This window comes from Pseudomonas knackmussii B13, from assembly GCF_000689415.1.
GTDB lineage: Bacteria > Pseudomonadota > Gammaproteobacteria > Pseudomonadales > Pseudomonadaceae > Pseudomonas > Pseudomonas knackmussii.
On the sequence record NZ_HG322950.1, the window covers coordinates 2,490,957 to 2,599,375 of the forward strand.

General features: G+C 65.7%; 112 protein-coding genes and 3 pseudogenes (2 of these 115 cut by a window edge). 47 read left to right on the top strand and 68 right to left on the bottom strand.

Annotated features, from left to right (window positions below; all coding sequences use genetic code 11):
- Both cax and PKB_RS11760 read right to left on the bottom strand, forming a co-directional pair.
- Window positions 1-294 carry the start of a calcium/proton exchanger gene (gene cax, locus PKB_RS11755; protein WP_043251931.1) on the bottom strand. The gene continues 777 nt to the left of window position 1, outside the view, so 294 of the gene's 1,071 nt are visible here — the first part of the coding sequence; its start codon is at window positions 292-294; the stop codon falls past the left edge of the window.
- 170 nt (window positions 295-464) lie between these two features.
- The gene (locus PKB_RS11760; RefSeq protein WP_043251932.1) at window positions 465-866 is read right to left on the bottom strand and encodes a DUF2501 domain-containing protein; all 402 of its coding nucleotides are present in this window, start codon (window positions 864-866) and stop codon (window positions 465-467) included.
- Window positions 867-1,049: 183 nt separating this feature from the next.
- On the opposite strand from PKB_RS11760, the gene PKB_RS11765 reads away from it, so the two are divergent.
- Window positions 1,050-2,306, top strand: a complete 1,257-nt coding sequence (locus tag PKB_RS11765; RefSeq protein ID WP_197539253.1) for an MgtC/SapB family protein — start codon at window positions 1,050-1,052, stop codon at window positions 2,304-2,306.
- Window positions 2,307-2,549: 243 nt separating this feature from the next.
- Here the strand turns inward: PKB_RS11765 and PKB_RS11770 are convergent, their stop codons facing one another.
- Together PKB_RS11770 and PKB_RS11775 are read right to left on the bottom strand one after the other, a co-directional pair.
- Complete coding sequence (locus PKB_RS11770) at window positions 2,550-5,267, bottom strand: cation-transporting P-type ATPase (protein WP_043251933.1); 2,718 nt, start codon at window positions 5,265-5,267, stop codon at window positions 2,550-2,552.
- Between the two features lie 209 nt (window positions 5,268-5,476).
- Window positions 5,477-5,785, bottom strand: a pseudogene (locus PKB_RS11775) (M24 family metallopeptidase); the annotation flags it as partial.
- A 165-nt stretch (window positions 5,786-5,950) separates the two neighbouring features.
- Here PKB_RS11775 and PKB_RS11780 point away from each other — a divergent pair.
- On the top strand, window positions 5,951-7,693 hold the full coding sequence (locus PKB_RS11780; protein WP_043251934.1) for a diguanylate cyclase domain-containing protein: 1,743 nt from the start codon (window positions 5,951-5,953) through the stop codon (window positions 7,691-7,693).
- 99 nt (window positions 7,694-7,792) lie between these two features.
- Here PKB_RS11780 and PKB_RS11785 read toward each other — a convergent pair whose 3' ends face one another.
- The 8 genes and pseudogenes from PKB_RS11785 to PKB_RS11815 all read right to left on the bottom strand — a co-directional run bounded on the left by PKB_RS11785 (window position 7,793) and on the right by PKB_RS11815 (window position 16,888).
- A complete protein-coding gene (locus PKB_RS11785; protein ID WP_043251935.1) occupies window positions 7,793-8,014 on the bottom strand; it encodes a formate dehydrogenase subunit delta in 222 nt (73 codons plus the stop codon).
- A complete protein-coding gene (gene fdhF, locus PKB_RS11790; protein ID WP_043251937.1) occupies window positions 8,011-10,899 on the bottom strand; it encodes a formate dehydrogenase subunit alpha in 2,889 nt (962 codons plus the stop codon). The genes PKB_RS11785 and fdhF overlap by 4 nt, the downstream gene beginning before the upstream one ends.
- The gene (locus PKB_RS11795) at window positions 10,896-12,455 is read right to left on the bottom strand and encodes a formate dehydrogenase beta subunit (RefSeq protein ID WP_043251939.1); all 1,560 of its coding nucleotides are present in this window, start codon (window positions 12,453-12,455) and stop codon (window positions 10,896-10,898) included. The genes fdhF and PKB_RS11795 overlap by 4 nt, the downstream gene beginning before the upstream one ends.
- Window positions 12,449-12,931, bottom strand: coding sequence for a formate dehydrogenase subunit gamma (locus PKB_RS11800; RefSeq protein WP_043251941.1), 483 nt, complete (start codon window positions 12,929-12,931; stop codon window positions 12,449-12,451). The genes PKB_RS11795 and PKB_RS11800 overlap by 7 nt, the downstream gene beginning before the upstream one ends.
- A gap of 323 nt (window positions 12,932-13,254) precedes the next feature.
- Window positions 13,255-13,426 (bottom strand): annotated as a pseudogene (locus tag PKB_RS30555) (methyl-accepting chemotaxis protein); the annotation flags it as partial.
- A gap of 411 nt (window positions 13,427-13,837) precedes the next feature.
- A pseudogene (locus tag PKB_RS30560) lies at window positions 13,838-14,941 on the bottom strand (PAS domain S-box protein); the annotation flags it as partial.
- 208 nt (window positions 14,942-15,149) lie between these two features.
- Complete coding sequence (locus tag PKB_RS11810; protein WP_043251945.1) at window positions 15,150-16,091, bottom strand: sensor domain-containing diguanylate cyclase; 942 nt, start codon at window positions 16,089-16,091, stop codon at window positions 15,150-15,152.
- Window positions 16,088-16,888: an EAL domain-containing protein gene (locus PKB_RS11815; RefSeq protein ID WP_052355244.1), complete on the bottom strand. Its 801-nt coding sequence runs from the start codon at window positions 16,886-16,888 to the stop codon at window positions 16,088-16,090. The genes PKB_RS11810 and PKB_RS11815 overlap by 4 nt, the downstream gene beginning before the upstream one ends.
- Before the next feature lie 516 nt (window positions 16,889-17,404).
- Between PKB_RS11815 and PKB_RS11820 the strand changes: the two genes are divergently transcribed.
- Window positions 17,405-18,469: a catalase family peroxidase gene (locus PKB_RS11820; protein ID WP_052355245.1), complete on the top strand. Its 1,065-nt coding sequence runs from the start codon at window positions 17,405-17,407 to the stop codon at window positions 18,467-18,469.
- On the top strand, window positions 18,466-18,999 hold the full coding sequence (locus PKB_RS11825; protein ID WP_043251947.1) for a cytochrome b: 534 nt from the start codon (window positions 18,466-18,468) through the stop codon (window positions 18,997-18,999). The genes PKB_RS11820 and PKB_RS11825 overlap by 4 nt, the downstream gene beginning before the upstream one ends.
- A gap of 64 nt (window positions 19,000-19,063) precedes the next feature.
- On the opposite strand, the gene PKB_RS11830 is transcribed toward PKB_RS11825, so the two are convergent.
- The gene (locus tag PKB_RS11830) at window positions 19,064-19,810 is read right to left on the bottom strand and encodes an SDR family NAD(P)-dependent oxidoreductase (RefSeq protein ID WP_043251949.1); all 747 of its coding nucleotides are present in this window, start codon (window positions 19,808-19,810) and stop codon (window positions 19,064-19,066) included.
- A 419-nt stretch (window positions 19,811-20,229) separates the two neighbouring features.
- Between PKB_RS11830 and PKB_RS11835 the strand changes: the two genes are divergently transcribed.
- From PKB_RS11835 to PKB_RS11855, 5 genes are all read left to right on the top strand, one after another.
- A complete protein-coding gene (locus tag PKB_RS11835; protein WP_043251952.1) occupies window positions 20,230-21,054 on the top strand; it encodes an AraC family transcriptional regulator in 825 nt (274 codons plus the stop codon).
- Window positions 21,055-21,454: 400 nt separating this feature from the next.
- Complete coding sequence (locus PKB_RS11840) at window positions 21,455-22,507, top strand: polyamine ABC transporter substrate-binding protein (RefSeq protein WP_084166791.1); 1,053 nt, start codon at window positions 21,455-21,457, stop codon at window positions 22,505-22,507.
- A 309-nt stretch (window positions 22,508-22,816) separates the two neighbouring features.
- Window positions 22,817-23,767, top strand: a complete 951-nt coding sequence (locus tag PKB_RS11845) for an extracellular solute-binding protein (RefSeq protein ID WP_052355246.1) — start codon at window positions 22,817-22,819, stop codon at window positions 23,765-23,767.
- 19 nt (window positions 23,768-23,786) lie between these two features.
- Window positions 23,787-25,298, top strand: a complete 1,512-nt coding sequence (locus tag PKB_RS11850; RefSeq protein ID WP_197539254.1) for a flavin monoamine oxidase family protein — start codon at window positions 23,787-23,789, stop codon at window positions 25,296-25,298.
- A 363-nt stretch (window positions 25,299-25,661) separates the two neighbouring features.
- A complete protein-coding gene (locus PKB_RS11855; protein ID WP_052355247.1) occupies window positions 25,662-26,144 on the top strand; it encodes a BRO-N domain-containing protein in 483 nt (160 codons plus the stop codon).
- Window positions 26,145-26,204: 60 nt separating this feature from the next.
- On the opposite strand, the gene PKB_RS11860 is transcribed toward PKB_RS11855, so the two are convergent.
- From PKB_RS11860 to PKB_RS11870, 3 genes are all read right to left on the bottom strand, one after another.
- Window positions 26,205-27,137 carry a MurR/RpiR family transcriptional regulator gene (locus PKB_RS11860; protein WP_043251957.1) on the bottom strand — a complete coding sequence of 311 codons (933 nt, stop codon included), beginning with the start codon at window positions 27,135-27,137 and terminating at the stop codon, window positions 26,205-26,207.
- Window positions 27,138-27,202: 65 nt separating this feature from the next.
- Window positions 27,203-28,315 (bottom strand): succinylglutamate desuccinylase/aspartoacylase family protein, encoded by a 1,113-nt coding sequence (locus PKB_RS11865; RefSeq protein WP_043251959.1) that lies wholly within the window; start codon window positions 28,313-28,315, stop codon window positions 27,203-27,205.
- A 67-nt stretch (window positions 28,316-28,382) separates the two neighbouring features.
- Entirely contained in the window at window positions 28,383-29,156 is a 774-nt protein-coding gene (locus PKB_RS11870) for an ABC transporter substrate-binding protein (protein ID WP_043251962.1), read from the bottom strand.
- A 382-nt stretch (window positions 29,157-29,538) separates the two neighbouring features.
- Between PKB_RS11870 and PKB_RS29575 the strand changes: the two genes are divergently transcribed.
- Window positions 29,539-29,901 carry a hypothetical protein gene (locus PKB_RS29575; protein WP_052355248.1) on the top strand — a complete coding sequence of 121 codons (363 nt, stop codon included), beginning with the start codon at window positions 29,539-29,541 and terminating at the stop codon, window positions 29,899-29,901.
- A 135-nt stretch (window positions 29,902-30,036) separates the two neighbouring features.
- On the opposite strand, the gene PKB_RS11880 is transcribed toward PKB_RS29575, so the two are convergent.
- Window positions 30,037-30,372, bottom strand: a complete 336-nt coding sequence (locus PKB_RS11880; protein ID WP_043251964.1) for a hypothetical protein — start codon at window positions 30,370-30,372, stop codon at window positions 30,037-30,039.
- A 119-nt stretch (window positions 30,373-30,491) separates the two neighbouring features.
- Between PKB_RS11880 and PKB_RS11885 the strand changes: the two genes are divergently transcribed.
- Together PKB_RS11885 and PKB_RS11890 are read left to right on the top strand one after the other, a co-directional pair.
- The gene (locus PKB_RS11885) at window positions 30,492-31,130 is read left to right on the top strand and encodes a TetR/AcrR family transcriptional regulator (protein WP_043251966.1); all 639 of its coding nucleotides are present in this window, start codon (window positions 30,492-30,494) and stop codon (window positions 31,128-31,130) included.
- A gap of 129 nt (window positions 31,131-31,259) precedes the next feature.
- Entirely contained in the window at window positions 31,260-31,712 is a 453-nt protein-coding gene (locus PKB_RS11890; RefSeq protein ID WP_043251968.1) for a hypothetical protein, read from the top strand.
- Window positions 31,713-31,749: 37 nt separating this feature from the next.
- Here PKB_RS11890 and PKB_RS30340 read toward each other — a convergent pair whose 3' ends face one another.
- The 6 genes from PKB_RS30340 to PKB_RS11915 form a co-directional block, all read right to left on the bottom strand.
- On the bottom strand, window positions 31,750-31,875 hold the full coding sequence (locus PKB_RS30340) for a hypothetical protein (protein ID WP_277914519.1): 126 nt from the start codon (window positions 31,873-31,875) through the stop codon (window positions 31,750-31,752).
- A 128-nt stretch (window positions 31,876-32,003) separates the two neighbouring features.
- The gene (locus tag PKB_RS11895; RefSeq protein WP_043251970.1) at window positions 32,004-33,368 is read right to left on the bottom strand and encodes an aspartate aminotransferase family protein; all 1,365 of its coding nucleotides are present in this window, start codon (window positions 33,366-33,368) and stop codon (window positions 32,004-32,006) included.
- 36 nt (window positions 33,369-33,404) lie between these two features.
- Entirely contained in the window at window positions 33,405-34,181 is a 777-nt protein-coding gene (locus tag PKB_RS11900) for a gamma-glutamyl-gamma-aminobutyrate hydrolase family protein (RefSeq protein WP_043251971.1), read from the bottom strand.
- A 168-nt stretch (window positions 34,182-34,349) separates the two neighbouring features.
- On the bottom strand, window positions 34,350-34,904 hold the full coding sequence (locus PKB_RS11905) for a helix-turn-helix domain-containing protein (RefSeq protein ID WP_043251972.1): 555 nt from the start codon (window positions 34,902-34,904) through the stop codon (window positions 34,350-34,352).
- A gap of 559 nt (window positions 34,905-35,463) precedes the next feature.
- The gene (locus tag PKB_RS11910) at window positions 35,464-35,790 is read right to left on the bottom strand and encodes a DMT family transporter (RefSeq protein ID WP_043251973.1); all 327 of its coding nucleotides are present in this window, start codon (window positions 35,788-35,790) and stop codon (window positions 35,464-35,466) included.
- A gap of 64 nt (window positions 35,791-35,854) precedes the next feature.
- Complete coding sequence (locus tag PKB_RS11915) at window positions 35,855-36,856, bottom strand: SLAC1 anion channel family protein (protein WP_043251975.1); 1,002 nt, start codon at window positions 36,854-36,856, stop codon at window positions 35,855-35,857.
- Between the two features lie 115 nt (window positions 36,857-36,971).
- Here PKB_RS11915 and PKB_RS11920 point away from each other — a divergent pair, with 115 nt between their 5' ends.
- Both PKB_RS11920 and PKB_RS11925 read left to right on the top strand, forming a co-directional pair.
- Window positions 36,972-37,928 (top strand): GlxA family transcriptional regulator, encoded by a 957-nt coding sequence (locus PKB_RS11920; protein ID WP_043251977.1) that lies wholly within the window; start codon window positions 36,972-36,974, stop codon window positions 37,926-37,928.
- 311 nt (window positions 37,929-38,239) lie between these two features.
- Entirely contained in the window at window positions 38,240-38,731 is a 492-nt protein-coding gene (locus PKB_RS11925) for a GNAT family N-acetyltransferase (RefSeq protein ID WP_043251979.1), read from the top strand.
- Between the two features lie 3 nt (window positions 38,732-38,734).
- On the opposite strand, the gene PKB_RS11930 is transcribed toward PKB_RS11925, so the two are convergent.
- Together PKB_RS11930 and PKB_RS11935 are read right to left on the bottom strand one after the other, a co-directional pair.
- Entirely contained in the window at window positions 38,735-39,082 is a 348-nt protein-coding gene (locus tag PKB_RS11930) for a VOC family protein (protein ID WP_043251981.1), read from the bottom strand.
- A 61-nt stretch (window positions 39,083-39,143) separates the two neighbouring features.
- A complete protein-coding gene (locus PKB_RS11935) occupies window positions 39,144-40,067 on the bottom strand; it encodes a LysR family transcriptional regulator (RefSeq protein ID WP_043251983.1) in 924 nt (307 codons plus the stop codon).
- A gap of 180 nt (window positions 40,068-40,247) precedes the next feature.
- Between PKB_RS11935 and PKB_RS11940 the strand changes: the two genes are divergently transcribed.
- The 3 genes from PKB_RS11940 (at window position 40,248) to PKB_RS11950 (ending at window position 42,639) form a co-directional block, all read left to right on the top strand.
- On the top strand, window positions 40,248-40,997 hold the full coding sequence (locus PKB_RS11940) for an SDR family oxidoreductase (RefSeq protein ID WP_043251984.1): 750 nt from the start codon (window positions 40,248-40,250) through the stop codon (window positions 40,995-40,997).
- A gap of 412 nt (window positions 40,998-41,409) precedes the next feature.
- The gene (locus tag PKB_RS11945; protein WP_043257222.1) at window positions 41,410-42,177 is read left to right on the top strand and encodes a COG4705 family protein; all 768 of its coding nucleotides are present in this window, start codon (window positions 41,410-41,412) and stop codon (window positions 42,175-42,177) included.
- A 27-nt stretch (window positions 42,178-42,204) separates the two neighbouring features.
- Entirely contained in the window at window positions 42,205-42,639 is a 435-nt protein-coding gene (locus tag PKB_RS11950) for a hypothetical protein (protein ID WP_043251986.1), read from the top strand.
- A gap of 98 nt (window positions 42,640-42,737) precedes the next feature.
- Here the strand turns inward: PKB_RS11950 and PKB_RS11955 are convergent, their stop codons facing one another.
- The 3 genes from PKB_RS11955 to PKB_RS11965 all read right to left on the bottom strand — a co-directional run bounded on the left by PKB_RS11955 (window position 42,738) and on the right by PKB_RS11965 (window position 44,638).
- The gene (locus PKB_RS11955; RefSeq protein ID WP_043251987.1) at window positions 42,738-43,223 is read right to left on the bottom strand and encodes a hypothetical protein; all 486 of its coding nucleotides are present in this window, start codon (window positions 43,221-43,223) and stop codon (window positions 42,738-42,740) included.
- A gap of 187 nt (window positions 43,224-43,410) precedes the next feature.
- The gene (locus PKB_RS11960) at window positions 43,411-43,749 is read right to left on the bottom strand and encodes a hypothetical protein (RefSeq protein ID WP_043251989.1); all 339 of its coding nucleotides are present in this window, start codon (window positions 43,747-43,749) and stop codon (window positions 43,411-43,413) included.
- A gap of 151 nt (window positions 43,750-43,900) precedes the next feature.
- A complete protein-coding gene (locus PKB_RS11965; RefSeq protein ID WP_242411223.1) occupies window positions 43,901-44,638 on the bottom strand; it encodes a hypothetical protein in 738 nt (245 codons plus the stop codon).
- 587 nt (window positions 44,639-45,225) lie between these two features.
- On the opposite strand from PKB_RS11965, the gene PKB_RS11970 reads away from it, so the two are divergent.
- Window positions 45,226-46,512: a putative porin gene (locus PKB_RS11970; protein WP_043251993.1), complete on the top strand. Its 1,287-nt coding sequence runs from the start codon at window positions 45,226-45,228 to the stop codon at window positions 46,510-46,512.
- 258 nt (window positions 46,513-46,770) lie between these two features.
- Here the strand turns inward: PKB_RS11970 and PKB_RS11975 are convergent, their stop codons facing one another.
- Window positions 46,771-47,007 (bottom strand): hypothetical protein, encoded by a 237-nt coding sequence (locus PKB_RS11975; protein ID WP_156958027.1) that lies wholly within the window; start codon window positions 47,005-47,007, stop codon window positions 46,771-46,773.
- 9 nt (window positions 47,008-47,016) lie between these two features.
- Complete coding sequence (locus PKB_RS11980) at window positions 47,017-47,226, bottom strand: hypothetical protein (protein ID WP_043251996.1); 210 nt, start codon at window positions 47,224-47,226, stop codon at window positions 47,017-47,019.
- A gap of 223 nt (window positions 47,227-47,449) precedes the next feature.
- Here PKB_RS11980 and PKB_RS28745 point away from each other — a divergent pair, with 223 nt between their 5' ends.
- Window positions 47,450-47,893, top strand: coding sequence for a LytTR family DNA-binding domain-containing protein (locus PKB_RS28745; protein WP_052355250.1), 444 nt, complete (start codon window positions 47,450-47,452; stop codon window positions 47,891-47,893).
- Between the two features lie 6 nt (window positions 47,894-47,899).
- On the opposite strand, the gene PKB_RS11990 is transcribed toward PKB_RS28745, so the two are convergent.
- A complete protein-coding gene (locus PKB_RS11990) occupies window positions 47,900-48,466 on the bottom strand; it encodes a hypothetical protein (protein WP_043251997.1) in 567 nt (188 codons plus the stop codon).
- A 158-nt stretch (window positions 48,467-48,624) separates the two neighbouring features.
- Window positions 48,625-50,124: an aldehyde dehydrogenase family protein gene (locus PKB_RS11995; RefSeq protein ID WP_043252000.1), complete on the bottom strand. Its 1,500-nt coding sequence runs from the start codon at window positions 50,122-50,124 to the stop codon at window positions 48,625-48,627.
- A gap of 318 nt (window positions 50,125-50,442) precedes the next feature.
- Here PKB_RS11995 and PKB_RS12000 point away from each other — a divergent pair, with 318 nt between their 5' ends.
- From PKB_RS12000 to feaR, 3 genes are all read left to right on the top strand, one after another.
- Window positions 50,443-51,942 carry an APC family permease gene (locus tag PKB_RS12000; RefSeq protein ID WP_043252001.1) on the top strand — a complete coding sequence of 500 codons (1,500 nt, stop codon included), beginning with the start codon at window positions 50,443-50,445 and terminating at the stop codon, window positions 51,940-51,942.
- Window positions 51,923-52,501, top strand: a complete 579-nt coding sequence (locus PKB_RS12005) for a DUF3156 family protein (RefSeq protein ID WP_052355251.1) — start codon at window positions 51,923-51,925, stop codon at window positions 52,499-52,501. Before PKB_RS12000 ends, PKB_RS12005 begins: the two co-directional genes overlap by 20 nt.
- Before the next feature lie 153 nt (window positions 52,502-52,654).
- The gene (gene feaR, locus PKB_RS12010) at window positions 52,655-53,602 is read left to right on the top strand and encodes a transcriptional regulator FeaR (protein WP_043252004.1); all 948 of its coding nucleotides are present in this window, start codon (window positions 52,655-52,657) and stop codon (window positions 53,600-53,602) included.
- 7 nt (window positions 53,603-53,609) lie between these two features.
- On the opposite strand, the gene PKB_RS12015 is transcribed toward feaR, so the two are convergent.
- The 12 genes from PKB_RS12015 to PKB_RS12070 all read right to left on the bottom strand — a co-directional run bounded on the left by PKB_RS12015 (window position 53,610) and on the right by PKB_RS12070 (window position 64,019).
- On the bottom strand, window positions 53,610-53,948 hold the full coding sequence (locus PKB_RS12015; RefSeq protein WP_043252006.1) for a hypothetical protein: 339 nt from the start codon (window positions 53,946-53,948) through the stop codon (window positions 53,610-53,612).
- 166 nt (window positions 53,949-54,114) lie between these two features.
- Window positions 54,115-55,227 carry a class II histone deacetylase gene (locus PKB_RS12020; protein ID WP_043252008.1) on the bottom strand — a complete coding sequence of 371 codons (1,113 nt, stop codon included), beginning with the start codon at window positions 55,225-55,227 and terminating at the stop codon, window positions 54,115-54,117.
- 12 nt (window positions 55,228-55,239) lie between these two features.
- Complete coding sequence (locus PKB_RS12025; RefSeq protein WP_043252010.1) at window positions 55,240-56,397, bottom strand: MFS transporter; 1,158 nt, start codon at window positions 56,395-56,397, stop codon at window positions 55,240-55,242.
- 10 nt (window positions 56,398-56,407) lie between these two features.
- Window positions 56,408-57,277: a transporter gene (locus PKB_RS12030; RefSeq protein WP_043252012.1), complete on the bottom strand. Its 870-nt coding sequence runs from the start codon at window positions 57,275-57,277 to the stop codon at window positions 56,408-56,410.
- Window positions 57,278-57,380: 103 nt separating this feature from the next.
- Window positions 57,381-58,367: a helix-turn-helix transcriptional regulator gene (locus tag PKB_RS12035; protein WP_052355252.1), complete on the bottom strand. Its 987-nt coding sequence runs from the start codon at window positions 58,365-58,367 to the stop codon at window positions 57,381-57,383.
- A 147-nt stretch (window positions 58,368-58,514) separates the two neighbouring features.
- Window positions 58,515-59,282, bottom strand: a complete 768-nt coding sequence (locus PKB_RS12040) for an SDR family oxidoreductase (RefSeq protein ID WP_043252014.1) — start codon at window positions 59,280-59,282, stop codon at window positions 58,515-58,517.
- On the bottom strand, window positions 59,282-60,076 hold the full coding sequence (locus tag PKB_RS12045; protein ID WP_043252016.1) for an SDR family NAD(P)-dependent oxidoreductase: 795 nt from the start codon (window positions 60,074-60,076) through the stop codon (window positions 59,282-59,284). Before PKB_RS12045 ends, PKB_RS12040 begins: the two co-directional genes overlap by 1 nt.
- Window positions 60,069-60,890: a molybdenum cofactor biosynthesis F family protein gene (locus PKB_RS12050; protein ID WP_043252018.1), complete on the bottom strand. Its 822-nt coding sequence runs from the start codon at window positions 60,888-60,890 to the stop codon at window positions 60,069-60,071. Before PKB_RS12050 ends, PKB_RS12045 begins: the two co-directional genes overlap by 8 nt.
- Before the next feature lie 59 nt (window positions 60,891-60,949).
- Entirely contained in the window at window positions 60,950-61,624 is a 675-nt protein-coding gene (locus PKB_RS12055) for a response regulator transcription factor (protein ID WP_043252020.1), read from the bottom strand.
- Window positions 61,625-61,754: 130 nt separating this feature from the next.
- On the bottom strand, window positions 61,755-62,120 hold the full coding sequence (locus tag PKB_RS12060; protein ID WP_043252022.1) for a cupin domain-containing protein: 366 nt from the start codon (window positions 62,118-62,120) through the stop codon (window positions 61,755-61,757).
- Window positions 62,121-62,155: 35 nt separating this feature from the next.
- Window positions 62,156-63,454, bottom strand: coding sequence for an NAD(P)/FAD-dependent oxidoreductase (locus PKB_RS12065; RefSeq protein WP_043252023.1), 1,299 nt, complete (start codon window positions 63,452-63,454; stop codon window positions 62,156-62,158).
- A gap of 124 nt (window positions 63,455-63,578) precedes the next feature.
- A complete protein-coding gene (locus PKB_RS12070) occupies window positions 63,579-64,019 on the bottom strand; it encodes a GlcG/HbpS family heme-binding protein (protein WP_043252025.1) in 441 nt (146 codons plus the stop codon).
- A gap of 114 nt (window positions 64,020-64,133) precedes the next feature.
- Here PKB_RS12070 and hpaR (PKB_RS12075) point away from each other — a divergent pair, with 114 nt between their 5' ends.
- Window positions 64,134-64,556, top strand: a complete 423-nt coding sequence (hpaR, locus tag PKB_RS12075; RefSeq protein WP_043257227.1) for a homoprotocatechuate degradation operon regulator HpaR — start codon at window positions 64,134-64,136, stop codon at window positions 64,554-64,556.
- A 33-nt stretch (window positions 64,557-64,589) separates the two neighbouring features.
- Here the strand turns inward: hpaR (PKB_RS12075) and hpaI are convergent, their stop codons facing one another.
- The 7 genes from hpaI to PKB_RS12110 all read right to left on the bottom strand — a co-directional run bounded on the left by hpaI (window position 64,590) and on the right by PKB_RS12110 (window position 70,671).
- The gene (gene hpaI, locus PKB_RS12080; protein WP_043252027.1) at window positions 64,590-65,396 is read right to left on the bottom strand and encodes a 4-hydroxy-2-oxoheptanedioate aldolase; all 807 of its coding nucleotides are present in this window, start codon (window positions 65,394-65,396) and stop codon (window positions 64,590-64,592) included.
- A gap of 91 nt (window positions 65,397-65,487) precedes the next feature.
- Window positions 65,488-66,291: a 2-oxo-hept-4-ene-1,7-dioate hydratase gene (gene hpaH / locus PKB_RS12085; protein ID WP_043252029.1), complete on the bottom strand. Its 804-nt coding sequence runs from the start codon at window positions 66,289-66,291 to the stop codon at window positions 65,488-65,490.
- A gap of 8 nt (window positions 66,292-66,299) precedes the next feature.
- Window positions 66,300-66,710, bottom strand: a complete 411-nt coding sequence (locus PKB_RS12090) for a 5-carboxymethyl-2-hydroxymuconate Delta-isomerase (protein WP_043252031.1) — start codon at window positions 66,708-66,710, stop codon at window positions 66,300-66,302.
- A gap of 10 nt (window positions 66,711-66,720) precedes the next feature.
- Window positions 66,721-67,644, bottom strand: a complete 924-nt coding sequence (hpaD, locus tag PKB_RS12095; RefSeq protein WP_043252033.1) for a 3,4-dihydroxyphenylacetate 2,3-dioxygenase — start codon at window positions 67,642-67,644, stop codon at window positions 66,721-66,723.
- Window positions 67,645-67,758: 114 nt separating this feature from the next.
- Window positions 67,759-69,219 carry a 5-carboxymethyl-2-hydroxymuconate semialdehyde dehydrogenase gene (gene hpaE / locus PKB_RS12100; RefSeq protein WP_043252035.1) on the bottom strand — a complete coding sequence of 487 codons (1,461 nt, stop codon included), beginning with the start codon at window positions 69,217-69,219 and terminating at the stop codon, window positions 67,759-67,761.
- Window positions 69,220-69,233: 14 nt separating this feature from the next.
- A complete protein-coding gene (locus PKB_RS12105; protein WP_043252038.1) occupies window positions 69,234-70,004 on the bottom strand; it encodes a fumarylacetoacetate hydrolase family protein in 771 nt (256 codons plus the stop codon).
- Between the two features lies 1 nt (window position 70,005).
- The gene (locus PKB_RS12110) at window positions 70,006-70,671 is read right to left on the bottom strand and encodes a fumarylacetoacetate hydrolase family protein (RefSeq protein ID WP_043252040.1); all 666 of its coding nucleotides are present in this window, start codon (window positions 70,669-70,671) and stop codon (window positions 70,006-70,008) included.
- A gap of 268 nt (window positions 70,672-70,939) precedes the next feature.
- Between PKB_RS12110 and hpaR (PKB_RS12115) the strand changes: the two genes are divergently transcribed.
- Together hpaR (PKB_RS12115) and hpaA are read left to right on the top strand one after the other, a co-directional pair.
- The gene (hpaR, locus tag PKB_RS12115; RefSeq protein ID WP_043252042.1) at window positions 70,940-71,362 is read left to right on the top strand and encodes a homoprotocatechuate degradation operon regulator HpaR; all 423 of its coding nucleotides are present in this window, start codon (window positions 70,940-70,942) and stop codon (window positions 71,360-71,362) included.
- A 27-nt stretch (window positions 71,363-71,389) separates the two neighbouring features.
- Window positions 71,390-72,304 (top strand): 4-hydroxyphenylacetate catabolism regulatory protein HpaA, encoded by a 915-nt coding sequence (gene hpaA / locus PKB_RS12120; protein WP_043252044.1) that lies wholly within the window; start codon window positions 71,390-71,392, stop codon window positions 72,302-72,304.
- A gap of 56 nt (window positions 72,305-72,360) precedes the next feature.
- On the opposite strand, the gene PKB_RS12125 is transcribed toward hpaA, so the two are convergent.
- Window positions 72,361-73,566, bottom strand: a complete 1,206-nt coding sequence (locus PKB_RS12125) for an MFS transporter (RefSeq protein ID WP_043252046.1) — start codon at window positions 73,564-73,566, stop codon at window positions 72,361-72,363.
- A 334-nt stretch (window positions 73,567-73,900) separates the two neighbouring features.
- Between PKB_RS12125 and PKB_RS12130 the strand changes: the two genes are divergently transcribed.
- Window positions 73,901-75,070, top strand: coding sequence for a p-hydroxyphenylacetate 3-hydroxylase oxygenase component (locus tag PKB_RS12130; RefSeq protein WP_043252048.1), 1,170 nt, complete (start codon window positions 73,901-73,903; stop codon window positions 75,068-75,070).
- A gap of 144 nt (window positions 75,071-75,214) precedes the next feature.
- Entirely contained in the window at window positions 75,215-76,153 is a 939-nt protein-coding gene (locus PKB_RS12135; protein ID WP_043252050.1) for a p-hydroxyphenylacetate 3-hydroxylase reductase component, read from the top strand.
- Between the two features lie 44 nt (window positions 76,154-76,197).
- On the opposite strand, the gene PKB_RS12140 is transcribed toward PKB_RS12135, so the two are convergent.
- Complete coding sequence (locus tag PKB_RS12140; RefSeq protein ID WP_052355253.1) at window positions 76,198-76,920, bottom strand: transglutaminase-like cysteine peptidase; 723 nt, start codon at window positions 76,918-76,920, stop codon at window positions 76,198-76,200.
- Between the two features lie 182 nt (window positions 76,921-77,102).
- Here PKB_RS12140 and PKB_RS12145 point away from each other — a divergent pair, with 182 nt between their 5' ends.
- Window positions 77,103-77,429, top strand: coding sequence for a hypothetical protein (locus PKB_RS12145; protein WP_043252052.1), 327 nt, complete (start codon window positions 77,103-77,105; stop codon window positions 77,427-77,429).
- A gap of 96 nt (window positions 77,430-77,525) precedes the next feature.
- Here the strand turns inward: PKB_RS12145 and PKB_RS12150 are convergent, their stop codons facing one another.
- From PKB_RS12150 to PKB_RS12160, 3 genes are all read right to left on the bottom strand, one after another.
- Window positions 77,526-77,753, bottom strand: a complete 228-nt coding sequence (locus tag PKB_RS12150; RefSeq protein ID WP_043252054.1) for an anti-sigma factor family protein — start codon at window positions 77,751-77,753, stop codon at window positions 77,526-77,528.
- Complete coding sequence (locus PKB_RS12155; RefSeq protein ID WP_052355254.1) at window positions 77,747-78,358, bottom strand: RNA polymerase sigma factor; 612 nt, start codon at window positions 78,356-78,358, stop codon at window positions 77,747-77,749. The genes PKB_RS12150 and PKB_RS12155 overlap by 7 nt, the downstream gene beginning before the upstream one ends.
- A 164-nt stretch (window positions 78,359-78,522) precedes the next feature.
- Window positions 78,523-79,482: a GlxA family transcriptional regulator gene (locus PKB_RS12160; protein ID WP_043252056.1), complete on the bottom strand. Its 960-nt coding sequence runs from the start codon at window positions 79,480-79,482 to the stop codon at window positions 78,523-78,525.
- A 107-nt stretch (window positions 79,483-79,589) separates the two neighbouring features.
- Here PKB_RS12160 and PKB_RS12165 point away from each other — a divergent pair, with 107 nt between their 5' ends.
- The 3 genes from PKB_RS12165 (at window position 79,590) to PKB_RS12175 (ending at window position 80,803) form a co-directional block, all read left to right on the top strand.
- The gene (locus tag PKB_RS12165) at window positions 79,590-79,898 is read left to right on the top strand and encodes a putative quinol monooxygenase (RefSeq protein ID WP_043252057.1); all 309 of its coding nucleotides are present in this window, start codon (window positions 79,590-79,592) and stop codon (window positions 79,896-79,898) included.
- 69 nt (window positions 79,899-79,967) lie between these two features.
- On the top strand, window positions 79,968-80,420 hold the full coding sequence (locus PKB_RS12170; protein WP_043252058.1) for a thioesterase family protein: 453 nt from the start codon (window positions 79,968-79,970) through the stop codon (window positions 80,418-80,420).
- Window positions 80,417-80,803: a DUF488 domain-containing protein gene (locus PKB_RS12175; protein ID WP_043252059.1), complete on the top strand. Its 387-nt coding sequence runs from the start codon at window positions 80,417-80,419 to the stop codon at window positions 80,801-80,803. Before PKB_RS12170 ends, PKB_RS12175 begins: the two co-directional genes overlap by 4 nt.
- Before the next feature lie 19 nt (window positions 80,804-80,822).
- Here PKB_RS12175 and PKB_RS12180 read toward each other — a convergent pair whose 3' ends face one another.
- The 5 genes from PKB_RS12180 to oscA form a co-directional block, all read right to left on the bottom strand.
- Complete coding sequence (locus PKB_RS12180) at window positions 80,823-81,806, bottom strand: sulfate/molybdate ABC transporter ATP-binding protein (RefSeq protein WP_043252060.1); 984 nt, start codon at window positions 81,804-81,806, stop codon at window positions 80,823-80,825.
- A gap of 10 nt (window positions 81,807-81,816) precedes the next feature.
- The gene (gene cysW / locus PKB_RS12185; RefSeq protein WP_043252061.1) at window positions 81,817-82,689 is read right to left on the bottom strand and encodes a sulfate ABC transporter permease subunit CysW; all 873 of its coding nucleotides are present in this window, start codon (window positions 82,687-82,689) and stop codon (window positions 81,817-81,819) included.
- A 10-nt stretch (window positions 82,690-82,699) separates the two neighbouring features.
- Entirely contained in the window at window positions 82,700-83,518 is an 819-nt protein-coding gene (cysT, locus tag PKB_RS12190) for a sulfate ABC transporter permease subunit CysT (protein ID WP_043252062.1), read from the bottom strand.
- Window positions 83,519-83,635: 117 nt separating this feature from the next.
- Window positions 83,636-84,634 (bottom strand): sulfate ABC transporter substrate-binding protein, encoded by a 999-nt coding sequence (locus PKB_RS12195; protein ID WP_043252064.1) that lies wholly within the window; start codon window positions 84,632-84,634, stop codon window positions 83,636-83,638.
- Between the two features lie 123 nt (window positions 84,635-84,757).
- A complete protein-coding gene (gene oscA / locus PKB_RS12200) occupies window positions 84,758-84,940 on the bottom strand; it encodes a sulfur starvation response protein OscA (RefSeq protein WP_043252066.1) in 183 nt (60 codons plus the stop codon).
- Window positions 84,941-85,184: 244 nt separating this feature from the next.
- Here oscA and PKB_RS12205 point away from each other — a divergent pair, with 244 nt between their 5' ends.
- Window positions 85,185-85,766 (top strand): RBBP9/YdeN family alpha/beta hydrolase, encoded by a 582-nt coding sequence (locus PKB_RS12205; protein WP_043252069.1) that lies wholly within the window; start codon window positions 85,185-85,187, stop codon window positions 85,764-85,766.
- 103 nt (window positions 85,767-85,869) lie between these two features.
- Here PKB_RS12205 and PKB_RS12210 read toward each other — a convergent pair whose 3' ends face one another.
- Together PKB_RS12210 and PKB_RS29095 are read right to left on the bottom strand one after the other, a co-directional pair.
- Window positions 85,870-86,301 (bottom strand): hypothetical protein, encoded by a 432-nt coding sequence (locus tag PKB_RS12210; RefSeq protein WP_043252071.1) that lies wholly within the window; start codon window positions 86,299-86,301, stop codon window positions 85,870-85,872.
- Window positions 86,279-86,671: a polymorphic toxin type 44 domain-containing protein gene (locus PKB_RS29095; RefSeq protein WP_084166619.1), complete on the bottom strand. Its 393-nt coding sequence runs from the start codon at window positions 86,669-86,671 to the stop codon at window positions 86,279-86,281. The genes PKB_RS12210 and PKB_RS29095 overlap by 23 nt, the downstream gene beginning before the upstream one ends.
- A gap of 483 nt (window positions 86,672-87,154) precedes the next feature.
- Here PKB_RS29095 and PKB_RS12215 point away from each other — a divergent pair, with 483 nt between their 5' ends.
- Entirely contained in the window at window positions 87,155-87,763 is a 609-nt protein-coding gene (locus PKB_RS12215) for a TetR/AcrR family transcriptional regulator (protein ID WP_043252072.1), read from the top strand.
- A 13-nt stretch (window positions 87,764-87,776) separates the two neighbouring features.
- A complete protein-coding gene (locus tag PKB_RS12220) occupies window positions 87,777-88,256 on the top strand; it encodes a hypothetical protein (protein ID WP_043252073.1) in 480 nt (159 codons plus the stop codon).
- Between the two features lie 51 nt (window positions 88,257-88,307).
- Here PKB_RS12220 and PKB_RS12225 read toward each other — a convergent pair whose 3' ends face one another.
- The gene (locus PKB_RS12225; RefSeq protein ID WP_043252075.1) at window positions 88,308-89,300 is read right to left on the bottom strand and encodes a sulfate ABC transporter substrate-binding protein; all 993 of its coding nucleotides are present in this window, start codon (window positions 89,298-89,300) and stop codon (window positions 88,308-88,310) included.
- A 287-nt stretch (window positions 89,301-89,587) separates the two neighbouring features.
- Between PKB_RS12225 and ssuE the strand changes: the two genes are divergently transcribed.
- From ssuE to PKB_RS12255, 6 genes are all read left to right on the top strand, one after another.
- Window positions 89,588-90,181: an NADPH-dependent FMN reductase gene (ssuE, locus tag PKB_RS12230; protein ID WP_043252076.1), complete on the top strand. Its 594-nt coding sequence runs from the start codon at window positions 89,588-89,590 to the stop codon at window positions 90,179-90,181.
- A gap of 76 nt (window positions 90,182-90,257) precedes the next feature.
- Window positions 90,258-91,229: a sulfonate ABC transporter substrate-binding protein gene (locus PKB_RS12235; RefSeq protein ID WP_043252079.1), complete on the top strand. Its 972-nt coding sequence runs from the start codon at window positions 90,258-90,260 to the stop codon at window positions 91,227-91,229.
- Window positions 91,230-91,381: 152 nt separating this feature from the next.
- A complete protein-coding gene (gene ssuD, locus PKB_RS12240; RefSeq protein ID WP_043252081.1) occupies window positions 91,382-92,530 on the top strand; it encodes an FMNH2-dependent alkanesulfonate monooxygenase in 1,149 nt (382 codons plus the stop codon).
- Window positions 92,531-92,606: 76 nt separating this feature from the next.
- Entirely contained in the window at window positions 92,607-93,395 is a 789-nt protein-coding gene (gene ssuC, locus PKB_RS12245; protein WP_043252083.1) for an aliphatic sulfonate ABC transporter permease SsuC, read from the top strand.
- A complete protein-coding gene (gene ssuB / locus PKB_RS12250; protein WP_043252085.1) occupies window positions 93,392-94,216 on the top strand; it encodes an aliphatic sulfonates ABC transporter ATP-binding protein in 825 nt (274 codons plus the stop codon). The genes ssuC and ssuB overlap by 4 nt, the downstream gene beginning before the upstream one ends.
- Window positions 94,217-94,259: 43 nt before the next feature.
- Window positions 94,260-94,475 carry a TOBE domain-containing protein gene (locus tag PKB_RS12255; RefSeq protein ID WP_043252087.1) on the top strand — a complete coding sequence of 72 codons (216 nt, stop codon included), beginning with the start codon at window positions 94,260-94,262 and terminating at the stop codon, window positions 94,473-94,475.
- Window positions 94,476-94,544: 69 nt separating this feature from the next.
- On the opposite strand, the gene PKB_RS12260 is transcribed toward PKB_RS12255, so the two are convergent.
- The gene (locus PKB_RS12260; RefSeq protein ID WP_043252089.1) at window positions 94,545-95,006 is read right to left on the bottom strand and encodes a hemerythrin domain-containing protein; all 462 of its coding nucleotides are present in this window, start codon (window positions 95,004-95,006) and stop codon (window positions 94,545-94,547) included.
- Between the two features lie 225 nt (window positions 95,007-95,231).
- Between PKB_RS12260 and PKB_RS12265 the strand changes: the two genes are divergently transcribed.
- A complete protein-coding gene (locus PKB_RS12265; RefSeq protein ID WP_043252091.1) occupies window positions 95,232-96,020 on the top strand; it encodes an alpha/beta fold hydrolase in 789 nt (262 codons plus the stop codon).
- 12 nt (window positions 96,021-96,032) lie between these two features.
- On the opposite strand, the gene PKB_RS12270 is transcribed toward PKB_RS12265, so the two are convergent.
- The 3 genes from PKB_RS12270 to PKB_RS12280 all read right to left on the bottom strand — a co-directional run bounded on the left by PKB_RS12270 (window position 96,033) and on the right by PKB_RS12280 (window position 103,522).
- The gene (locus PKB_RS12270) at window positions 96,033-97,208 is read right to left on the bottom strand and encodes a GGDEF domain-containing protein (protein WP_043252092.1); all 1,176 of its coding nucleotides are present in this window, start codon (window positions 97,206-97,208) and stop codon (window positions 96,033-96,035) included.
- 92 nt (window positions 97,209-97,300) lie between these two features.
- Window positions 97,301-101,719, bottom strand: a complete 4,419-nt coding sequence (locus PKB_RS12275; protein ID WP_084166793.1) for a PAS domain-containing hybrid sensor histidine kinase/response regulator — start codon at window positions 101,717-101,719, stop codon at window positions 97,301-97,303.
- A 111-nt stretch (window positions 101,720-101,830) separates the two neighbouring features.
- A complete protein-coding gene (locus PKB_RS12280; RefSeq protein WP_043252094.1) occupies window positions 101,831-103,522 on the bottom strand; it encodes a two-component system response regulator in 1,692 nt (563 codons plus the stop codon).
- A 239-nt stretch (window positions 103,523-103,761) separates the two neighbouring features.
- Here PKB_RS12280 and PKB_RS12285 point away from each other — a divergent pair, with 239 nt between their 5' ends.
- The 6 genes from PKB_RS12285 to PKB_RS12310 form a co-directional block, all read left to right on the top strand.
- Window positions 103,762-105,495 (top strand): sensor domain-containing diguanylate cyclase, encoded by a 1,734-nt coding sequence (locus PKB_RS12285; protein WP_043252096.1) that lies wholly within the window; start codon window positions 103,762-103,764, stop codon window positions 105,493-105,495.
- A 72-nt stretch (window positions 105,496-105,567) separates the two neighbouring features.
- The gene (locus tag PKB_RS12290) at window positions 105,568-106,038 is read left to right on the top strand and encodes a GNAT family N-acetyltransferase (protein ID WP_197539255.1); all 471 of its coding nucleotides are present in this window, start codon (window positions 105,568-105,570) and stop codon (window positions 106,036-106,038) included.
- Between the two features lie 69 nt (window positions 106,039-106,107).
- Complete coding sequence (locus PKB_RS12295; protein WP_043252098.1) at window positions 106,108-106,395, top strand: hypothetical protein; 288 nt, start codon at window positions 106,108-106,110, stop codon at window positions 106,393-106,395.
- Between the two features lie 113 nt (window positions 106,396-106,508).
- Window positions 106,509-107,066, top strand: coding sequence for a tetratricopeptide repeat protein (locus PKB_RS12300; RefSeq protein WP_043252100.1), 558 nt, complete (start codon window positions 106,509-106,511; stop codon window positions 107,064-107,066).
- Between the two features lie 152 nt (window positions 107,067-107,218).
- Window positions 107,219-107,710 carry an RNA polymerase sigma factor gene (locus tag PKB_RS12305; protein WP_277914526.1) on the top strand — a complete coding sequence of 164 codons (492 nt, stop codon included), beginning with the start codon at window positions 107,219-107,221 and terminating at the stop codon, window positions 107,708-107,710.
- A protein-coding gene (locus tag PKB_RS12310) for an anti-sigma factor (RefSeq protein ID WP_043252102.1) crosses the window boundary here: on the top strand, window positions 107,707-108,419 show its 5' portion. Its footprint extends 88 nt past the window's final position; only the first 713 of its 801 coding nucleotides appear in the window; it begins with the start codon at window positions 107,707-107,709; the stop codon falls past the right edge of the window. Before PKB_RS12305 ends, PKB_RS12310 begins: the two co-directional genes overlap by 4 nt.

A 108,419-nucleotide genomic window follows, 5' to 3' on the forward strand; every position in this document is an offset into this window, starting at 1 on the left:
CAGGATGTTGCCGATGATGGAGCCGGCGATCGACGCCTTGACCACGTCATAGAGCCCGGCCTGCAGCGCGGCGATGCCGATGATCAGCTCGGTGGCGTTGCCGAAGGTGGCGTTGAGCAGGCCACCGACGCTTTCGCCCAGGTGCGCGGCCAGCTGTTCGGTGGCTCGCCCCAGCCAGCCGGCCAGGGGCAGGATGGCCAGGGCCGCGCTGATGAAGACCAGCAGGTAGTGGGCTGGCGCCAGGTACTCCAGGGCGATGGACAGGGGAACGAAGACCAGCAGCCAGTTGAGCATGATGGAGCTCCTTGGAGGGTTCGCCGGTGCCACCTTGAAGCGACAGGCAGCTTGTTTCCATTGGAGGGGAGCCCTGGCGCGCCGAATTGATGCAGAACAAGAAATCCATCGAAGTCAGGTGCAGCGGCTGGTCCGCTAGGGAAAGCGCTGTTCGCGGCGCCGTCTGCGAATCAGATCAGCGACTTGCCCTGGCTGAGGATCTTCTCGCAGACCTGCTTGGTGGCCTTGTCCTTCAGGCTGCTGCCGCTGAGGTCGAGCGTCTTTCCGCCGGGGCTGTGCAGGATGCCCTTGGCACCGTCGCTGTAGCCGCTGTCGGCACCGGAGGACGCGCCGGGCACCTTCTTCATCAACGCGCTCTTCACCGACGAGGCGGCGTCGGCGTTCAGGTAGTTGTTCTTCACGCAGAACTCCAGGACACCGGCGGCATTGCCGGCGCTGCTGGAAGTCAGCGATCCGATCGGCAGGTTGCCGGTAATTCCGCTCAGGGCGTTGGCCGCGTGGGCCGGGAGCGAAGCCAGGGGCGCCAGGGACAGGCCCAGCAGTGCGCAACGGAGGAGGGTGGGGGTCTTCATGACGGGACGGACTCCTGGATGGGAACCCGTGTCAGCCTAGCAGCCCCTCCCGCTGGCGGGCGGCGGCGGGATTGACGCAGAGCAAGGCGCAATACCTCCGCCTGGGGCCGAATGCTGATCACCGGACGGAGCACCTCGGCCGCCGACCTATAGTTGATTCGACAGACCTCTTCGGGATGCCGCATGGACCTGTTCACCTGGCTGCCACCGGATGCCACCCGCGTCCTCTTCGTGCTGTTCCTGTCCTTCCTCATCGGCCTTGAGCGTGAGGAGCGCAAGATCAGCGATGAGCAGTACGCCTTCGGCGGCGTGCGCACCTTTCCGCTGATCGGGCTGATCGGCTACTGCATCGCGGTGCTGTCCCGCGGCGAACTGCTGCCGCAGGCGGCGGGGTTCGCGGTGGTGGCGGCCTTCCTGCTGATGGCCTACTGGCACCGCCTGGCGGTGTCCGGCAACGCGGGCGTGGCCGGCGAGATGTCGGGGCTGGCCACCTACCTGGTGGGCGCGCTGATCTTCCACGAGATGTACTGGCTGGCCACGGCGCTGACGGTGTCGAGCGTGATCCTGCTGGAGCTCAAGGCACAGCTGGAGAACCTGGCCAAGCGCATCGAGACCACCGATATCCTCACCTTCGCCAAGTTCCTCCTGCTCTCGGCGGTGATCCTGCCACTGCTGCCGAACCAGGCGCTGACCGAGTTCCAGATCAATCCGTTCAAGGCCTGGCTGGTGGTGGTGGCGGTCAGCGCCGTTTCCTACGGCAGCTACGTGCTGCAGCGGCTGACCAAGGCGCAGGGCAGCGTGCTGTTCTCGGCGCTGGTCGGCGGCGCCTATTCATCGACCGTGACCACGGTGGTGCTTGCCCGGCGCTCGCGCGAATCCGGCCAGGCCCATCTCTATGCCGGGGGCATCCTGGTCGCCAGCGGGATGATGTACCTGCGCCTGGCCGCGTTGCTGGCGCTGTTCAACCGTGCGCTGATGATGCGGTTGTCGCTGCCCTTCGTGGTGCTGGGTTGCATCGCGGTGCTGGCGGGTTGGCTGTGGTCGCGCCGCGGCGAGGTCGAAGCCGCATCGGGCATGGCCCCGATGGAGCCGAAGAACCCGCTGGAAATCAGCGCCGCGCTGCTCTTCGCCGCGCTCTTCGTCGGCATGCTGGTGGCGACCCGGCTGGTGGTCGAACACCTCGGGCACGCCGGCGTGTACAGCCTGGCGACGCTGATGGGCGTCACCGACGTCGACCCCTTCATCATGGGCATGACCCAGTCGGCCGACAGCCTCACGCCGCTGCCAGTGGCCAAAACCCCCCCCCCCATAGCGGCGGCGAGCAACAACCTGGCCAAGGGCGTCTATGCCTTCGTCCTGGCCGAACGCCGGGCCGGCGTGCAGAGCCTGGTGTTCCTGCTCACCCTGGCTGCCGGCGGGTTGGCTTTGCTACTGGTGTGACTATCCCGGATCGCAAGGGCGTATAACCGCTCGCGGTTATGCGCCGCTTCGCCTGACCCATCGCCCAACCGCGATGCCACGCTTGGGCGTTTTGTTCGGTCCGAACTCGACACACGCCGATGACCACGGCCAAACGGCGCATAACGCGGAGCGTTATGCGCCCTACAGGAGCGCATTTTTCCCTCGGCGCAATTGAAGACGCCCGGACATCTGTCCGGGCGTTCGGTCTTGCGGGGTTATCGATCAGCGACGCTCTTTCCAGCGGCGGATCACCAGTTTCTCCAGTTCGACGGCGAAGAACACCAGCACGCCGATGCCCAGTGCGATCAGCCAGCTGCTGAAGGGCAGGGCGACCGTGTGGAAGGCCGTCTGCATGAAGGGTACGTAGATCACCAGGCATTGCAGCAGGATCAGGCCGAGGGTCACCGTCAGCAGCGCTACGTTGCGCAGCAGGCCGGCGTTCAGCGAGAACTGGTCCTGCAGGCGGCAGTTAAACAGGTAGGCCCACTGTGCCGTGACCAGGGTGTGCAGGATCATGGTGCGGATGTGGTCGGTGTCCTGGCCGCCTGCGACCATCCAGGATTCCAGCTGGAAGGCTGCCGTCGTCAGCAGCCCGCCGACGAAGAGCACGCGCCATACGGCGAAACCGTTGAGGATCGACTCACGGGCGTCCCGTGGCGGGCGCTTCATCATCCCCGGCTCGCCGGGCTCGAAGGCCAGGGCGAAGGACAGGGTGGTGGAGGTCGCCATGTTCATCCAGAGAATCTGCAGCGGCGACAGCGGCACCACCGCGCCGGCGAGGATCGCCATGACGATCAGCAGGCCCTGGGCCATGTTGGTCGGCAGGACGAAGAGCACGGTCTTCTTCAGGTTGTCGTAGACGCGGCGGCCTTCACGCACCGCGTTGGCGATGGTCGAGAAGTTGTCGTCGGTGAGCACCATGTCGGCGGCTTCCTTGGTCACCTCGGTGCCCTTGATGCCCATGGCGATGCCGACGTCGGCCTGCTTCAGCGCCGGGGCGTCGTTCACCCCGTCGCCGGTCATGCCCACGACTTGCTCGCTGGCCTGCAGGGCGCGGACCAGGCGCAACTTGTGCTCGGGGCTGGTGCGGGCGAACACCGAGTACTGCATGGCCACCGCCTTGAGGTCGGCGTCGCTGGTTTGCTCCAGCTCCTGGCCGGTCATGGCGCGCAGGTCGTTGCCCATGCCGAGCATGCCGGCGATGGCGACGGCGGTGTCGGGGTGGTCGCCGGTGATCATCTTCACCTGGATGCCGGCCTGCCGGCACATGGCGATGGCTTCGATGGCCTCGGGGCGCGGCGGGTCCATCAGCCCGGCGACGCCGAGGAAGACCATGCCTTGCTGCAGGTCATCGTGGTCGATCTCATGGCCGGCGCCGGGTGTCGGCTTGTAGGCTGCGGCCAGCATGCGCAGGCCTTGGCTGGCGATGTGGCCCATCTCGCGCTCCCAGTAGGCGCGGTCGAGCGGTTGGATGCCGTCGGCGCCCAGTTGCCGGTCGCACATGCGCAGCAGCACGTCGGGGGCGCCCTTGAGGTAGATCAGGCTCTCACCGTCCACGTCGCAGCGACGCGCCATGTACTTGTAGGCGGAGTCGAAGGGGATCTTGGCGAAGCGCTCGACTTCCGCCTGCGGCAGCTCGGCCTTGCGCGCCAGCACCTTGAGTGCGCCTTCGGTGGGGCCGCCGACCACGCTCCAGCGACCGTCGTCGCCACGTTGCAGGCTGGCGTCGTTGCAGATGTCGACGGCACGGACGAAGGCCGCCAGGTTGCCGTGCTCGGCCCATACCACCGGCTCGGTGGCGCCGGCCAGGGTGACGCGGCCACGCGGCTCGTAGCTCTGGCCCTCGACGGCGAAGATGTTGCTGGCGGTGAGCACGTTCTTCACCGTCATCTCGTTCATGGTCAGGGTGCCGGTCTTGTCCGAGCAGATCACGCTCATGGCGCCCAGGTTTTCCACGGTCGGCAGCTTGCGGATGATCGCCTTGTTGCGCGCCATGCGCTGCACGCCGAGGGACAGGATGATCGAGACGATCGCCGGCAGGCCCTCGGGCACCGAGGCCACGGCCAGGCTGATGAGCGACAGCAGCAGCTCGCCGAACGGGTAGTCGTGCCAGAAGAAGCCGATGACGAAGAGCGCCACCATCATGCCGAGGATGAGCTGGAAGATGCGCTTGCCGAGCAGGGCGATCTGCCGCAGCAGAGGGGTTTCGCTCTCGTCGACGGTGGCGATCATGCGGTTGATCTTGCCCAGCTCGGTGTGCGCGCCGGTGGCGATCACCACGCCCTTGGCGTTGCCGGCGCTGATGTTGGTGCCGGAGAAACCGAGGTTGGTGCGGTCGGCCAGTTGCGCTTCGGCGTCCAGCGCCTCGACCTGCTTGGACACGGTGAGCGATTCACCGGTGAGCATCGATTCCTCGACCTGCAGGTGGTGTACTTCGATCAGGCGCACGTCGGCGGGAATCTTGTCGCCCGGGCGCAGGGCGATGAGGTCGCCGGGCACCAGCTCGCTGGCGTCGATTTCCATCTTCTGCCCGTTGCGCACCACGTGGGCGGTGCTGCTGAGCATGCCGCGCAAGGCGGCGAGGGATTTCTCGGCCTTGTTCTCCTGGAAGAAGCCGATGGCGGCGTTGATCACGGCCACGGCGAGGATCACCAGCGTGTCGGTCCAGTGGCCCATCAGCGCGGTGGCGACGGCGGCGGCCAGCAGGATGTAGATGAGCACGTCGTTGAAGTGCCGCGCGAAGCGTAGCCAGGCTGGGTCGGCGGCCTTGCCGGGGAGGGCGTTGGGGCCTTCGTGCAGCAGGCGCGCTTGTGCTTCTTCGGGGGAAAGGCCGGTGGTACCGGTTTGCAGGTTGGCGAGGGTTTGCTCGACGCTACAGCGGTACCACTGTTCGGTGCGGGGTGCGGCGGTGCCGCGGTCGGTGGGTTCGATAGCGCCCATGCTGGTCTCCTGGCTCCTGCGTCATGTGGGAGGGAGTGGGTTGCAGGGTGAAACTGCTAGCAGGGTAGACCCCTGTACCTGAACGATGCCTGCACTAGCTCAATGTTCTCTCGAACAGGTTCGAGAAGTGCCGAGCGGCATGCGTCGCCGCCGGCCTTCTGCTAACGCCCCACGCAACCCACGGCGATCCTTCGCACTGGCGCTCCGGCTCAGACCAGCAGGTCTTCGTAGAAGGCGCCGTAGGGCTTGTGCGGGTGGGCGATCTGGATTTCCAGGATCCACAGGCCGCCGTTGGGCCGCTCGAGGTAGTCGCCGAGGTCGCCGGCGCGGTAGATCGCGTGGGGGAAGTCGCTGACCCGGTGACCCTTGATGTCGAGGTTGAGCTGCCAGCCGAGCGCCTTGGCCTCTGCATGGGCGAAGTCGTAGAGCGCCACGCCGCTGCAGCGGGTGTCGCGCCAGTGCGCCTCGACGCGGTCGAACAGGGTCTTGGCCGCTGCAGCGCAGGCGGCCATGTCCGGGCCGCGCCGCCCTTTCATTCTTTCGCAGGATTCATTTCACCGACGGGCTCGTGCATGCTCGCGCCGCTTCACAAGTCAGGATGTGGGCGGCACTTCGGCCTTCGGGTTTGCGGTCGCGGAATCATGGACGGCCCTTGACATGTGTTGTCCTGACGGAATTGCCGAATGCATCTGCTGCGCCTGTCTCCCTCGTTGCAACGGGTCCTGTTGCTGCCCTACATCGCCTTGGTGCTGGGGCTTTCACTGGTGATCGGGGTGTTTTCCTACCGCTCGGGCAGCCAGAGCGTGGAGGAGGTCGCCCGGCACCTGCTCACGGAAACGGTGCAGCGCATCGGCATCAGCGTGCAGCAGCAGTTGGGCACTGCGGCTCTGGTGCTGGGTGCGGCAATGCCCGAGGGCGTGCCGCTGCCGGCCGACCTTCGCGGCGAGCAGCGGTCGCTGATCGAGCGCTTCTGGACGGCCGCTTCGCTGAACCGGGATCTCAACAACTACGTGTACTACGGCAGCCGCGACGGCCTGGCCTTCGGCCTGCTGCGCCGTGCCGCCGGCGAGGCCGAGTTGCGCATCAAGTGGGATTCCGCGGACCACCGAAGGCTCTATCGGCTGGCTGACCCGCGCGCTGCGCCGGTGGCGAACGGCGTCGAGCCGACGCTGTTCGACCCTCGCCTCAGGCCCTGGTACGTGCAGGCCGCGCAGGCCCGTGGCGATACCTGGACGCCGGTGTACATCGATTTCGGCACCCACGACCTGGTGCTCACCCGCGCGCGGGGCCTGCGTTCGGCCGATGGCAGTCTGCAAGGGGTGGTGGCCACCGACGTTTCCCTGCACCAGCTCAACAACCTGGTCCACAGCCTGGACATCAGCCCGCATGGCCTGGCCTTCATCGTCGAGCCGGACGGCAAGCTGGTCGCATCGTCGAAGGGCGCCAACCTGATCGTCGACCGCCATATCGGCCCGCAGCGGTTCAACGCCAAGGACGACCCCGACCCGCTGGTGCGCGAGACCTACAAGCAACTGGTCCGCCGGCTCAACGCCGGCGACAGCGCCTTGCCGGGCGGCACTTTCCATTTCGACAGCGCCATGGGCCAGGCCATGCACGTCGCCTACAGCTGGGTTCGCGACGACGCCGGCCTCGCCTGGCTGACGGTGGTGGCGGTGCCGAGCAGCGACTTCATGGGCGACCTGGGTCGGAACGTGCTGCACACGGTGCTGGTGGCGCTGTTGGCGGTGGTGGTGGCAATTCTGCTTGGCGTGTACATCGGCACCTGGATTCTTGCGGACATCGCCCGCCTGTCCAGCGCCGCCAAGCGCATCGGCCGGGGCCAGTTCGACGTCCCGCTGCACATCGGCCGGCGCGACGAGATCGGCCAGTTGGCCGCGGCGCTGGAGAACATGCAGGCCGAGCTGGGCACCGACCGGCTCACCGGGCTGAGCAACCGCACGGCGCTGGAGGGGCATTTGCAGCGAGTCATTCTCAGCCCGCCGGCGGCGGTCGAGTTCGCCCTGCTGTTCATCGATCTCAACGGCTTCAAGGCGATCAACGACACATACGGCCACGAGGTCGGCGACCTGGTGCTGGTCGAAGTGGCCGGGCGCCTGCGCGACACGGTGCGCAGCAGCGACCTGGTGGCGCGGCTGGGCGGCGACGAGTTCGTCATCGTGCTCTGGCGCACCGGCAATGCGGCGCAGGTGGCGCAGGTCCGCGACAAGCTGGAGCGGCACCTGGGCGCACCGCTGGCGACCCTGCGCGAGCATGTCGGCGAGCGGCAGGTCAGGGTGGGCGCCGCCGTGGGCGTGGCGATTTACCCGCAGGATGGCGACAGCATCGAGGGTCTGCTCAAGCATGCCGACAAGGGCATGTACCGCGACAAGCAACGGCACAAGGCGTACGCGCAAGAGTCTTCCTGAGAACGGGAGACTGCTCCTACAAAACCAGCCCGATGCGCTTTGGTAGGGCGCATAACCCCGAGCGGGTTATGCGCCGGCATTGCGGATGAGATCGGCGCGCTAGGCCTTCTCCGTAGCCTCCGTCAGCGCTGCCTGCACCAGCGGATGCAGATCGGTGCCGGGGTGTTCATCGAGCCAGGCCTTCAGCTCGCGGCGCATGGCCGGTGTCCAGAAGCTCTGCAGGTGCTGGCGCACGCCCTGTACCGCCACCTTCCGGTCCGGCTCGGTGGCGAAGTACAGGCCGATCTGGTTGGCCATCTTGATCAGGTTGTCGACGCTCATCGGCGCACCTCGGCTTTCTCGGCGTGGCGGCGTTCCTTGAGCAGGCGCCGTTGTTCGTCGCTGAACGCCTGGTAGCGCTTCTGCCACTCGGAGGGGTGGTAGACGCGGGTGACTTCCACCGCCGTGACCTTGTATTCCGGGCAGTTGGTGGCCCAGTCGGAGTTGTCGGTGGTGATCACGTTGGCGCCGGATTCGGGGAAGTGGAAGGTCGTGTAGACCACCCCCGGCGCCACCCGCTCGCTGACTTTCGCGCGCAGCACCGTCTGCCCGGCGCGGCTGCCCACGCCGACCCAGTCGCCGTCGTGGATGCCCCGACTTTCCGCGTCCTCGGGGTGGATCTCCAGGCGGTCTTCCTCGTGCCAGGCGACGTTGTCGGTGCGCCGGGTCTGGGCGCCGACGTTGTACTGGCTGAGGATGCGCCCGGTGGTCAGCAGCAGCGGGTAGCGGCTGTTGATCTTCTCTTCGGTGGGCACGTAGCCGGTGAGCATGAAACGCCCCTTGCCGCGTACGAACTGCTCGATGTGCATGGTCGGGGTGCCGTCCGGCGTGGCGTCGTTGCACGGCCATTGCAGGCTGCCGTGGCGCTCCAGCTCGGCGTAGCTGACGCGGGTGAAGGTCGGCGTCAGGCGCGCGATCTCGTCCATGATTTCCGACGGATGCTTGTAGTCCATGCGGTAGCCCAGGGCGTTGGCCAGGGCCACGGTGGCTTCCCAGTCGGCCTTGCCGCCCAGCGGCTCCATCACCTTGCGCACGCGGGAGATGCGCCGCTCGGCGTTGGTGAAGGTGCCGTCCTTCTCGAGGAAGGAGCTGCCCGGCAGGAAGACGTGGGCGAACTTCGCCGTCTCGTTGAGGAAGATGTCCTGCACCACCACGCATTCCATCGCCGAGAGGGCGGCGGTGACGTGCTGGGTGTTGGGGTCGCTTTGGGCGATGTCCTCGCCCTGGCAGTACAGCGCCTTGAAGGAGCCGTCGAGTGCTGCCTCGAACATATTGGGGATGCGCAGGCCCGGATCGGGCTGCAGGGTCACGCCCCAGGCCTGCTCGAACTGGTGGCGCACCGTCTCGTTGGAGATGTGCCGGTAGCCGGGCAACTCGTGGGGGAAGGAGCCCATGTCGCACGAGCCCTGGACGTTGTTCTGGCCGCGCAGCGGGTTCACGCCCACGCCTTCGCGGCCGATGTTGCCGGTGGCCATGGCGAGGTTGGCGATGCCCATCACCGCGGTGCTGCCCTGGCTGTGCTCGGTAACGCCCAGGCCGTAGTAGATGGCCGCGTTGCCGCCGGTGGCATAGAGCCGGGCGGCGGCGCGGATTTCCTCGGGCGGCACGCCGCACACCGGGCCCAGGGCTTCGGGCGAGTTCTCCGGCAGGCTGACGAAGTCGCGCCAGCGGGCGAAGTCCGCCGCCTCGCAGCGCGCATCGACGAAGGGCTGGTTGACCAGGCCTTCGGTGACGATTACGTGGGCAAGGGCGTTGAGCATCGCCACGTTGGTGCCCGGACGCAGTTGCAGGTGCAGCTCGGCGCGGGCGTGGGGCGAATCCACCAGGTCGATCCGGCGCGGGTCGATGACGATCAGCTGCGCACCTTCGCGCAGGCGGCGCTTGAGCTGCGAGCCGAATACCGGGTGGGCGTCGGTCGGGTTGGCGCCTATCACCAGCACCACGTCGGCCTTCATCACCGAGTCGAAGCTCTGGGTGCCGGCGGACTCGCCGAGGGTCTGCTTCAGGCCGTAGCCGGTGGGCGAGTGGCAGACGCGGGCGCAGGTGTCGACGTTGTTGTTGCCAAACGCCGCGCGCACCAGCTTCTGCACCAGGTAGGTCTCTTCGTTGGTGCAGCGGCTGGAGGTGATGCCGCCGATGGAATCGCGCCCGTACTTGAGCTGGATGCGGCGGAATTCGCTAGCCGCATAGGTCACCGCTTCATCCCAGCTGACTTCCTGCCAGGGATCGTCGATGTGCTTGCGGATCATCGGCTTGGTGATGCGGTCGGGGTGGGTGGCGTAGCCCCAGGCGAAGCGGCCCTTGACGCAGGAGTGGCCGTGGTTGGCCTGGCCGTTCTTGTCCGGGACCATGCGCACCAGCTGCTCGCCCTTCATCTCGGCGCGGAAGGAGCAGCCCACGCCGCAGTAGGCGCAGGTGGTGATGACGCTGCGCTCGGGCTGGCCGATCTCGACCACGCTCTTCTCCATCAGCGTGGCGGTGGGGCAGGCCTGCACGCAGGCGCCACAGGAGACGCATTCGGAGTCGAGGAAGTTCTCGCCGCCGGCCGCTGCCACGCGCGACTCGAAGCCGCGCCCGGCGATGGTCAGGGCGAAGGTGCCCTGGGTTTCCTCGCAGGCGCGCACGCAGCGGTTGCAGACGATGCACTTGCTCGGGTCGTAGTCGAAGTAGGGGTTGGAGACGTCTTTCTCATCGCTCAGGTGGTTGGCGCCTTCGTAGCCATAGCGCACTTCGCGCAGGCCGACCTGGCCGGCCACCGTCTGCAGCTCGCAGTTGCCGTTGGCCGGGCAGGTCAGGCAGTCGAGCGGGTGGTCGGAGATGTACAGCTCCATGACGTTGCGGCGCAGTGAGGCGAGCTTCGGCGTCTGCGTGCGCACGACCATGCCCTCTGTGACCGGCGTGGTGCAGGACGCGGGGTAGCCGCGCATGCCGTCGATTTCCACCAGGCACATGCGGCAGGAGCCGAAGGCTTCCAGGCTGTCGGTGGCGCAGAGCTTGGGAATGCTGGTGCCCAGCAGCGCCGCGGCGCGCATCACCGAGGTGCCGGCGGGAACGCTGATCTCGCGGCCGTCGATGCTCAGGCTGACCTGCACGTCGCTCTCGCGGGCAGGGGTGCCGAGGTCGATTTCGCTGGCGCTGGAACTGGCAGGATCGAAGTAATTGATCATTGGTCGGCCTCCTTGGTCGCCAGGCCGAAGTCGGCGGGGAAATGCTTGAGGGCGCTGGTCACCGGGTACGAGGTCATCCCGCCCAGCGCGCAGAGCGAGCCGTATTGCATGGTGTCGCAGAGGTCCAGCAGCAGCTCGGCCTGCTCCTCGCGGGCGGTGATGTCGGTGGCGGCGATCAGCCGATCCACCACCTCAACGCCACGGGTCGAGCCGATCCGGCAGGGCGTGCATTTACCGCAGGATTCCTCGGCGCAGAACTGCAGGGCGAAGCGGGCCATGCGCGCCATGTCGAGGGTGTCGTCGGCGACCACCACACCGCCGTGGCCGAGCATGGCGCCCATGGCGGCAAAGGCCTCGTAGTCCAGCGGTGTGTCGAATTGCGAGGGCGGCACCCAGGCGCCGAGCGGGCCGCCGACTTGCGCGGCCTTCAGCGGGCGACCGCTGGCGGTGCCGCCGCCGTAGCCTTCCACCAGCTCGCGCAGGGTCAGGCCGAAGGCGCGTTCCACCAGCCCGCCGTGGCGGATGTTGCCGGCCAGCTGGAAGGGCATGGTGCCCAGCGAGCGGCCCATGCCGAAGTCGCGGTAGAACTGCGAACCCTTGGCGAGAATGATCGGCACCGAGGCCAGGGTGAGTACGTTGTGCACCAGCGTCGGCAGCCCGAACAGGCCCTCCAGCGCTGGCAGCGGCGGCTTGGCGCGAACCACGCCGCGCTTGCCTTCCAGGGAGTCCAGCAGAGCGGTTTCCTCGCCGCAGATATAGGCGCCGGCGCCGACCCGTACTTCCAGGTCGAAGGCTCGGCCGCTGCCCGCCACATCCTCGCCGAGGTAGCCGGCTTCGCGGGCGATCTCCAGGGCCTGGTTGAGGGTGGTGACGGAATCCGGGTATTCGGAGCGCACGTAGATATAGCCCATGCTGGCGCCAACGGCGAGGCCGGCGATGGCCATACCCTCGATCAGCAGGAAGGGGTCGCCTTCCATCAGCATGCGGTCGGCGAAGGTGCCGGAGTCGCCCTCGTCGGCGTTGCACACCACGTACTTCTGCGCGGCCTTGGCGTCGCGCACGGTGCGCCACTTGATGCCGGCGGGGAAGGCGGCACCCCCGCGGCCGCGCAGGCCGGAATCGAGCACGGCGGCGACCACCTCGGCACCGTCCATGCCGACCGCGCGGGCCAGGCCCTCGAAGCCGCCATGGGCGCGATAGTCGTCCAGCGACAGCGGCCGGGTGATGCCAGCACGGGCGAACAGCAGGCGTTGCTGGGACTTCAGATAAGGAATCTCTTCTACCGGCCCGAGGGCGAGCGGATGGCTGGCAGGATCGCCGGCCATGGCGTCGAGCAGGGCAGGGACGTCGGCTTCCGTGAGCGGACCGAAGCCCAGCCGGCCATTGGCGGTTTCCAGCTCCACCAGCGGCTCCAGCCAATAAAGACCGCGGGAACTGGTGCGCTGCAGATCCAGCGGAATCTGGCGCCGCTCGGCCTCGCGGACCAGCGCGGCGGCGACGTTCTCGGCGCCCACGGCGCGGGCCACCGAGTCACGGGGGGCGAAGAGCTTCAGCATGCTCCGTCCTCCAGGCAGCCGTTCACCAGCTCGCGCAGGCGCTCGGGCGTGAGTCGTGCATGCACGCGGCCATCCAGCTCGAGTGCCGGCGAGCAAGCGCAGGCACCCAGGCAATAGACCGGGCGCAGGGCTATCTGCCCATCGGCGCTGGTGCCGTGATCGTCCAGGGAAAGCTGCTCGCGCAGCTGCGCGGCCAGGTGCTCGGCGCCCATGCTCTGGCACGACTCGGCACGGCAAAGGCGCAGGGTGTGGCGAGCGGGCGGGGCGGTGCGGAAGTCGTGGTAGAAGCTGATCACCCCTCGCACCTCGGCAACGCTGAGGTTCAAGGCATGGGCGATCTCGGGAACGGCTGCATCGGGCACATATCCGACGCCATCCTGGATGGCGTGCAGGACCGGCAGCAGCGCACCGGGGGTGGCCTTCTCCCGTTCCAGCACATCGTGAACAAAGGGCAGGTGAAGCGAATCATCAGGCATACAGCACACCTCGGCATCGCGAACTCACCTGCCGTCCCCCGGCAGCGGTTCGGAACTCTTCGGCTGCGGCGTACCGGCCACGTCACGGCTGCGTGGCTCTTCGGGGCGCCATTCTTGTTATCCGGCCAGGCATCTGGGCGCACCTGGTCCTAACAGTATGGAAGCTTGCCATCCCCATTGCCGGCAGTTTGCACCCGAACGACGCTGCGCGTCCTGAAACCGACAGGACGTAAACGCGCGGGCAGGTCAGGCTGAAGTCAGCAACTCGGCCAGCGACGCATTCAGGCGATCGATGCGCTCCGTGCTCTCGTTCACCAGGTGGGTGATCTCCCGCGCGGAGGCCGCGGACTGCTGGGCGAGTTTGCGGACTTCATCGGCCACCACCGCGAATCCGCGGCCCGATTCGCCGGCCCGGGCGGCCTCGATGGCGGCGTTGAGGGCCAGCAGGTTGGTCTTCTCGGTGATGGTATCGATGCTGTCGATGATCTTCGCGATGCGCGCGCTCGAATCCTGCACCAGGCGCATTTCCCGGTGGGTGACCTGCGACGCCTCGAACTTGGCTTGTACGTCGATGCCATACGACACGATGCGCTTGATCCGGCCGACCGAGTCGGTGATGGGGCACAGGGCGCTGTCGAAGCGAACGGGCTTGCCGTCCTTGCCGGGCATGTCGAGCGCACCGAGCAACTGCTGCCCGCCCAGCAGCGTCGAGAAACGCTCCCTTCCCAGCAGGGTGCCCAGGTTGTGCCGGCGGCCGAGCAGCTCCGGCAGGCTCTGGTGACCCAGGTGGCGGACGAGATAGTCGTTCGCCGAAACCAGCCGGCCATCGATATCCCACTCGGCGACGCCGTTGTTCACGCTGATGGCGGTGAAGCGCTTCTCGGCCTCGAGCGAGATCTCCTTGGTCTGGGTGATATTGGCCTGGATGGACACGAAGCGTTCCAGCTCCCCGGCTTCATTGAACACCGGATTGATGGCCAGGGAGATCCAGTAGTGCTCGCCGGACTTCCTGTAGTTGAGGATTTCGCTGTAGATCGGCTGGCCATTGCGCAAGGCCTGGCCGATCCGCTCGACGGTCTCCTGGCTGGTCGCGGGCCCTTGCAACAGCGGGCCGGGTCTCTTGCCGCGGACCTCTTCCAGTTCATGGCCGGTGAGTTCCGTGAAGCCGCGGTTCACGTACTGGATGAAGCCCTTTGCGTCGGTGATGACGATGGCGTTGTCGGTTTCGTTCGCCACCAGCGAAAGCAGCTTGAATTCCTTGTTGCGCAGAACCTCGGCCGTGATGTCGCTGGCGAATTTGATCACCCTGACGACCTCGCCTTGCGGCCCCAGGATCGGGTTGTAGGTGGCGTGGATCCAGACCGACCGGCCGTCCTTGGCGATGCGTTCGAATTCGGCGGTCTCGAACCGGCCCGAGCGCAGCTTCTGCCAGAACTCGGCGTAGGCCCTGGATTCGCGCTGGGCGGCGGGAACGAACATGGCGTGCTTCTTCCCGCGGATGTCGGAGATCCCGTAGCCCATCAGTTTCAGGAAGTTCTCGTTGGCGTCGAGGATGGTGCCGTCCGGGCTGAACTCGATGACCGCCTGGGCGCGATCGATTGCCGCCATCCGTGACTCGAAGCGCGCCTGCTCGGCGACCTGCGCGGTGATGTCGGTGACCAGCCCGACGATGCGCGCCAGCCGCTTGCGGCGGACGATGGGCGTGTAGGTGGCGTGGATCCACACGCAGGTCCCCCGCTTGCCGACGTACCTGAAGGTCCCGCTTTGCGGCCGGCCCTCGCACAGTGCCTGCCAGAAGCCCCGAGCGTCGCGGCTGTCCGCTTCATCGGACGGGAAGAGCAGGCGATGCGGACGCCCGCGCACTTCGTCGATGGAGTAGCCCAGCAGATCGAGAAACGGCCGGTTGGCATGCAGGACGGTGCCGTCGGGATCGAACTCCACCACGCCCAGGGTCTGGTCGAGAGCCTTGAAGACATCCTGGGACCGGTTTCGGCGGAAGAGAGTGAACATCGGGTCTTTCCTCGGAAGTACGCCGCCGCCTGTTCGTGGCGACGGTATGGATACGGGTCAGGCAAAGCGTCGCTTCGCCCGTTCGCATGCCTGCGCCGAAGGAACACGCGACCGAACGGGGAGGCGACACCCTGGCGTGGGCTGCCGGCCGGCGTCCGGAGCGGCGAAGGCCGTTTCCGGGGCGGCCTGGGGGCCGGCTTCGCGGGCGTCAGCCCTGAAGGCTCCTGGATGATTTGAGGCGTTTCTGCTCGTACATCTTCAGGTCCGCCTCTACGAAGGCACTTCGTATGTCGCCCTTCGCCGGTCGTGACGACATGCCGACCGAAGCGGCGATGCCGTGCTCGGCCAGGCTCGCCAGCACGCGCTTGAGCAATTCGCGGCCGCCGTCGAGATCGCAATTGACACCGATGATTCCGAACTCGTCGCCACCCAGCCGCGCCACCACGTCTTCGCTGCGGGTAGCCTGGGTCAGGGCTTTGGCCGTCTGGCGAATGAGCCGGTCGCCGGCGTTGTGGCCCTTGCTGTCATTGATCTGCTTGAGCTCGTCCAGGTCGATCACGATCACCACGCACGATCTGCCGTGGCGATGACAGCGCTGTTCTTCCTTCGCCATCAGTTGCTCCCAGCCGGCCCGGTTGAACAGACCGGTCATCGCGTCCTGCAGCGCCTGGGCGGCGAATCGCTCGGCGCGGCGGGTCTGGGTCTCGGCGCGGAGCTCCATCTGCAGCAGGGCGTTGAGCAGCTTGCCCAGCAGTTCGAACAGCTGGACCTGCAGCGCGGACGGTTCCGGTTGCGGCTGCGCGGCGATGCCGCAGAGGGTTCCGTAGAGCTCGCCGTCACCCTTGTAGAGCGGGAAACCCATGTAGGCGCGGGTGGCGCTGTCGCGGATGAACGCCGCGTCCACGCACCCCGGATGCTCCGCCAGGTCCGGGACGATCCGCGGAGCCGAACCCGCCACCATCCTCGAACACAGCGTATCGCTCCAGCACAGCGTGTGGCCGGGCTGCATGGCCTGGTCCTCGAGCCCCTGCATGACGATGCATTCGCCATCATCGAGCCGGGTGACGAACCACTGGTCGAAGCCAAAGGCCTGCTTGAGGAACACCAGCGCCTCGCGTACGGCCGATTCGAAATCGACGACCTCGCTCATGCTTCGCGCTCCAAGACATTCGCATCATCCGGCCAGGCGACCGCTGGCAAGGCTTCGAACCGGGGGCGTGCGAACAGGTAGCCCTGGAACAGGTCCACGCCCAGGCTGCGCAGCTTCGCGAATTCCCCTGCCGTTTCGACACCCTCGGCGACCACCTGGATGCCCAGTGCCTTGCAGATGTCGAGAATGCCTTCGGTGATGGCTGTCCGGGCCTTGTCCTGGTGAATGTTCCGGATGAGGTGCATGTCGAGCTTGATGATGTCGGGCTGGAACTCCGCCAGGAGCCCGAGGCCGGAATACCCCGCGCCGAAATCGTCGATCGCGGTCTGGAAGCCTTGCCGCTTGTATTCGAGCAGGATGTCCTTGAGATGCTGCTTCTCCACCAGCTGCTCGTTCTCCGTGATCTCGAAGATGATGCGCCGGGTTGGAAAGTCGAATCGCTTCGCCGCTTCCAGCGTGGCGCGGATGCAGGTCGCCGCCTGGTAGACGGCGTTGGGCAGGAAATTGATGCTCAAGTAGCAGGGCACCGCGAGCCGCGCCGCCAACTCCACCGCCTTTACCCGGCAGGCCTGGTCGAAGGCATAGCGGTTGTCTTCCGAGACCATCCCGAGAATCCCGGCCGCGCCGCTTCCATCGGTTCCACGAACCAGTGATTCGTAAGCGAAGACGCGCTTGGTTCTCGCATCGACGATGGGCTGGAACGCCATGCTGAATTCGAACGACAGCTTCCGACCGTCTCTGCAGTTGCGGCAGCCGATCGGGCGATCCGTTACGAGGACAGGGTCGGTTGGAATCATGTTTCGCACCTCTGGGTGTCTTGGCGGCAGACGTTACGGACGATGCCTTCTCGCATTCGTCCGCTGAATCGGCTTGCTCCGCTGCGTCGGCTGCGTGATGGCACTCTGATTGCGAGGCCAGTATGCGTGCTTTAGTTGTACAAAGATAGTTTTCTGTACAACATTTTCGTTCTGTTTGAGTGGCAAAAGCGCCATTTGCATGGGGCGCATGGCATAAATGGCATCTTCATCTCGTTTGCCTGTACAAGCCAGGCAAGCGCAGAGGCCCCGGGGTCGGCGGTGAGAGTGAGGTGTGGCGGCAATGACATGCATTCGATGGGCTGTGTAAGGCGCGCGGGGGCAGGGTGCAGAGAATGTTGCCTAATGTGTACAGGTATTAAGTTGCGTATAGATAAGTGTATGCAAAATTGGTATACAGGGCGCCGTCCAGGATGGCCGTGACCTTGTCAGCGGGGCTGCCCGAGCCTGCAGTGCCACCCTTTTCCCCACCGAACCAAGACCTTTGAAGCAACTGCCATGCAACAGAATCGACCGCTGACCCATGGACAGCACCTCTTCCGAACCGTCGCCATCGCCGCCGGCATTGCCGGCTGTGCCGCCACCTTCGCCTGGGCGGCCGGCTGGCTCGGTACGGACAGGCTGACCACCGCCCGACTGATAGGGCGCATGGAACAGAACGCCGGGGTACATCCCGGTTATCGACGCGCCCATCCCCGCGGCATCTGCTTCAAGGGGCATATCGAGGGCACCGGAGCCCTGGCTTCCCTGTCCCGTGCGGGATTGCTCGGCGCCGGCCGTGTCGAGGTCCTGGGGCGGTTCTCGGTCGGGGCCGGCAATCCCCACGCGGGCGATACCAGCGTCCCCGTGCGCAGCATGGCGCTGCTCTTGCGACAAGCCGATGGCCAGCAGTGGCGCATGGCGATGAACAATCCCCCGGTGCTGGCGGTCCGCACGCCGGAGGATTTCTACCAGCAACTGGGCGCCATGCGCCCCGATCCGGCCACAGGCAAGCCGGACCCACGGAAGCTGCAGGCGTTCTTCGAGGCACACCCGGAAAGCGCCGAGTTCCGCGCCTGGGCGTCGTCGTATCGGCCCAGCGACAGTTTCGCCAGCACCGGCTTCAACAGCATCAATGCCTTCGTGCTCGTGGATGCGCAGGGCCGCCGTCAGCCGGTGCGCTGGTCGATGGTGCCGGAGCTGGCCGCCACGCCGCTGACCCAGCAACAGCCTGCGGCCGACCTGCTTCAGCGTGACCTGCTGGAACGCCTGGCTGCCGGGCCACTGCGCTGGCAATGGCGGTTCACGCTCGCCGACGCCAGCGATCCGGTGGACGACCCTACACATGCGTGGCCGGAGACTCGCCCCCGGGTCGATGCCGGGACACTGGTTGTGGAGCAGGCACGTGCCCAACTGGAAGGCGATTGCTACGGCTTCAACTTCGATCCGCTGGTACTTCCCGATGGCGTGGAGCCCAGTGGCGACGCGATTCTGCGAGCTCGATCCGCGGCCTACGCGGAGTCTTATCGACGGCGCACCGCCGAGGGAAAACCCACTGAATCCGCCGAGGGGGCGCAGCAATGAAAGTGTCTGTCGGTGCCTACAACCCGATCCTGCGGCTGCTGCATGCGGCGATGGCCATCCTGGTGATCGGGATGCTTTTCATCGGCGTAGCCATGGTGGCGAGTCTCGCCAGCTACCAACCGCAGCTGGTCAATTGGCACAAGCAGGTTGGCTTGGCGCTCCTGCTGCTCGTCGTCATTCGACTGTTGGTGCGTCGGGTGACGGCCAAGCCTTCGCTTCCCTCCACAGTGGGGGGCTGGCAACGTCGCATGGCGAGCCTGATGCACCTGGCACTGTATGCCCTGTTGCTGGTGCAGCCCCTGGTCGGCTGGGCCATGCAGTCGGCCGCGGACTACCCGTTGCGCTTCGCCGGCCGGCTGATGCCCGCCCTCGTTCGCCAGGACGCCGACCTCTACGGCCTGCTGCACGCCGTGCATGCCTGGCTCGGGCTGGCGCTGTTCGCCCTGATACTGCTGCATGGCGCGGCGGCGCTGGTTCATGGGCTCATCCACCGCGATGGCGTGTTCTCGAGCATGTGGCGCCTGCGTTGAATCGACGGCGCGGCCGGGGGCGGGATCAGGTCTCCGGAATGAACCGCCCCCGTTGCTGCCGTCCTCAGCGCAGCGTGTAACCGTTATCCACGATCAGGTCCTGCCCGTGGATGCCACGCGCGCCGTCCGACAGCAGGAAGAGGATGGCGTCGGCTACGGCGCCCACTTCCAGGAAGCTGCCGTCTAGCAGGCGCTGATTCACGGAGTCGGCGACACTCGCAAGCTGGCTTTCATCCAGGCCCAGCGTGCCCCAGATCGGCGTGGCGGTCGGCCCTGGCGACACCAGGTTGATGCGTATCCGTTGCGCCGCCAGCTCGACAGCCAATGTCCGCGCCTGTGCCTTGAGCGCGGATTTCGACGCAATGTACGCCGCCAGTCCCGGGAAGGTGACCTGCGACAGGAAGGTGCCGATGAAGACCACTGCAGCCGGTTGGTTCAACTGGTCCCGCAACGCCGCCAGGGTGTTTAGCGCTCCTGCACCGTTGACTGCCCACTGGCGCTGGAACGCCTCGTTGTCCAGGCCGTCGGCCAACTGGGCGATACCCGCGTTGGGCACCAGATAGTCGATAGGACCGAGCTCGCGGGCAAGCTGCGCGAGCCTGTCCAGGTCCGCCGCGCGGGTCACGTCGCCGGATAGCCAGAACAGCCCCGTGCCTGACTGCGCCTGAAGCGAGGCCGGTGGATCGCTGCGTCGCGCCATGGCCAGTACCCGCACGCCTTGTTGCAAGAGGCGTTCGGCTACCGCCAGGCCAATGCCGGAGCTGGCGCCGGTGACTACTGCGACGGGCGACGGGGATTCACTGATTGGCATCGTTCTTTTCCTTGATTGCATGAAGGTCTGAATGGGAGCTCCAGTGGTCTGGAGCTGACGTTATGGACACCTTTGCCTGGACCGATGATTTCGAAACGACCGGGCCTGACAGTGAATTCAGCCTTTATGCCAACTTTTATTATTTATAAATCAATAACTTATATTTTTAGTAGTCAGAATGACCCTTGCGGTCTGTGGTTACTTTGACTCTAGTGGGGTCATTTTGACTGCGGGCGACGCCACAGCGCATTCGCTACAGAAGAGCGCCGGTTCAAGGTGGCTCCTGCACCGATCCACCTTTTCGTCGCCGGAGACGAGGGGCAGGTATTTGGCACCTTTGGTCAGCTGGATGTTCCGAATATCCCGACCTTTCGAATTATCATTCGCGGCTCCAGCCTCAAGTCCATGAGCCACTACGTATGAGCCAAGTTCCGTCGCTGCCCGATGATGCCGCGCAAACCGAGCGTACCCGAGAGACTATCCTGCGATACCGCGAGGGCTGGAAGACGTGTGACCTGGAGGCTGTGCTGGCGTTGTACCACCCGGATGTCGAGTACTACGACTTCGCGGGCAATCGGATGATGCGTCTGCACGAGCTCCGAGATTTCGTGCGTTCAAGCATGCCGCAGTTGAGCGGCGAGCTGCTGGAACACACCGACCGTATTCGCATCGATGGTCATACGGCATTCATCCAATACCGAATCCGCTTGCGTGGCGGTAACGACCTCGTTTCGTTCCGTGCCAGCGAGGCGATTACCGTACGCGATGGCCTGGTCTGGCGGGTTTCGGAGTACGCCAATATCGAGCGAACCGACGTCGGCGAGGCCGCTTCGGCGGATGGCCGTCCAGCGCTGAGCCGGTTGGGACTCTCGGCACGCCAGATGGGGATCATGGCTGGCGACCTGGAGGACTACTTTCAACGCCAGAAGCCTTACCTGGACGCTGAGTTGAACCTGCAGCAGGTAGCTGAAGCGACCGGCTACACACGAAATCAGATTTCGCACCTTCTCAATCAAGTGCTGGGGCAGAGCTTTTACCGGTACGTCAACCAGGCGCGCCTTCAGCACCTGCTCGACAGCCTGGAGGAGCACAGTAATCCCAAGCGGGTGGACGAGTTGGCCTTCGCTGCTGGTTTCAACTCGCTTTCCGCGTTCTACAAATGCTTCCGCGAGCGCATGCACGTGACCCCGAAGGAATACCTGAAGCAAATTTCTACGCGGGTCCGCGCACAAGACAGGCGCTGAGGCGTTTCACTAGCCTTCGTCCTGCCACTTCTGGCGAGCACTCCGATGGGCTTCGGGCGTACCCACGAATCGCTCGAGGCTTCATCGGCGGTGTGTATGCCTCCGGGAAAGTTGGGATCTTCATTTCTCTCGGCTTGCTGTGCGATAGCTGCATCGTGCAAGCGGCGGTTTCTTGCTGCCTTATTTTTGGGGTGAGCCACTTGCATCCCGATTAATGGTGAGTCCGCCGTATGGCACCGTCGATAAGCCGGTGGCCGCATTAATACCGTCTATGCATGGAGCGAAGAGCGGAAGTCCATGAGCAGTGGGCTTTGTATGTTATTGCGTGCGCTGATTTTCAGTAGCTGCCTAAAATAAAAATCAACGAGGTAATACCGTGCTGAAGAAAATACTCCCTCTCATGCTCGTGGCATCGCTGAGTCATGCCGCCGGTGATGTTCGTATCTACAACTGGAGTGGCTATGTCGCGGAAGATACCATGGCCAAGTTCAAGGCGCAGACGTCAATCAATGCGCACTATGATGTGTATGACAGTAATGAGATATTGGATGCCAAGTTGATGACCGGTCGCTCCGGTTATGATGTGGTGTTCCCGTCCAGTCATTTCATGGTCCGGCAGATAAAAAGTGGTGCACTGAAGAAGCTGGATAAATCAAAGCTGCCCAACTGGAAAAATCTGGATCCGAAGTTGCTTCAGGCGACAGCGGTCAATGATCCCGGTAATCAGTACGGATTTCCTTATGTATGGGGGACTACCGGGATTGGCTATAACGTGGATAAAGTCCGTGCCGTCCTCGGCTCCAACCAGCCGTTGGATAGCTGGGACCTGATCTTCAAGCCCGAGCTTCTGGAAAAGTTGTCCAAGTGCGGAGTGGCAGTGGTTGACAATGCGCCGGAAATGCTGCCGATCGCCCTGCATTACCTGGGCCTGCCGCACCACAGCACCAACGTGAACGACTACAAGAAAGCCGAAGTCCTGCTCAAGCAAATGCGCAAGAATGTCACCTACTTCCACTCGTCGAAGTACGTGGCTGATCTGGCGAATGGTGATATCTGCTTGGTGGTCGGCTTCTCGGGCGATGTCCTCGAGGCGGCGAACAGCGCCGCCGAGGCAAAGAACGGGATCCATATCGACTATGTGGTTCCGAAAGAGGGTGCACCGACCTGGTTCGATATGGTGGCCATGCCGGCGGACGCTCCGAACGAAGAAGAGGGCTATGCCTTCATGAACTTCCTGCTGCAGCCGGAAGTGATGGCCTCGGTTACCAATGCAATCAAATACGCCAATGCAAACCAGGCTGCCGATACATTGGTCGATCCTGCTCTCAGGTCTGACATCAAGGTATATCCGTCTGCGGAAATATTCGGACGACTCTATGCCCTGGAGGCGGTTCCGCCAAACATTGATCGGCTTCGCACCCGTATCTGGAACAGCGTCATAACCGGGAAGTAATTGGATGCGGCCTGCCGGCCTTCTCTGTTAGGTCGGCACTGGCTGTATGACTTCAAGGTGGCAGGGCGCAGCCGCTTCGAAAGTGAAGTCGGCTGCTTCCTGCTTTGCCAAGCGCTGAGTAAAAGTTCGTCTGCACTTCTTTCCTGAGCCGGTAGCGGTGCTCCCAGCATTGTTTTCGTTTTTTAATAAGGCTGAGTGGTAAGTCCTTCGCCTGAGTCTCGGGATTCAATAAAGAGATCCTGTGTCGGTGGTGGTTTCCCTTTTTGCCTCTTGTGAGCGGCGGCCTGGAAAAAGCAAAAGGGGTAATTCGTGCTGAAAAAACTCTATGAAGCCTACGACAGCAACGAGCGATTGGCCGCGAAACTCAAGGCGGGGCGTTCCGGATTTGACGTGGTGTTTCCTTCCAGCCACTTCATGGCCGGGCAAATCAAAGGTGGCGTGCTGAAGAAGCTGGATAAGTCCAGGCTGACGAATTGGCAGAGCCTGGATCCTCGCCTACTTGATGCAACGGCCGTGAACGATCCCGGTAATGAGTACGGTTTTCCCTACGCCTGGGGCACCACGGGCATTGGCTACAACGTCAAGAAGGTCCGCGCCATCCTGGGTTCGGACCAGCCGTTGGACAGTTGGGAGCTGATCTTCAACCCGGACATCCTGGCGAAGCTGTCAACGCAAGGAGTGGCGGTGGTGGACAGTGCTCCTGAAATGCTTTCCATCGCGCTCCATTACCTGGGGCTGCCGCATCACAGCACCCAGGTGGGCGACTACAAGAAGGCCGAAAACCTGCTCAGGCAAATGCGCCGCCATGTTTCGTATTTCCATGCCTCGAAGTATGCGGCTGACTTGGCCCGTGGCGATGTCTGCCTGGTGGTGGGCTTCTCGGGTGATGTCCTTGAAGCCGCGAAGAGCGCTTCCGAGGCGGGGAATGGCGTTCAGATTGAATATGTGGTGCCGCGCGAAGGGGTACCTACCTGGTTCGACATGGTGGCTATACCGACGGACGCCCCGAATGAAGATGCCAGCTATGCCTTCATGAATTACCTGCTGAGACCTGCGGTACTGGCCTCGGTTGCCAACGCGGTCGATTACGCCAACGGGCGCTCGGCTGCCGACGTCGTCAGTGAGCGAGCGCTCAAGACAGCCGGTGGGATTTATCCGTCTCCCGAAGTATTCGAAAGGCTGTATGCCATGGAAGCCATTCCTCCGAATGTGGCGCGGCTGCGCGCACGTATCTGGAAAGGCGTCATGACGGGGAAGTGAGTGGCACCAGGCAGTTGTATTGGAATTCATCGATGTACCACTCCATGAGTTCACTTTCGCTATTGGCTCGAACGGTTGGCTCGACGCTGCAGTTGAAGGTGACGAAGTCACTAATCCGCATAAGGGCCAACAGATGAGACGAAGAAGATTCATGTTCGCTGCCGGGAGCTTGTTGGGGGCGGCTATTCCCATTGCTGGTGTCAGTGGCAGTAGCTTCCGCACGGAGCGCGCTGCATTGAATGGCCAAGACCTTTCGAATATCGACGTGCTGGTCGTGGGGGCCGGGATCTCGGGATTGGGAGCGGCCAGGCGATTGCACGATGCGGGTCTTCGCGTTGTAACGCTGGAAGCCCGCGACCGTTTGGGCGGGCGCCTTCTGACTCATCGGGAGTGGGAAGGGGCGAAGCTCGATCTGGGCGCGACCTGGATTCACGGGGCCAGCCAGAGCAACCCGATCGCGCAGCTGGCTAAAAAGGTGGGTGCCAGGCTCGTACCCACGCCGGCCGAGAATGCGGAAGTCTTCGGTAGCGACGGACGGCGATATGGAGCATCGGACCTGCAAGCGATGGAGACTCTCAGGGAGAGGATCGAAGAGGTCATATCCGAGGCGCAGGAGCGCGATGTCGATCTTTCGTTACAAGATGCCGTGCGGGCGGGCCTGGGCTATTCGAAGTTCACGCCAGCTGAAAGGAAACGCGTGGACTTCATACTGAATACGACTTACGAGCATGAGTACGGTGCCAGCGCGGAGGCGCTTTCGGTCCGCTGGTTTGACAGCGGTGATGCGTATCCTGGTAGCGATTCGCTGTTTCTGGACGGCTACCAGGTGCTGGTCGATCACCTCGCCAAGGGCTTGACCATCAAACTGGGTGAAGTGGTTAACGCCATCGATAGCCGCGGCGAAGATGTACTCGTGAAGACGGAAGGGCAGGTCTACCGCGCCCGGCACGTAATAGTGACGGTGCCCCTGGGTGTGCTCAAGAGCGGCGCGATAGCGTTTTCTCCGGAACTTCCTGACCGCAAGTCCAAGGCCGTCGACGGGATAGGCGTCGGTGTGCTGAACAAGTGCTGCCTGAAGTTCCCTGAAGTGTTCTGGGAGCCAGCGTTCGACTGGATCAACTATGTGCCGGACGAGTATGGCCGCTGGGCCGAGTGGATAAGCCTGGCCGGTTCGACAGGAGCGCCGGTGCTCATCGGTTTCAATGCGGCCGACTTCGGCCGGGAGATCGAGGGTTGGACGGACGCAGAGATTGTCCAGAGCGCAATGAGGACCCTGCGCAAGATGTTCCGTGAAGTGCCAGAGCCCACCGGTTGGGTGATTACCCGATGGGGCAGCGATCCCTATTCCCTGGGTTCGTACTCCTGCAATGTCATGGGCTCGACACCTCCGATGCGTAAAGACCTTGCTTTGCCCATAGACGGAAAGTTGTTCTTTGCCGGAGAGGCCACTGACGAGAACTATTACCAGACCGTCCACGGTGCTTACTCTTCCGGTCTTCGTGCCGCCACTGAAGTGCTGTCTTCCCGTTAGTTTTGCGCAACGGCCGAGGGAGATTCAGCCATTACCTCTCGGCTCGTTCGCCAAACGAACGTCGGCTGGCATTGCTGCGACATCCTCCACCTTGACCCAACCCCCACTTCCCCATACCCTCCCGTCGCCCTTGTGCAAGCGACAAGGGCCGGGTTTGGCGACCCGCTTTAACCACTGTGCGACCGCACCATGAGCGCTGCGCCGTATTTCTACGGACGTAGTGCTTTGCTATGGCGGGTCGCACAGGGAGACCTTCGGGTCTGCCGGGTAGTGGTTACCGGCTCGCCAACCCTGTGCGGCTCCGCCACCCTTCCGTTTGGCGACGGAGAGGTGGCTTCATGGACAACCACTAAGGTCTGCACAATGGACGAAGTTTTCATTCCCACCGTTTTCCACCGCTACAACCGCTCCCTCCGCGGCACCCTCATCGACAACCAACCCTGGATCGTCGCCCGTGAACTGGGCTACCTGATTCGCGAGCGGGTCGAGCATTACGTCATCAACCGTCTCGACGAAGACCTGCGCCGGCAGGCCTGGCTGACCACCGCCACGGGCGAGGAGCAGGTCTGGTTGATCAACGACTTCGGCATCTCTTACGTATTGCAGCGCTACCGCGATCCCGAGCATCGCGAGTTGCGGCGCTGGCTGACCGGGCATGTGCTGCCGACCTTGCGTGACCAGGCCTTGCTGGCGGCGGGCAGCCCTCGGCGGCTGCTGGCCAAGGGGGAGGGGCCGGCGATGGGGTTGCTGGATTGGCAGGGGGAGTTGTGGGTGGCCTTGGCGCAGTTGCCTCGGTTGATGCACGAGGAGCGTTTGGCGCCGCGTGCCTGGTGGCGGCGGGGGTGAGGTGAATCGGCTTGCAGCGGGCGGATGCTGTGCCCGCCCCGGCGTGCTGCGTCGACTGGCCTATGAAGCCCTGCGCTTGCGCACGGGTTTGCGAGCCTTGGGCGGGTCTGCAGGTATGTGCAGGTAGGACAGCACGCTTTCGGTCAGTTCTTCGGCGAGTTTCACCGCTTCCTTGTTGCGGGTCATCACGCCGGCGACGAGGCTTTCGATCAGTGCCAGTACCACGGTGTTGGAACTGATCAGCACCGGATGCTCGGCGGGCGCGAACAGGACATGTTCGGCCAATTGCACCAGGGGCGATGCCGGGGAGTCGGTGATGGCCAGCACGCCGGCGCCGCGCTCGTTGGCGAAGCGGGCGAGGTGGATGGTGTCTTGCGAATAGCGGGGCAGGGAGATCGCCAGCAGTACGTCCTGGTCGGTGATCGCGGCCAGCCGGTAGGCGGCGTTTTCGTTGCCGCCCTCCATGCAGATGGCCACGGCGTCGGCGCAATAGGGCATCAGGTTGGCCGCCGCCAGCCCGGCCATGTAGGCGCTGTTGCCGAAGCCCAGGATGTAGATGCGCCGGGCCTTCACCAGGCGATCGACGAATGCCTCGAATCCGGCCGGGCTGTTGCTGCTCGCGGCGGCGCTCAGGTTTGCGCTGGCGGCCTGGATCTGCTCGTGCAGCCCAAAGGCGCCGTCGGGGCGCTGGGCCAGTTCGTTGCGCAGTTTGTCGACCGGTGAGATCAGGTCTTGCAGCGTGCTCACCAGGGCGCTCTTCAGGGCGCTGAATCCGCTGAGCTCAAGGGCTCGCGCAAGTCGATTCACGGCAGCCGGCGAAGTCTCGGTTTCCTTCGCCAGCTCCTCGATCGTCAGGGTCGCGGCGCGCAGGGGATGGCGCAGGATGAAGTCCGCGACCTTGCGCAGCGAGGGTTGAAGCTCCGGCGAGGCGGTGGCCAGCATGCGCATCACGGGCGACGTGTAGACGGTCAGATCGGGCGAGGCTGGAGTCATGGCGCGGGAGCTTCTTCCTGGACGGGTTCGGCAGTGTATCCGATGCGTTTGCCGCTGCGGCATCGCTAATCGCTGAGCAGGCGCCCCTCGCGCAAGGGGACGGAGCCGGCGACCTTGGCGAGCCACAGACCGGGTTGCGCGAAGCGGATGCGTTCCCGGGCATAGAGCAGGCCGTCGGTGGTGGCATGTACGACGCTGCATTGGTCGGTGATCGGATCGATGACTTCGAACAGCGGGTCGCCGATGCTCACGCGGGCTCCCAGCGGCTGCAGGTAGCTGACCACGCCGGGGTGCGGCGCGTAGGCGTACTGGGCGCCGGCAAAGGGTGTGGCCGTGCAGTGCTGGTCCGGGGCAGCGGGCCATTCGCCTGCGATGAATCCCTGGTCGAAAAGAAAGCCCAGTATCGCGTCCGCATGGCGCTGCGCCTGCGCCGGCTCGGTGTCGGCCATTCCGCCCAGCTCGAGGGTGGTCGCCAGGCAGGCGGCGGGAATCGGCGAGTCGGGGAAGGCTCGCGCCAGTTTCAGCCAGGGCGAAGCACAGGATTCGTCGAACGACTGGCCGCCGGAGTCTTCGGCCAGCAGTGCGGCCCGGGCATGCAGGCGCGCGGCAAGGCTCGACAGGCGCTCCCACGATTGCGGCAGGGCATAGAGCAAGGTCACCGACTCGAAATCGCAGTGCAGGTCGAGTACCACGTCGGCGTCGCAGGCATGGCCCAGCAGCAGCCGATGCAGCCCTTCCAGCGCGGTGCGCGGCGCGGGGAGCTGCGCCAGCGCTTCGCGCATGTGCGCGCGGATCGTCGCGACGTTGCCGGTCGCGTCGTTATCGAGGACACCTTCGAGCCGGCTGCGGACTGCCTCGGCCAGGTCCGGGAAGTCGCGGTTGAAGTTCTGCCCGCTGGCGAAGTCGAAACGTCCCTGGTGGGTGGCCTGGAATACCTGGGCAAGGCCGATGGGGTTCGCCACCGGTACCAGTTCCACGACGCCGAGCAGGCGACCGGATGCCTCCAGTTCGAGCAGGCGTCGCCGCAGCTCCACGGCGACGCGCATGCCGGGCAGTTCATCGGCATGCAGCGCCGATTGGATGTATGCCTTGCGGGGGCCGTTGCCGAAGCGCAGGACCGTCAGGCGGCGCTCCACGCCCGGGCTGTTCCAGGGTAAGGGGTGATCGATCTGCTGCATGGGTGGCCTTTGTTCCGCGTCAGAAGGTGACCGGCCCGAGGGCCGGCTTCCCGGTGTCAGGCCGCTCTTACTGGCCGTAGATGTCGTAGGAGAAGTACTTGCCTTGCACCTGCTGGTACTTGCCGTTGGCACGCACGGCTGCGATGGCCTGGTTGAAGCGCTCGGCGGTCGCGGTGTCGCCCTTGCGCACGGCGATTCCCGCGCCATTGCCGAAGTACTTGGGATCGTTGAAGTCGGGGCCGACCAGTGCGAAGCCCTTGCCGGGGTCGGTCTTGAGGAAGCCTTCGCTGATGTTGACGATGTCGGCCAGGGTGGCATCGATGCGTCCGGAGGTGAGGTCCAGGAAGGCCTCGTTCTGCGAGCCGTAGCGCACCACTTCGATACCGGCCGGGGCGAAGTTGTCGGTGGCGTAGCGGTCGTAGGTCGATGCGCGCTGCACGCCGACCCGCTTGCCCTTGAGGTCCGCCAGCGGGTCCTTCACCACGCTGCCCGCCTTCATCACCAGCTTGCCGGGGGTGTGGTAGTACTTCCGGGTGAAGTCCACGGACTTCAGGCGGTCCGCGGTGATCGACATGGACGACAGCACCGCGTCCACCTTCCTGACCTTCAACGAGGGGATCAGGCCGTCGAAGTCCTGCTCGACCCACTCGCATTTCACTTTCATCTCCGCGCAGAGCGCGTTGCCGATGTCGTAGTCGAAGCCGCTGATCTTTCCATCCGGCGTCTTGAACGCGAAGGGTGGATAGGCCGCCTCGATGCCGATGCGCAGGGTCTCCTGCGCCTGGGCCAGCGTGGCGCAGGTGCCCAGTACCAGGGCGCCGAGCAGAGCGATCTTGTTCATCTTGTTACTCCTGTCGTGGCTGTCGTGCCCGTCGTGACGAGCTGGGAAAAGAAGTGGCGAGGGACTGCAGAGCTGACGGTCTTTCCGTTGGCGCACCGCTGGGCGCGCCGAATCCGAACCGGCAGGTCGAGGCTTTCCGTTCGTGACGGAAGGCTAGGCGGTAAAAAAATATGTGTCAACTATGTGTTTGTCTGAAAAAAATCATGTCATTTTAGGGGTGAGGCCCCGTGCGTGGATCGGTGCGCGGATCTGGAAGGGGAGATGAACGCCCGCTTCGTGTGATTCGGTAGGGACATCGGCGCCGCGATTTCAGCCGGGTGGTTGCGGTTCGAGCGGCCGACGCGGGTTTTGAGGGCCGGACATCTGGCATGCGAGAAGAGAAATGCAACTGAACGGATTGGAGCGGTTTGCCCTGGGCAAACTCATCGCGCACCGCCCGTCGATCGACGAGGCGCTGCTGAGCGCGGCGACGCGGGTACTGGAGCGGGTCCGGACGCCCGTGGGCTTCTATGCGCTGATCGAGTTGCCGCCTGGCCTTTGCGATCTGGACCACCTGCCGGAGTGCGAATGGAAGTTCCGGGTCGGGTTGCAGAAGCGCGGCGGATTTTTCGTCTGCTGGCCGGTTGGCGACTCGCGCTTGTGCCTGGAGGCGGTCTGCGACGGGGGCCTGGATGCGCCAAGCCTGGCGACCGAACTCTTATCGGAGGGCGCTGGCCCTGAGGGGCTGCGGGAGGCGACGCCATGACTGACGTGCGCACCGAGGCCTGCACGATCCCGAGCATCGGGCGCTGCCTCGGCTGATGAACGAGGAGCGTATGGCTCCGCGTGCCTGGTGGCGGCGGGGTGAGGGCGGATAATCCGCCCTCCATTTTTCTGGATATCAGCTGCAGGACATGGCGCAGGCGATGAAGGTCGTGGTCAGTGTGGTGAGGATCAGGCCGAGCAGGAACAGCAGGTCGGCGGCGCGCTCCAGGCGCGGGTTGCGCTGCAGCTTGCGGGTGCGCAGGCCGAAGTAGGCGGTGAGGCTGGTGGCCAGGTAGATGACGGTGTTCAGCGCGAGCATGTCCTGGCCGATCAGGTCGATGCGGTGCTGGCCGACGATGATCCGCAGCACGCTGACGACTGTCAGGCACACGCCGACCATGGCGCCGGACGCGGCGAAGATGTGCACGCAGATGTCGTCGTCCAGGTGGGCGGTGTGGGTCTTGTTGCTCATGTCGGGGTTCTCCGCTGCGCCGGCGTTGCGGCTGGTCCGCTTGGCTTGCCGGTCTCGATGTGGCTGCCATGATAGGGAGGACCCGCGCGTTCCTGTACTCGCTTTCCCGGAAGCCCCCGATGGCCAGAAAACCTTCGGAAAATCAGCCAGATAGTCGACGCCGCCCGCGTCAGGCGCGGGCGCTGGAGAAGATCGAGCTCATATTGGAGGCGTCGCGGCGCATCCTCGACCGCCACGGCCTGGAGGGTTTCACCACCAATCACGTGGCGGAGCTGGCCGGCGTCAGCGTCGGCACCCTGTACCAGTACTTCCCCAACAAGGACCGCATCCTCGACGAGCTGGCGCGGCACGAGCTGGCGCAGTTGACCGCCGGCATCATGCAAGCGCTGAGCGACCGCCCGGCGGAGGCGCCCGGCGAGCGGATTCGCGCGGTGATCCATGCCGTGGTCAGCGCCTATGGCGGGCGCAGCGGCGCACACCGGGCGCTGATGCAATACCTGCTCACCCGTGGTGGCGGCAATCCGCTGCCCGGCTTGCGCGGCAGCATCATGGCGCACCTGGTCGCCCGCGGCGTGACCGGCCCCGATCGGCAACTGCGCAACCTCGGCGAAGCCCAGGCCTTCGTCCTCGCCCATGCGGTCAGCGGCGTGCTGCGAGCCCTGCTGGAAGAGCCCGACGCCATGGCGCCGGCGCGGCGCGAAGGTATCGAGGAAGCGCTGGTGCAGTTGGTGCTGGGGTATTACTGGGGCGAGCGTTGAACCCGAGCTGCGTTTCTGCGGAGCGTGCCGATAGCGGCCCATCCAAACCGACCGCTGCCGGCGGAAAACGAGGGCGTGAGCTATACCCGCTAATCCAGCTTCGCAACGCCTCGGCACAGGAGGTTGGCTATGAAATCCACGAAGACACTTGCAGTGCTGGCGATCAGCGCAAGCCTGCTCGGCTGCGCCTCTTCATCGATCCAGACCGTGAACGTTCCACTGGAGGCCACGCGCCAGAACGCCGGACAGATCGGCAGGGTGACGTTGGCAGACTGGAACGGGCAGACCGGCCTCAGTTTCTTCATCACCGGCGCACCCAGCGGCGTCACGCTGCCGCTGCGGCTGAACTCCTTCATCTACAAAGGCAGCTGCGAGAAGCGCGGGCCGGTTGCCTACGCGATGAATGATCTGGTCAACACCAAGCGCGAACCCGTACGCGGCTGGACGCTTTCAAGGGTGGCGCCCGTCCCTCTGTCCACCTTGCTTGCCGGTGAGTACTCCATCGTGCTGCAGACTGCCGCGACCGATGGCAGCTTCGATATTTTCTGCGGCGATATTCGGCAGGAAGGCGCGGCGAAATAGCCAAAGGGGCAGGGCGCGTCGGCTGGGTTTCCGGCCGTCAGGCTGCGGCGCCCGCCCGGAAGGAAAGCAGCACGACAACCCACAGCCCGAGTGTGGCGAGGAAGTTGATCGTGAACACCAGCCCGCGCAGCCGGATAAGGCTGGCGCCGCCGAAGGCCTGCATCAATCCCTGTATTTGCCGGCAGTGCTCGCCGGCATGAGGTTGCGCGTGCTGAAACGGAAAGAGCCCGCTGCCACAGGGTGTCGGCGTTCACCGGACCACTGCGGCAGCGGGCTTGTCTCTCTAAGCCGTTAGGCCTGCTGGATGGCCTGGTAGGTCAGGTCGAGGCACTTGCGAGCCTTTTCCACCAGCTCGTCGATCTCGGCACGGCTGATCACCAGCGGCGGCGCGATGATCATGGTGTCGCCCACGGCGCGCATGATCAGGCCGTTATCGAAGCAGTGCTGGCGGCAGATCATGCCCACGCCCTTGCCTTCGTAACGCGCACGGGTCGCTTTGTCCTTCACCAGCTCGATCGCGCCGAGCATGCCCAGGCCGCGCACTTCGCCCACCAGCGGGTGGTCGGCCAGCTCGCGCAGGCGTTGCTGCAGGTAGGGCGCGGTGTCGGCGTGGACCTGCTCGATGATCTTTTCGTCGCGCAGGATGCGCAGGTTTTCCAGGCCCACCGCCGCCGCCACCGGGTGGCCGGAATAGGTGAAGCCATGGTTGAAATCACCGCCTTCGCTGATCACCTTGGCCACTTTGTCGCGCACGATCACGCCTCCCATGGGGATGTAACCGGAGGTCAGGCCCTTGGCGATGGTCATCAGGTCCGGCTTGAGGTCGTAGTAGTCGGAGCCGAACCATTCGCCGGTACGGCCAAAGCCGCAGATCACCTCGTCGGCGACGAACAGGATGTCGTACTTGGCGAGGATCTCCTTGACCTTCGGCCAGTAGGTCGACGGCGGGATGATCACGCCGCCGGCGCCCTGGATCGGCTCGGCGATGAAGGCGGCGACATTCTCCTCGCCCACTTCCAGGATCTTCTTCTCCAGTTGCTCGGCGGCCCAGACGCCGAAGTCGGCTTCGGACATGTCGCCGCCTTCACCGAACCAGTACGGCTGCGGGATGTGCACGATGTCGGGGATCTGGCCAGCCTGCTGGTGCATGCCGCTCATGCCGCCCAGGCCCGCGCCGGCGACGGTGGAGCCGTGGTAGCCATTGATCCGGCCGATGATGACCTTCTTGCTCGGCTTGCCCTGGATCGCCCAGTAGTGGCGGACCATGCGCAGCACGGTGTCGTTGCCTTCGGAGCCGGAGCCGGTGAAGAACACGTGGCTCATGCCGGCGGGGGCGACATCGGAGATCGCCTTGGCCAGCTCCAGCGCCGGCGGGTGGGCGGTCTGGAAGAACAGGTTGTAGTAGGGCAGTTCCTTCATCTGCTGGGCGGCGACGTCGGCGAGCTCGTCGCGGCCGTAACCGACCGCCACGCACCACAGGCCGGCCATGCCGTCGAGAATCTTGTTGCCCTCGCTGTCCCACAGGTAGACGCCCTTGGCCGAGGTGATGATCCGCGGGCCTTTCTCCGCCAGCTGTTTTACGTCGCTGAAGGGTGCCAGGTGGTGGTCACGGCTCATGGCCTGCCAGGCGAGGGTCTGGGAATTCTTCTGGGTCATGTTCATCTCTCTTTATTTATTCAAAACAGCAAATGATCAGGCGAATGCTTTCAACATCGGCTCGCGCAGGGCCGCGCGTTGTCGACAGGCTTTGCCGAATGTTTGGAAAATGGTCAGGTAATGCGGGTTATCCAGCACCTTGAACTCCGGATGCCATTGAACAGCCAGCGCGAAACTTTTGCTTTTTTCAACCGAGATGGCTTCTATCAAACCATCGGGTGCAACAGCTTCAACTCTTAAACCCGGGGCCAATACATCAATGCCCTGGCCATGAATCGAATTGACATCGATAACTGCCGGCAAGCCCATGCCTTGCATCAGGCCGCCAGGCTGCACATGAACTTCATGGCGAAAGCCATATTGCTTGTCGATCGACTCATCCTTGCCCTCGCGATGGTCCATGAACCGGCCGGTCTCGTGGACCTTCTGGTGCAGGGTGCCGCCCAGCGCCACGTTCATTTCCTGGAAACCACGGCAGATGCCCAGCACCGGCACGCCCGCGGCAATGGCCGCGCGCATCAGCGGCAAGGTGGTGGCGTCCCGCGCAGGGTCGTGTTGGGTACCTGCGGCGCTGGCCGGGCCGTTGTAGTGGAAGGGTTCGATATTGGACGGCGAGCCGGTGAAGATCAGCCCGTCCACGGTATCGAGGATGTCGTCCGCATCAACCAGCTCGCCCAGGCAGGGAATGACAATCGGCAGTCCGCGCGCTGCGTTCTTTGCAGCGCGAATATATTTCTCGTTAATAGTCTGGGCTGCGTGCTGCTCAATCATGTTGGTGCATGCGGTGATGCCGATAACAGGCACGCGTGGCATATAGGTCATCCTCCGGCAAAACAATATTTCGAGTGGTATTCAAATTGGCTGATAACGGGTGTGGAAAAGCGCTCTCGCTATTGAGTTATGCAAGAGTCATCGGTACTTGCGGGTATTGATTTAATTCAGCAGGTCCAACTTTTCCTTTCGCGGCAGCGCATCACCCATTCAATTGAATACCCAGAGCACGCGGGTGAGCCGGTCCGTCAGGTTGGCGTAGCGGAACTTGGCGTGGGGTTGCAGCTGAAAACTGTCATCGGCGTGGAGCGTCACCGCGTCGGCTTCGTCCAGCCAGACCGTCAGCTCGCCCTCCAGCACGAAGCAGCCCTGTTCCGATCGGTCGCTCAAATACGCTTCGCCGCTGCTGGCACCGGGTTCGAGGCGACTGTCGAGCATGGAAAAACCACCGGAGATGGACGGCGACGCCAGCACGTCGGTAATGCCGCCACCCAGATACAGCGTGCGCCGTTCCTGCGGGCGAGTGACCCAGTGGAGGTCCCGTGGCTTTTTCAGGTTGTAGAAATAGGCGGTCGACACCCCGAGGGTTTCACTGATGGCGGTCAGGTCCGCCACCGTTGGCCGCGAGACACCCCGTTCGACCTGCGACAGGAAACCGAGCGAGCGGTCGATGCGTTCGGCCAGCTCGGCCAGCGTCAGCCCCCTGAACTTGCGCAGGTCGCGGATCAGGATGGCCAGACCTTCGACTTCTTCTTGCATCTTCATGAGGGGTTCCGTGGGCGAGGGTGTCTGTGAAATTTCACATAAATTATTTCATGAAAATATACATTATTATTTTCACGAGGCAAGCCCTTGCGATCAGAGGGGACGAAAATGCGGGAGTGCGCCGGTTGAAGGACCCGCGCCAGTCAGGCGTGCCAGGAGGGAGTGATGCGCTGGCCCGACGCAGCGTTGAATGTGCGTTTGGCGTTCGATGCTGCAGGTGCGGATTGGGCGGGGAAGGCCGCGCCGGCAAGCTGGAAATCCGTGCCGGCGCAGAAATGAAAAAGGCCGCACCCCATCGATACGGCCTTTACCTCGGCGCTGTCCTGGAGGGCATTGCCTTGGCGAGGAGAGTTTGGCGGATTCGTTCAGGGGATGGGGGCCAAGCGAGAAAACTTCTCGGGATGGGCGAAAGGGGAGATGGCTTCTTTCGGCCCCCAGGCTGCCGTTCGCCAAGGGAATTGCTTTAGCTGTCGCTTCGTCGCACGAACGACAAGAATCCTTCTTTCTCAATGCTCTTCGACATCGGCTTTTCATCGAATCAATCAAGTAATCGCTCTGTTCAGGCCACCCAGCGTAGTCCGGCGACACTCAACAGGATCAAGCCGATCCAGACAAGTTTCCACAACGATACTGCATCACCCAACCAATACATTCCGACGATGGCTGTGCCGGCAGCGCCTATGCCGGTCCAGACCGCATAGGCGGTTCCAACGGGCAGCACCCGTAACGCCATCGTCAACAAGGACAAACTGCCGGCCAATACTACGACCGTGCCGGCCAGCAGCCAGGGCCGTTCAAGGCCATTTGCAGATTTCAACCCAACCGCAAAGAGAATTTCCAGGAATCCGGCAACGATCAGCAGCAGCCAGGATGTGTTGTAAGTCATTCGATGAAACCTATCTGGGTAAAAAAAGCGAGCCGATGAAGGCTCGCCAAAGAGAGGTAAAAGGCTAGTTGGCCAACAGTTTGCCGCTGAACAGGCTGTTCAGGGTTTTCACCATCAGCACGGTCAGCGCCACAGTGAGAAACAGCAGGATCACAGCAGCGATTACCGTCAGCACGGTGTTGTCGTGGGCATGTGCATATTTCAGCGCCGCATTGCTCAGGGCCGCGATGGGAAAGCTGATTGCCCACCACGAAGGGGCAAAGGGCACATCGCGACGGAACACTTTGAAGCTCAGCACCACGAACAGGAACAGGCCGAAATAGAACAACACGCTGGCAAACTGGTCGATCTGACCGAACACGTTGGTGTACGCCAGGAAACCTACTTCAAACGGCGCAATCAGGACCATCAGCGAAGGAACCATGCCTTTGGCCAGCACTGCCTCATGCGTCAGTCGCGAAAAGATCCGGGTGAAGAAAACCAGTGCCAGTACTGCACCCACGGCGAGGGCAAACAGGTTGAATTCAGCGACCCAGGCCATTGGCATGTGCGCACCGGTTACCGCGATATCGAGGGTGGCAACACCAGGAATCAGCCAGGCAGGTACGGCATTCGACGAATCCTGGTTGCCCGACAAGAGACGGGAGACTACGAGGCCTGCGAGCAGCACCGTCAGTGCGCTACCCAGTATCCAGAGCGCCTGTCCGAGTAACGCGTTGTGGGGCGCCGCGACTGCCGAAAGCAGCAACAGTGCAATGGTGACGGTGCCAAAAAAGTTGCTGGCGATCGGATGGCCGAACTCGGCCCTTACCGCTTCTGGATGTTTCACCCATTTTGCCAGGTAACTTAAGGTCAGCAGCACGAACACCAGGCCGGCCAAGGCGCCAATCGCTTCACCCAGCGCGCCGCCGACGCCGTAGTACTGGCCGCTCAAGCGCCAGGCCAGTCCCAGGCCGGCCAAACCCATGACTGATCCGAACAAGTTGATAGGCAGGTTTTTGATCGATGTCTTGCTGGTGGTGACCGCTTGAGCAACATCGGTGGTGGGGGGGTATACAGTGTTCATGGCAGTCTCCCGTTTGACTGAATTTGCTGTTGGAGATATTTTCAGCCAAACATGCACTGGCTGAAATAGTCGCAGTGCGACGTATTCAGCCAATGACTCGACGGGGACAGACATCATGCGCATAACCCTCCTGGCATTCCCCCGTGTGCAGTTGCTGGACGTAATCGGGCCGGCCGACGTCTTCGCCGAAGCGGCCAAGCAACTGGGCAATCCGCGCGCCTATCGGGTTGAAGTCATTGGTACCGTCAAGGGGATGATCAAAGGCTCGAACGGATTGAAGCTGGCCATCGACGAAACGTTCGAAACCTATAAAGGCAAGATCGACACCTTGCTCGTGGCGGGCAGCCCACACATCGATGAAATTGCGCGGGACCCTGCACTGCAAGATTGGCTGCGTCGGCAAGCTAAATCCGTACGTCGTATCGGCTCAGTCTGTAGCGGAGCATTTCTGCTGGCCGCTACTGGTCTTCTCGACGGGCGCCGCGTTACCACCCATTGGAATTCCAGCGCGAAACTCGCGAAGGAGCATCCGCAAGCACAGGTCGATCCGGATAGCATCTTTATCAAGGATGGCAACATCTACACTTCGGCCGGCGTTACCGCGGGCATGGACTTGGCTTTGGCATTGGTCGAAGAAGATTACGGCCGAGAATTGGCGCTCAGCGTTGCCCGTGAAATGGTGATGTTCTTCAAACGACCTGGCGGGCAATCGCAGTTCAGCGCGCAACTGGCAGCGCAAACCGCCGAACGTAGCGTTATCAGAGACGTGCAGGATTATGTGGTAACGCACCTGAAGGCCGACTTGAGCGTTCCCAGCCTGGCCGCGCGCGCCGGTATGAGCGAGCGCAACTTCGCCAGAACCTTCAAGGCCGAAGCCGGCTCGACCCCGGCCGAATTTGTCGAACTGGCGCGCATCGATGCGGCCAGGCGGCTGATCGAAGACTCTGACGTATCACTCAAACGCTTGGCCGATACAGTCGGCTATGCCAATACGGATGGGTTCAGAAGGGCTTTTATGCGCCGTCTTGGGGTGGGCCCAAGTGATTATCGAAAGCGTTTTTCCTCGGGGTGATGTGACTTCATCGTGCGCTTCTGGCCGTTTTCTGCCCGCTGCAACAGGCCGCAGTCGACCCAAGGTCCGCAGGGCCCCGCAGTAACCCCGCGTTGGAAATAGCCTCGTCGATACCCAGCGCCAACAGCATCTGCTCCCGCATCCAGCGGAGCGTTGAAGCTCCGGCGCGGCGCTGCTCAGTTGCATTGCTGCCCGACGCGGCAGGGTGAACGGGTGATCGGAGCTGGTGACTATGAAAGGCGCCCGCGACCTTCGCTATCATCCCTTCCCGATTTCCCTTCGTAATACCCCAGCTGTCAGGAACAGAAACCATGAGCGCACCCACCTTCCGCATCGCTACGCCAGCAGACACCGACCGCTGCTACGCGATCGAAATCTCGGCCTATGAAGGCGACGAGGCGGCCACCCGCGAGAAAATCGCCACGCGCATCGCGCAGTATCCGCAGGGCTTTCTGATCATGGAGCTGGACGGCGAGGTGATCGGCTTCATCAACTGCGGTTGCGCATACGAAGTCGTCATGTCCGACGAGGCTTTCAAGGAACTGGTCGGCCACGATGCCGAGGCGCCGAACGTGGTCATCATGTCGGTGGTGATCGACCCGGCCCAGCAGGGCAAGGGCTATGCCTCGTTGATGATGCGTACCTTCATCGAGCGCATGCGCGCCCTGCACAAACAGACCATCCACCTGATGTGCAAGGAGCGCCACGTCGAGCTGTATCGCCGGTACGGCTACCAGTACGTGCGCCCGTCCGCCTCCGACCATGGCGGCATGGCCTGGCACGAAATGGTCATGGCGCTGTAGGCGTCAGCTCGCGGCTGCGCTCTGCGCGAAGGCCAGGTGATAGCCGTTGCAGTCGCGCACCCCGAACTCGCGGGAGCCGTAGGGCATGTCCTGCAGCGGCCAGGCGATCCGGGCTTTGTCCTGCACCTTCGCGAAGTAGCCTTCGACGTCGGTGATGTGGAAGTAGAAGGTGCCCGAGCAGGCAGCCGGAGCGGCCCACAGGTCTTGTGCGGTGAAGACGACACGGCAGTCTTCGAGGCGGACGCTGAGGGTCCCTTCGGCGGTTTCGCTCACCTCGAAGCCTAGCGCGTCCCGGTAGTGTTCGCGGGTGAGGTCCAGGTCATTGCAGCGAAGCAGGGCGACTAGCGGCATACGAGCTCCCGAAATGGAATGGTTGGACGATCTTCGTGCGGGAGCATAGCCCGGGCGAGTGCTAGTCCTGGCGTATTTCGCCGCCCGCCAGCCGCTCGGGGAAGCGCTCCACCAGCCAGTCGATGAAGACCCGCAAGCGGTGCGTGACGTGGCGGTTCTGCGGGTACACGACGTGGAAGGGGTAGGGCGCGGGTTGCCACTTCTGCAGGATCTCCACCAGCGCGCCTTCGCGCAGCGCTTGCGCTGCCGCATAGCGAAACGTCTGGATGATGCCGAGCCCGGCGACACAGGCGGCCAGGTGGGCGTTGCTTTCGTTGACGCCTACGCGGTGCTCCAGCTTGATTTCGCTTTTCTCGCCATCGTGCTCGAAGCGGAAGGGGAAGGCCCGGCCGTTGCGGGGGGACAGGTAGGTCACCAGCCGGTGGCCGTTCTTCAGCTCTTCCGGGTAGGCCGGTACGCCGCATTGGCGCAGGTAGCCGGGGCTCGCGCAGGTGATCATCTCGGCGTGGCCGATGTTTCGCGCGACCAGCGACGAGTTGTCCAGCGGCCCGCCGCGGATCGCGCAGTCGACGCTGTCGCTGATCAGGTCCACCGCGCGGTCCGACACACCCAGGTCGATGCGGATGTCGGGGTAGCGCGCCAGGAAATCCGGCAGCAGGGGAATGAGTACGTCGCGTGCGGTCGAGCCGCCGATGTCGATTCGCAGATGGCCACGGGGCTTGCCGCGCGCCAGGTTGAAGGACGAGTCGATGTCCTCCAGGTCGCGCAGGATGCGCGTGGCCTTCGCGTAGTAGTCCTGGCCTTCCGGCGTCACCGTGACCCGCCGCGTCGTGCGCTGCAGCAGACGTACCTCCAGGTGCGCCTCCAGCTCCCGCACCAGCTTGCTCAGGGTGGCGTTGGGCATGTCGAGCGAGTCGGCGGCGCGGGTGAAGCTGCCGGCTTCCACGACGCGGGCGAAGGCGCGCATCGCCATCAGCTGATCCATCGAGAAGGGCTCCAAACGGGTTCTTGATTATCCATGCACATGGATAGTCATTCCATTGTATGCGCTTTTTCGGTTAATCGACGGGCCCTAGAGTAGCGCCATGCCTGACGACGAGCCACGACGAATAGCGATCTCGGCAGTCGCGGCAGACCTCTCTCATTCAGCTTTCTGGAGCTCATCATGAACAAGCAACTCACTGGCAAGATCGCACTCGTCACCGGCGGCAGCACGGGCATCGGCCTGGCCGCCGCCCAGGAACTCGCCGCCCAGGGCGCGCGGGTGTTCATCACCGGCCGCCGCCAGGCGGAACTCGATGCAGCGGTAGAGGCCATCGGCCCGGCCGCCACCGGCATCCGCGCCGATGCCTCGGTGCTCGCCGACCTGGACGCGGTCTACGCCCGGATCGCCGCAAGCGCCGGCAAGCTCGACATCCTCTTCGCCAACGCCGGCGGCGGCGACATGCTGCCCCTGGGCGCGATCACCGAGGAGCACTTCGACCGCATCTTCGGCACCAACGTGCGCGGCGTGCTCTTCACCGTGCAGAAGGCGCTTCCGCTGCTGACCGATGGCGCCTCGGTCATCCTCACCGCGTCCACCACTTCAGTGCAGGGCACCGCCGGCTTCAGCGTCTACAGCGCGAGCAAGGCGGCCGTGCGCAACTTCGCCCGCTCCTGGGCGCTGGACCTGAAGGACCGCGGCATCCGCGTGAACGTGGTCAGCCCCGGCCCCGTCCGTACCCCGGGCCTCGGCGGGCTGGTGCCTGATGAAGCGCGCCAGGGGCTGTTCGACGCGCTGGCCGCGCAAGTGCCGCTGGGTCGCCTCGGCGAGCCGGAGGAGATCGGCAAGGCCGTGGTCTTCCTCGCGTCCGAGGCATCGAGCTTCGTCAACGGCATCGAGCTGTTCGTCGATGGCGGGATGGCGCAGGTGTAAGCGCCCGCCAGAAACCCGGAAGGGCGGATTCATGCGACTGCTTTCGAGCCGGCTCTCGGGCGGGTTCAAGGCAGGGGCATGAATCCGCCCTTTTTGCCTTGTCCGGTTGCGGCCTGAAGCCCGAACGGCACCGGCCCATCAACTTCAGTGCGCGCCCCGGCGCTACCTCAGCGAAGCAATCCCACCCCATCGGTGCAATGCCAGGGGCGCGGAACTGAGCGCCGGCATTCCTTGGCGGCGCGTTCATAAGTCATTCATTCGCATCTCGATAGGCTTGCGCCATCCGAACTTGGCCGCAGCTGCAGCGAAGCTTCGTTTTGCACGCATCGAGACAATCGTCCGGGGCTGGAAGCGGTGTATGTCCAAGGACTTCCTCCGCCCACGCAATGCCTTGCACAAGGGAAAATACGACATGACGAAAATGACCACTCACGACTGGCTCAACAAAGTGCCTGAAGTGACTCTGGCCTTCTGGGTCATCAAGATCATGTCCACCACGGTGGGCGAAACTTTCGCGGACTTTCTTGCCGTCGACGCCGGGCTTGGCCTTGGAATAACGAGTGCGGTCATGGCTGCACTGCTGGCCGTTGCATTGGTCGTCCAGGTTCGCGGCCGCACCTACACGCCGTGGATCTATTGGCTGTCGGTAGTGCTGGTCAGCATCGTCGGAACGCAACTGACCGACATCCTCACCGATGTGCTGGATGTCAGCCTCTACACAAGTACCGCAGTCTTCTCCGGGCTCCTGGTAGTCAACTTCGCGGTCTGGTACGCGGTGGAGAAGAACCTCTCCATCAGGGAAATCATCACGCCCCGTCGCGAGCTCTTCTACTGGACGACGGTGCTCTGCACCTTCGCATTGGGCACCGCCGCCGGCGATCTCGCGACCGAGGCGCTGGGCCTGGGCTTCACGCTCGGTGCCATGATCTTCGCCGCTCTAATCGCCTTGGCCGGTGTCGCCTGGCGCTACGGCCTCAACGCCGTGCCCGCTTTCTGGGTCGTTTACATCCTGACCCGCCCGCTGGGCGCCTCGCTGGGCGACCTGCTGACTCAAGCGCACAAGTACGGCGGACTGGGTATCGGGGCGACTTGGACCAGCGTGATCTTCCTCTGCGTAATCGTTGTTCTGGTGGCTGCCGCGCAGTTCGCCGCCAACAGCAGAAAACAGCTTTCTCAATAACTCTTCTGGCTTTGGTTGGAAATGAACATGAATGTTTTCAAGAAAGTGATCTGTAAAGCGTCGCTCGCCTCGGCCATTGCATTGCTCAGCCTGGCGGCGGCCTGCTCGAAACCGGCGGAGCCGCCGAAGCCCGGCACCGATCTGCAGAGCGGTGCGGCCCAGCACGCCGCTTCCAAATTGGGCGATCTGTCCGAGTTCCGCGTCATTGCCAGCGACGTTGCCGCGCTGGTGGACAAGAACGAACTGGAGAACGCGAAGCACCGAATCAAGGACCTGGAGTCGGCGTGGGACGAGGCGGAAGCCGGCCTCAAGCCGCGCGCTGCGAGCGACTGGCATGTGCTCGACAAGGCCATCGACCGCGCGCTGGATGCGTTGCGTGACAGCAGCCCGCAACAGGCCAACTGCAAAGCCGCCATGTCGGACCTGCTGCAGGCTTTCGACAGCCTTCAGGGCAAGGCCTGAGCTACACAAAAGCTCCCTGAACGAGCGGTGCTGAGTGCTTGATCCGCGAGCGGGGCGAGCATTGCGTCATCGCATGCCAGCCGCTCGCTCGGGATCGCTCAGGCCGTGGTGCTCACCGAAGTACCGCTGGTGCTGCTGCCGGATTCCGTCAGCGCTTCTGCATAGGCGGAGTAGGCCGCTGCCACTGCCGCGGATGCGGTCGAAACGCGCGCTTGCGCGGCTTGCTCCGCGACCTGTCGAGTCTGCTTCTCCTCAGCGGTTTCATTGCCGCTGCCCTTGTCGACTTTCGCCAGTTCCTGCTCGGCTTCCTGCAGTTCTTTCTGCGCCTGCTCGATGGCCTGTTTCAGTTTTTCCAGCGTGCTGTCGGAGGAACTGCTGGAGCTGCCGCTGCTCGCTCCGGCTGCGCCTGCTCCCCCAGCGCCACCCGCGCTCTGCGTCGAGCTGCTCGCATTGGCCTGGGCCGTGCTCGTAGCATCGGACGTGGTGCTGCCATCGTCATTGGTCGAGGTGGTGGCGGTAGAGGAAGAGGCCGAGGAAGTGGGGTAGCTGATGTTGATGTTGCTCAGGGAGTTGATGCTGGACATGGGGCGATTCCGGCTGATGGTCGACCCCTGAAGTGGCGGCCATCGGGCGAAAACGTTGAGGGTGATTTGTTATCGACTTGGTATCGGGGCGGATACTTGCGCCCGGCGCGTGAAGCGATTTCGACGCCCAGGGGCGTAGGGCGCATGACCCCGCCCGGGGCCTGCACCCTACAAGTGCCGCAGTTGCTCAGATCAGCTGGTCGATGAGTACGGCGTTGCTGTAGATCAGGCTGCCGTCGCTGGCGCGGTGGCCGACCAGGTGGAACTGGCCGCGCTCGTCGCGGCCCAGGTAGACGCGCAGCTGGCAGTCGGTCAAGGGCCCGTAGCCTTCGGGCATCTGCAGTTCGAGGGTGCTCATGTCGACGTCCACCCAGCGTTCCTTTTCATGGGTGCGTTGCAGCTCTTCCTCGGCTTGCTCCAGGCGCCGGTGGTCGGTGCCGCTGAGGTAGAAGTGGATGTCCTCGATGGGCGTCGAGCGCGCGTCGGGGCTGGTCTTGCACCAGCCTTCGATGGTCAGGGTGCTCATGGCGTGGCCTCCCGTTCGATGGCGGACAGGGTTTTGCCCGGCCTTCAGAGTTTTCTGACCGAGGCCGGCGTCCAAGATTCGATTTTTCTGCCGGGCCGCCCGCGCCGCTTCCGCCGTGCCGATACAGGCAACAGCGGTTTGCGCGCAGAACCTAGAACTTCCAGATCGGGCCGTAAGCGCCAACGCAGGCGTTTTCGAGGGCGTCGCGCCGGACGCTGTGCGCATTCACGCCGCCCCATTGGTCGATCTCCAGTACCAATTGCGGGTCGAGTACCTTGCCGCTCTTCAAGTGCACGCTGTCGTAGACGCGCAGGTTGTTGCCCGCGTTGACCACGCGGGATTCCATCCAGGCTTCAGGTTCGCTCCCTTCATGGAGGCGGGCGAGGAGGGCGTTGTAGAGCGGAAGCTTGCGGCCATCGCTGGATTTGCAGTCGATGTTGATCTTCCTCACGGTCGCCTCGGCCTGCGGTGAACTGAAATGCAGCCGTGGGCCGAAATCGCGCTGCAGCTTCTCCACGTAACTCGGCCCTGCCACAGGGCCGGGGGCCTGTGTCGATGGGGCAAGCAGCTTTCGGGTCGGCGTGGCCGGCGACTGTTTGGCGAGGGCGTTTTCGCAGGCTGTTCGGCTTTTGTAGAAGCGGTAGGCAAGCGTTTCGCCGGTGGGTTTGTAGGTCGCCGAGGCGACCAGGACGGTGCCGTCGTCGCTCAGCTTCGAGGTTTGCCGGTCATAGCTCCCGGCGTCGCCCCAGATTCCATCGGGCAGCCCTTGCGGCCATTCGTAGCACTGCGGTGGCGCGGCGTTCCGGCGCAGTTCGTAGACCCGCCCCTGCAGGAAGTCCGTGGGCGATTGGGCACTTGCGGTAAAGGACAGGAGTGCAGTCACGGACATGCACCTGGCGATGATCGTTGGCGTCCGATTCACGCAGCGTCTCCTTGTTGACCCATCCAGCCTTGGATTGGGCATTTGGGCTTGGAGGGATTATGGCCCTTGCCAGGATCGACGTTGTTCGCAACGGAGCAAAAACCGGCGCCGTTTTCTGCGGTGGTTCACCTCTGGCACCAAGGCAGCGGCCTGCGCATGGGCGTGAATCCGGGATTGGCTATTCGAAGGGTTGCCGAATTCTCATGAAGTCATGCAAGCATAGTAAATAGAAGTTATTTGATTCGGCACGTAAGTTGGTTCTTCACTCGTGCAATTCTAATTATTTCTCTCTCCGCAAAATATATTTGAATCGGTAAAACACTATTACCCAATAGTTTGTGAATCCCCGTATTTCAAGGGCTGCGCAGGTGTATGGCTATTGGGTTTTCCTGGTGCGGAAACTTTTCTAGTTGCTTTGACATCGTTCTGAAATATTCGAAAAACAATATTCCGCCGCAGTTTGGGGACAAGGACTTCGCATGAGTCGGAGCTTTGCGAGAACCAAACTTCTTGGGCGGAAAGTGCCGCCTTTCTTGATGATCAGGAGAGTCTTGATGCGTAGTATTTCTGCACTGAGCGGTATGGGGATTTGTACGGGGGCGCTGCTCGTCCTGAGCGCTCCGGCACATGCAGGAGTCGATGCCAAGTTGCTGGAGATGCTCAAGAGCAACGGCTCGATCAGCGCCGCTCAGTACTCCGAGCTCAAGGGCGAACTGGAGCGGGAGAACCAGGTTGCTGCCGAGCAAGCCAAGGCCGCCAAGGCCAAGAGCGACCAGATGAGCGCCTTCGAGCAGAGCCTGGCCTGGGCCGCGAAGACCCAGGTGAAGGGCGACGTGCGTGTTCGCCAGGAAACCGTGCATGCACAGAACAGCGGCACCAAGGGCGACCAGAACCGCCAGCGCATCCGCGCCCGGGTCGGCTTCTACAGCCAGATCAACCCGCAGGTCGACACCGGCATCCGCATCGCTACCGGCAGCGGCGACGACGCCCGCTCGACCAACCAGAGCATGGACAACTACTTCGACAAGAAGCAGCTGTGGCTGGACCAGGCGTACATCGACTTCCACCCCACCGCGATCAAGAACCTGCACCTGATCGGCGGCAAGATGAACCAGCCCTGGGTCAGCGAAGGCGACATCATCTGGGACGGCGACATCAACCCCGAAGGCTTCGCCGCCACCTACAAGTACCCGCTGGGCGGTAGCGCCGAACTGTTCGGCAGCGCCGGCTACTTCAACCTGAAGGACAACGTCGATGGCGACGGCTACGCCTTCCAGCATGACCTGCGCCTGTACAGCGGCCAGCTCGGCACGCGCTTCGCGCCCATCGACGGCGTAAAGGCGACCCTGGGGGCGAGCGTCTACGCCTACGACAACGGCGACAACAGTGCTTGCGGCACCTCGACCACCACGCCGTGCCAGCTCTCCGCCAACGGCAACACCACCAAGGACTTCCGCCTCTACGAAGGCTTCGGCCAGCTGGACTTCGCCAACCTGCCGATCCCGCTGTCGCTGTACGGCCAGTACGTGGTCAACGAGGCGACCAATAGCAACCAGGACACTGCCTGGCTGACCGGCGCCAAGTCGAAAGTGGGTGATTTCAGCTTCGACTACAACTACCGCGACGTTCAGCGTAATGCGGTAGTCGGGGCCTTCACCGATTCGGACTTCGCCAACGGCTATACCGCCTCGCGCGGTCACAAGTTCAAGGTGGGTTACGACATCGACAAGAACTTCGCCCTGGGCGCCACTTATTACATGGCCGAATCCGACGCCGCCAGCGGCACGCGCAAGGATGCCAATATCGATACGCTGCAACTGGATCTGGAAGCCAAGTTCTAATCGCTTCCTTCTGTAATACCGCTCCGCCAACGCCTGATATCAAACGTACGGTTTCAGTATCCAGCTGAAATCGACAAGGACTCTCTTTGCCTGACTTTCAAAGTTTGTGGAGAGAGTCGGCGGAGCGCTGCTGGTAACTTCATCATCCGTTTTTCCCCTTGGCCGTCACAGCGACCCCATGCGCTTTGGCGGCCTGTTTTATTCTGGCGTTGAGAACTCAGGGCGCAACTTTCGGCAGGACGCCAGCCGGCCAGTCGATCAGTAGGTTATTTCCACCGATCGCCCAAATGCATTGGTCAGGGTCCTGTGGGCACTGGCCGCTTCGCCGATCAGTCGCTCGAATTCGACGCGTTGTGCGGGCGTGATCGGAATCGTGACGCGGTGAAGAAATTCCAGCAGGCGCTGATGCGCGGCAACCGATTCCGCCATCAGGCGCTGTTTGTCGCAGGCGTCCTCCATCGCTGATCCTCCTACTTCGGCACGCTTGGAGTTCATGGGCGCGTTTCACGGATAGCGGGTAATTCTTCCTTCCTGAATTTCCGCGGCGAACACGTCGAGGGAGTCGGCATCGATCTCCAGCTGCACGGCAGCTGCTTCGAGCTCGCTGGCCAGCCAGTCCTGGGCCACGGACCTGGAGACCTTGCGCAGCAATTCGGTCGCCGCGGCGTTGTTGAACGCCGTGGTGCGAATCGCGCGGCGAAACTGCTCAGTCATTGCGCTCACTGCTCAGCCCCCGATTTGGACACTTGCAAAGAGAATTAGCCGATGAATGCAGTCAACATTTAGGCCAGCGTCGCCACCGGACGAATTGCAGAGAGAAGCCGACCAATAACAGACGTTCGTGCCAGGTTGCCGGATGACGCCGTCGGCGCACGCCACTACATTGCTTGCACGCATGACCAGGCAGTCAGTTGAAAAAAATAAGGTGGTATGTGCCATGCGACAGAAGATCTGCAGCAAGATCGGCAATTGCATGCTTATTGTCGAAACCCGTGATGTCATTCGTTTTGCCGCTGAAGACAAGTACATCGTTGCCCACACCCCGACGAAAAGTGTGTGCTTCGAAGGAACCCTGAAGGCCCTGGAAGAAGAGTTCGCGGCGGATTTCATCCGCATCCATCGCAGCCACCTGGTGCGCAGGACCCAGCTGACCGGCCTGCGTTGGGACGGCTACCTGGCCAGCGTTTCGCTCAAGGGCTGCGAGGAGCGCATACCGGTGGCCCGACCGCGTTGCGCGCACGTGCGATCCCTGCTCGAGGGCGCGCCGATCAGCCCCCTGCACATTCGGCAAGTGGGATCGCCCATCTCGGAGCAAGCGCTCCCGATCGAGGCCAGCAACGGCGACGAGCCGCTACTGTGCTTCAGCGGAGGGGAGTGGTAGCAACCGTCAGAACCGCATCATCGGCAGCGGGCTCAGCGGGTGCTTGAGGGTGCGTTTGCCGGTCAGTTGCAGCAGGCGCAGGTGGAAACCCGCGGTAGGAAAGGCAGCGTGGAGCTTGCGCAGAAAGTCTCGCGCCAGCCCCGAAGACAGTATCCCCAATGACACGTCCGCCCAGTCGGCGCGCCTGAACGCCTCGACCAATCGGCCGCCTTCGCCCCTGAACGGGGTGATCTTGTGGTGTTGCTCGATCATCGACTCGATTTCCGCCGTGTCCACCGGACATCCCTTCGTCACGATCCAGTCCCGCGCCAGCCGCCGGGATGGCGCGAGGTAGTCGAAGGTGTCGTCGGTCCAGATGCCCAGGTCGTGGAAAGCGGCTGCCAGGCTGATCGTGCGCGTCAGTCGTTCGTCTTCGTCAGAGCCCGTGACCATCGCCAAGCACAGGTTGGCGACGCGATAGGCGTGGTTGCGGTAGGCAGTGAAGTCACGCCCCAGTTGGGCCGCATGGAAATCCAGCACTTCGTCCAGAAGGGGGAGCTGGTCCCTCGCTTCAAGGGGTGTGGTTCCAAGCATTGGCCTTTCTCCTTCTGTGAATTTGCGGCCACTCGAAGAAGCGAAATGCAACGGAACCCAGGCCTTCGCGACTTGCATCGGATCCGTATTCGGCTCGGTTGCCCATGGGCAGTCTAGTCGCTGGCAGGGCAGCCCCATGGTTGCCCTGCCGGTCGCCCTCAATAGGTGATGCACACCGATTTGCTTTCGGTGAAGCCCTCGATGGCCGCGCGGCCGAATTCGCGGCCGATGCCCGATTGCTTGAAGCCGCCGAAGGGCAGGTTGGGGTCGAGCGGGACGTGGTTGTTGACCCAGACGGTGCCGGCCTCGATGCGCGGGATCAGGTCCATCACCTTGCCCAGGTCGTTGCTCCAGATGCTCGCGGCCAGGCCGTAGGGGTTGTCGTTGATCTGCGCCACGGCGACGTCGAGGTCTTCGTATTTCAGCACCGAGAGCACCGGGCCGAAGATTTCCTCGCGGGCGCAGGCCATGCCGGCGTTAACGCCGGCGAGCACGGTCGGCTCGACGAAGTAGCCGGGCAGCTCCGGGCGGTTGCCGCCGCAGACGATGCGCGCGCCCTGGTCGCGGGCCACCTGCAGGTGCTGCAGCACGCTCTCCTGCTGGCGGCGCGAGACCAGCGGGTTGATCTGCGCCTGCGGGTCCATGCCCGCGCCTATCTTCAGTTCCGCGACCTGGGCGCCAAGGCGTTCGACGAAGGCGTCGTAGCAGCTCGCGTGGACGAAGAAGCGCGAGGCTGCCGCGCACACCTGGCCCTGGTTCAGCAGGCCGCCGCCGATGGCGCCGGCCACGGCCTTGTCGAGATCGGCGTCGGGCAGCACCAGCATGGGGTTCTTGCCGCCCAGTTCGAGGGTGAAGCGGGTCATGTTCTGCAGCGCCGTGCCGCCGACCTGCTTGCCGACTTCGGTGGAGCCGGTGAAGGACACCTTGCTCACCAGCGGGTGCGCCACCAGTGCCGCGCCGGCCACCGAGCCGCGGCCCAGCAGCACGTTGAACACGCCGGCGGGGATGCCCGCCTGGATTGCCAGTTCTGCCAGGCGCAGCACGGTCAGCGGGGTTTCGTCAGCGGGCTTGATGACGATGGTGCAGCCGCAGGCCAGCGCCGGCATCACCTTCCACAGCGCGATCATCATCGGGAAGTTCCACGGCACTATGCCGGCCACCACGCCCACCGGCTCGCGGCGGGTGTAGGCGTTGAAGCGCGCGCCGGCGGGCATGGGGATGGAGACGTCGAGGGTCTGGCCTTCGATCTTGGTCGCCCAGCCGGCCATGTAGCGCATGTAGTTGACGGTGGCGCCGACCTCGATGGCGCGGGCGATGTGGATCGACTTGCCCTGGTTGAGGCTTTCCAGCTGGGCCAGTTCCTCGCCGTGCTGTTCCACCAGGTCGGCGAAGCGCAGCAGGGTGCGTTCGCGCTCGGCCGGCGCCAGGCGGCTCCAGGCGCCGGAGCGGAAGGCGCGGTGCGCCGACTGGACAATGGCCTCGACCTGCGCGAGGTCGGCCTGGCAGGTTTCCGCCAGGGCGCTGTCGTCGGCCGGGTTGCGCAGCACGCGCACGGCTTCGTCGCCCTGCGGGCGTTGCTCGCCGTCGACGAAGGAGGCGTGGCGGCGGGCGAGGAAGGCTGCGACGCTGGAAAGGGGCTGGATCAGTTGGCTGGTCATGGGGTGGCTCCCGAAACGATGTAGGCGTTCAGGCTATCCAGGCCGCCGTATGGGCGGCTTGTCTGTGTCTGCCAGCCTTTCATGACCCGGGCTGCCGGCCCTGGCAGCCAGCAACAAATTCGTCGGCAGCCGTGGGCAAGAACCTGGCGGTGCACAGGCGCAGAGTGTTCGGCAAGATTCACCGGGCCGCGTCCTGCGCCGGTGCTGGTGGATCGCGGCCCGCTTCCACAACAATCGGCCGCGCCGTCGTAGCGGGGCTCCGCCCCTTGATGCCTAAGCCCACAAGAATCGAAAACATCTGCTTAGAGGCCCACCAAGATGTCGATCAACCACAAGCTCAGCGAGCACCTGCAACGCGGCACGGTCGGTTTTCCCACCGCGCTGGCCAGCGCCATCGGGCTGATCATGGCCAGCCCCGTCATCCTCACCGCGACCATGGGCTTCGGCATCGGCGGCAGCGCCTTCGCCGCGGCGATGCTGATCGCCCTGCTGATGATGCTGGCGCAGTCCACCACCTTCGCCGAGGCCGCCTCGGTGCTGCCCACCACCGGCTCGGTGTACGACTACATCTCCTGCGGGATGGGGCGCTTCTTCGCCATCACCGGGACCATCGCCGCCTACCTGATCGTCCACGTCTTCGCCGGCACCGCCGAGACCATCCTTTCCGGGGTCATGGCGCTGGTGAACTTCGAACACCTGAACACCCTGGCCGAGTCGGCCGGCGGCTCCTGGCTGCTGGGCGTGGGCTTCGTGGTGGTGTTCGGCATCCTCAACGTGTTCGGCGTGAACGCCTTCGGCAAGGCCGAGGTGGTGCTGACCTTCGGCATGTGGACCACGCTGATGGTGTTCGGTGTGCTGGGCCTGATCCAGGCGCCCGCCGTGCAGCTGGACGGCTGGTTCGGCGCCTCCACCGTGGGCACCGACCTGCAGACCGTGCTGTCGCTGGTGGGCATGGCTATGTTCATGTTCGTCGGCTGCGAGTTCGTCACCCCGCTGGCGCCGGACCTGCGCAACTCGGCGAAGGTGATGCCGCGCGCCATGGCGCTCGGCCTGGTCGGCGTTGCGGCGTGCATGTTCATCTATGGCGCGGCGATGAAACGCCAGGTGGAGAACGTGCTGCTCGATGCCGCCGCCGGCGTGCACTTGCTCGACACCCCCATGGCCATCCCGAAATTCGCCGAGCAGGTGATGGGGCACGTCGGTCCGCTTTGGCTGGGCCTGGGCTTCCTGTTCGCCGGCGCCGCCACCATCAACACCCTGATGGCCGGCGTGCCGCGGATCATGTACGGCATGGCGGTGGACGGCGCGCTGCCGAAGTTCTTCACCTACCTGCATCCGCGCTTCAAGAGCCCGGTGCTGTGCATCCTGGTGGCGGTGCTGATTCCGTGCGCCCATGCGCTCTGGCTGCGCGGCAACACCGACCACATCATGAACCTGGTGCTGGCCGCGGTCTGCGCCTGGGGCGTGGCCTACCTGCTGGTGACAATCTCGGTGGTCAGCCTGCGCATACGCCGTCCGGACCTGCCGCGCGCCTATCGCTCGCCGTGGTTCCCGCTGCCGCAAATCGTCTCCAGCGTCGGCATCCTGATCGGCATGTGGTACATCACCCCGCCGGGCATGAACCCCGCCGACATCTACGTGCCGTTCGCGGTGATGCTGGGCCTGACCGCCATCTACGCGCTGGGCTGGACCCTGCTGGTGCAGAAGGTCAACCCGTTCCGTCCGGTGCCGGTGGAAGAGGTGCTGGAGAAGGAATTCCGCAACGAGCCGGGCATCCATTCCAGCGAGTTCTACGGCCATGCTTCCAAGGCTGTCTGACTGGTGGAACAAGGCACCCTCGGGCTACCGCCCGGGGGTGACCCTGGAGCAGGCGCGGCGCAACCTCGGCGGCCTGCAATTCGAAGCGCTGGCGCCCGGGGCAGGGCGCTTCGCCACGGTGGACGGCGGGCTGGTCTTCGAGCTGCACGAGAAGCCCGAGTCGCAGTTCCTGATGCACCTGGTGCTCACCGAGTTCGTCGTCGACGGGCCTGCAGTGGGCGTCGAGGACGCGACCCTGGAGCTGCGCCACACCGGCGCCCTGCGTCGCCAGGGCATCGCCTGCAAGGTGCGCGAGGGCGACTCCACCCTGGGTGAGCGCCTCGCCGAGCGCCTGGCGCAGGATGAGCACCTGCAACGGGCGCTGCTGCCGCTGGACTTCAAGCGCCTGCAGCTGCAGCGCGCCGACGGTCGCTGGACCATCCGCCTCGAGCACATGGCCGCCAGCGAGGTGGTCAACCGCCTGCCGAACTTCCGCCGCTACCTGCGCCTGAGCCGCGAGCAGCGGGACTACCTGCTGCGCGCGCTGTTCCACTTGCGCCGCGTGCTGGGCGACTTCTGAGAGCGGTTCGCCGCTCTCTTTTCATTTACAGGTTATCGAGCGCGACTGGCATCCGATTTGCGTAGGAAAGGGCTGTCAGAAATTCGTTGCGAGCAAATAGATAACATGTTAACTGTTTTGCAACAAAAACAAGGTCACCCCACGGAGGTGCGTATGCAAGCCCAACCATCGGCACGGATCGGACTGGAAGGCTGGAGCGCGGCGCTGCGCTCGATCTGCGGTCAGTTCGAGACCGAGTTGGCCTTCAGCCGCTCGCTGTTCATCGGCGAGATCCATGCGCAATCGCACTCCGGCCTGACCATGGCGCACCTGCGCACCAATGCCGGGCTGATCGCCCGTAAACGCCTCAATGCGGACCAGGACGACGACCGCCATTGCTTCCTCATCAGCCAGCGCAGCGGCTTCTCGCAGATCAGCCAGAACGGCATGAACATCCAGCTCTCGCCCGGCGAGCTGCTGCTGATGGATTCGGTGGGCAGCTGCGAGATCACGCCCTTCGGCCTCATCGAGCACGCCTCCCTGCACTTGCCGCGCGCAGCGGTGGAGAAGGTGCTGCCGGGGCGCAACAAGTTCGGCAAGGTGTCGGCCTCGTGCGCCAGCGGGCGCATGCTGCACCTGCTGGTCGACCAGCTCTGCCGCGAGCCGGAATCGACCCAGCCCGGCGCCGAGAGCGAGGCGCTGGTGAACGCCTTCATCAGTCTGCTCGGCCCGGCGCTGTCCGCCGGCACGCCGGAACCTTCGGGCGGCGTCGCGCTGCAAGGCTCCAATCTGCGCAGCTATGTGCAGAAGGTCATCGACGAATCCCTCACCCAGCCGAATCTCACGCCGGTGGGCCTGGCGCAGCGCCTGAACATTTCGGTGCGCCACCTGTACCGGCTGTTCGAAGAGCAGGGCGACAGCGTCTGCCGCTACATCCAGCGCGCGCGCCTGCAACGCAGCGCCGACGACCTGGCGAACCCCTTCCTCAGGGGCGAGTCGATCACCACCATCGCCTACAAATGGGGCTTCACCGATTCGGCGCACTTCAGCCGCGCCTTCAAGAAGCACTTCGAGCGTTCGCCCAAGGATTTCCGCGCCGGCGCCCTGCAAGGCGCGGCCTGAAGCCGCCTCAGTGCAACTGGTCGACGAGCACGGCGTTGGTATAGATCAGGCTGTCGTCGCTGGCGCGGTGCCCGACCAGGTGGAAGTGGCCGCGTTCCTCGAAGTCCAGGTAGACGCGGAACTTGCAGTCGGTGAGTGGGCCGTAGCCTTCCGGCACCTCTAGCTCCAGGGTGCTCATGTCGACGTCTACCCAGCATTCCTTTTCGTGGGTCCGCTGCAGCTTTTCTTCTGCTTCTTCCAACCGACGGTGGTCGGCGCCGTTGATGTAGAAGTGGATGTCTTCGATGGGAGTGGACATGGCGTCCGGGCTGGGCTTCCACCAGCCCTCGATGGTCAGGGTGCTCATGGCATGGCCTCCTGCATGATGGCGGGCAAGGTGTTGCCCAGCCTTCAAAAGAGTCAGACCGAGGATCGGCTCCAGCTTCGATTGTCCCGCCTGGCGGCGTGACCGTCATCGCTTTTGCGGCGGACGGTCGGGCGCCGCGCCGGCGCCCGCCGCGGCAGCCGGACGGTCAGTCGGCGAGTTGCTTCGCCAGCTCATGCACGCGCTGGCGGAGGAAGGCAGCTGCCTCGCTGCCGGGCTGCTGCAACTGGATGAATTCCAGCAGCGGGTCTTCCACCGCGGTCCGCAGGCCGCTCATTTCCTCCAGCACCGCCAGGCCGCAGAAGGGCACGTAGGCCTCGGCGTAGCCGCCTTCATGGACCAGCACCAGACGCCCGTCGCACAGCTGCTCGGCCGCCTCGCGCAGGCGCGCGGTCATGGCGCGGAAGCTGCCGCTGTGCAGCAGCATGCGAGCCAGCGGATCGACTGCGTTGGCGTCGTAGCCGCAGGCAACGATGATCAGTTGCGGGCGGAAACGCTGCAGCGCCGGCAGGACGATCTCGTCCAGTGCCTGCAGGTAGGCGTCGTGGCCGCTTCCGGCGGGCAGCGGGATGTTCAGGTTGGCGCCCAGGCCTGCGCCGCGGCCGCGGTCGGCGACGCCGCCGTAGCCCGGCGGGAAGCAGTTCTCCTGGTGCAGGGAAATGCTCAGGACGTCGCCGCGCTCCTCATAGATCGCCTGGGTACCGTTGCCGTGGTGCACGTCCCAGTCGATCACCGCCACCCGTTCGAGACCGTGGCGTGCCTTGGCTGCCTCGATGGCGACGGGGATGTTCGCCAGCATGCAGAAGCCCATGGCCTGGTCGGCCAGGCAGTGGTGGCCCGGCGGGCGCGACAGCGAGTAGGCGTTGTCCGCCTCGCCGCGCAGCACGCAATCCACCGCTGCCATGGCCAGGCCGGCGGAGAGCCTGGCGATCTCGTAGCTTCCCGGGCCGATGGGCGCGTGGTCGCCCAGCTCGCCGCCGCCGGCGTCGCTGAGGGCCTTGAAGCGTTGCAGGTAGTGCTCCGGGTGGATGCGCAGCAGATCCTGCTCGCTGGCCGGTTCGGCGCTGCGCAGGTCGAGGCGACGGGTCAGGCCGGAAACGTCCATCAGGCTCTTCAGCCGGCGCTTGCTTTCCGGCGATTCGGCGTGGCCGCCGCCGGCCGGCGGCTGTACCCAGCCGCCCACGGGGAGGAACAGGGCGTGCTGGCTGGCGCTGTGCCAGAGGGTCAGTTCATCGAAGAAGAACGCAGTGCGTCGGGTCATGGGAAGCTCCATTCAGAGGGGGTGGGGCGTGGCGGTAGCCGCGCGCGGGCGGCTGCCGAGGATCAGCGGGAGGGCGAGGACGGTGAGCGCGGCGGCGGCCGGCAGCAGGTTCTGGAAGCTGCCGTCGGCGCCGATCAGGCGCCCGCCGATGGCCGGGCCGAGGGCCAGGCCTGCGCCTATCACCAGGTTGCTCAGGCTCATCAGGCGGCCGCTGGCGTCGAGTTCGGCGAGGCTGGCGAGGATGAACGGCAGGGCGTAGGTCCAGGTGAACTTGAACAGCAGCGCGGCCAGGGCGAAGCGCGCCAGGGGCGGGTCGCCGAGCAGCAGGAGGATGGCCAGGGCCATGAGCGAGAAGCCGGCGACCAACTGGCGTTCGCGACGCCAGCGCTCGCCAATCAGGCTGGCGCAGCCGGCCCCGACGATGCCGGCCAGGGTGGCCACGGCCAGTACCTCGCCGCCGAGGGTGGCGGACAACCCGGCGCGCGCGCCGATGGCACCGACGAAGGTCCAGACGGCGCTAAGGGCGACGTAGAAGCCGAACAGCCCGAGGATTGCCGTCAGCACCTTCCAGCGCGCGGGCGCCGGCTGTTGGCTGCCGCCCCTTGCGACCGCACTTGCGCCGGCCGGGAAGGCGCGCACCAGTGGGAGCGCCAGCAGCATGAGTGCGGCGAGGGCCAGATAGCCTGCGCCCAGGCCGTATGCCTGGTACAGCCGAGGCAGTAAGGCCAGGCCAATGGCGCCTAGCACCAGTTGGCCGAGCACCCAGATGCCGTAGGCGCGGCTGGGGTTGGGCATGCCGGCGGCGCAGGAGAGGCAGAGGATCATCAGCGATCCGCCGCAGAAGGCGCTCAGACCGCGCAGGCCGAGCAACGTGTGGTAGTCGACAGCCTGTGCCGAGGCCAGGTTGGCAAGGATGAAGCCCAGCGCCGCGAGCAGGCCGGCCAGGCGCCAGTCGACGCGCTTCAGCCAGTACAGCGAGGGCAGGGTGGCCAGGCTCATGGCGCCCAGCTCGACGGCGAACAGGTCGCCGATGCGCGCCGGTTCCAGCTGCAGCTGGACGGCCAGTTGGCTGGCGATGGCGGGCGCGGTGAGCAGCACCGCCGGGGTGATCGCGGCGAACAGCACCACGGCCGCCAGCAGAGCCGGCGAGGAATTGCGCGAGAGGGTCATGACGGGCTCCTCAGAATACGTGGACGAAGCGCAGCAGCAGGTTGTCCTGGGCATAAGCGTTGTCCGTGGAAAGTGGTGCGGTCAGGCCGAGCAGCAACTGGTTCTGGGCGTCCAGCCAGTGGCCGACCTCGAAGCCGGCCTGGGTGTAGCGCTGGTGGCTGTCGTCGAGGTCGTGGCCGCCTAGGCGCAGGGCGCCGCCGTCGGCAGCGATGAAGCGCAGCGCGCCGTAGGTGCTGGGGGTGAAGTCGTAGGAGGCGAAGGCTTGCAGGCGATACAGCGGTTTCTGTTCGAGGGTGGCGCCAAGGTAATCGTCGTTGTCGCCGTAGAGCTGGGCTTCGAGGTTGGCTTCCAGCATCCACTTCTCGCCGACGCCCTGGGTGTAGTTGTAGTTCAGGTCCAGGCTCCAACGGTTGGCGCCCGGCGAGACACCCGGGTCCTTGGCGTGGTACTCGCCCAGCGGCAGGCCGAGCAGCACCAGCAGGCCGCTGTAGGTACGCGCCTGCGGGTCGTTGATGAAGAACAGCGTGCCGCCCACCTGCGGATCGCCAAGGCCGCTTTCGTGGCTGTGCTCGCTGGCGCCGGGCGTGCGCGCTTCGATGTCGGCGTAAGGCACGATGAACTGCGGGGTACACAGGGTTCCGCAGATGTCGCTGAACCACAGCTGGCGGTAGGCCAGGGCGTTGACCTTGAGGTCGGCCTTGCCGTTGGCGTCGGCGTCGCCGTGGAAGTCCTCGGAACGGGTCAGCGGCAGGTAGGTGACGCCGACCGTGGTGCCGACCGATGCGGTGACGAAGTCGCGGGCGTTGAGGTCGGCCGCCTGCGCGTGGCCGAGGGATAGTGCGCCAAGGGCGCAGAGCGAAAGGCTTCTGTGCAGTCTCATGGAGGTTTTCTTCTTCTGACGGTGGGGCGAGCGAAAGCCTCCCCGGGCGTCGCGCGCGGGCGCGGCGTCAGGCGTTGGAGGCGGTGGGGAAAGCGGTCGGCGATCAGCCGGGCGGGTGATGCAGCAGTTGCGCGATGCCGGCTTTGCCGTTGACGCCGAGCTTGCTGTAGATGCTGCGGATGTGATGGCGCACGGTGTTCGGCGCGAGGCCCAGGTCGCGGGCGATTTCCTTGTAGGTGCTGCCGCCGCCGAAGCGCTGCGCGACCTCGGCCTCGCGGGTGCTCAGGCGGGCCATGGCTGGGCGCAGGCGGGCGCTGAGTAGCAGCAGGTCGTGCACCGCGGTGGCCTGTAGCTGCAGGTGCTGGCCGCTGTAGCCGGCGGCCGGGTCGACCGCAGTGGGCAGGCAAGGGCCGGTCCACCGCGGCCACTCCCGCAGCAGCAGGCCGACGAAGCCACGCTCGGCGTAATGCAGCATGCCGTGCCGGTCGCACACCGCCAGCGCCAGGGGATTCGGCGCGTCCAGGCGCTCGCGCAGGGCGACCAGCGCACGGATCTGGTTGGCGCCTTCGGCTGCCACCAGATGCGGCATCAACTGGTCGACGAGGAAGCGATCCTGCTCGTCGTAGGGCCGGGCGCCGATGCGCCGATACAGGCTCAGGTGCAGGCTGAGCTGGGTGCTCGGGTCGATGTGGATGATGCAGAGGAATTCGCCGAAACCGTGGCTCTCGGCCAACCAGCGTAGGCCGGGCGTGCAGTCGGCGGCGCGGGTGTCGATGCGCACCGAGTGACCGGGGTTGGCGTAGACGCGGCTGACGGTGATGTCCTGGTCGAGGATCGCCCGCCAGTCGTCGAGGTAGCTGTCCGGCAGCTGGAACAGGTGGCTGCTGTGCACGTAGGGAAGGTCGTCGACCAGCCCGGCGCGGCCCCACCAGGCCATGTCGAAGTCCAGCAGTTGCTGCAGGCGGCGCATGGCGCTGTCGTGGAAACCGGGCAGGGCGCATTCCTGGGCCAGGCGCTGGAGGTCCAGTACCAGGGTGTTGAATTCGCCGAAGCGGCGCGCGCTGAGCGTCAGGTCTTGGGTGCTGCTCATGGATACCCCTGCTGCGACTTTATTTGTTGTTGTCAGTCATCAGTGAGCGGCCGGGCGTCAGTGCGACGGGGCAGGGCCTTGGATTCGAGTATCCGCGCGGCGCGTGCCCCGTACCATCCTGCAGATGCAGGATGGCAGGGACGTTCGTCAGGTGCGCGCAGCGGTCTCCGGCAGGGTCGCGCCACCGTCCACCACCAGGGTCTGGCCGGTGATGTACGCGGCTGCGTCGGAGGCGAGGAAGAGCATGGCGCCGGCGATGTCGTCCGGCTCGCCGAGGCGGCCGAGCGGCACGCCTGCAGCGATATCCGCGTTGAGTTGGTCATTACCGAGGTTGGCCATCGCCGGGGTGCGGATCATGCCCGGCTCCACGCCATTGACGCGCACGTTGCGTGACGCCAGCTCCAGCGCGGCGTTGCGGATGAAGCCGTTCACCCCGGCCTTGGATGCTGCGTAGTGGCTCAGCCCCGGATAGGCCACGCGCGGGCCGGTCACCGAGGAGGTGGCCAGCACGCAGCCGCCGCCCTGGCGCTCGAACAGCGGCAGGGCTCCTTGCGTCAGCCAGAACAGCGCGCCGAGGTTCACGTCCAGGGTGCGTTGCAGCAGCGTCGGAGTGATCGCCTGGAAGTCCGTCAGCGGGAAGTACGCGGCGTTGTGCACCAGCACGTCCAGTTGCGCCAGGCCGGCGAACAGACCGGCGATGTCCTGAAGTTTGGCCAGGTCAACCTGCGCAGCCTGTACGTCCCGGCCTTGCGCGCGCAGCTCACGGGCCAGCGCTTCGGCGGGGTCTGCTTGCAGGTCGGCTATCAGCACCCGAGCGCCGCTCGCGGCGAAGCGTTCGACGATGCGGCGGCCGATGCCCTGGGCGCCGCCGGTGACCAGCACGGTCTTGCCGGTGAAGTCGAAGTGCGTGGCCATCAGGCACCTCCCAGGCGTTCGTAGGCGAGGGTCGGCACGTCGACGATGGTCGAGCCGCCGTCGGCGACCAGGCAGGCGCCGGTGACGATGGACGCCTCGTCGCTGGCGAGGAAGCGGCAGAGGCTGGCGATCTCCTCGGCGCGCGCCGGGCGGCGCAGCGGCACCTCGGCGGTTACCCGCGCATAGGCGGCGTCCAGGCTCTCGCCGTAGTGCTGCATCAGCGGCTGCATTTCCTCGTCGGCCATGGGCGTGCGCACCCAGCCCGGGCACACTGCGTTGACCCGTACGCCGCCTGGGCCATAGTCGCGCGCCAGGGAGCGCACCAGGCCGATGAGCGCGTGCTTGGCGGTGGTGTAGCCGCACACTTCCGGGCCGGCCGCCAGCGAGGCGATGGAACCGACCAGGACGATGCTGCCGCGCCGTTCGATCAGATCCGGCAGGCAGGCCCGGGCACTCTGGAAGGCGCTGTCGAGGTTGCCGCGCATCGCGGCCTGCCAGCCTTCGTCGCTGGTCTGCAGGGCGCTGCCGAGGCCGTGGCCGCCGGCACAGCCGATAAGTGCGTCGATGCCGCCGAATTGCGCCCTGATCTGCTCGACGAAGCCACGCCAGGTCGCGCTGTCGGCGGCATCCCCGGCGAGCACCAGCCCGCCGGTTTCCGCCGCGACCCGCTGCAGCGCCTCGCGGCGGCGGCCGACCAGCACCAGGTTGGCGCCTTCGGCGGCGAAGCGCCGCGCGCAGGCCTCGCCGATACCGCTGCCAGCGCCGGTGATGACCACCGTGCGGGCGTCACTCATGGCCATAGTCCGTGCGGTTGAGTACGTCGCAATAGGAGCTGACCGGGAAGTTCGACACCTCATCGAAGCTCGCGCCGGCGTAGCCGAAGATCTTGCCGTCGCTGCGGTGCTGCTGCATGTCGATCATCACCAGGCCCAGGGTCGGGACGATCTTCTCGCGCCAGACGAACAGGTAGAGCTCGTCGGCGATCTTGTAGTAGTGGCAGCGGTCGGTGTCGCACAGCCCGGCCTCGACGCCGCGCAGGCACTGCCAGCTGTAGTAGTTCTCGTTGAGGTAGATGTGCTCGTAGACCTCGCTGGGGCTGTAGCGATAGCGGTTGCGCAGGCCGACCAGATCGGCCGTGGGCGCGTGCGGGCAGGCGCCATCCTGCCAGGGGCGGTCGAGGCTGCCGTGGAGGAACTCGACCTGCACGCCGGTCAGGTCCTTGCCGGCCAGCGCGCGGTGGTAGAGGCCCTCGTGGGTTTCGGCGGCTTCCGGCAGGCGGCCCAGCACGGCGGTGAAGGCCTGGCTGTGGCGGTCCAGCACCAGGCTGATCGACCAGGCCTGGCCACCTTCGTGCTTGATGAAGTCGACCAGCACGATGCCCGGACGCACCGAGGTGGCGCGGTAGGGGGCCTCGCCGGCGGAGTGGCCGTCGGCGGCTTTCCAGCGGGTGGTCTCGGCGTCGAAGTGGTGCTCGATGCGCCAGCCGTTGGCGAAGTTCAGCTCGATGCGCTGGCCGGCGAGGTCGGCCAGGCGGGGCAGGATGAAGGCTTCGGGGGCGAAGCCCTCGGCGAGGGCGCCAACGGTGATCCAGTCGGAGGAAGCGGTCATGGGTGGAACTCCTTTGTTTGTGGAGCCCACATGCTGCGCGGCGGGCGCCGCGCGCAACATCAACCGGATGGTTGATCCAGGAACAGCCGGGCGATGAGTTCGCTACGGCTGGCCACACCGGTCTTGCGGAACAGGTGAATGAGGTGGGTCTTCACCGTCGCCAGGCCGAGGTCGAGCTGGCGCGCCAGGTCCTTGTTGCTGGCGCCGTCGCGCAGCAGCAGGGCGATCTCGCGTTCGCGCGGGGTGAGCTGCTCCAACGCTGCCTGCGCGCTGGCGCGAGGCAGGCCCTGGGCGGCGAGTTCGAGCAGACTTTGCAGGGCGTGCAGGCGATTCAGTTCGTCGGCGGAGAAGGGCGCTTCACCCACTCGCCGCAGCAGCGACAGCCCGGCCAGCGGGCGGCCCTTGTCGGCGGCGATGATCTCGACCACGTCGATCACCCCGTGCTGGCGCAGGAAGCCACCGTAGCGCTGGCTGCGCTCGGAAGACTGGTGCGCCATGCCGACCGCCAGCGGCACCACGGGCAGGCCGGTGGCCAGGCAGCTGGCCGGTTGCAGCGGATCGAGCGGGCGGTAGTGGGCGAGGTAGTCGGCGTGCATTTGCGGACGCATGCGCTGCAGTTGGAAGTCGCAGGCCTGCAGGTCGGCGTCGATGCGGTAGAAGGCGGACTGCGCGGCAGGCACCAGCTGGTCGAAGGCGCGCAGGCAGCGCTGGCCTATCTGTTCGGGGGTGGGCATGGGTGGGCTCCTCGGCTTTGGAGCAGAGGGTAACCGTTCGCGAGCAAGCTCGCTCCTACGAAGGGCCGATCGGTGCCGACGCGGACGTTGTAGGAGCGAGCTTGCTCGCGAACCAGGCGGCGCGGAGGGCTTAGACCACCGCGTAGTAGTGCTTCACGAAGCTGTCGCTCAGCACTTCCCAGAGCACCGGGGTGCCCTTGGTGACGAACCAGGTGTCGCCGGTCTTGTAGGTCTGGCTGTGGCCGGTGGATTCGTCGGTCAGGCGCAGTTCGCCGCTGACCACGGTGGCCTGTTCGTTGAACGGGTAGGTCATGCGGAACTTGCCCTTGGTGGTGCCGAAGTAGGCCGCGCTGACCGGGTCGGTGGGGGCGCCGGCGGTCATCTTGCCGAAGGCGCGGACCTCGCCTTCGAGGATTTCCGAGCCGAGGTCGGCGACGGTGCCCCAGGCGTCCAGCTGGTCGAGGGTGATGCCTTGTTGGATGGCGGTGAGGGCCATGGTGGTGCTCCTGTACGAGTGGGGGAAAGGGTGGATCAGCGGCGGCCGGACCAGTAGCCGGACACCTGGTGCCAGGTCTTGCCGGCGCTGAGCAGCAGCGGGCGCATCTGGTCCTTGCCGTGGACGCGGATGCGTCGCACCGAGCTGATCAGGTCGTAGCGCGCCGAGCCTTCGCTCATGCCCTCGGCCAGCACCTTGCAGATGATGTGGCTGGGGGTGACGCCGAAGCCGGAGTAGCCCTGCACGAAGAAGGCGTTGGGGCGGCCCGGCAGGCTGCCGATCTGCGGGAAGAGGTTCGGGCTGCAGGCCATCGGGCCGCCCCAGGCGAGGTCGATCTTCACGTTTTCCAGGTACGGGAAGATCTTCAGCATCAGTGCGCGGTTCCAGGCCTTGAGGTCGCGCGGGATGTGCTCGATGAAGGGTGTGGCGGCGCCGAACAGCAGGCGGTTCTCGTTGGTCACGCGGTAGTAGTCGATGACCGGGCGGATGTCGCTGTAGGCGCCGCGGATCGGGCTGATGCGCTGGATGAGTTCGTCCGACAGCGGCTCGGTCATCATCTGGAAGGCGTAGGTGTTGATGGTGCTCTTGTGCAGCTCCGGCTCCAGCTTGTTGAGGAAGCTGTCGCAGGCCCAGAGCAGCTTGCTGGCCTTAACCGAACCCTTGGCGGTGCGCACGGTGATGCGCTCGCCGTACTGCACGTCCAGGGCCGGGCTGTACTCGAAGATCTTCACCCCGTGGCTGGCCAGCGCCTTGGCTTCGCCCAGCAGCAGGTTGAGCGAGTGCACGTGGCCGCCGCCCATGTGCAGCAGGGCGCTGGAGTAGGCGTCGGAGCCGATGATCTGGCGCACTTCGGAGCCGTCCAGGTAGCGGATCTCGTGCTTGGAATTGAGCGACTTGAACTCCTTCTCCCAGGTCCGCAGGGTCTTCGCCTGGCGCGCATTGAAGCCCATGTAGCCGTAGCCGTGGCAGAAGTCGGCGTCGATGCCGTACTTCTGGATGCGGCCCTTGATGATGTCGGCGCCCAGGTCGCTGATCTCGAAGATCTGCCGCAGGCCGTCTTCGCCGACGTCCTTGCGGATCTTCTCCAGGTCGTGGCCGATGCCGGCCATGATCTGCCCGCCGTTGCGCCCGGTGCCGCCGAAACCGAGGTAGCGCGCTTCCAGCACGACGATGTTGGTGATGCCTTTCTCGGCCAGCTCCAGGGCGGTGTTGATGCCGGAGAAGCCGCCGCCGATCACGACCACGTCGGCTTCCAGGTCCGCTTCCAGCGAGGGGAAGGACAGATCGTATTTCTTGGTCGCGGTGTAGTAGGTGGGGGTCTCGATGTTGATCATGACTGCAGCCTGGAACCGGATTGAACGGAGCGCGGATGTTGCCGCGCGGATGGCCTATTAGGGGCTCGGGTGGCCTCGGCTGTCTTGACCCAGGCTGCCCGGTTTCTTGTCCGGGGCTGACGCGTCAGCCGGCCAGCAACTGGCGCACACGCTCGGCGGCGGCTTGTGCGCACAGTGTGTCGTCCGCCTCGGAGGCACCGGAAACGCCGATTGCGCCTATGCAGACGTCACCCAGGCGCAGCGGCTCCCCCCCCCCCCCCACAGGCAGCCCGGCCTGCAGCGGCAGGCCCTGGCGCACCGCCGGGGAGCAGCGTTCAAGGCGTGCCTGCCAGTCGCCGGTGGGCAGGTTGAAGGCGACGGCGGTGCGGGCCTTGTTCAGCGCGATCTCGCGGCAGGGCGCCGGGGCGCCGTCCATGTGCGCGCTGTGGATCGGCTGGCCGCCCGCATCGACCACCGTGATGCTGATCCGCAGGCCGCGCGATTCGGCCTGTTCGAGGGCGGCCTGGAGCGCCTGCATGGCGAGCTTGAGGGTGATTTGCGGTTGTTGGCGAAGGTACGCGGACATCGGGTGTTCCTCACGAATGGCAGGCCGGTGCATGGCGCCTGGCAGGCTGGGTCATGACCGGCGGCGCGCGCGGCCTTTCAATGGCCGGCAGTTCTGTTGTCGATGGTTTTCTTCATGCCGAGTACTCCCCCTTCCCTGACCCTCGCGCTGCTGCAGGCGCGCGAGGCGGCCATGCGCTTCTTCCGTCCGCACCTCGCCGAGCACGGCCTGACCGAGCAGCAGTGGCGGGTCATCCGCCTGCTGCACCAGCACGGCGAGCTGGAGAGCGGCCAGTTGGCGCCGCTCGCCTGCATCCTGCCGCCGAGCCTTTGTGGCGTGCTGGCGCGCCTGGAGGAAGCCGGTCTGGTGTGCCGGCGACGCGACGCGCGCGACCAGCGCCGCAGCCTGGTGAGCCTGGCGGCGGCGGGGTTGGCGTGCTTCGAATCGATGCGCGGGCAGATGGAAGAGAACTATCGGCTGCTCGAACAGCGCCTGGGCGAGGACAAGGTGGTGCTTCTGCACACGCTGCTGCACGAGCTGAAGGGTTTGCGACCCTGAACGAGCGCCCCGGCCGAAGCCGGGGCCTGGGGTTCAGTAGACCGAGGGCACGCTCGGCGCGACGGGGGCCGGCGTGCCCTTGAAGCGCCCGGCCAGCTCGCGCAGCGAGCGCATCAGCAGGCTGGTGTCGACGCCCACGGCGACGAAGCTCGCGCCCAGTTCCAGGTAGCGCCGCGCCAGTTTCTCGTCGGCACTGAGAATGCCGGCGGCCTTGCCGGCGCGGCGGATACGGGCGATGGCCTCTTCGATGGCGGCCTGCACCTCGGGGTGGCCGGGGTTGCCGCGATGGCCCATGGCGGCGCTGAGATCGGCCGGGCCGATGAATACTCCGTCCACGCCCTCGACGGCGGCGATGGCGTCGAGATTGGCCAGGCCTTCGAGGTTCTCGATCTGCACCAGCAGGCACATCTGCTCGTCGGCATCGGCCAGGTAGGTGGGGATGTTGTTCCAGCGCGAGGCGCGGGCCAGGGCGCTGCCGACGCCGCGTACGCCGAACGGCGGGTAGCGCATGGCGCGGACGAGTTCACCGGCCTGCTGGGCGCTGTCGACCATGGGCACCAGCAGGGTTTGCGCGCCTATGTCGAGCAACTGCTTGATCAGTGCGGTATCGCCGAGCACCGGGCGGATGATCGGCTGCGACGGGTAGGGCGCTACGGCCTGCAGCTGGCCAAGCAGGCTCCGCAGGTCGTTGGGCGCGTGTTCGCCGTCGATCAGCAGCCAGTCGAAGCCGGCGTTGGCCGCCAGTTCCGCGCAATACGGGTCGGCCAGGCCGAGCCAGAGGCCGATCTGCGCTTCGCCGGCGAGCAGGCGTTGCTTGAAGGTGTTGACGGGGACGTTCATGGGGAAGTCCTGCGAAGGGCGAGGAACGGCCCCGGCCCTGGCCGCCGCGAGCTGCCAGACTCGTGGCCAGGGCCGGGCCGTTACCTCATGGTCAGACGAAACGGCAGGAGATGCTGCCGAGCTGGTCGTAGTCGACGTGGAAGGTGTCGCCGGGCGCCGCCGCCACCGGGCGGGTGAAGGAGCCGCCGAGGATCACCTGGCCGGGTTCGAGGGTGACGTCGTAGGGCGCCAGCTTGTTGGCCAGCCAGGCCACGCCCTTGGCCGGGTGGTTGAGCACCGCGGCGGAGACGCCGGACTCTTCGATCACGCCGTTGCGGTAGAGGATTGCCGGCACGCGGCGCAGGTCGATCTCGGTCGGCCGCACGGCGCGTCCGCCCATCACCACGCCGGCGTTGGCGGCGTTGTCGGAGATGGTGTCGAAGACCTTGCGGGTGGCCTTGGTCTGCGGGTCCACCTGCTGGATGCGCGCGTCGATGATCTCCAGCGCCGGGATCACCCATTCGGTGGCTTCCAGCACGTCGAACAGGGTGACGTTCGGACCCTTCAGCGGCTTGCCGAGGATGAACGCCAGCTCCACTTCGACGCGCGGCACGATGAAGCGCTCGAAGGGGATGTCGCTGCCTTCGTCAAAGAACATGTCGTCGAGCAGGGCGCCGTAGTCCGGCTCGGTGATGTTCGAAGAGACCTGCATGGCGCGCGAGGTCAGGCCGATCTTGTGGCCTTTCAGCACGCGACCAGTGGCTATTTTCTGAGCCACCCAGGCGCGCTGGATGGCGTAGGCGTCCTCGATGGCGATGTCCGGGTAGTCGAGGGAGAACTGCCGGACCTGCTCGCGCGAACGCTCGGCGGCGTCGAGGCGGGCGGCGGCTTGCTGGATCAGTTGCGGGTCGAGCATGGGGAACCTCAGGAATTCTTCGCGAACAGGGGATGCAGGCTGCTGTGCTTGGCGTCGTAGACCTGGCCGGGGCTTTCGTCGATCTGCAGGGTGACGCCGACCGGGCGGCGTTCCAGCAGGGCGTCGAGGTGGCCGCGCAGCACCGCCAGGAGTCTGTCGCCGACCTGCTTGTGCACAGCCGCACTGCGCCCGGCGCCCATGCGCAGGTTGCCGTAGAGGAAACCGTAGTCGCCCTGGCCGTCGGCTATCGCGGCGTGCGCGGCGGGGTAGGCCAGGACGCGGGTGCCGCCTTTCGGGAACACCGCTTTGCCGGCTTCGTCACGCTGTTCGAGCATGCAGTCGGCCAGTGCGCGGCAGAGGCCGCGCATGTCCGTTTCCGCTTCCAGGTCGGGGCTGTAGAGCAGGACCAGATGGGGCATGGCGGCGCTCCTACAGGCGGCTGGCGAGGCCGCGGTTGGCCGGGTCGGAGGCCTGGGCGGCGGGGATCGCCGAGCCGTCCTGCGGGGTGACCGGGAAGACGGCGTTGATCTGGCCGGTGCCCGAGGAGCCGAAGTAGGGCGTCACGACTTCGGCCTGGCCGTCGTACTTCGACCAGCCCAGGGCGCCCAGCAGCATGGCGGTGTCATGCATGAAACCTTCGCCGTGGCCCTTGGCCGCGTACTCCGGGAGCATGCCGCAGAAGGTCTGCCAGTCGCCGTCCTTCCACATCTCCACCACCTGGTGGTCGAGGGTTTCCAGGAAGGGGCTCCAGACGCGGTCGGCGAAGTCCGGGGCCTGGCCGTTCTGGGCGAAGCGGTGGGTCAGCGAGCCGCTGGCGAGGAAGGCGACGGTGCCGTCGTAGTGTTCCTCGACCGCCTTGCGCATGGCCCAGCCCAGGCGCGCGCTGTCGTTCAGGTAATGCACGGTGCACAGCGCCGAGACCGAGATGACCTTGAAATGGCGGTCTTCGTTCATGTAGCGCATCGGCACCAGGGTGCCGTATTCCGGGCCGAGGCTGGTGGCGTCGTGGGCCATCACGTCCACGCCCAGGGCATTGCAGCCCTCGGCGAGGATGCGCCCGAGCGCGGGGTTGCCGGGGAAGTCGTACTCCATGTTGGCGATGAAGTGCGGCAGCTCGTTGCTGGTGTACAGGCCCTGGAAGTGCGGCGCGCAATTGACGTGGTAGCCGGCGTTGACCAGCCAGTGGGTGTCGAACACCACGATGGTGTCCACGCCCAGTTCGCGGCAGCGGCGGCCGATCTCGCGGTGGCCGTCGATCGCCGCCTGGCGGCAGCCCTGGCGCGGGCCGGGCAGTTCGGAGAGGTAGAGCGAGGGAACGTGGGTGATCTTGGCAGCCAGAGCGAGTTTGCCCATGACGGTTCTCCTAGCGGCGGGCGCCCTCTGCGGAGCGCCCGGATTGTTCTCATTGTGGATGCACGCCGGCGATGTCGGCGGCCTCGAGGGGCCGCTCTGTCATCGGCTCGCGCTTCACACGCCCCAGCGGGGGATGTGGTGGCTGCCCATGGAAATGCACACGTTCTTGATCTCGGCGAAGACTTCGAAGCTGTACTGACCGCCTTCGCGGCCGGTGCCCGAGCCCTTCACGCCGCCGAACGGCTGGCGCAGGTCGCGGACGTTCTGGCTGTTGATGAATACCATGCCGGCCTCGATGCCGCGCGCCAGGCGATGCGCCTTGCCGATGTCCTGGGTCCAGATGTAGGAGGCCAGGCCGTACTCGGTGTCGTTGGCCAGTCTGAGGGCTTCGGCTTCGTCCTTGAACTTCATCAGGCAGACCACCGGGCCGAAGATTTCTTCCTGGGCGATGCGCATGCGGTTGTCGACGTTGGCGAACACGGTGGGTTGGATGAACTGGCCCTTGCTCAGGTGCGCCGGCAGGTTGGCCGGGCGCTCGAGGCCGCCGGCCAGCAGGGTGGCGCCTTCCTCGATGCCGATGCGGATGTAGCCGGTGACCTTGTCGTAGTGGGCCTGGGTGATCATCGAGCCGACCTGGGTCTTCGGGTCCTGCGGGTCGCCGACGATCAGGCGCTTGGCGCGGGCGGCGAACTCCTCGACGAAGCGGTCGTAGACCGTCTCCTGGATGAAGATGCGGCTGCCGGCGGTGCAGCGCTCGCCGTTCAACGAGAAGATGGTGAAGAGCGCGGCGTCGAGGGCGCGGTCGAGGTCGGCGTCGTCGAAGATCAGCACCGGCGACTTGCCGCCTAGCTCCATGGAGTACTTCTTCAGGCCGGCGGTCTGCATGATCTTCCGGCCGGTGGCGGTGCCGCCGGTGAAGGAGATGGCGCGCACGTCCGGGTGGCGGACCAAGGCGTCGCCGGCAGTTGCGCCGTAGCCCTGCACGACGTTGAGCACGCCCGGCGGGATGCCGGCTTCCAGGGCCAGGCGGCCCAGCTCGTTGGCGGTCAGCGGCGACAGCTCGCTCATCTTCAACACCGCGGTGTTGCCCAGCGCGAGGCAGGGCGCGGTCTTCCAGGTGGCGGTCATGAAGGGCACGTTCCACGGCGACACCAGCCCGCATACACCCACCGGCTGGTAGAGGGTGTAGTTGAGCATCTGGTCGTCCACCGGGTAGCTGTGGCCGTCCATGCGCGTGCAGACCTCGGCGAAGAACTCGAAGTTGTGCGAGGCGCGGGGGATCAGCACGTTCCTGGTCTGGTGGATCGGCAGGCCGGTATCGAGGGTTTCCAGCTCGGCCAGGTTCGGCACGTTGGCATCGATCAGCTCGCCCAGCTTGCGCATCAGCTTGGCGCGTTCCTTGGCCGGGGTATTGGCCCATTTCGGGAAGGCTTCCTTGGCCGCCGCGACGGCCAGGGCGATTTCCTCGGCCCCGCCGCTGGCGACTTCGCCGATGGCCTCGCCGGTGGCCGGGTTGTAGTTGGTGAAGACTTCTTTGCTCTCGACCTCGCGGCCGTCGATCCAGTGCTTGATCATGCTGCTGACTCCAGTTACACGCGGGCGCGGTTCGCGAAGAACTCGGCCTCGCTGACGATACGGTTGACCAGGCGGCCGACGCCTTCCACTTCCACCACCACTTCATCGCCCGGGACCACGTCGGCCAGGCCTTCCGGCGTGCCGGTGGCGATCATGTCGCCCGGCTGCAGGGTCATGAAGCTGGAGAAGTATTCGATCAGGTAGGGGATGTCGAAGATCATGTCGGCGGTGGTGCCTTCCTGTTTGAGCTCGCCATTGACCCAGGTGCGCAGCTTCAGCTGCGACGGGTCGGCCACGTCGGCGGCATCGACGATCCACGGGCCGACCGGGGTGGTGGCATCGCGGTTCTTCACCCGCAGGTTGGGGCGGTAGTAGTTCTCCAGGTAGTCGCGGATGGCGTAGTCGTTGCAGACGGTGTAGCCGGCGAGGTAGGCGAGGGCGTCTTCGCGCTTGACGTTGCGCGCGGGCTTGCCGATCACCGCCACCAGCTCGCACTCGTAGTGCATGTAGGCGACGTTGTCCGGGCGCCAGGTGACCTGGTTGTGGCCGGTGTAGGTGCCCTTGGACTTGATGAACGCCAGCGGCTCGGTGGGCGCCTTGAAGGCCAGTTCGGCGGCGTGGTCGGCGTAGTTCAGGCCGAGGGCGAACATGGTCCCGGCGGCCGGCGGCAGCCATTCGACCTCGTGCTCGCCGAGCAGGCGGCCATCGGCCAGGCGCACGGCGTTGTCAGCCTCGACGGTGACGGCGTGGACTTCGCCCTGGTAGCGGATGCGTGCGTGTTTCATCTCAGGCTTCCTCCGCCACTACGGTGTTGCGCAGGCAGCCGAGACCTTCGATCTCGACCACCACTTCGTCGCCGGGCTGCACATCTACACGGCCCTCGGGGGTGCCGGTGATGAGCACGTCGCCGGCATGCAGGGTCATGAACTCGCTGATCTCGGCGATCAGTTTGGGGATGCTGCGCACCAGGTTGGCGGTGCTGTTCTGCTGGCGGACTTCGCCGTTGACCAGCAGGCGGATCGGCAGGGCATGCGGGTCGGTGATCTCGTCGCGGCCGACCACTTCGCTGCCCAGCGGGCAGAAGCCGTCGCGGCACTTGGCCTTGACCGCCGGGCGGTAGTAGCTGTCTTCCGGCAGGCTGAATTCGTTGACGATCACGAAGCCGGCCACGTAGTCCATGGCCTCGGCTTCGCTTACGCGGCTGGCGTCGCGGGCGAGCACCACGCCCAGTGCCGGGCCCGGCTGCAAGCGCTCGACGCCGGCAGGGAAGACCACGGCCTGGCCGTCGCCGTTGCGGGTGTTCGGCGTCTTGATGAACAGCACCGGCTTGACCGGCGGCTTCTGGTAAGGCGGCTGCTGGAATTCCTCCAGCCGGCTCTGCAACAGGCCCTGGTAGTTCAGCGCGACGCCGAACAGGGTTCCGGTTGCGGCTTCGCTGACAGCGCGACGCATGGCTTCTTCTCCTGGATGCACCCGGCACGCCGGTCGGCGGCCGAGATTGTTAACATGTTAGCGTTTATAGTTAATATGTTAACTATGGTCAACCCTGGCGGCCAGGGTGGGACTTCGCTGGAGGCATTCCAGCAGCTCCATCCCGGCAGTGATTGTCCAGGGCTGCCACGGCCTTGATCGCGACTGCCAGAACCGTCCGCTGGGGTTTGCCCGGGCACCGGTGATGGTGGTTAAAATCTTCCTCATCTTCGGTAGAGCACTTGCATCCATGTCCAGTCCGCGCCCGTCCCTGACCCTCACCCTGCTGCAGGCCCGTGAAGCCGCCATGGCGTTCTTCCGCCCCTCGCTCAACCAACACGAGCTGACCGAGCAGCAGTGGCGGATCATCCGCATCCTCCGCCAGCAGGGGGAGATGGAGATCTACCAACTGGCGCAGCAGGCCTGCATCCTCAAGCCGAGCATGACCGGCGTGCTGGCGCGCATGGAGCGCGATGGCCTGGTGCGCCGCTGGAAGTCCGAGCACGACCAGCGCCGCGTGCTGGTGTGCCTGAGCGAGCAGGGCCAGCAGTGCTTCGTGCAGATGAGCGAGGACATGGAGAACAACTACCGGCGCATCCTCGAGCAGTTCGGCGAGGACAAGCTGCAGCAGCTGCTGGAGCTGCTGAACGAGCTGAAACAGATCAAGCCCTGATGGCTTTTCTGCAAGGTTGGTAACCCCATGGCCCGCACGCCCATTCCCAACATCGACATCGGCCAGGTCTACGACCTGCGCTACGCCGAGGCCGAGGTGCACTACGAGGAGCTGGGCAAGCTGGCCGATTTTTTCGGTCGCAACATGCCGGTGCATCGGCACGACCGCTTCTTCCAGGTGCATTACGTGAAGAGCGGGTCGGTGCGCGTCTATCTCGACGAGCAGCTCTACCATCGCCAGGGCCCGCTGTTCTTCCTGACCCCGCCGACCATCCCCCACGCCTTCGTCACCGAGAACGATGCCGACGGCCACGTGCTGACCGTGCGCCAGCAGCTGCTCTGGCCGCTGCTGGCGCCGGAGCAGGGACTGGCCGAGGGGCCGGTCATCGCCCCGGTGTGCGTCGCCTTCGACCAGCTGGACGAATCCTTCGCCGGCGACGTGCAGCGCCTGGACGGGCTGTTCGACATGCTTCGCGACGAGTTCAGGGGCGAGCGCCCGGGGCGCGAGATTGCCCTGGCCGATCTGGTGCGGCTGATCTTCGTGAGTCTGTTGCGCCTGTCTTCGCGTTCATTGAAGGCACAACCGATGCGCCGCGAGGACCTGCGTTGCTTCCAGCGCTTCAACCAACTGATCGAGCAGCATTACCCCGAGCACTGGCCGTTGGCGGATTACGCCGAACGCATAGGTGTCACCGAAGCGCGCCTGAACGACATCTGCCGGCGCGTCGCCGGGCTGCCGTCCAAGCGCCTGGTCCACGAGCGGCTGATGCAGGAGGCGCGGCGCCTGCTGCTGTTCAGCGGCAGCTCGGTGAACGAGATCTGCTACCAGCTCGGCTTCAAGGACCCGGCCTACTTCAGTCGCTTCTTCGCGCGCAACGCCGGGATGGCGCCGGGGGAATACCGCCAGCGCAAGGCCGACGACAAGGAAGAGGCCTGGCGTTGAGCATCCGCCGTATGTAGGAGCGCGCCATGCGCGCGAATCGCGGCCATGGGCCGCTCCTACAGGCGGGAAAGACCCTGCCAGGCGCAATACGCCAACAGCACCACCCCAGCCACCGCCATCGCCCAGGGCCCGCCGAAATGCGCGGCGAGCAGCCCGGCGGTCAGCCCGCCGATGGCGTCGAAACCGAAGCGAGTGGCGGGGTAGATCGACACCACGCGACCGCGCAACGCTTCTGGCGCGCTGCTCTGCAGGACGATATTGGTGCCGACGTTGTTCACCGTGACGCCGAAGCCCAGTGCCGCCATCGCCAGCAGCGACAGCGGCAGGTGGCGGCTGGCGGCGAACAGCAGCAGCGCGCCGGCGCTGGCCAGCGCCGAGAGCAGGATGATCCGCGGCAGGCGTGCCGGGTCCTGGTGCTGGGCCAGGAACAGGCTCGACAGCAGCGAGCCCAGTCCGGCCGCGCCCCACAGCCAGCCCAGGGTGCGTGCATCACCGACGAAGATGTCGCGGGCGAACACCGGCAACAGCGCGGCGTAGCTGGAAGCGGTGACGTTGACCACCAGTACGCCGAACATCATCCCCCGCACGTTGGGTGTGCGCAGGGCATAGTCCAGGCCTTCGCGGAACACGCTGCCCATGCTGCCGCTGGCGCGGATCGCCGGCGGCAGGCGCACGAGCAGCAGGCCGATCACCAGCGCCAGGTAGGACAGCGCGTTGAGCGCGAAGCACAGGCTTTCGTTGGTCAGGCCCAGCAGCAACCCGGCCAGCGGCGGGCCGACGAAGCGCGAACAGGTGAACAGCGAGGCGTTCAGCGCCAGGGCGTTGGGCAGGTCGGCGCGGTCGTCGACGAAGCGGCTGAGCAGCGACTGCCGCAAGGGCGTGTCGAAGGCGCTGAGCACGCCGAGCAGCGCCGACATGCCGACGATCAGCGCCGGGGTGATCAGGCCACTGGCGGTCAGCGCGGCCAGGCCCGCCGCCTGCACGGCCATCAGGCTCTGGCTGACGAGCAGCAGGCGGCGCTTGTCGTGGCGGTCGATCCAGGAGCCGGCCAGCGGGCCGATGAACAGTTGCGGCAGCAACGCCACGCAACTGGTGATGCCGAGCAGCGCCGCCGAGCCGGTCAGCCGGTACACCAGCCAGGCCAGCGCCACCTGCTGGATCCAGGTGCCCAGGGTGGATATCGCGTGGCCGCTGAAGTACAGGCGGAAGTTGCGGTGGCGCAGGGCGCGCAGGCCATTGGGCCAGGAGCGGGAAACGGGCATCGGTGGCTCGGGCGGGAGGGGGCGAGAAGGGCGCCATGATAAGGGATTTTCGGTAGAACGTTCAGATGTTAACTAAATTACGCCTGGAACCCGCGCGCCGCCTGCGTCCTAGGGGATTTCGGGCACTTGACGCGCCCTAGGACTGTCAGATTTTTCCCATGAAAAGTGCAATCGAGTCCTCGGAAGTTGCATTCAAGGCCTCGGCAGAGCGCTCCCATAATCGGCTCCGACACTCTCGCCAACGGTTCGAGAGCCCTGCCGACAGTCGTTCTACCGTCCCATGCGGCGGACCGGAGCTGCGGCAAGCCTCCAATAACAATCAAGGGCCGCCCAGATGAAAAAGCCAAACCCCCTGCTCGAAGACTTGAAATCCATTCTGCCGGCCATCGCCGCCAATGCCGCCCGCGCCGAACAGGCGCGCATGGTGCCCGCCGAGAACATCGCCCTGCTCAAGGGCATCGGCATGCACCGCGCCTTCCAGCCGAAATGCTACGGCGGCATGGAAATCTCTTTGCCGGAATTCGCCGACTGCGTGATCGCCCTGGCCGGCGCCTGTGCCAGCACTGCCTGGGCCTTCAGCCTGCTGTGCACCCACAGCCATCAGTTGGCGATGTTCTCCAAGCAGTTGCAGGACGAGGTCTGGAGCGAGAACCCCGACGCCACCGCGAGCAGCAGCATCGCGCCTTTCGGCCGCATCCAGGAGGTCGAGGGCGGGATCCTGTTCAACGGCGAGATGGGCTGGAGCAGCGGCAGCGACCATGCCGAGTGGGCGATCCTCGGCTGCCGTCGGCAGAACGCCGAGGGCGAGCAGGTGTATTGCTTCGCCGTGCTGCCGCGCAGCGACTACGAGATCCGCGACGACTGGTACGCCATGGGCATGAAGGGCAGCGGCACCAAGACCCTGGTAGTGAAGGACGCCTTCGTGCCCAACCACCGCATCCAGTCGGCCAAGGACATGATGGAAGGCCGCTCCGCCGGCTTCGGCCTGTACCCCTACAGCAAGATCTTCTACACCCCGTACCGCCCGTACTTCGCCAGCGGCTTCGCCTCCATCAGCCTGGGCATCGCCGAGCGCATGCTGGAGGCGTTCAAGGAGAAGACCCGCAACCGCGTGCGCGCCTACACCGGCGTCAGCGTCGGCACCGCCACCCCGGCGCTGATGCGCCTGGCCGAGTCGACCCACCAGGTCGCCGCCGCCCGCGCCTTTCTCGAGAAGACCTGGCAGGAGCACGCCGAGCATGGCGAGCGCCACGAGTACCCCAGCCGCGAGACCCTGGCCTTCTGGCGCACCAACCAGGCCTACGCGGTGAAGATGTGCATCCAGGCTGTCGACCGCCTGTTCGAGGCCGCCGGCGGCACCGCCTGGTTCGAGAGCAACGAGATGCAGCGGCTGTTCCGCGACTCGCACATGACCGGCGCCCATGCCTACACCGACTACGACGTCTGCGCGCAGATCCTCGGCCGCGAGCTGATGGGCCTGGAGCCGGACCCGAGCATGGTCTGAGCACGCCGCGCCTGCCTGCTCTTGTAGGAGCGAGCTTGCTCGCGAACCGCCCCCGCTGCGGCGCCCGTTCGCGAGCAAGCTCGCTCCTACGATTTCCAAACACCCTTGTCCCGCCGGCCCCGCGCCGGCGCGGAGGAAAAAACCATGAGCCAGAACAACAACGAAGCGGGCCTCGACCCGCGTGCCTTCCGCCGTGCCCTGGGCAACTTCGCCACCGGCGTCACCGTGATGACCGCCGCCGCTGATGGCCAGCGTGTCGGCGTCACCGCCAACAGCTTCAACTCGGTCTCCCTCGATCCGCCGCTGGTGCTTTGGAGCATCGACAAGCGCTCCAGCAGCCTCGAGGTATTCGAGCGTGCCAGCCACTACGCGGTGAACGTGCTGGCCGCCGACCAGATCGACCTGTCCAATCAGTTCGCCCGGCCCAGCGCCGACAAGTTCGCCGGCGTGGCTTGCGAGGAGGGCGCCGGCGGCGCGCCGCTGCTGCCGGATTGCGCGGCGCGCTTCCAGTGCGAGCTGCACCAGCGGGTGGATGGCGGCGATCACTGGATTCTCATCGGTCGTGTGCTGGCCTTCGACGACCTTGGTCGCACGCCGCTGCTGTACCACCAGGGCGTCTATTCCAGCGTGCTGCCGCATCCGCGTCTGCGCGAGGCCCAGGCTGGCGTGCCGCGCACGGCCTTCCAGGGCCGCCTGAGCAACAACCTCTACTACCTGATGACCCAGGCCGTGCGCTGCTACCAGGCGGAGTACCAGCCACGGCAGATGGCCAGCGGCCTGCGCACCAGCGAGGCGCGCATGCTGATGGTGATGGAGAAGGACGCCAGCCTGGACACCCTGGCGCTGCAACAGCTGGTGGCCATGCCGCTGCGCGAGATCGAGGAGGCGCGGGCCAACCTGGAACGCAAGGGCTTGTTGCAGGTGGGCGAGGGCGGTTGCGCGCTGACCCCGGCTGGCATCGACCAGGCCGAAACCCTCTGGAGCATCGCCGAGGAGCAGCAGGCCAAGGTCTTCGCGCGCTTCAGCAGCGAGCAGATCGAAACCTTCAAGACAGTGCTGCGCGGACTCGCCCAGCCGCTGTAGTCGGGACCAGGCAGAACGCCACCTGCAAACGCGGGTGGCGTTAGTCAGTTCGTCGGCGCGCCCGCTGTCGCGCTGGCCATCCGCACTGGCTCCGGCGCGACCAGGCGCTCCGCCAGCACCTGCTCCTGGAGGCGCCGCCAGCGCGGGAGCAACTGGGCGTCGCCGACCGTCACCAGGCGGTCGTGGTCGAAGCGGTAGAGGTGCTCGGCGTCGAAGGCGAATTTCATGAGCAGGTCGTGGCGCTGCGACAGCGGGCGGATCTCCATGACCAGGCTGTCGAGCACCAGCGGGACCTGCGCGCCATCGCTCCAGTAACCGAGCACCATGTGCGCCTGGCGGGTGGCGTCGAGGGTGGCGTAGATCAGCCGCAGGTTGCTCTCGGGGATGCCGAGCAGGCGCAGGACGTAGTACTTGGCGATGGCGAAGTCCTCGCAGTCGCCCGCGCCGCGCTCCAGCGTCTCCAGCGGCGAGGCCCAGTAGTCGAGGCGGCCCCAGACCTGGATGTCCTCGCCATAGCGCAGGCGTCGATTGAAGAACTGGTTCACCCGCTCCAGCTTCTCCGCGTCGCTCAGCCCGGCGGCGTTGCGTACCAGCTCCAGCAGTTCCTGACGGGCGGCGCTTTGCGCGGCGTTGCGTTGTGCGGTCTTCGGATGGGCGGTGCTGGCCTTCGCCGCGCCCATGATCAGGCTGCCGCCTACCACCAGCCCAGCGAGGATGTGCCGGCGGCGCCCCAGCAGGAGCGAGCCGAGAAACGGCCGTCCGGTCATGCGCGAACCCTCCATCGGCCGCGGGCTGATTCCGTCACCATAGGCCCGCGTTCCGCCAGCGGGCAAGGCGCCCGCGCGCCGGACCGGTTTTGCCTCCGAACGGTCTGTAACAAGGCAGCACCTCGCGCATCCAATTACGGGGCTCAAGTCGAAGGGGGGACTTAGTTAAGGAGGATGACACCATGAGATCACTCATCAGTAATGTGGCCTTTATCGCCATGGTGATGGGAACTGCCGCCGGCCCGGCGCTGGCCGAAAGTGGCGGTGATCGTGTTTTCGATTCACACCTCGGGGCGCAGCCCCTGGCGGCCCAAGAGCAACCGAGCGATTCCGCGCAGCGTTTCGCCCAGATGGTCGAGGCGCAACCCACTGCGGCCGGTCCGATCAGCGCGATGCAGGACGCGGACGACGTGCAGTACCAGGCAATGCAGCCGCCGACCGACCGGGCCCTGCCGCACTACGCCACGCCCATCGAGCGCGACCGCGATATCTACGGCACACCGAAGTAGGCAGAGGCCCGAGCAACGGACCAGGCGCACGTCGTTTCGCGAGCGGCGTGCGCCACGAGCACAGGGAGGTGCTCCGAGCGTTTCCGCACGGCCGGGTCATCCGGCCCCGCCCAGCAATTTCCGGACGACGGCTTGCGTGTCGATGGACGAGTCCGCGAGGTCCAGGCCTTGCAGCAGTTGCGAGGTGACCTGCAGCTGGCGGATGTAGGCCGCGCAGCGCGGACAGTCCTGCAAATGACAGGACACCGCCTGGGCGGTGTCCTGTTCCAGCTCGCCTTCGATGATCGCCGAGCCCAGCTCCGAGAGCTCCCGGCAGCTCAGCATGTGCCTTCTTCCTGGAAACGCGCGAGCATCGCGTGCATGCGCTGGCGGCCACGGTGCAGCAGCACGCGGATATTGCCCTCGCCCAGGCCCAGGGCCTGGGCGATCTCCTCGTAGTCGAGCCCGGCCAGCTCGCGCAGCATCACCACGGTGCGCTGGTCGCCGGGGAGCATTTGCAGGTGCTTGCGAATGCAGGCGTGCAGTTCGGCTTCGGTCAGCAGTTCCTCCGGCGTGTCGTGGTGCCACTGCGGCGGCGACACGCGCCAGGCGCCGGCCTGGTCGAACAGCGAACCTATCGGCGAGCCACTGTCGTGGTTGCGCTCACCGGTTGGACGGGGTAGCTCCCGCCGTTGCTTGCGCTGCAGGGCATGGGCCTCGTTGATGGCGATGCGGGCGAGCCAGGTCCTGAAGCTGGCGCGACCTTCGAACTTTCCCACCGAGGCGAGTGCCTTCAGCCAGGTTTCCTGCACCACATCCTCGGCCAGGGTAGGGCCCACCAGGGACCTCGCCATGACGAGCAGAAACCCATGGTGCAACGTGATCGCTTCATGCAAGGCGCCGCTTTCGCCCTCGCGCAGTCGCCTGACCAACTCCTCTTCGTTTTTCATTCCCTTTTCCATCCTTCCCCCGAGCCAAAGAACCGCACGGGCCTCCCCCCCCCCGGGTGGGTTGACAGGCTTCGGGGGCGGTTCTGATGGCCGCTGGTCCGGCATTCGCGCTGGCGGCGGTCCGCTCGTCGAATAGTCCGGGGGAGGGCTGGGAATGGGTGGCTTCAGCCCAGGCGAATCTCCCGCACGCTGCGCCCCAGGCGCCGGCGCAGCAGCGTGCGCAGGGTGACGCCATCGGCGTAGCCGACCTGGGTGGCGACCTGCTCGATATTGCCGTCGCCGGTCTTCAGCAGGTGCACGGCGCGCTCCACGCGCAGGTCCTGGAAGTACGACAGCGGCGTCTTGCCCAGGCAGTCGTGCAGGCGCCGGGCGAGGGTGCGCTTGCTGGTCGCCAGCGCCGCCGCGGCGTCATCGAGGGAGAAGCCCTGCGCGAGGTTGTGCCGCGCCCATTGCTCGAAACGCGCGACCAGCGGATCGGCGTGGGCCAGGTGATCGCTCAGCACGTAGGCCGATTGCGCGGGGCGCGAGTCGACCACCAGGTAGTTGGCCACCAGCGCCGCCAGCGCCGGGCTTTCCTGGCGAATCAGCCAGAGCGCCAGGTCCATGTGGCTGAGGGCGGCGCCGGCGGTGACCAAGCCTTCGCTGCTAACCAGCATGCGCGATTCGTCCAGCTGCACCCGTGGGTAACGCTGGCGGAACAGCGGCGCCAGCCACCAGGTGGTGGTGGCCGGTCGATGGTCGAGCAGGCCCGATTCGGCCAGCACGAAGGTGCCGATGCAGGCGGCGGCGACGTTCGCGCCTTGTGCGGCACTGGCGCGCAGCAGGGTTCCCGCGTCGCGCACATCGGGCCGTTGCAGGGCTTGCTGCAGGGCGTCGGGCATCTTGTAGCCGATGGCCGGCACCACCACCCAGTCGGGGCGCGCGTCGGCCGGCGCTGCGCATACCGGAACGGTGAAGCCCTGGGCGCTGCGCACGCGCTTGCGCACACCGACCAGGGTGACGTCGAAACGCAGCGATTCCAGCCCCTGCATGGCGGCCAGTTCGTTGGCCGTGGTGAAGGCATCGAGCAGCACGGAAAGGCCGGTATCGAAGACGCCGTCGAGGGCGAGGAGGTGCAGCTTCATGGCAAGATCCCTATCGAAGTTGTCAATCTTGCCAATAGGATCACGCTAGCCGGCGGCCGTACAGTGGTCGGGTTCCCATTCGGGATCGCCCAACCGGAGACACACTCATGATCAAGCTCGCCCTGTTCGCCCGCCTGGAAGCCAAGCCCGGCAAGGAAGCCGATGTCGCCGCGCTGCTGGAAACCGGCCTGGCGCTGGCCAACCAGGAAGAACGCACGCCGATCTGGTTCGCCCTGCGCCTGGGGCCGAGTACCTTCGGCGTGTTCGATGCCTTCGCCGACGAAGAAGGCCGCCAGGCCCACCTGAACGGCCCGATCGCCGCCGCGCTGATGGCCAAGGCCCCGGAGCTGCTGGTCGGTGCGCCGAGCATCGAGCCCATCGAGGTGCTCGGCCTGAAGAACACCGGCGTCTGCTGAGCCGCCGCGACAAGGCCGCGGAGCGAGGTCCGCGGCCCTTTCAATCAACCCCGAACGAGGAGGATCGCCATGTACCAACAAGAGCTGATGGCCGGCTGGGGCGACATGGATTTCAACGCGCACATGCGCAACACCGCGTACCTGGACAAGTCCGCCGACGTACGCATGCTGTTCTTCGCCGAACACGGCTTCCCCATGAGCGAGTTCGCCCGCCTGCGCCTGGGGCCGGTGGTCATGAAGGACGAGATCGAGTACTTCCGCGAGACCCACCTGCTGGACCGGCTGGTCGTCCGCCTGGAAATCATCGGGCTGGCGGAAGACGGCAGCCGCATGCGCATGCGCAACGAGTTCCTGCGTGCGGATGGCAAGACGGTGGCGCGGGTGGTCTCCAGCGTGGGCTGGCTCAACCTCGCCGAGCGTCGCCTGACCGCGCCGCCGCCGGCCTTGCTGGCAGCCCTGCGCACGCTGGCCGAGGGCGTCGATTGCGAAGTGCTGCCGTCGAGCCTGAAGGGGGATTCATGAGCATCCACATCCTGCGCCTGGGGTCGCCGCGCTCACCGGGCGAAGGGCCGCGCCTGGGCACCGTGCGTCGTCCACCGCGCGGCGTGCCCAAGGCCGAATTTGCCAGCCGCGATTTCTACGACACCTGGCTACCGGCTCTGGCGCCCAGCGCCGAGTTGATGGCCGAGGGCAGGGCGGTGGAATCGGAGGAGGAGTGGGGGCGTTTCACCAAGCGCTTCCGTCGCGAAATGGCGGAGCCTGCGGCCAGCCAACTGCTCGACTTGCTGGCGCTGTTGTCGCATGACTCGGACATGGCGCTGGGGTGCTATTGCGAGGAAGAGCGGCGCTGCCACCGCTCGGTATTGCGAGAGTTGCTGCAGGAGCGAGGCGCCAGCCTCGCTTGAGCGGCCGGCGCCGTTTGGTTCAGCTGGGCGCGCGCTGGTTGCGCGGGCGGAAGTACAGCTGGTCGCCACGCGCCAGGCCGGCGAGGCTGGCGTGCTCGGCGGTCACTTCGGCTTCGATGTGCGCGTCCTGGCCGGGCACCCGCAGGGTGATCCGGGTGGTGGCGCCCAGCGGGCGGATGTCGCGCACTTCACCGCCCGTCAGGCCGGCTTCGGGGCTGCGGAACAGCTCGATCTCGTGGGGACGGAAGAGCACATGCTCGTCGTCGCCCAGGTGCAGGCGGTTGGCGTCACCCAGGAAGTGGTAGACGAAGTCGCTGGCCGGGTTGGCATAGACCTCGCCGGGCGAGCCGATCTGCTCGATCACGCCCTTGTTCATCACCACGATGCGGTCGGCCACTTCCATGGCTTCTTCCTGGTCGTGGGTGACGAATACCGAGGTCAGGTTGATCTCCTCGTGCAGGCGCGCCAGCCAGCGGCGCAGCTCCTTGCGCACCTTGGCGTCGAGGGCGCCGAAAGGCTCGTCGAGCAGCAGGATCTTCGGTTCCACCGCCAGCGCGCGGGCCAGGGCGATACGCTGGCGCTGGCCGCCGGAAAGCTGTTCGGGGTAGCGGTCGGCGAGCCAGTCCAGCTGCACCATGTTGAGCAGTTCGTGGACCTTCTCGGCGATCCGGGATTCGCTCGGGCGCTCTTTCTTCGGTTTCATGCGCAGGCCGAAGGCGACGTTGTCGAACACCGTCATGTGGCGGAACAGCGCGTAGTGCTGGAACACGAAGCCGACGTTGCGGTCGCGCACGTCGTGCTTCGATACGTCCTCGCCGTGGAACACGATGTTGCCGGCGTCCGGGGTTTCCAGCCCGGCGATGATCCGCAGCAGGGTGGTCTTGCCGCAGCCGGACGGGCCGAGCAGGGCCACCAGCTCGCCGCTGTGGATGTCCAGGTTGATTTCGTCGAGCGCCTTGAAGGCGTTGAAATGCTTGCTGACGTTACGGATTTCGATGCTCATGGTGTGGCTCTCACTCTTCGTCAGCTTTGACTTTCAGGCGGGACAGACGCGACTCGCTCCACTGCTTGAGCAGCAGGATGACCAGCGCCATCAGCAGGAGGAGGGTGGCGACGCTGAAAGCGGCGACATGGTTGTACTCGTTGTAGAGGATCTCGACATGCAGCGGCAGGGTGTTGGTGACGCCGCGGATGTGCCCGGAAACCACCGACACCGCGCCGAACTCGCCCATCGCCCGCGCGGTGCACAGCACCACGCCGTAGATCAGGCCCCATTTGATGTTCGGCAGGGTCACGTGCCAGAACATCTGCCAGCCGTTGGCGCCGAGCAGGCGCGCAGCCTCTTCCTCCTGGGTGCCCTGTTCCTGCATCAGCGGGATCAGTTCGCGGGCGACGAAGGGGAAGGTGACGAAGATGGTCGCAAGGACGATGCCGGGCACGGCGAAGACGATCTGGATGTCGTGGTCGCTGAGCCATTTGCCGAAGTAGCCCTGGGCGCCGAACAGCAGCACGTAGATCAGGCCGGCGATCACCGGCGAGACCGAGAACGGCAGGTCGATCAGGGTCACCAGCAGGCTCTTGCCGGGGAACTCGAACTTGCTCACGCACCAGGCGGCGGCCACGCCGAACACCAGGTTCAGCGGCACCGAGATGCCCACGGCGAGCAGCGTCAGCTTGAGCGCGGCGATGGCGTCGGGTTCGAGGATGGACTCGACGAAGACGCCCAGGCCCTGCTTCAGTGCCTCGCTCAGCACGACCAGCAGCGGCAGCAGCAGGAACAGGGTGAAGGCCAGCCAGGCCAGGCCGATGAGCGCCCGGCGGCCCCAGAGGTTGCCGCGGCGGGCAGCGTTCGCCGCTTGCGCGGCGGAAAGCGATGCGGATGTCATGGCGCGCTCCTCACGGGGTCTCGATACGGCGTTGCAGCAGGTTGATCAGCAGCAGCAGGACGAAGGCCACGACCAGCATCAGCACGCCGATGGCGGTGGCGCCGGTGTAGTCGTACTGGTCCAGCTTGACCATGATCAGCAGCGGCAGGATCTCGGTCTTCATCGGCATGTTGCCGGCGATGAAAATCACCGAGCCGTACTCGCCGACGCCGCGGGCGAAGGCCAGGGCGAAGCCGGTCAGCCAGGCCGGCAGCAGCGCCGGCACGAGGATGTGACGGAACACCTGGAGCGGCTTGGCGCCCAGGCAGGCGGCGGCCTCTTCGACTTCGCGCGGGATGTCTGCCAGCACCGGTTGCAGGGTGCGCACGACGAAGGGCAGGACCACGAAGGTCAGCGCCAGGGTGATGCCCAGCGGGGTGTAGGCGATCTTCAGGCCGAACTCGGCAGCCAGCTTGCCGACCGCGCCGGCCGGGGCGTAGAGCGCGGTGAGGGCGATACCGGCGACGGCGGTGGGCAGGGCGAAGGGCAGGTCGATCATGGCGTCGATGATCTTCCGACCGGGGAAGCGGTAGCGCACCAGCACCCAGGCCAGCAGCGTGCCGATCACGCCGTTCACCAGCGCGGCGATCAGCGCGGTGCCGAAGCTCAGCTTGAGCGCGGCGAGCACGCGGGGCGCGGTGATGACGGCCCAGAACTGATCCCAGGAAAGCTGGGTGGTTTTGAGGAACAAGGCACCCAGGGGAATCAGCACCAAAAGGCTGAGATACACCAGGGTGTAGCCCAGAGTCAGCCCGAAGCCGGGTATGACCGGGGAGATGCGTCGTGACATCGTCTGTCCTTACTCGTTAACGCGTTGAGCCCCCGCCCTGGGGCGGGGGTTTTCACCGTGGCGGCCGGTGCACCGGCCGCCGAGGTTTGCTGCCCGGCCGGGGCCGGGCGAGGCGCATCACTGCGCCTCGTAGATCTTGTCGAACACGCCGCCGTCGTTGAAGAACTTCGGCTGCGCGACCTTCCAGCCGCCGAATTCCTTGTCGATGGTCACCAGGTCGAGTTTCGGGAACTGGTTGGCGAACTCGGCGGCCACCTTGGCGTCGCGCGGGCGGTAGAAGTTCTGTGCGGCGATGCGTTGGCCTTCGGCGCTGTACAGGTAATTCAGGTATTCCTCGGCGACCTTGCGGGTGCCCTTCTTGTCGACCAGCTTGTCGACCACCGCCACCGGCGGCTCGGCCAGGATGGAGAGGGAAGGCACGACGATCTCGAAGTTCTCGCCGCCCTGTTCCTTCTTCGCCAGGAAGGCTTCGTTCTCCCAGGCCAGCAGCACGTCGCCGATGTTGTTGTTGACGAAGGTGATGGTCGAGCCGCGGGCGCCGGTATCCAGCACCGGGACGTGCTTGTACAGGTCCTTCACGTAGGCCTCGGCCTTCTCGTCGCTACCGTATTGCTTCTTCGCCCAGGCCCAGGCGGCCAGGAAGTTCCAGCGGGCGCCGCCGGAGGTCTTCGGGTTCGGGGTGATGACCTCGACGCCATTCTTGGTCAGGTCGGCCCAGTCCTTGATGCCCTTGGGGTTGCCCTTGCGCACCAGGAACACGATGGTCGAGGTGTAGGGGGTGCTGTTGTTCGGCAGGCGTGCCTGCCAGTCGGCCGGCAGCAGGCTGCCGTTCTTGTTCAGCTCGTCGATGTCGCCGGCCAGGGCCAGGGTCACCACGTCAGCCTTCAGGCCGTCGATGACCGCGCGGGCCTGCTTGCCCGAGCCACCGTGGGATTGCTGCACGGCGAGGTCGTCACCGCCCTGGGCCTTCCAGTGCTTGATGAAGGCGGCGTTGTAGGCCTGGTAAAGCTCGCGGGTCGGGTCGTAGGAAACGTTCAGCAGTTGGGTGGCAGCGGCTGCCGGGCCTGCGATCAGGGCACTGGCGAGGGCGGCCAGGGCGAAACGGCGGATGGACATGGTACGGCTCCTGGAAATGCTTATTGGCGTTTGTTCTGTTTTCACTGCGCGGTCAGGCGGGATTCGCTGGCCGGCGCCGGGGTCGTCATGCCCATCAGTGGTCTGGTAGGGATGCTGGGGGTGTCAGCTGCGCTTGGGGGCCTGGGCCTGCAAGCGGAATTTTTCCTTGCGCTCGATCTGCACGACCTGGCCGTTGTGCACGGTGATTTCCACCGAGCCGAAGCGCAGGCCCTGCAGGGCGGCCTGGATGTCGTGGAGGACGTCGGCTTCGTCCTTGCCTTCGAGGCTTCTGAGTGGGGCGCTCATGTTCTTTGCTCCTTGGACGGATACCCGCGCTTCGGGGCGGGCTTGGAGCGGATAGTAGAGAGGGGTGATTATTCTTAAAAATACTTAATATTCATTTATATATTCCTTTATGTTCTATTTGAGGGCCTGTCCATGAAGCGGAGCTGATCTAGATCATTGGAATAAGCAAATGAATTCTTATTCCTTAACTCTTTTCGTTCGCCTGCCTAGACTGCGCCCCATTACCTTCAGGGAGCTTCAAGCCATGGCCAGCACATCCACGCACTACCTGATCCTGCCGGGCTGGCAGGGTTCGCCGGACGAGCATTGGCAAAGCCATTGGCAGCGTTGCCTGCCCAATGCCCGCCGGGTGGAGCAGGCCGACTGGGTCAACCCGGACCTGCAGCAATGGGTCGAAACCCTGGAGCGGCACGTGTCAGCCAGCCGTTCGCCGCTGATCCTGGTGGCGCACAGCCTGGGCTGCATCACGGTGGCCCACTGGGCCGCACAGGCATCCTGGGCCTCGCTGAACAAGGTGCGCGGCGCGCTGCTGGTGGCACCGGCCGACGTCGAGCGGCCGAACTGCCCGGCGCCGCTGCAGGGCTTCGCGCCCATCCCGCGGGACGCGCTGCCATTCCCCAGCCAGCTGGTCGGCTCGGACAGCGACCCCGCCGCCAGCGCCGCACGCGCCATCGAGCTGGCCGCCGACTGGGGGGCTCAGGCAGCAATCCTGCCCGGCGCCGGACACATCAACGTGAAATCCGGCCACCAGCAGTGGGAGCAGGGCTTCGCCTTCCTCTATCGCCTGCAGCGGCGCATCGAGCAGGACGAGCGCAAGCGGGCGTGATCGACCACGTCCACGATGAAAGCCGCCGTGCTCGAAAGGGCACGGCGGTTCTTCTTTGCGTAGCCGGTATTTGCTGCGTGGGTGACGAAGTTGGGGAGGGCTACTAGCGCACTCTGTTGGCTACGAAGTTGATCACCGGCATGACCGCTTCATCGCCCACGTAGAACGCAGCAGAATTAGTGAAGGAGTACACGCGGCCATTCACGGTGACGTTGACCTGGTTGCCTTGCCCCGTCACTTGCGCGTCCCCCACATCGGTAATGAGGAAAGGCTCGCGCTCTGCCAGATGCTTCAAGGGCGTGTTGCCTAGTTCCCCGTCAAGGTAGTAGCGGTAAACGTCCGAAACGGTCGCGCCGCCGCCTTTATATTTTGTGATATAGAGCCAGATTTTTTCGCTTATTTTCTGTGTCGAATAGAAGTCATCGTCCGGTGCGGCGTAATAGTATTTTTGGTAAGCCAAGTATCCAATCACTATTGTCAGCAGCGTGAGGGTCAAGATTCGATGTAGAAGTTTAATAATCGTATTGCTTTGCATACTCAATTCCGTGCTTTATCCAGGTCTGATCATCTGGGTCGTCGCCATAGGGCGGTTCGCCATACCAATTTCCCCAGCCAGGTTTTGATGTTCCCGCCCGTCCTTGCGCGAAGCCTGCACCCATGAGAAGTATGTTTTCTGGTATGCCTGCCACATACCCAGTAGCCCCGTAGTTGAAATTTCCAAAATCGGCCAGCGAGGAGTCCTGTTGTTTGTAGTCCCATTCGCCACCATTTCTGACCTTTTGATAAAACCAATAGTAAGTCTGCGGAAGTGCCATTCCTCTCGGAACTCTATCTCTTCGGGCTTCGTGCAAGTTTCTGGAAAGAATGCTCATTCCGTTAGCTGGCATGCGCGGCATTATTGCCATGGTTTATCTCCTGGCGAATTAATGGGTGGTATCGCTGGCCAGTTGCTCGGAGCGATAGCTCAATGAAATGGCGCATCGAGCTTGGGGCGTGAGTTGAATCGCAGTTCATTCGGTGCGCTTTTTTGAAAGCTGGAGATAGTTGCCTCTGGAGCTGTAAGGCGCTTTGCAGTGAGTTCAGATAAGGCTGTACGAAATGTCGTAAGCATTCGATGCCAGGGATCGTCACTCCCTCGTCGTCCCCGCAAACGCGGGACGCAGCTCCGTAGGGGGATCACCCAGAAGACAGCGCCTCAATCCACCATCCGTCGCCACGCTTCCATCGGTGCTTGAGTTTGTTCGTTTTGTGATCAATAAATATCGTTATGAGATTTTAGTCTCACGAAACGCTCCGGACTCAAACTCGCCAAGGGAGCCGCGCATGGCGCTGATCTACCCGGAATCCAAGCATGGGCACCTCGAAGGGTTGCAACCGGAGGCGGGGCGATGAGTCCGTCGAACCTGCGCCAACAGCAGAAGCAGCGCACCCGCCAGGCGCTCTTGCAGGCGGCGGCCACGTTGCTCAGCCAGGGCGGACGGCCGACCCTGGAGGAGGTCGCGGCACAGGCGATGGTTTCGCGGGCCACGGCCTATCGCTATTTCCCGAAGATCGAGACGCTTTACCTGGAGGCTTCCATCGATGTGGATACGCCCCAGGCCGAGCAGGTGCTCGCCGGGGTTTCCGGTCGCGATGCGGTGGCTCGCTTGCGGCGGGTCGACGATGCGCTGGATGCCATGTCGCGGGCCAACGAGGTCGCCTTGCGCATGATGCTCGCGCAGTCACTGGAGCTGAGCGCGCGGGGTGAGTCCGATGCCGTGCTGCCGGTTCGGCAGAACCGCCGCACGCCCTTGATCGATGCCGCACTGGAGCCGCTGTCCGCGCGCTTCACCCCGGCGGCGCTGAAGAACCTCAGGCATGCCTTGGCCCTGGTGATGGGGCCGGAGGCGATGATCGTGTTCAAGGATGTCTTGCAACTCGACGATGCCGAGGCCCGCCGGGTCAGGCGCTGGGCTATCCGCGCACTGGTCCGGGCGGTCGATCCGCAATCCCGATAGAGGAGGGCAGTTGATGAAACCCCACGTCCAGGCATCCTGCGCGGCGGCGTTGCTCGCCGCCTGTTCCGCCGGCCTCGCGGCCGACCCGGCGCCAACCGAGTCCAGCGATCCGGTCCAGCGTGGCCGCTACCTGGTGCGCATCGCCGGCTGCAACGATTGCCACACGCCGAACTACGCTCCGTCGCTGGGGCAGGTCGACGAGAAGCTCTGGCTCACCGGCGACCGCCTCGGCTGGTCCGGCCCCTGGGGCACGACCTACGCGACCAACCTGCGCCTGCGCCTGGCCGGCCTGAGCGAAGAGCAGTGGCTGCACCTGGTGCGCAACATGCAGCCGCGGCCGCCAATGCCCTGGTTCAACCTGCGTTCGATGAGCGAAGCCGACCTCAAGGCGATCTATGCGTACACGCGGGCGATGGGGGCGGCGGGGGAACCCGCGCCGGCCTTTGTGCCGCCCGGCAGTGCGCCGACGGGGCCGGTGGTGCGTTTCCCGTAAAAGTGCGAGTGCAGAAACATCGAGCCCGGCGCTGGGCCGGGCTCGAGGGCGTCACTGGGCGGTGTAGATCTGGTCGAACACGCCGCCGTCGGCGAAGTGGGTCTTCTGGATGCTCGGCCAGTCGCCGAAGGTCTGGTTCACGTTGAAGAAGTCCACCTTCGGGAAGCGGTCGGCGTACTGCGCGAGCACCTGCGGGTTGCGCGGGCGCAGGTAGTTCTCGGCGGCGATGCGCTGGCCTTCGTCGGACCACAGGTATTTCAGGTAGGCCTCGGCTTCGGCGCGGGTGCCTTTCTTGTCGACCACCTTGTCGACTACGGCTACCGGCGGCTCGGCTTCGGCGGAGACGCTCGGGTAGATCACCTCGAAGCCGCCACGGCCGAATTCGCGGGCGATCATCTCGGCCTCGTTCTCGAAGGTCACCAGCACGTCGCCGATCTGGTTCTGCATGAAGGTGGTGGTGGCGGCGCGGCCGCCGGTGTCCAGCACCGGGACGTGCTTGAACAGCTGGCCGACGAACTCCTTCGCCTTGGCTTCATCGCCGCCGTGCTTGAGCGAGTAGCCCCAGGCCGAGAGGTAGGTGTAGCGGCCGTTGCCCGAGGTCTTCGGGTTGGGCACCACGACCTGCACGCCGTCCTTGAGCAGGTCCGGCCAGTCGTGCAGGCCCTTGGGGTTGCCCTTGCGGACGATGAACACGGTGGCCGAGGTGAAGGGTGCACTGTCGTTCGGCAGGCGGGTCGCCCAGTCCTTCGGGACCAGGCCGCCGTTGTCGGCGAGGGCGTTGATGTCGGTGGCCATGTTCATGGTGATGACGTCGGCGGGCAGGCCGTCGATCACTGCGCGCGCCTGCTTGCTCGAGCCGCCGTGGGACATCTGGAGGGTCAGCGGCTTGCCGCCTTCGGCCTGCCAGTGCTTGAGGAAGGCGGCGTTGTAGTCCTTGTAGAAGTCGCGCATCACGTCATAGGAGGCGTTGAGCAGCGACGCGGCCTGGACGCTGCCGGCCAGGGCAAGGCTGGCGAGGGCGGCGAGGGGCAGTAGGCGTTTCATCGGAGATCCTTCTGGGGGTTGAGCAACGCCGGACTATAGGCGTTTCTCTTTATTCGATAAAAGAATCATTTGTTGGGTGCTTATGCATTAAACGCAAAACCTGAATATTCATTAATGATCTAACAAAATAATTATTTATTCGTTCTAATTCTTTTCGTTTCTGCGCATAGTGGCTCCCACAACGACCCGCAAGGAACGGAATCATGAGCCAGCTCCACAATCCCCATAGCGACGCCGATACGCCGCAGCCCCTGTGGCGCGGCCGTCGGCAACGCTGAGGAGCGGCCATGCACGTCGTCCTCCTTTCCGGCAGCCCTGCGTCGCGTTCGCGCACCGAGCTGCTGCTCGACCATGTCGCCCAGCGCCTGCAAGCGCAACGACTGGAAGTGAGCGTAATCCGCCTGCGTGATTTCCCCGCGCAGGACCTGCTCCACGCGGACTTCGCCAGCGAAGCGGTGCGGCACCTGCAGAAGCTGGTGGCGAGCGCCGATGGCCTGGTGGTGGCTACCCCGGTGTACAAGGCTTCCTTCTCCGGCGCGCTCAAGGTGCTGCTCGACCTGCTCCCGGAACGGGCCCTGGCGCACAAGGTGATCCTGCCCCTGGCCAGCGGCGGCAGCCCCGCGCACCTGTTGGCGGTGGACTACGCGCTGAAACCGGTGCTGGGTGCGCTCAAGGCGCAGGAAATCCTGCCCGGCGTGTTCGGCGTCGACAAGCAGATCGCCTACGCCGAAGGCGCGCAGCCCGCGCGCATCGATGACGAATTGCGCGAACGCCTGGACGAGTCGGTCGAGCAGCTGCTCGCCGCCCTGGCGCGTCGCCCCGGATCGATCGATCCGCACGTATTGAACGACCGGCTGGTGAAGGCCCGCTGGAGTATCTGATCCACCGAAATCCGTCCTTACTCGCCCGCCAACGGGCCAGCAGGCACGCACACACTCAATAGCAAAGGAGGTCGCCATGGGCGCCAACACTTTGCGCCGGAGTCTGCTCGCCCTGCTTACCGCGGCGATCTCCTACGGCGCCATCTCGCAAGCACAAGCCGATACCCTGCGCATCGGTTACCAGAAGTACGGCACCCTGGTGCTGCTCAAGGCTCGCGGCACGCTGGAGAAGCGCCTGGCCGAGCAGGGAATCCAGGTGCAATGGACCGAATTCCCCGGCGGCCCGCAGCTGCTCGAAGGGCTGAACGTCGGCAGCATCGACTTCGGCGTGACCGGTGAAACCCCGCCGGTGTTCGCCCAGGCCGCCGGTGCAGACCTTGTGTACGTGGCCAACGAGCCGGCGGCGCCGGCCAGCGAGGCCATCCTGCTGCCCAAGGATTCGCCCATCCAATCGGTGAGCGAGCTCAAGGGCAAGAAGGTCGCCCTGAACAAGGGCTCCAACGTGCACTACCTGCTGGTCCGCGCGCTGGAGCAGAACGGCCTGAAGTACAGCGACATCCAGCCGGTCTACCTGCCACCGGCTGATGCCCGCGCCGCCTTCGAGCGAGGCTCGGTGGACGCCTGGGTGATCTGGGAGCCCTACCAGTCGGCCGCCGAGAAGCAGCTCAACGCGCGCACCCTGGTCGATGCCAAGGGCCTGGCGGACAACCACCAGTTCTACCTCGCCACGCGTACCTACGCGAAGGACCATCCGCAAGTGCTGACCACGCTGATCGACGAAGTGCGTTCGGTCGGCGAGTGGTCGAAGCAGAACCCGCAGCAGGTCGCCGATCAGGTTTCCCCGCTGCTCGGCCTATCGCCCGAGATCACCCGCCAGGCAGTCGAACGCCAGGGCTTCGGTGCGCAGTTCATCACCCCCGAGGTGGTGGCCAAGCAGCAGAAGATCGCCGACACCTTCAGCCGCCTGAAGCTGATTCCCAAGCCGCTGAGCATCAAGGACGTGATCTGGACGCCGCCGGCCGGTGCCAAGGTCGCTACCACCCAATGACCGCCCTGTAGGAGCGGACCTTGTCCGCGAATGCCGGAGATCCCGGCGCGATTCGCGGATGAGATCCGCCTACGGCGACAACGACACCAAACGCACACAACGAATCATCGCGCGGCTACGCCACGCCGGCGCGCTCACCTGGAGTTAAAGCGATGAGCCTCAATATCTTCTGGTTCCTTCCCACCCACGGCGACGGCCATTACCTGGGCACCGCCGAGGGCGCCCGCGCCGTCGACCACGGCTACCTGCAGCAGATCGCCCAGGCCGCCGACCGCCTGGGCTTCGGCGGCGTGCTGATCCCGACCGGGCGCTCCTGCGAGGACTCCTGGCTGGTCGCCGCCTCGCTGATCCCGGTTACCCAGCGCCTGAAGTTCCTGGTCGCGCTGCGTCCGGGGATCATTTCGCCGACTGTGGCCGCACGCCAGGCCTCGACCCTGGACCGCCTATCCAACGGCCGCGCGCTGTTCAACCTGGTCACCGGCGGCGACCCGGACGAGCTGGCCGGAGACGGCCTGCACCTGAGCCATGAGGAGCGCTACGAGGCCTCCGTCGAATTCACCCGCATCTGGCGCCGCGTGCTGGAAGGCGAGACCGTCGACTACGATGGCAAGCACATCCAGGTGAAGGGCGCCAAGCTGCTCTATCCGCCGATCCAGCAACCGCGCCCGCCGTTGTACTTCGGCGGTTCTTCCGAGGCCGCCCAGGACCTCGCCGCCGAGCAGGTCGAGCTGTACCTGACCTGGGGCGAGCCGCCGGCCGCGGTGGCCGAGAAGATCGCCCAGGTGCGCGAGAAGGCCGCTCGGCAGGGCCGCAGCGTGCGCTTCGGCATCCGCCTGCACGTGATCGTCCGCGAAACCAACGAGGAAGCCTGGAAGGCCGCCGACCGCCTGATCAGCCACCTCGACCAGGACACCATCGACCGCGCCCAGGCCTCCCTGGCGCGCTTCGACTCCGTGGGCCAACAACGCATGGCCGCCCTGCACGGCGGCAAGAAGGACAACCTGGAAGTCTCGCCGAACCTCTGGGCCGGGGTCGGCCTGGTGCGCGGCGGCGCCGGCACCGCACTGGTCGGCGATGGCCCGACGGTGGCCGCGCGGGTCAAGGAGTACGCCGACCTGGGCATCGACACCTTCATCTTCTCCGGCTACCCGCACCTGGAGGAGTCCTACCGGGTCGCCGAGCTGTTGTTCCCGCACCTCGACGTCGCCCGCCCGGCGCAGCCGGAGGGCCGCGGCTACATCAGCCCCTTCGGCGAGATGATCGCCGACGACATCCTGCCCAAGGCGGCAGCGGCGAGCTGAAAACGATGGCCCCCGTTGGGGCGCGGCGGATAACCGCGAACGGTTATCCGCCTTGCGAAGGATTCGGAGAGTTGCAATGAGCGTTTCCAATCGATTGGCCCGGCGCCTCGCGCCCTGGGCCTTGCCGGTAGCGCTGCTGCTGGCCTGGCAGGTGGCGGTGGAAGGGGGCTTCCTCTCCACGCGCATCCTGCCGGCGCCCAGCGCGGTGTTCGAGGCCGGCTATCAGCTGGTGAAGAGCGGCGAGCTCTGGCAGCACCTGGCGATCAGCACCTGGCGTGCGGCCCTCGGCTTCCTGATCGGCGGCTCCATCGGCCTGAGCCTGGGGCTCATCACCGGCCTGTCGAAGTGGGGCGAGCGCCTCCTCGACAGCTCGGTGCAGATGATCCGCAACGTGCCGCACCTGGCGCTGATCCCGCTGGTGATCCTGTGGTTCGGCATCGACGAGTCGGCGAAGATCTTCCTGGTTGCCCTCGGCACCCTGTTCCCGATCTACCTCAACACCTACCACGGCATCCGCAACATCGACCCGGGCCTGCTGGAGATGGCGCGCAGCTACGGGCTGTCGGGCTTCGGGCTGTTCCGCCAGGTGATCCTGCCCGGCGCGCTGCCGTCGATCCTGGTCGGCGTGCGTTTCGCCCTGGGCTTCATGTGGTTGACCTTGATAGTCGCCGAGACCATTTCCGCCGGTTCCGGCATCGGCTACCTGGCGATGAATGCCCGCGAGTTCCTGCAGACCGACGTGGTGGTCCTGGCGATCCTGCTCTACGCGGTCCTGGGCAAGCTCGCCGACCTCGCCGCGCGCGGCCTGGAACGCGTCTGGCTGCGCTGGCACCCGGCCTATCAGCACAAGGGAGGTGCGGCATGAACGCGCTGAGCAACCTGGCGCCGAACACGCCGCAACAGCTCAAGCAGGGCATCCCGCTGGCGCTCGAAGGCGTGGTCAAGCGCTTCGGTGAGCGCGAGGTGCTCAAGGGCATCGACCTGCGCATCCCTGCCGGGCAATTCGTCGCCATCGTCGGCCGCAGCGGCTGCGGCAAGAGCACCTTGCTGCGCCTGCTGGCCGGCCTGGATGCGCCCAGCGAGGGCCAACTGCTGGTCGGTGCTGCGCCGCTGGAAGACGCCCGCGAAGGCACCCGCCTGATGTTCCAGGACTCGCGCCTGCTGCCGTGGAAACGAGTGATCGACAACGTCGGCCTCGGCCTGAAGGGCGACTGGCGCCCGCAGGCCCTGGAAGCGCTGCAGGCGGTCGGCCTGGCCGACCGCGCCGGCGAGTGGCCGGCGAGCCTGTCCGGCGGGCAGAAGCAGCGCGTGGCCCTGGCTCGCGCGCTGATCCACCGGCCGCGCCTGCTGCTGCTCGATGAGCCGCTGGGCGCGCTGGATGCGCTGACCCGCATCGAGATGCAGCAACTGATCGAACGCCTCTGGCAACAGCACGGTTTCAGCGTGCTGCTGGTGACCCACGATGTCGCCGAGGCGGTGGCCGTGGCCGACCGCGTGATCCTCATCGAGGACGGCGAGATCGGCCTGGACCTGGCCGTCGACCTGCCGCGCCCGCGTTCGCGTGGCTCGGCGCGCCTGGCTGCGCTCGAGGCCGAAGTGCTCGACCGCGTGCTGTCGCTACCGCCGCTGCCGCCCGAGCCGGAACCCGTATCCCCCCTGCCCACGCAATTGCGCTGGGCGCTCTGAAGCCCTCATCCGTGCAAGACCCATTCCCCCAAGGAGAAACGCCATGACCATCAAAGCCATCAACGTCCGCAACCAGTTCAAGGGCACCATCAAGGAAATCGTGATCGGCGACGTACTGTCGGAAATCGACGTGCAAACCGCCGCCGGCGTGGTCACCTCGGTGATCACCACTCGCTCGGTACGCGAGCTGGAACTGCAGGTAGGCAGCGAAGTGATCGCCTTCGTGAAGTCGACCGAAGTGTCCATCGCCAAGCTGTGATCGGCAGCGGTTATCGCAAGCCACGCCCCGGACGGGTTTCGCCGTTCCGGGGCGTGTTCGCTTCGGCCCTCAGTATCGCCAGAGGTGCCTGACTTCTTCCCATTGCTCGTCGGACAGCCATTCTTCGGCCATCGGGAAGAAGATGTTCTCCTCGCCATCCATGTGGTCGAAATACTTGCCGAGGAAGTCTTCGACGATCGCCGCGATCTCCCGTGGGCTGTGGCCGGAGCCTTCCAATGCACGCAGCTGCGTGGCGATGCGTTCGAAGGCCAGGTGATCGCGCTCGATATCCTTCACCCGCGGGTGGATAGGCGCATCGGTGCGCAGCAGGGCGCGGCGGATCAGCTCTTCGTTCTCGTGGTGCAGCATCTCGGGGACGCCGTGCAGCGCATCGAGCTGGCGAAACAGCTGCTTGCAGTCGGCGTCGGTGCAGGACGCATCCTTGAGGGCGCCGAGCAGGCCTTTGATTCGATTGATGTGGATGCCGACGTCGTGGTGATACTCGTGCAGGTCGCGCAGCAGGCGATTCATGATCGATCCTCGGGAGTGGATTCGCACCTCCCACCGTATCGTCGATAGCGGCTTCGAGTGCCGGGCTTGCGGCCATGCCAGCGATGCGAAGGACATGCGAATCGCCTGTGAAAGATGGCGCGTCCTGCGCATTCAGTGGGCTGATGCAAGTATAGTTCCGCCCTCGGCCTCGCCGGCGGATCGCCAGGCCGCGCCGCCGAGTGGCCGATTCGCAGGGGAGCCCGCATGACCGACAGCCTTCGACCGCAAGACCAGTGGATCGCCACACCCGGCGGTCGCCTGTTCGCCCGGCGCTGGCCAGGCGCGAATGCCGTGGCGGCGCCCATCGTGCTGTTCCACGACTCCCTGGGATGCGTCGAACTCTGGCGCGACTTTCCCGAACGGCTCGCCGCCGCCACCGGGCGCACGGTGATCGCCTACGACCGCCTGGGCTTCGGCCGCTCGGATGCACATCCCGGCCTACTGTCGACCCGCTTCATCGGCGAGGAGGCGGCGCAGTTCTTCCCGCTGCTGTGCGAGCAGTTGGGCATCGACGACTTCATCGCCTTCGGTCACAGCGTCGGCGGCGCCATGGCCGCGCACTGCGCCGCGCTTTTCCCGCAGCGTTGCCAGGCGCTCGTTACCGAGTCGGCGCAGGCTTTCGTCGAGCAGCGCACGCGCGACGGCATTGCCCAGGCGCGCAATGAATTTGCCAAGCCGGGGCAGCTGGATCGGCTCGTCCGTTACCACGGCGACAAGGCGGCCTGGGTGCTGGCGGCCTGGGCCGAGACCTGGCTGTCGGATGCCTTCGCGCCCTGGACGCTGGCGGCAGGTTCGCCGCAGCTGGAGTGCCCGTTGCTGGTCCTGCACGGCAGCGAGGACGAGTACGGCTCGTCGCGCCATCCGCAGCTGATTGCCGAGCTGGCAGCGGATGCCGAAATGCTGATCCTGCCGCAGCTTCACCACGTGCCGCATCGCGAGCAGCCGGAAACGGTGCTGGCGGCGGTGGCGCGCTTTCTCGCGGCGCGCGGCTGAGTTGCCGGCGCCTCAGGCCGGCGCCAGGCAGGTCTGGTTACGGCCTTGTTGCTTGGCCCGGTAGAGCAGGTGGTCGCAGCAGGCCAGCAGGTCGGCCGGCTGCTGTAGCCCTTCGCTGGAGGAGAGCGCGCCGCCCAGGCTGATGGTCAGGTGGCGCAGCGCGTCCGGTCGATACAGGTGCTCGATGGACAGCGAGGAAACGCGCTCGCGCAGGCGCTCGGCGATGCGCTGCAACTCCTCGCGGCTGGTGACCTGCAGCATCACCACGAACTCCTCGCCGCCGTAGCGGAAAATCTGCGCCTGGCCGTTGCGCAGGGTATCGGCCATGCAACTGGCGACCTCGCACAGGCACTGGTCGCCGGCCGGGTGGCCGTAGTGATCGTTGAACGGCTTGAAATAGTCGATGTCGGCCAGCAGCAGGGCGAACGGCCGGCCGTTCTGCCGCGCCTGCCGCCAGTTCTGCTCCAGTTGCAGGTCCAGGGCGCGGCGGTTGCCGACCTGGGTCAGGGCGTCGGTGGCGGCCAGTTCCTGCAGGCGCAGGTTCAGCGCCGCCAGCTCGCTGCGCTGGCGGCTGCCTTCGAGATCGGCGAGGAAGGCCTGGCGCACGCCGCGGATGTTGGTCCAGCTGATGAACAGGCTGAACAGCGCCACCGGCAGGTAGACCAGGGTGAATACCAGCAGCGCCTTGGGGGCGCCGGCATGGATCAGCGAGACGTTGTAGAGAATGATCGCCGAGATCACCAGCGAGCAGGCCAGGATGCCGCGGAACGAATAGCGCACGCCCAGGTTCCCGAGCAGGATGAACACCACCGAGGCGTAGAGGAAGGTCGGCACGTCCGGCGAGGCGCTGCGTTTGAGCAACTCGAACCAGGCCACCGTCGAGACGATGTCGTGCAGCGGCATCAGCATGTCCATCAGCAGCACGCTGCGGCTGTAGCGGAACACCAGGAAGATGTTCAGCAGGCCGACCAGGCTGAGCCCGCCGCGCAGCAGCAGGGAGGTCAGCGCCATGTCCGGGATCAGCAGCGCGTCGGCGAACACGTAGGAGTCGTAGGCCGCCATGGCGATGAAGTTGATCGCCAGCAGGAAGCCGCGATAGTGCTGCAGGACGTAGGCGGCGAAGGCCGCTCGCTGGTCGTCGGGGATCTGGCCGGTACGGGGGCGGGCAGGGGTTTCAAGGACGGTCATGGAGAAGTGCGTTGCCCGAGTTATGGCCAAGGGCCAGTGTAGGGAGGCGGCCCGCCAGCGTCCAGCCGTCCGGGCCGCCCGGGGCAGTGGATTCAGAGCTCTTCGAACATTTCCCGGCCGATCCGCAGCGCGCTGCCGAAGTCGAGCGACTGGATGCGCTCGTGCAGGCGCTTGAAGTGCTTCGGCCAGGGATGCTGGTGGCGCGCCAGGGCGTCGAAACGGGCGACGGCTTCGAGGTTGCCGGCCTCCAGCAGCATGAGGACTTCGTCGAGCCGCTGGCGCGCCTGCGGCCGGCTCAACGCCGGGCGCTCGCCTGGCGTCGCGAAGGGATCGGGGGGGCTGAACTGCCCCTGCAACTCGAGCACGCTGCTGCCGAGCAACTGGCGCAGTTCCTGGATGCATTGTGGCTCCAGGTTGGCGCGCGGATCTTCGGTGGCGCGTTGCAGCAGTTCGGCCTCCAGCGCCGCGGCGCGCTCGCCGAGCACGCGGGCGCCCATGGTGCCGGCGCTGCCCTTGAGCGTGTGCAGGGTGCCGGCGAGGGTTTCCGCGTCGCCGGCCAACTGCTGCTGTTCCAGGCGCGCGAGGAGCTTTTCCATTTCCGGCTCGAAGGTGCGCAGCACCCGCACGACAAGCTGCTCGTCACCGCCGAAGCGGTCGAGGATCGCTTCGCGGCTTTCCACCAGGCCGGTGGTGCTGGATGCCACGCGCAGTTCGCCGGGGATTGCCGGCGCGCCAAGCTGGGCGAGCAGGCAGCGCACCAGCTGTTCCTTGTCGATCGGCTTGGCGATGTGGTCGTTCATCCCGGCGTCGAGACACGCCTGGCGGTCGGCCTGGGAGGCGTTGGCGGTCATGGCGAGGATCGGCAGCTCGGCGAAGCGGCCGTCCGCGCGGATCCGCCGGGTCGCTTCCAGGCCGTCGATGCCGGGCATCTGCATGTCCATCAGCACCGCATCCGGCGGCGTGGCGACGGCGCAGACCTGGCTCACCCCGGCCAACCCGTCCTCGGCCAGCAGTACGGTGGCGCCTTCGCTGGCCAGCAGCTCGGCGGCGACCTGGCGGGTTAGCGCGTTGTCCTCCACCACCAGCAGGCGCCGTCCGGCCAGCCGCCGCGGCTTCTCCCGCGGCGCAGGGGCGGCGGGCGCGGGCAGCTCGCCGAGCACCTGGCGCACCGAGTCGGCCAGTTGCCGTGGCGTCACCGGCTTGGTCAGGAAGTCCATGAAGGGCGCGCTCGGCCCGTCCTGCTCGTTGGCCAGCACTTCGCGGCCGTAGGCGGTGATCATGATGATGGTCGGCGGCGCCAGCGGGCTGGCCTCGCGCTGGATCTGCCGGGCAGCCTGCAGGCCGTCGAGGTCGGGCATGCGCCAGTCCATCAGCACCACGTCGTAGTCGATGCCCTGCCGCCGTGCCTCGCGGTAATGCAGCACCGCATACAGCCCGCCGCTGACCAGGTCGGCCCGCCAGCCGAGGGCTTCGCAGGTGCGCACCAGCACTTCGCCGGCGCTGGCGTTGTCGTCGGCCACCAGCAGGCGCAGGGGGCGCTGCGGGGCCGTGGCCGGTGCTTTGGCCACGGTCTCGGCAACGACCGGCAGCGGCAGGTCGAACCAGAACCGGCTGCCGACGCCCAGGCGGCTCTCCACCTGCAGCTTGCCACCCATCAGCTCGACCAGGCGCTGGCAGATGAACAGCCCCAGGCCCGTGCCGCCAAAGCGCCGGGTGGTGGAGGCTTCGGCCTGGGTGAAGCTCTCGAAGATGCGCTGCAGCTGTTCTTCGCTGATGCCGATACCGCTGTCGCTGACGGCAATGCGCAGATGCAGGCAGTCGCCCTCGCGGCGCAGCGGGTGGACGCTGACCACCACCTGGCCGCGGCTGGTGAACTTGATGGCGTTGCCGGCGAGGTTGATGAGGATCTGCTGCAGGCGCAGGGCATCGCCGAGCAGGCTGCCGGGCAGTGCCGGATCGAGGTCGAAGAGCACTTCGACATCCTTGTCGCCGAGGTTGCCCGAGAGCACCACGGCGAGATCGCGCAGCAGGGTTTCCGGCTCGAAGGGGTGCAGGTCCAGCTGCAGCTTGCCGGCCTCGATCTTGGAGTAGTCGAGGATGTCGTTGAGCAGGCCGAGCAGGGAGGTGGCGGCGGAGTGCGCCTTGTCCACGTAGTCGCGCTGGCGGGCGTCGAGGTGGGTCTGCTGGGTCAGGTAGAGCATGCCCAGCACGGCGTTCATCGGGGTACGGATCTCGTGGCTCATGTTGGCCAGGAACGACGACTTGGCCGCGTTGGCGGCGTCGGCCTGCTCCTTGGCCAGGCGCAGAGTGGCCTGCATCTCGCGCTCGTGGGTGATGTCGAGGTTGATCCCGGTGACGCGCAGCGGCGTGCCGTCGGCCGCGCGCTCGACCCGCGCGCCGGCCTGGACGTAGCGCACCCGTCCGCTGGGCAGGACGAGGCGGAAGGTCGGCACGTAGGCGCCGCTGCCTTCGACGGCCGCCCACAGGCTGTCGAGGGTGGCCTGGCGATCCTGCGGGTGCAGGCGCTCGCGCCAGTGCTCGAAGTTCAGGCCGGCGCCGGCCAGGCGCGGCGACTGTTCGTAGAGGGCGAACATGTGTTCGTTCCACTGCAGCGAGTCGTCGGCCAGGTCCCAGCTCCAGATGCCCAGGTTGGCCACTTCGGCGGCCAGCGCCAGCTGGTCGCGGGCCGACTTGAGGCGCTCCTCGGCGGCCTTGCGCTCGGTGATGTCGGTGGCGATGCCGAGGTAGCCGGTGAGGCTGCCCTGGTCGTCGCGGATCGCCGTGACCATCAGGTTCACCGGCACGCGCGAGCCGTCCTTGCGCACATAGGTCCACTCGCGCACTTCGGCGCCGTCGCGCTCGGCCGGGCGGGAAAGCACGTGGAAGCCCTCGACCGACTCGTCGAGCTCGCGGCTCAGTTGCGCGGCGCGCAGTTCCAGCTCCTCTTCGACGTGCAGTTTCCTGGGCGTGTGCCGGCCGACCATCTCGTCGGCGCTGTAGCCGAGCAGACGCTCCGCTCCCTGGTTGAAGATGCGGATGTTGCCCTGCACGTCGGTGGCGATGATCGACAGTTCGGAAGCCGAGCGCAGCACGCTGCTCAGCAGCAGGTTCGACTCGTGCAGCTCGGCAGTACGCGCCGCCACCTGCAGTTCGAGGTTGCTGTTGAGTTCGTAGATGCGCGCCTCGGCAGCCTTCTTGGCAGTGATGTCGCGCAGGGTCTTGGAGGCGCCGACGACGTTGCCCTTGCGCCCGCGAATCGGCGCCACGCTGACCGAAACGTCAATCCGCCGGCCGTCCTGGTGCAAACGCTGGGTATCGAAGCTTTGGACGCTTTCGCCACGGGCGACCACGGCGAGGATGCGGCTTTCCTCCTCGGCGGCTTCCTGGGGCACCAGTAGCTGCGCGATGGAGCGGCCGACGGCCTGTTCGGCGCTGTAGCCGAAGAGCTTTTCGGCACCGGCGTTCCAGGTGCTGATCTCGCCGCGCAGGTCGGTGCCGATGATGGCGTCGTTCGAGGATTCGACGATGGCGGCCAGGCGCGCCTGCTGCTCGACGATGTTGTGGCGGCGCCGGCGGCTCACCGAGACCGCGCCGAGCAGGGCGGCGAGCAGCAGGCTGGCGAGGCTGCCGAGGGCGAAGGCCAGCAGCGGCGATACCTGGTGCAGGCGCTGGACGAATGCCGGGTGGGCGCCGAATTCGATCTGCCAGTGCCGGCCGAACACCTCGCGCTGCAGCACCTGGTTGAACAGGCGTGGCGCCTTGGCATCGTCGCTGCCGGTGAAGAAGGTGCGCACCGGGGCGCCTTCGGTGATGTCACTGAGCTGGAAATACACGTCTTCGCTGCTGGGCAGCAGGTTGGCGAGCACTTCGCTCATCAGCAGCGGCGCGTAGCTCCAGCCGAACAATTGGCGTTCGCGCTCGTCGACGCTCGCTGGCGTCACGCCGCCCCGGTAGATCGGCATCAGGAAGAGGAACGACTGCAGGGATTCGCCCGTGGCCTGGACCAGCGTGATCGGCGCGGTCAGGCGTGCCTCGCCGCTGCGCATGGCGGCCACTGCGGCCTGCCGGCGACTGTCGTCGGAGGCGATGTCCAGGCCCACCGCCTGCAGGTTCGAGGCTTGCGGCTCGATGTACTGGATGACGTAGCGCTCGCCCGGATTGGCGCTCAGCTCGCGGATGGCGAAGTCGGGCGCGCCGTCTTCGCGGGCCTGGCGCAGGAAGCTTTCCTCGCGCTCGTGCGGCACCCGGCGGATGAAGCCGAAGCCCCGGGCGCCGACGAACTCGCGCGTGAGGTCGCGAGTCCGGCTGTAGCGCAGGAACAGTGCGCGGCTCATGCCGTCCTCGCCGGCGGTGAGCACCGCGCCACGCGCGCCGCGCAACCCGTACTGGTACAGCGCGATGCGGCTCAGCACGGTGTCGGCCAGGCGTTGCGCCTCCTGCGCCACGGCGCTGGCGGCCTGCTGCTGGTTGCTGTGCTGCAACAGCACGGCGCCCAGCGCGGAGCAGAACATGCCCAGGGCCAGGGCCGCCCAGGCCCAGCGGTTGAATTTCAGATTGCCTGGCGTCGTCGTTTTCACCCGGTACTTTCCTGATCAGGGGGAACGAAGGCAGCTGGCGCCGCTTCAGTGCGGCAGGCCGGTGAGCAACAGTTCGGTCATCGCCTCGCAGGGAATCGGCCGGCAGTACAGATAGCCCTGCATGACGTTGCAACCCAGTGCGAGGAGGGCTTGCTCCTGGGCGCGGGTCTCCACCCCCTCGGCCACCAGTTCCAGGTCGAGGGCCTCGCCGAGCATGACGATGGCCTGGATGATGGCGGCGTCGCTGTGGTCGTGGAGCATGTCGCGGACGAAGCTCTGGTCGATCTTCAGTACATCCACCGGGAAGCGCTTGAGGTAGGCCAGGCTGGAATAGCCGGTGCCGAAATCGTCGATGGCGATGCGCACGCCCAGTTCGCGCAGGGCGGCCAGGGTCTGGCGCGAGCCCAGGCTGTCGCTGGCGAGCACGCCTTCGGTGATCTCCAGCTCCACTCGCTGCGGCTGCACGCCGGTCTGCGCGAGGATGTCGGCGACCTGGGAGACGAAGCGCTCGTCGCGGAACTGCACGGCGGAGATGTTCACGCTGACCCGCAGGTCGTGGCCGGCGTCGTTCCAGCGCCGCGTGTCCTGGCAGGCGCGCAGGAGGATCTGCTGGCCGATGGGCACGATCAGCCCGGTTTCCTCGGCCAGCGGAATGAACTCCGCGGGCGGGATCAGCCGGCCTTCGCCGTTGCGCCAGCGGATCAGCGCCTCGACGCCGACGATGTGCTGGTCAGCGGCGGCGACCTTGGCCTGGTAGAACACCTCGAACACGCCCAGCTCCAGGGCCAGGCGCATGTTGCGGTCGAGCAGGTGGCGGGCGCGCATGCGCTGCTCGATGTCCGAGGAGAAGAAGCAGTAGCCGTTTCGCCCGGAGGTTTTCGCCTGGTACATGGCGCTGTCGGCATGCCGGTAGAGCGACTCCGGGTCCTGGCTGTCGTCGGGGTAGAGGCTGATGCCGATGCTGGCCGAGAGGTGATAGCTGTTGTTGCGCACGACGTAGGGTTCGCCGATCAGCGCCTGCAGGCGCTCGGCGTAGTCGCCGACGGCCTCGAAGCCCTGCACCTCCGGCAGGAGGATGACGAACTCGTCGCCGCCGGGCCGGCACACGGTGTCCATCGTCCGCGAGTGCTCGGTCAGCCGGCGCGCGGTTTCCTGCAGGATGGCGTCGCCGATGGCGTGACCTTCGCCGTCGTTGACCGCCTTGAAGTTGTCCAGGTCGAGCAGCAGCAGGCCGACGCGCTGGCCGCTGCGTCGCGCGGACTCGATGGCCTGGGCCAGGCGGTCGGTGAGCAGCAGGCGGTTCGGCAGGTTGGTCAGCGGGTCCTGGTTGGCGAGGATCTTCGCCATCCGCCGCAGCCGCGTGTGGGTGCGGATGCGCGCGCGGGCGACCGGCAGGTTCAGCGGCTTGGAGATGAAGTCCACGCCGCCCAGCTGCAGGGCACGCAGTTCGTGGGAAACCTGGTTGTAGGCGGTGACGAAGATGACCGCGGCATCGCACAGCTTGGGGTCGGCCATCAGTGCCTGGCAGACCTCGAAGCCGTCCATGTCGGGCATCTCGATGTCCAGCAGGATGACGTCCGGGCGCAGCCGCCGGGCCATCTCCAGGGCCTGCCAGCCATTGCTGGCGAAATGGATGACACCCAGCCCCTTGGCGGCCTCGCCGAGCAGTTGGATGTCGCTGACCTGGTCATCGACGATCAGGATGATCGTGTCGAAAGGCTGAGTGTCTTCGGGCATTCCCTCGCTCCGCGCGCACATCTGAACGAAGTGTCTGTCGGATCAGGCTAGACCAGCGTATCAATCCTGCATCAGGGCGCCGTCGCCTGCGGTCTCTGGCCGCCAGGCAGCGGGCGATGACGTGGAGAGAATTACCGATGGCCAGCGATGACGCCAGATTGCCATTATGGTTAGATTGCGAGCAATTGTCCGAATATTCCTAGGACAGCTCCCCTTGTGCCTTAGCGAGCGGTGTGCAGATGCAGTCGGTAGGTGCTGAAAGGGCGTCGGAGAGCGCCGGAGAGCCACGCTATGCAGGCCTGTTGCGCCTGGCGTTGCGCCATTTCGCGGTAAGCGCGGCGGCGGTGACCCGTACGGGCGCGGCATCGGCGCAGTTGTGCGGCAGCGTTGGCCTGGCCGCTGCAGAGGTCGATTGCCTGTGCAGCCTGGACGGCGACCTGGCCTGTGCCTCGGGCCTTGCGCAAGTGCGCGACCTGCGCAGCGACCGGCGCTGGCGTGGGCTGGCGAGGCGCCTGCGCCTGCATCTGGTGCAGCCCTTGCTCGACCCGCAGGGGGAAGCGCTGGGCGTACTGCACCTGTTCGACGAGCAATTGCGCGAATTCGATGCGCCGCAACAGGAAGCCCTGGGCGAATTCGCCGCGCTGGCCATGGCCATCCTCAGCCAGGATCGCGTCGAGGCGCGCCTGCGCGAAAGCGAACGGCGCATGGCGCTGGCCCTGGATGGCAGCGGCACCGGTCTCTGGGATCGCGACGTGCCCAGCGGCAAGATCCATTACTCCACCGGCTGGAAGGCGCTGCTGGGCTACGACGAGACGGAGGTCGGCGACAGCGTCGACGAAAGCTACACGCGTATCCACCCGGACGACCTCGGCTACGTGCGGGCCACCATCCTGGCGCATTTCGAGCAGCGCACGCCGCTCTACGAGGTGGAACACCGAATCCGCCGCAAGGACGGCAGCTATATGTGGGTGTCCAGCCGCGGCAAGGTGGTCGAGCGCGATCCATCAGGCCGTGCGCTGCGCATGATCGGCACCACCACCGACATCACCGCCCTGCGCGAGATGTCCGAGCGGCTGCGCCAGGGGATCGAGCTGCTGACCAACCTGACCAACGAAATCCCCGGGATGGTCTTCCAGTTCCAGCGCAAGCCCGACGGCACGGCACGCTTCCCCTATGTCAGCGCGGGCAGCCAGGAGATCTTCGGCCTGAGCCCGGAGCAGATGGCCGAGGTGCCCGCCGAACGCATCCGCGCGCTCATCCACCCCGAGGACCTGCCTCGCTACCAGGCCTCGCTCGAGGCCTCGGCCAAGGATCTGGTGCCCTGGTCGCTGGAGTACCGCGTGCAACTGCCGGGGCAGGGCGTGCAGTGGCGCCAGGGCAGCGCGCACCCCAGCCGCCAGCCCGATGGCGGGGTGATCTGGCACGGTTTCATCACCGACGCCACCGAGCGCAAGCGCATCGAAGCCGAGCTGCAGGTGTTCGCCACCACCGACTTCCTCACGCAACTGCCCAACCGCCGCTGCTTCATGCTCCACCTGGAGTCGGAGCTGGCCCGGGTGCAGCGCGCCAGCGAGCGCAGCGCGGCGATCCTGATGTGCGACCTCGACCACTTCAAGGCGATCAACGACCGCTGGGGCCATGCGGTGGGCGACCACGCGCTGCGCCACTTCGCGACCATCCTGGCCGGCATCATCCGGCGCAACGACAGCGCCGGGCGCATGGGCGGCGAGGAGTTCGCCGTGGTCCTGAGCGATGCCGACCGCGAAAGCGCCATCACCTTCGCCCAGCGCCTGCAGCAGCAACTGGACGAGTCGCCGCTGGTCCTGGATGGCGAGCGCATCCCGCTGACCATCAGCATCGGCGTAGCCGCCATGAGCGCCGACGACACCTCGGTGGAAGCCGTGCTTTCCCGCAGCGACATGGCGCTGTACCGGGCCAAGCAGAACGGGCGCAATCGCATCGAGGCGCTCTGAGCCTCCCGGCGCGGTGGCGGCTGCGGCGATCGGCTAACGTCAGGGAACACAGGTGACGGGGCGAGGCGGGCCGTGAGCGCAAGTATCCAGGTCGAGGTGCGGCTTGCCGCGCCCGAAGAAGAGCCGCTGCTGGCCGCCATGCTGCCGGTCTACCTGCGCGAGCTGGGCGTGGGCATGCTGGCCTATCCGTACCTGGCGCTGTATTGGGTCGAGGCCGGCCGCTTTCCCTACCTGATCCGCGCCGACGGCGCGCTGGCCGGCTTTGCCCTGGTGCGCTGGCTGGACGAGGAGGGCCGTTTCGAAATGGCCGAGTTCTATGTCGCCGCCGCCTTTCGTCGGCAGGGTGTCGGCCGGGCAGCGGTGCTTGCGCTGTTCGCTGCGCATCCTGGCGACTGGGCGTTGAGCGTGTTGCCGGCGAACCGCCGGGCGCTGGCGTTCTGGACCGAGCTGCTGCCGGTGGATGCACGGCCGGCGCTGGTCAACGAGCCACCGCACTGGCCGCATCTGCGCCTGCGTTTCCGCGTGCCACCGGCGGGGGCCTGAACGGGACTTGCCAGCAGCGCTGCCGGCGGGCAGATTGGCGGCCCGTTTTTCTCTTCCCTGGAGCCCTCCATGCCCCGATACACCGCCACCGTGACCGTCAGCGCCGAGCATTGGGGGCGTGAAACCGAGGCCGTCGACAATCCCTCCATCGATGTCGGCCTGCGCACCCTGTCGCCGGGCGTCTTCGAGCTGAGCTTCAACGGCCAGCTGGCGGCGCCGGAAGAAGCCACCCACGTCTGCGTGACCCTGGACAACGGCCTGGCCTACTACGGTCCGATCGTCGACGGCCAGGCCGACCCCAAGGGCGGCTGGCTGAGCTTCGAGTCCGACATGGTCGAGCCGGAGCTGCTGGGCTGAGGCTGCGCCGAGTGCCGGAGCGAGCGGACGAAAAAACTCGCTTCGGCAGCGAATAATCCGCCTCGCTGCGGTGTTCATTGCTAGCTATCCCGCCAATGCCCGGAGATACCGTGATGAGCCCGCGTCCTTTCCTGCGTTTTCCTTCGTTGCTGTTGCTGGCCTGCCTCGGCGCCGCCCTCCACGCTGGGCCGGTTTCGGCCAGTGGCGGCGGCAGTGACGACGACAACAAGAACAAGCTTGCCCCCGATTGCCCGGCCGGCCAGGTGCGCGACTCCGCCGAGCAGCGCTGCCTGGACCAGACCAGCAGCCGCCTGCCGGACGCCGACCGCGCCGAATACGCCTATCGCCTGGCCAAGGCCGGCCGTTACCAGGAGGCCCTGGCGCTGCTCGACACCCTGCGCCAACCGAACACCCCCGAGGCGCTCAACTACCGCGGCTACGCCACGCGCAAGCTGGGCCGCGTCGACGAAGGCATCGGCTACTATCAGCAATCGGTACGCCTGGATCCGCATTACGCCAAGGTGCGCGAGTACCTCGGCGAAGCCTACGTGACCAAGGGTCGCCTGGACCTGGCCCGCGAGCAGCTGCAGAGCATCCGCGGCATCTGCGGCACCGGTTGCGAGGAGTATCGTGATCTGGCCGAGGCCATCGATCAGTCACGGCAGCTATGAGAGAGCTCCCCCAGCCCCTGCGGCCTTCGCCATGGGAGCATCCGCGGGCCCCGGCTGCCGCGACCGAGCGTCATCCACCCGCGCCGCCGAGCAGGCGGCTGCGCAGCATCGCGGAGGCGACCATCGCACAGCCAGCGGATATCCGCACCGAGATTGGCCAGCACCTGGCGCGCCTGTGGCGCTACGCCATGGTCCTGTCGCGGCAGACGCACGTCGCTGACGACCTGGTGCAGGCCACCTGCGTGCGCGCCCTGGAGCGCGCCGCGCAATTCACCGCGGGGAGCCGGCTGGACCGCTGGCTGTTCACCATCCTGCGCTCGATCTGGCTGAACGAAGTGCGCGCACGGCGGGTGCGCAGCGGCTTCGGGGTGGTCGATGCCGAGGGCGAACTGGTCTTCGACGGCGAGCGCCAGGCCCAGGCCGAAGTGCTTGCCGGGCAGGTCCTGCGGCGCGTGGCGGAACTGCCCGAGGCGCAGCGCGAGACGCTGTTCCTCGCCTACATCGAGGGTCTCAGCTACCGCGAGGTGGCGCAGATTCTCGGGGTGCCCATCGGCACCGTGATGAGCCGCCTGGCGGCGGCGCGCTTGAAACTGGCGGATGCCGCGGCAGAAGACGCGGAGCTTGCCAGGGGAGGTCCGCGATGAGCGAACGTGACAATTACCCGCGGGTGTCCGACGAAACCCTGGTGGCCTTCATCGATGGCGAGCTGGACTTCGCCCAGGCCCGCGAGATCGAGCTGAAACTCGCTGAAGACGCCGAACTGGCCCAGCGCTTCGACCTCCTGTGCCAGGGCGACCGGGGGCTGGCCGAAGCCTTCGACCAATTGCTGCAGCAGGCTCCCATGGAGCGCCTGGGCGCCGGACTGGCTGCCCTGCCACCGGCGGAGCCGGCGCCGCGCGGTATCGGTCGCCGCGGCCTGGCGCTGGCGGCCGCCGCCTGCCTGGTGCTGGGCATGGCCCTCGACCACCTGCTGCTCGGCGGCCTCGCGGCGCAGCACGACGAATCGTCCAGCTGGCGCCAGCGCGTGGCCGACTACATGTCGCTGTACACCGTACAGACCCTCGACCATTTGCCGGGCGACCTGGATACCCGCCAGGCGCAGCTCAACGCGGTAGGCGCGCGCCTGGACCTGGCCCTGCCGGCGCCGGCGTTGGACCTGGACGGCGCCAGCCTGCGCCGCGCGCAGATCCTCGAGTACGACGGCGTGCCCATCGCCCAGCTGACCTACCTGGACGAGCGCTACGGCCCCATGGCGCTGTGCATCACCCGCGGCGACGGGCAGCCGGCGGCCCTGGAGCAGGAGCGTCGCGAAGGCATGAACCTGGTCTACTGGAAGGATGCCCGGCACGCTTA

Excerpts from the sequence above, each read along its gene's own strand:
- PKB_RS11760 (WP_043251932.1), bottom strand. The coding sequence starts at position 866 with ATGAAGACCCCCACCCTCCTCCGTTGCGCACTGCTGGGCCTGTCCCTG.
- PKB_RS11765 (WP_197539253.1), top strand. The coding sequence starts at position 1,050 with ATGGACCTGTTCACCTGGCTGCCACCGGATGCCACCCGCGTCCTCTTC.
- PKB_RS11770 (WP_043251933.1), bottom strand. The coding sequence starts at position 5,267 with ATGGGCGCTATCGAACCCACCGACCGCGGCACCGCCGCACCCCGCACC.
- PKB_RS11780 (WP_043251934.1), top strand. The coding sequence starts at position 5,951 with ATGCATCTGCTGCGCCTGTCTCCCTCGTTGCAACGGGTCCTGTTGCTG.
- PKB_RS11785 (WP_043251935.1), bottom strand. The coding sequence starts at position 8,014 with ATGAGCGTCGACAACCTGATCAAGATGGCCAACCAGATCGGCCTGTAC.
- fdhF (WP_043251937.1), bottom strand. The coding sequence starts at position 10,899 with ATGATCAATTACTTCGATCCTGCCAGTTCCAGCGCCAGCGAAATCGAC.
- PKB_RS11795 (WP_043251939.1), bottom strand. The coding sequence starts at position 12,455 with ATGCTGAAGCTCTTCGCCCCCCGTGACTCGGTGGCCCGCGCCGTGGGC.
- PKB_RS11800 (WP_043251941.1), bottom strand. The coding sequence starts at position 12,931 with ATGCCTGATGATTCGCTTCACCTGCCCTTTGTTCACGATGTGCTGGAA.
- PKB_RS11810 (WP_043251945.1), bottom strand. The coding sequence starts at position 16,091 with ATGAGCGAGGTCGTCGATTTCGAATCGGCCGTACGCGAGGCGCTGGTG.
- PKB_RS11815 (WP_052355244.1), bottom strand. The coding sequence starts at position 16,888 with ATGATTCCAACCGACCCTGTCCTCGTAACGGATCGCCCGATCGGCTGC.
- PKB_RS11820 (WP_052355245.1), top strand. The coding sequence starts at position 17,405 with ATGCAACAGAATCGACCGCTGACCCATGGACAGCACCTCTTCCGAACC.
- PKB_RS11825 (WP_043251947.1), top strand. The coding sequence starts at position 18,466 with ATGAAAGTGTCTGTCGGTGCCTACAACCCGATCCTGCGGCTGCTGCAT.
- PKB_RS11830 (WP_043251949.1), bottom strand. The coding sequence starts at position 19,810 with ATGCCAATCAGTGAATCCCCGTCGCCCGTCGCAGTAGTCACCGGCGCC.
- PKB_RS11835 (WP_043251952.1), top strand. The coding sequence starts at position 20,230 with ATGAGCCAAGTTCCGTCGCTGCCCGATGATGCCGCGCAAACCGAGCGT.
- PKB_RS11840 (WP_084166791.1), top strand. The coding sequence starts at position 21,455 with ATGCTCGTGGCATCGCTGAGTCATGCCGCCGGTGATGTTCGTATCTAC.
- PKB_RS11855 (WP_052355247.1), top strand. The coding sequence starts at position 25,662 with ATGGACGAAGTTTTCATTCCCACCGTTTTCCACCGCTACAACCGCTCC.
- PKB_RS11860 (WP_043251957.1), bottom strand. The coding sequence starts at position 27,137 with ATGACTCCAGCCTCGCCCGATCTGACCGTCTACACGTCGCCCGTGATG.
- PKB_RS11865 (WP_043251959.1), bottom strand. The coding sequence starts at position 28,315 with ATGCAGCAGATCGATCACCCCTTACCCTGGAACAGCCCGGGCGTGGAG.
- PKB_RS11870 (WP_043251962.1), bottom strand. The coding sequence starts at position 29,156 with ATGAACAAGATCGCTCTGCTCGGCGCCCTGGTACTGGGCACCTGCGCC.
- PKB_RS29575 (WP_052355248.1), top strand. The coding sequence starts at position 29,539 with ATGCAACTGAACGGATTGGAGCGGTTTGCCCTGGGCAAACTCATCGCG.
- PKB_RS11880 (WP_043251964.1), bottom strand. The coding sequence starts at position 30,372 with ATGAGCAACAAGACCCACACCGCCCACCTGGACGACGACATCTGCGTG.
- PKB_RS11885 (WP_043251966.1), top strand. The coding sequence starts at position 30,492 with ATGGCCAGAAAACCTTCGGAAAATCAGCCAGATAGTCGACGCCGCCCG.
- PKB_RS11890 (WP_043251968.1), top strand. The coding sequence starts at position 31,260 with ATGAAATCCACGAAGACACTTGCAGTGCTGGCGATCAGCGCAAGCCTG.
- PKB_RS30340 (WP_277914519.1), bottom strand. The coding sequence starts at position 31,875 with ATGCAGGCCTTCGGCGGCGCCAGCCTTATCCGGCTGCGCGGGCTGGTG.
- PKB_RS11895 (WP_043251970.1), bottom strand. The coding sequence starts at position 33,368 with ATGACCCAGAAGAATTCCCAGACCCTCGCCTGGCAGGCCATGAGCCGT.
- PKB_RS11900 (WP_043251971.1), bottom strand. The coding sequence starts at position 34,181 with ATGCCACGCGTGCCTGTTATCGGCATCACCGCATGCACCAACATGATT.
- PKB_RS11905 (WP_043251972.1), bottom strand. The coding sequence starts at position 34,904 with ATGAAGATGCAAGAAGAAGTCGAAGGTCTGGCCATCCTGATCCGCGAC.
- PKB_RS11910 (WP_043251973.1), bottom strand. The coding sequence starts at position 35,790 with ATGACTTACAACACATCCTGGCTGCTGCTGATCGTTGCCGGATTCCTG.
- PKB_RS11915 (WP_043251975.1), bottom strand. The coding sequence starts at position 36,856 with ATGAACACTGTATACCCCCCCACCACCGATGTTGCTCAAGCGGTCACC.
- PKB_RS11920 (WP_043251977.1), top strand. The coding sequence starts at position 36,972 with ATGCGCATAACCCTCCTGGCATTCCCCCGTGTGCAGTTGCTGGACGTA.
- PKB_RS11925 (WP_043251979.1), top strand. The coding sequence starts at position 38,240 with ATGAGCGCACCCACCTTCCGCATCGCTACGCCAGCAGACACCGACCGC.
- PKB_RS11930 (WP_043251981.1), bottom strand. The coding sequence starts at position 39,082 with ATGCCGCTAGTCGCCCTGCTTCGCTGCAATGACCTGGACCTCACCCGC.
- PKB_RS11935 (WP_043251983.1), bottom strand. The coding sequence starts at position 40,067 with ATGGATCAGCTGATGGCGATGCGCGCCTTCGCCCGCGTCGTGGAAGCC.
- PKB_RS11940 (WP_043251984.1), top strand. The coding sequence starts at position 40,248 with ATGAACAAGCAACTCACTGGCAAGATCGCACTCGTCACCGGCGGCAGC.
- PKB_RS11945 (WP_043257222.1), top strand. The coding sequence starts at position 41,410 with ATGACGAAAATGACCACTCACGACTGGCTCAACAAAGTGCCTGAAGTG.
- PKB_RS11950 (WP_043251986.1), top strand. The coding sequence starts at position 42,205 with ATGAATGTTTTCAAGAAAGTGATCTGTAAAGCGTCGCTCGCCTCGGCC.
- PKB_RS11955 (WP_043251987.1), bottom strand. The coding sequence starts at position 43,223 with ATGTCCAGCATCAACTCCCTGAGCAACATCAACATCAGCTACCCCACT.
- PKB_RS11960 (WP_043251989.1), bottom strand. The coding sequence starts at position 43,749 with ATGAGCACCCTGACCATCGAAGGCTGGTGCAAGACCAGCCCCGACGCG.
- PKB_RS11965 (WP_242411223.1), bottom strand. The coding sequence starts at position 44,638 with ATGTCCGTGACTGCACTCCTGTCCTTTACCGCAAGTGCCCAATCGCCC.
- PKB_RS11970 (WP_043251993.1), top strand. The coding sequence starts at position 45,226 with ATGCGTAGTATTTCTGCACTGAGCGGTATGGGGATTTGTACGGGGGCG.
- PKB_RS11975 (WP_156958027.1), bottom strand. The coding sequence starts at position 47,007 with ATGAACTCCAAGCGTGCCGAAGTAGGAGGATCAGCGATGGAGGACGCC.
- PKB_RS11980 (WP_043251996.1), bottom strand. The coding sequence starts at position 47,226 with ATGACTGAGCAGTTTCGCCGCGCGATTCGCACCACGGCGTTCAACAAC.
- PKB_RS28745 (WP_052355250.1), top strand. The coding sequence starts at position 47,450 with ATGCGACAGAAGATCTGCAGCAAGATCGGCAATTGCATGCTTATTGTC.
- PKB_RS11990 (WP_043251997.1), bottom strand. The coding sequence starts at position 48,466 with ATGCTTGGAACCACACCCCTTGAAGCGAGGGACCAGCTCCCCCTTCTG.
- PKB_RS11995 (WP_043252000.1), bottom strand. The coding sequence starts at position 50,124 with ATGACCAGCCAACTGATCCAGCCCCTTTCCAGCGTCGCAGCCTTCCTC.
- PKB_RS12000 (WP_043252001.1), top strand. The coding sequence starts at position 50,443 with ATGTCGATCAACCACAAGCTCAGCGAGCACCTGCAACGCGGCACGGTC.
- PKB_RS12005 (WP_052355251.1), top strand. The coding sequence starts at position 51,923 with ATGCTTCCAAGGCTGTCTGACTGGTGGAACAAGGCACCCTCGGGCTAC.
- feaR (WP_043252004.1), top strand. The coding sequence starts at position 52,655 with ATGCAAGCCCAACCATCGGCACGGATCGGACTGGAAGGCTGGAGCGCG.
- PKB_RS12015 (WP_043252006.1), bottom strand. The coding sequence starts at position 53,948 with ATGAGCACCCTGACCATCGAGGGCTGGTGGAAGCCCAGCCCGGACGCC.
- PKB_RS12020 (WP_043252008.1), bottom strand. The coding sequence starts at position 55,227 with ATGACCCGACGCACTGCGTTCTTCTTCGATGAACTGACCCTCTGGCAC.
- PKB_RS12025 (WP_043252010.1), bottom strand. The coding sequence starts at position 56,397 with ATGACCCTCTCGCGCAATTCCTCGCCGGCTCTGCTGGCGGCCGTGGTG.
- PKB_RS12030 (WP_043252012.1), bottom strand. The coding sequence starts at position 57,277 with ATGAGACTGCACAGAAGCCTTTCGCTCTGCGCCCTTGGCGCACTATCC.
- PKB_RS12035 (WP_052355252.1), bottom strand. The coding sequence starts at position 58,367 with ATGAGCAGCACCCAAGACCTGACGCTCAGCGCGCGCCGCTTCGGCGAA.
- PKB_RS12040 (WP_043252014.1), bottom strand. The coding sequence starts at position 59,282 with ATGGCCACGCACTTCGACTTCACCGGCAAGACCGTGCTGGTCACCGGC.
- PKB_RS12045 (WP_043252016.1), bottom strand. The coding sequence starts at position 60,076 with ATGAGTGACGCCCGCACGGTGGTCATCACCGGCGCTGGCAGCGGTATC.
- PKB_RS12050 (WP_043252018.1), bottom strand. The coding sequence starts at position 60,890 with ATGACCGCTTCCTCCGACTGGATCACCGTTGGCGCCCTCGCCGAGGGC.
- PKB_RS12055 (WP_043252020.1), bottom strand. The coding sequence starts at position 61,624 with ATGCCCACCCCCGAACAGATAGGCCAGCGCTGCCTGCGCGCCTTCGAC.
- PKB_RS12060 (WP_043252022.1), bottom strand. The coding sequence starts at position 62,120 with ATGGCCCTCACCGCCATCCAACAAGGCATCACCCTCGACCAGCTGGAC.
- PKB_RS12065 (WP_043252023.1), bottom strand. The coding sequence starts at position 63,454 with ATGATCAACATCGAGACCCCCACCTACTACACCGCGACCAAGAAATAC.
- PKB_RS12070 (WP_043252025.1), bottom strand. The coding sequence starts at position 64,019 with ATGTCCGCGTACCTTCGCCAACAACCGCAAATCACCCTCAAGCTCGCC.
- hpaR (WP_043257227.1), top strand. The coding sequence starts at position 64,134 with ATGCCGAGTACTCCCCCTTCCCTGACCCTCGCGCTGCTGCAGGCGCGC.
- hpaI (WP_043252027.1), bottom strand. The coding sequence starts at position 65,396 with ATGAACGTCCCCGTCAACACCTTCAAGCAACGCCTGCTCGCCGGCGAA.
- hpaH (WP_043252029.1), bottom strand. The coding sequence starts at position 66,291 with ATGCTCGACCCGCAACTGATCCAGCAAGCCGCCGCCCGCCTCGACGCC.
- PKB_RS12090 (WP_043252031.1), bottom strand. The coding sequence starts at position 66,710 with ATGCCCCATCTGGTCCTGCTCTACAGCCCCGACCTGGAAGCGGAAACG.
- hpaD (WP_043252033.1), bottom strand. The coding sequence starts at position 67,644 with ATGGGCAAACTCGCTCTGGCTGCCAAGATCACCCACGTTCCCTCGCTC.
- hpaE (WP_043252035.1), bottom strand. The coding sequence starts at position 69,219 with ATGATCAAGCACTGGATCGACGGCCGCGAGGTCGAGAGCAAAGAAGTC.
- PKB_RS12105 (WP_043252038.1), bottom strand. The coding sequence starts at position 70,004 with ATGAAACACGCACGCATCCGCTACCAGGGCGAAGTCCACGCCGTCACC.
- PKB_RS12110 (WP_043252040.1), bottom strand. The coding sequence starts at position 70,671 with ATGCGTCGCGCTGTCAGCGAAGCCGCAACCGGAACCCTGTTCGGCGTC.
- hpaR (WP_043252042.1), top strand. The coding sequence starts at position 70,940 with ATGTCCAGTCCGCGCCCGTCCCTGACCCTCACCCTGCTGCAGGCCCGT.
- hpaA (WP_043252044.1), top strand. The coding sequence starts at position 71,390 with ATGGCCCGCACGCCCATTCCCAACATCGACATCGGCCAGGTCTACGAC.
- PKB_RS12125 (WP_043252046.1), bottom strand. The coding sequence starts at position 73,566 with ATGCCCGTTTCCCGCTCCTGGCCCAATGGCCTGCGCGCCCTGCGCCAC.
- PKB_RS12130 (WP_043252048.1), top strand. The coding sequence starts at position 73,901 with ATGAAAAAGCCAAACCCCCTGCTCGAAGACTTGAAATCCATTCTGCCG.
- PKB_RS12135 (WP_043252050.1), top strand. The coding sequence starts at position 75,215 with ATGAGCCAGAACAACAACGAAGCGGGCCTCGACCCGCGTGCCTTCCGC.
- PKB_RS12140 (WP_052355253.1), bottom strand. The coding sequence starts at position 76,920 with ATGACCGGACGGCCGTTTCTCGGCTCGCTCCTGCTGGGGCGCCGCCGG.
- PKB_RS12145 (WP_043252052.1), top strand. The coding sequence starts at position 77,103 with ATGAGATCACTCATCAGTAATGTGGCCTTTATCGCCATGGTGATGGGA.
- PKB_RS12150 (WP_043252054.1), bottom strand. The coding sequence starts at position 77,753 with ATGCTGAGCTGCCGGGAGCTCTCGGAGCTGGGCTCGGCGATCATCGAA.
- PKB_RS12155 (WP_052355254.1), bottom strand. The coding sequence starts at position 78,358 with ATGAAAAACGAAGAGGAGTTGGTCAGGCGACTGCGCGAGGGCGAAAGC.
- PKB_RS12160 (WP_043252056.1), bottom strand. The coding sequence starts at position 79,482 with ATGAAGCTGCACCTCCTCGCCCTCGACGGCGTCTTCGATACCGGCCTT.
- PKB_RS12165 (WP_043252057.1), top strand. The coding sequence starts at position 79,590 with ATGATCAAGCTCGCCCTGTTCGCCCGCCTGGAAGCCAAGCCCGGCAAG.
- PKB_RS12170 (WP_043252058.1), top strand. The coding sequence starts at position 79,968 with ATGTACCAACAAGAGCTGATGGCCGGCTGGGGCGACATGGATTTCAAC.
- PKB_RS12175 (WP_043252059.1), top strand. The coding sequence starts at position 80,417 with ATGAGCATCCACATCCTGCGCCTGGGGTCGCCGCGCTCACCGGGCGAA.
- PKB_RS12180 (WP_043252060.1), bottom strand. The coding sequence starts at position 81,806 with ATGAGCATCGAAATCCGTAACGTCAGCAAGCATTTCAACGCCTTCAAG.
- cysW (WP_043252061.1), bottom strand. The coding sequence starts at position 82,689 with ATGACATCCGCATCGCTTTCCGCCGCGCAAGCGGCGAACGCTGCCCGC.
- cysT (WP_043252062.1), bottom strand. The coding sequence starts at position 83,518 with ATGTCACGACGCATCTCCCCGGTCATACCCGGCTTCGGGCTGACTCTG.
- PKB_RS12195 (WP_043252064.1), bottom strand. The coding sequence starts at position 84,634 with ATGTCCATCCGCCGTTTCGCCCTGGCCGCCCTCGCCAGTGCCCTGATC.
- oscA (WP_043252066.1), bottom strand. The coding sequence starts at position 84,940 with ATGAGCGCCCCACTCAGAAGCCTCGAAGGCAAGGACGAAGCCGACGTC.
- PKB_RS12205 (WP_043252069.1), top strand. The coding sequence starts at position 85,185 with ATGGCCAGCACATCCACGCACTACCTGATCCTGCCGGGCTGGCAGGGT.
- PKB_RS12210 (WP_043252071.1), bottom strand. The coding sequence starts at position 86,301 with ATGCAAAGCAATACGATTATTAAACTTCTACATCGAATCTTGACCCTC.
- PKB_RS29095 (WP_084166619.1), bottom strand. The coding sequence starts at position 86,671 with ATGGCAATAATGCCGCGCATGCCAGCTAACGGAATGAGCATTCTTTCC.
- PKB_RS12215 (WP_043252072.1), top strand. The coding sequence starts at position 87,155 with ATGAGTCCGTCGAACCTGCGCCAACAGCAGAAGCAGCGCACCCGCCAG.
- PKB_RS12220 (WP_043252073.1), top strand. The coding sequence starts at position 87,777 with ATGAAACCCCACGTCCAGGCATCCTGCGCGGCGGCGTTGCTCGCCGCC.
- PKB_RS12225 (WP_043252075.1), bottom strand. The coding sequence starts at position 89,300 with ATGAAACGCCTACTGCCCCTCGCCGCCCTCGCCAGCCTTGCCCTGGCC.
- ssuE (WP_043252076.1), top strand. The coding sequence starts at position 89,588 with ATGCACGTCGTCCTCCTTTCCGGCAGCCCTGCGTCGCGTTCGCGCACC.
- PKB_RS12235 (WP_043252079.1), top strand. The coding sequence starts at position 90,258 with ATGGGCGCCAACACTTTGCGCCGGAGTCTGCTCGCCCTGCTTACCGCG.
- ssuD (WP_043252081.1), top strand. The coding sequence starts at position 91,382 with ATGAGCCTCAATATCTTCTGGTTCCTTCCCACCCACGGCGACGGCCAT.
- ssuC (WP_043252083.1), top strand. The coding sequence starts at position 92,607 with ATGAGCGTTTCCAATCGATTGGCCCGGCGCCTCGCGCCCTGGGCCTTG.
- ssuB (WP_043252085.1), top strand. The coding sequence starts at position 93,392 with ATGAACGCGCTGAGCAACCTGGCGCCGAACACGCCGCAACAGCTCAAG.
- PKB_RS12255 (WP_043252087.1), top strand. The coding sequence starts at position 94,260 with ATGACCATCAAAGCCATCAACGTCCGCAACCAGTTCAAGGGCACCATC.
- PKB_RS12260 (WP_043252089.1), bottom strand. The coding sequence starts at position 95,006 with ATGAATCGCCTGCTGCGCGACCTGCACGAGTATCACCACGACGTCGGC.
- PKB_RS12265 (WP_043252091.1), top strand. The coding sequence starts at position 95,232 with ATGACCGACAGCCTTCGACCGCAAGACCAGTGGATCGCCACACCCGGC.
- PKB_RS12270 (WP_043252092.1), bottom strand. The coding sequence starts at position 97,208 with ATGACCGTCCTTGAAACCCCTGCCCGCCCCCGTACCGGCCAGATCCCC.
- PKB_RS12275 (WP_084166793.1), bottom strand. The coding sequence starts at position 101,719 with ATGTTCTGCTCCGCGCTGGGCGCCGTGCTGTTGCAGCACAGCAACCAG.
- PKB_RS12280 (WP_043252094.1), bottom strand. The coding sequence starts at position 103,522 with ATGCCCGAAGACACTCAGCCTTTCGACACGATCATCCTGATCGTCGAT.
- PKB_RS12285 (WP_043252096.1), top strand. The coding sequence starts at position 103,762 with ATGCAGTCGGTAGGTGCTGAAAGGGCGTCGGAGAGCGCCGGAGAGCCA.
- PKB_RS12295 (WP_043252098.1), top strand. The coding sequence starts at position 106,108 with ATGCCCCGATACACCGCCACCGTGACCGTCAGCGCCGAGCATTGGGGG.
- PKB_RS12300 (WP_043252100.1), top strand. The coding sequence starts at position 106,509 with ATGAGCCCGCGTCCTTTCCTGCGTTTTCCTTCGTTGCTGTTGCTGGCC.